The 113810-nt window shown below is 68.4% G+C and carries 106 protein-coding genes (1 of these 106 only partly in view); 74 read left to right on the plus strand and 32 right to left on the minus strand.

Features of this window, described 5'->3' with window-relative positions:
* Both H0X95_RS00175 and H0X95_RS00180 read right to left on the minus strand, forming a co-directional pair.
* Positions 1 to 854 carry the 5' portion of an AraC family transcriptional regulator gene (locus tag H0X95_RS00175; RefSeq protein ID WP_006491931.1) on the minus strand. It extends 163 nt beyond the left edge of the window, so the window shows 854 of its 1017 coding nt (coding positions 1-854); its start codon is at positions 852 to 854; its stop codon lies beyond the left edge, outside the window.
* 131 nt (positions 855 to 985) lie between these two features.
* Positions 986 to 2110 (minus strand): MBL fold metallo-hydrolase, encoded by a 1125-nt coding sequence (locus H0X95_RS00180; protein WP_059721497.1) that lies wholly within the window; start codon positions 2108 to 2110, stop codon positions 986 to 988.
* A gap of 83 nt (positions 2111 to 2193) precedes the next feature.
* On the opposite strand from H0X95_RS00180, the gene H0X95_RS00185 reads away from it, so the two are divergent.
* Positions 2194 to 2847 carry a TetR/AcrR family transcriptional regulator gene (locus tag H0X95_RS00185; protein ID WP_059721496.1) on the plus strand — a complete coding sequence of 218 codons (654 nt, stop codon included), beginning with the start codon at positions 2194 to 2196 and terminating at the stop codon, positions 2845 to 2847.
* Between the two features lie 195 nt (positions 2848 to 3042).
* Entirely contained in the window at positions 3043 to 3534 is a 492-nt protein-coding gene (locus tag H0X95_RS00190; protein WP_006489078.1) for a flavodoxin family protein, read from the plus strand.
* Between the two features lie 105 nt (positions 3535 to 3639).
* Here H0X95_RS00190 and H0X95_RS00195 read toward each other — a convergent pair whose 3' ends face one another.
* A complete protein-coding gene (locus tag H0X95_RS00195; RefSeq protein WP_006497843.1) occupies positions 3640 to 4224 on the minus strand; it encodes a DUF2889 domain-containing protein in 585 nt (194 codons plus the stop codon).
* Between the two features lie 640 nt (positions 4225 to 4864).
* Here H0X95_RS00195 and H0X95_RS00200 point away from each other — a divergent pair.
* Together H0X95_RS00200 and H0X95_RS00205 are read left to right on the plus strand one after the other, a co-directional pair.
* Positions 4865 to 5536 (plus strand): ProQ/FinO family protein, encoded by a 672-nt coding sequence (locus H0X95_RS00200; protein WP_006497845.1) that lies wholly within the window; start codon positions 4865 to 4867, stop codon positions 5534 to 5536.
* A gap of 483 nt (positions 5537 to 6019) precedes the next feature.
* Positions 6020 to 7081: a DMT family transporter gene (locus H0X95_RS00205; protein WP_059721495.1), complete on the plus strand. Its 1062-nt coding sequence runs from the start codon at positions 6020 to 6022 to the stop codon at positions 7079 to 7081.
* A 306-nt stretch (positions 7082 to 7387) separates the two neighbouring features.
* Here H0X95_RS00205 and H0X95_RS00210 read toward each other — a convergent pair whose 3' ends face one another.
* The 7 genes from H0X95_RS00210 to H0X95_RS00240 form a co-directional block, all read right to left on the minus strand.
* Positions 7388 to 7978 (minus strand): nitrogen fixation protein NifQ, encoded by a 591-nt coding sequence (locus H0X95_RS00210; protein WP_059721494.1) that lies wholly within the window; start codon positions 7976 to 7978, stop codon positions 7388 to 7390.
* Between the two features lie 75 nt (positions 7979 to 8053).
* On the minus strand, positions 8054 to 8479 hold the full coding sequence (locus H0X95_RS00215) for a TOBE domain-containing protein (RefSeq protein ID WP_059721493.1): 426 nt from the start codon (positions 8477 to 8479) through the stop codon (positions 8054 to 8056).
* A gap of 168 nt (positions 8480 to 8647) precedes the next feature.
* Positions 8648 to 10135, minus strand: coding sequence for an efflux transporter outer membrane subunit (locus tag H0X95_RS00220; RefSeq protein ID WP_006497848.1), 1488 nt, complete (start codon positions 10133 to 10135; stop codon positions 8648 to 8650).
* Positions 10132 to 11109, minus strand: a complete 978-nt coding sequence (locus H0X95_RS00225; protein ID WP_059721492.1) for an efflux RND transporter periplasmic adaptor subunit — start codon at positions 11107 to 11109, stop codon at positions 10132 to 10134. Before H0X95_RS00225 ends, H0X95_RS00220 begins: the two co-directional genes overlap by 4 nt.
* Before the next feature lies 1 nt (position 11110).
* Entirely contained in the window at positions 11111 to 11323 is a 213-nt protein-coding gene (locus H0X95_RS00230; RefSeq protein ID WP_006481008.1) for a DUF1656 domain-containing protein, read from the minus strand.
* A 34-nt stretch (positions 11324 to 11357) separates the two neighbouring features.
* Positions 11358 to 13481 (minus strand): FUSC family protein, encoded by a 2124-nt coding sequence (locus H0X95_RS00235; protein WP_006497849.1) that lies wholly within the window; start codon positions 13479 to 13481, stop codon positions 11358 to 11360.
* The gene (locus H0X95_RS00240) at positions 13478 to 13957 is read right to left on the minus strand and encodes a MarR family winged helix-turn-helix transcriptional regulator (RefSeq protein WP_006497850.1); all 480 of its coding nucleotides are present in this window, start codon (positions 13955 to 13957) and stop codon (positions 13478 to 13480) included. The genes H0X95_RS00235 and H0X95_RS00240 overlap by 4 nt, the downstream gene beginning before the upstream one ends.
* A gap of 325 nt (positions 13958 to 14282) precedes the next feature.
* Between H0X95_RS00240 and H0X95_RS00245 the strand changes: the two genes are divergently transcribed.
* The 13 genes from H0X95_RS00245 to H0X95_RS00305 all read left to right on the plus strand — a co-directional run bounded on the left by H0X95_RS00245 (position 14283) and on the right by H0X95_RS00305 (position 29177).
* Positions 14283 to 15143 (plus strand): FAS1-like dehydratase domain-containing protein, encoded by an 861-nt coding sequence (locus H0X95_RS00245; RefSeq protein ID WP_059721491.1) that lies wholly within the window; start codon positions 14283 to 14285, stop codon positions 15141 to 15143.
* Between the two features lie 38 nt (positions 15144 to 15181).
* Positions 15182 to 16345 carry an acyl-CoA dehydrogenase family protein gene (locus H0X95_RS00250; protein ID WP_059721490.1) on the plus strand — a complete coding sequence of 388 codons (1164 nt, stop codon included), beginning with the start codon at positions 15182 to 15184 and terminating at the stop codon, positions 16343 to 16345.
* Between the two features lie 12 nt (positions 16346 to 16357).
* Positions 16358 to 17536, plus strand: a complete 1179-nt coding sequence (locus tag H0X95_RS00255; RefSeq protein ID WP_048988457.1) for a CaiB/BaiF CoA transferase family protein — start codon at positions 16358 to 16360, stop codon at positions 17534 to 17536.
* 19 nt (positions 17537 to 17555) lie between these two features.
* Positions 17556 to 18953 (plus strand): MmgE/PrpD family protein, encoded by a 1398-nt coding sequence (locus H0X95_RS00260; RefSeq protein WP_059721489.1) that lies wholly within the window; start codon positions 17556 to 17558, stop codon positions 18951 to 18953.
* A complete protein-coding gene (locus H0X95_RS00265; RefSeq protein WP_006482164.1) occupies positions 18950 to 19753 on the plus strand; it encodes an HpcH/HpaI aldolase/citrate lyase family protein in 804 nt (267 codons plus the stop codon). Before H0X95_RS00260 ends, H0X95_RS00265 begins: the two co-directional genes overlap by 4 nt.
* A 178-nt stretch (positions 19754 to 19931) precedes the next feature.
* On the plus strand, positions 19932 to 21344 hold the full coding sequence (gene ehuR / locus H0X95_RS00270) for a MocR-like ectoine utilization transcription factor EhuR (protein ID WP_006482158.1): 1413 nt from the start codon (positions 19932 to 19934) through the stop codon (positions 21342 to 21344).
* Positions 21345 to 21451: 107 nt separating this feature from the next.
* Complete coding sequence (gene eutB / locus H0X95_RS00275; RefSeq protein WP_006482160.1) at positions 21452 to 22423, plus strand: hydroxyectoine utilization dehydratase EutB; 972 nt, start codon at positions 21452 to 21454, stop codon at positions 22421 to 22423.
* 1 nt (position 22424) lies between these two features.
* Positions 22425 to 23429 carry a cyclodeaminase gene (locus tag H0X95_RS00280; RefSeq protein WP_059721488.1) on the plus strand — a complete coding sequence of 335 codons (1005 nt, stop codon included), beginning with the start codon at positions 22425 to 22427 and terminating at the stop codon, positions 23427 to 23429.
* A gap of 10 nt (positions 23430 to 23439) precedes the next feature.
* Positions 23440 to 24648: an ectoine hydrolase DoeA gene (doeA, locus tag H0X95_RS00285; RefSeq protein WP_059721487.1), complete on the plus strand. Its 1209-nt coding sequence runs from the start codon at positions 23440 to 23442 to the stop codon at positions 24646 to 24648.
* A 4-nt stretch (positions 24649 to 24652) separates the two neighbouring features.
* Entirely contained in the window at positions 24653 to 25678 is a 1026-nt protein-coding gene (gene doeB / locus H0X95_RS00290; RefSeq protein ID WP_006489637.1) for a N(2)-acetyl-L-2,4-diaminobutanoate deacetylase DoeB, read from the plus strand.
* 13 nt (positions 25679 to 25691) lie between these two features.
* The gene (locus H0X95_RS00295) at positions 25692 to 26162 is read left to right on the plus strand and encodes an Lrp/AsnC family transcriptional regulator (protein WP_006497860.1); all 471 of its coding nucleotides are present in this window, start codon (positions 25692 to 25694) and stop codon (positions 26160 to 26162) included.
* 121 nt (positions 26163 to 26283) lie between these two features.
* Positions 26284 to 27762, plus strand: a complete 1479-nt coding sequence (locus tag H0X95_RS00300) for an NAD-dependent succinate-semialdehyde dehydrogenase (RefSeq protein WP_048988460.1) — start codon at positions 26284 to 26286, stop codon at positions 27760 to 27762.
* A 20-nt stretch (positions 27763 to 27782) separates the two neighbouring features.
* On the plus strand, positions 27783 to 29177 hold the full coding sequence (locus tag H0X95_RS00305; protein WP_006489628.1) for an aspartate aminotransferase family protein: 1395 nt from the start codon (positions 27783 to 27785) through the stop codon (positions 29175 to 29177).
* 147 nt (positions 29178 to 29324) lie between these two features.
* Here the strand turns inward: H0X95_RS00305 and H0X95_RS00310 are convergent, their stop codons facing one another.
* From H0X95_RS00310 to H0X95_RS00320, 3 genes are all read right to left on the minus strand, one after another.
* Positions 29325 to 30257 carry an MBL fold metallo-hydrolase gene (locus H0X95_RS00310; protein WP_034203810.1) on the minus strand — a complete coding sequence of 311 codons (933 nt, stop codon included), beginning with the start codon at positions 30255 to 30257 and terminating at the stop codon, positions 29325 to 29327.
* 303 nt (positions 30258 to 30560) lie between these two features.
* Positions 30561 to 31946 (minus strand): MFS transporter, encoded by a 1386-nt coding sequence (locus tag H0X95_RS00315; RefSeq protein WP_006497865.1) that lies wholly within the window; start codon positions 31944 to 31946, stop codon positions 30561 to 30563.
* 149 nt (positions 31947 to 32095) lie between these two features.
* Positions 32096 to 32992: a LysR family transcriptional regulator gene (locus H0X95_RS00320; protein ID WP_058903796.1), complete on the minus strand. Its 897-nt coding sequence runs from the start codon at positions 32990 to 32992 to the stop codon at positions 32096 to 32098.
* Between the two features lie 157 nt (positions 32993 to 33149).
* Between H0X95_RS00320 and H0X95_RS00325 the strand changes: the two genes are divergently transcribed.
* The 14 genes from H0X95_RS00325 to H0X95_RS00390 all read left to right on the plus strand — a co-directional run bounded on the left by H0X95_RS00325 (position 33150) and on the right by H0X95_RS00390 (position 49137).
* Entirely contained in the window at positions 33150 to 34412 is a 1263-nt protein-coding gene (locus H0X95_RS00325) for an MFS transporter (protein WP_370539312.1), read from the plus strand.
* 72 nt (positions 34413 to 34484) lie between these two features.
* Entirely contained in the window at positions 34485 to 35375 is an 891-nt protein-coding gene (locus H0X95_RS00330; RefSeq protein ID WP_034203812.1) for an amidohydrolase family protein, read from the plus strand.
* Positions 35376 to 35383: 8 nt separating this feature from the next.
* Complete coding sequence (locus H0X95_RS00335) at positions 35384 to 36271, plus strand: isocitrate lyase/PEP mutase family protein (protein WP_034203813.1); 888 nt, start codon at positions 35384 to 35386, stop codon at positions 36269 to 36271.
* A 59-nt stretch (positions 36272 to 36330) separates the two neighbouring features.
* Positions 36331 to 37659, plus strand: a complete 1329-nt coding sequence (locus tag H0X95_RS00340) for an MFS transporter (protein ID WP_006497869.1) — start codon at positions 36331 to 36333, stop codon at positions 37657 to 37659.
* 174 nt (positions 37660 to 37833) lie between these two features.
* Entirely contained in the window at positions 37834 to 39234 is a 1401-nt protein-coding gene (locus H0X95_RS00345) for a KamA family radical SAM protein (RefSeq protein ID WP_080403524.1), read from the plus strand.
* Positions 39231 to 40376, plus strand: coding sequence for an NAD(P)/FAD-dependent oxidoreductase (locus H0X95_RS00350; protein ID WP_059721486.1), 1146 nt, complete (start codon positions 39231 to 39233; stop codon positions 40374 to 40376). The genes H0X95_RS00345 and H0X95_RS00350 overlap by 4 nt, the downstream gene beginning before the upstream one ends.
* Positions 40373 to 41728 (plus strand): lysine N(6)-hydroxylase/L-ornithine N(5)-oxygenase family protein, encoded by a 1356-nt coding sequence (locus H0X95_RS00355; RefSeq protein ID WP_006493536.1) that lies wholly within the window; start codon positions 40373 to 40375, stop codon positions 41726 to 41728. Before H0X95_RS00350 ends, H0X95_RS00355 begins: the two co-directional genes overlap by 4 nt.
* A gap of 15 nt (positions 41729 to 41743) precedes the next feature.
* The gene (locus H0X95_RS00360; protein ID WP_006497872.1) at positions 41744 to 43009 is read left to right on the plus strand and encodes an ATP-grasp domain-containing protein; all 1266 of its coding nucleotides are present in this window, start codon (positions 41744 to 41746) and stop codon (positions 43007 to 43009) included.
* A 13-nt stretch (positions 43010 to 43022) separates the two neighbouring features.
* Positions 43023 to 44618: a methionine--tRNA ligase gene (locus H0X95_RS00365; RefSeq protein WP_006497873.1), complete on the plus strand. Its 1596-nt coding sequence runs from the start codon at positions 43023 to 43025 to the stop codon at positions 44616 to 44618.
* Positions 44615 to 45796: a CaiB/BaiF CoA transferase family protein gene (locus H0X95_RS00370; protein ID WP_006497874.1), complete on the plus strand. Its 1182-nt coding sequence runs from the start codon at positions 44615 to 44617 to the stop codon at positions 45794 to 45796. Before H0X95_RS00365 ends, H0X95_RS00370 begins: the two co-directional genes overlap by 4 nt.
* Complete coding sequence (locus H0X95_RS00375; protein ID WP_006489684.1) at positions 45783 to 46133, plus strand: cupin domain-containing protein; 351 nt, start codon at positions 45783 to 45785, stop codon at positions 46131 to 46133. The genes H0X95_RS00370 and H0X95_RS00375 overlap by 14 nt, the downstream gene beginning before the upstream one ends.
* Positions 46123 to 47280: an NAD(P)/FAD-dependent oxidoreductase gene (locus H0X95_RS00380; RefSeq protein WP_059721485.1), complete on the plus strand. Its 1158-nt coding sequence runs from the start codon at positions 46123 to 46125 to the stop codon at positions 47278 to 47280. Before H0X95_RS00375 ends, H0X95_RS00380 begins: the two co-directional genes overlap by 11 nt.
* Positions 47232 to 48155, plus strand: coding sequence for an AEC family transporter (locus tag H0X95_RS00385; protein WP_006491300.1), 924 nt, complete (start codon positions 47232 to 47234; stop codon positions 48153 to 48155). The genes H0X95_RS00380 and H0X95_RS00385 overlap by 49 nt, the downstream gene beginning before the upstream one ends.
* Positions 48156 to 48225: 70 nt before the next feature.
* Positions 48226 to 49137, plus strand: a complete 912-nt coding sequence (locus tag H0X95_RS00390; protein ID WP_043205851.1) for an amidohydrolase family protein — start codon at positions 48226 to 48228, stop codon at positions 49135 to 49137.
* A gap of 191 nt (positions 49138 to 49328) precedes the next feature.
* Here H0X95_RS00390 and dhaL read toward each other — a convergent pair whose 3' ends face one another.
* Both dhaL and H0X95_RS00400 read right to left on the minus strand, forming a co-directional pair.
* Positions 49329 to 51029 (minus strand): dihydroxyacetone kinase subunit DhaL, encoded by a 1701-nt coding sequence (gene dhaL, locus H0X95_RS00395; protein WP_059721484.1) that lies wholly within the window; start codon positions 51027 to 51029, stop codon positions 49329 to 49331.
* Between the two features lie 258 nt (positions 51030 to 51287).
* Positions 51288 to 52415, minus strand: coding sequence for a sigma-54 interaction domain-containing protein (locus H0X95_RS00400; RefSeq protein WP_080403523.1), 1128 nt, complete (start codon positions 52413 to 52415; stop codon positions 51288 to 51290).
* Between H0X95_RS00400 and H0X95_RS00405 the strand changes: the two genes are divergently transcribed.
* From H0X95_RS00405 to sfnG, 3 genes are read left to right on the plus strand one after another with little or no spacing between them, the layout of a single operon-like run.
* Positions 52414 to 52839, plus strand: coding sequence for a hypothetical protein (locus H0X95_RS00405; protein ID WP_230204588.1), 426 nt, complete (start codon positions 52414 to 52416; stop codon positions 52837 to 52839). The two genes, H0X95_RS00400 and H0X95_RS00405, sit on opposite strands and share 2 nt — an antisense overlap.
* Positions 52840 to 52892: 53 nt before the next feature.
* Entirely contained in the window at positions 52893 to 53453 is a 561-nt protein-coding gene (gene msuE, locus H0X95_RS00410) for an FMN reductase (RefSeq protein WP_006490935.1), read from the plus strand.
* A gap of 37 nt (positions 53454 to 53490) precedes the next feature.
* Positions 53491 to 54594, plus strand: coding sequence for a dimethylsulfone monooxygenase SfnG (gene sfnG, locus H0X95_RS00415; RefSeq protein WP_006490941.1), 1104 nt, complete (start codon positions 53491 to 53493; stop codon positions 54592 to 54594).
* A 64-nt stretch (positions 54595 to 54658) separates the two neighbouring features.
* Here the strand turns inward: sfnG and H0X95_RS00420 are convergent, their stop codons facing one another.
* On the minus strand, positions 54659 to 55306 hold the full coding sequence (locus H0X95_RS00420) for a LysE family translocator (RefSeq protein ID WP_059721511.1): 648 nt from the start codon (positions 55304 to 55306) through the stop codon (positions 54659 to 54661).
* 111 nt (positions 55307 to 55417) lie between these two features.
* On the opposite strand from H0X95_RS00420, the gene H0X95_RS00425 reads away from it, so the two are divergent.
* Positions 55418 to 56266, plus strand: coding sequence for a LysR substrate-binding domain-containing protein (locus tag H0X95_RS00425; RefSeq protein WP_006490930.1), 849 nt, complete (start codon positions 55418 to 55420; stop codon positions 56264 to 56266).
* Positions 56267 to 56286: 20 nt separating this feature from the next.
* On the opposite strand, the gene H0X95_RS00430 is transcribed toward H0X95_RS00425, so the two are convergent.
* On the minus strand, positions 56287 to 57177 hold the full coding sequence (locus H0X95_RS00430; RefSeq protein ID WP_006492443.1) for a LysR substrate-binding domain-containing protein: 891 nt from the start codon (positions 57175 to 57177) through the stop codon (positions 56287 to 56289).
* Positions 57178 to 57330: 153 nt separating this feature from the next.
* On the opposite strand from H0X95_RS00430, the gene ydiJ reads away from it, so the two are divergent.
* Complete coding sequence (ydiJ, locus tag H0X95_RS00435) at positions 57331 to 60378, plus strand: D-2-hydroxyglutarate dehydrogenase YdiJ (protein WP_059721483.1); 3048 nt, start codon at positions 57331 to 57333, stop codon at positions 60376 to 60378.
* Between the two features lie 85 nt (positions 60379 to 60463).
* Here ydiJ and H0X95_RS00440 read toward each other — a convergent pair whose 3' ends face one another.
* From H0X95_RS00440 to H0X95_RS00450, 3 genes are all read right to left on the minus strand, one after another.
* Entirely contained in the window at positions 60464 to 60766 is a 303-nt protein-coding gene (locus tag H0X95_RS00440; RefSeq protein ID WP_006490931.1) for a hypothetical protein, read from the minus strand.
* An 87-nt stretch (positions 60767 to 60853) separates the two neighbouring features.
* Positions 60854 to 62008, minus strand: coding sequence for a branched-chain amino acid ABC transporter substrate-binding protein (locus H0X95_RS00445; protein ID WP_059721482.1), 1155 nt, complete (start codon positions 62006 to 62008; stop codon positions 60854 to 60856).
* A 652-nt stretch (positions 62009 to 62660) separates the two neighbouring features.
* Positions 62661 to 63560 (minus strand): DMT family transporter, encoded by a 900-nt coding sequence (locus H0X95_RS00450; RefSeq protein WP_006490937.1) that lies wholly within the window; start codon positions 63558 to 63560, stop codon positions 62661 to 62663.
* Positions 63561 to 63617: 57 nt separating this feature from the next.
* Here H0X95_RS00450 and H0X95_RS00455 point away from each other — a divergent pair, with 57 nt between their 5' ends.
* The 3 genes from H0X95_RS00455 (at position 63618) to H0X95_RS00465 (ending at position 65984) form a co-directional block, all read left to right on the plus strand.
* Positions 63618 to 64595, plus strand: a complete 978-nt coding sequence (locus H0X95_RS00455) for a LysR substrate-binding domain-containing protein (protein WP_034178557.1) — start codon at positions 63618 to 63620, stop codon at positions 64593 to 64595.
* A 198-nt stretch (positions 64596 to 64793) separates the two neighbouring features.
* Positions 64794 to 65459 (plus strand): hypothetical protein, encoded by a 666-nt coding sequence (locus tag H0X95_RS00460; protein ID WP_059721481.1) that lies wholly within the window; start codon positions 64794 to 64796, stop codon positions 65457 to 65459.
* Positions 65460 to 65516: 57 nt separating this feature from the next.
* Complete coding sequence (locus H0X95_RS00465) at positions 65517 to 65984, plus strand: hypothetical protein (protein ID WP_059721480.1); 468 nt, start codon at positions 65517 to 65519, stop codon at positions 65982 to 65984.
* A 117-nt stretch (positions 65985 to 66101) separates the two neighbouring features.
* On the opposite strand, the gene H0X95_RS00470 is transcribed toward H0X95_RS00465, so the two are convergent.
* The 5 genes from H0X95_RS00470 to H0X95_RS00490 form a co-directional block, all read right to left on the minus strand.
* Entirely contained in the window at positions 66102 to 66746 is a 645-nt protein-coding gene (locus tag H0X95_RS00470; RefSeq protein WP_006490953.1) for a glutathione S-transferase family protein, read from the minus strand.
* 102 nt (positions 66747 to 66848) lie between these two features.
* A complete protein-coding gene (locus H0X95_RS00475) occupies positions 66849 to 68021 on the minus strand; it encodes a porin (protein ID WP_059721479.1) in 1173 nt (390 codons plus the stop codon).
* 192 nt (positions 68022 to 68213) lie between these two features.
* Positions 68214 to 68726: a DUF4262 domain-containing protein gene (locus H0X95_RS00480; RefSeq protein ID WP_102898725.1), complete on the minus strand. Its 513-nt coding sequence runs from the start codon at positions 68724 to 68726 to the stop codon at positions 68214 to 68216.
* Between the two features lie 122 nt (positions 68727 to 68848).
* On the minus strand, positions 68849 to 70702 hold the full coding sequence (locus H0X95_RS00485; RefSeq protein WP_059721478.1) for an ABC transporter ATP-binding protein: 1854 nt from the start codon (positions 70700 to 70702) through the stop codon (positions 68849 to 68851).
* A 93-nt stretch (positions 70703 to 70795) separates the two neighbouring features.
* A complete protein-coding gene (locus H0X95_RS00490) occupies positions 70796 to 71815 on the minus strand; it encodes an alpha/beta hydrolase family protein (RefSeq protein WP_059721477.1) in 1020 nt (339 codons plus the stop codon).
* A gap of 148 nt (positions 71816 to 71963) precedes the next feature.
* Here H0X95_RS00490 and H0X95_RS00495 point away from each other — a divergent pair, with 148 nt between their 5' ends.
* The 7 genes from H0X95_RS00495 to H0X95_RS00525 all read left to right on the plus strand — a co-directional run bounded on the left by H0X95_RS00495 (position 71964) and on the right by H0X95_RS00525 (position 76886).
* Positions 71964 to 72560 (plus strand): TetR/AcrR family transcriptional regulator, encoded by a 597-nt coding sequence (locus H0X95_RS00495; RefSeq protein WP_006490952.1) that lies wholly within the window; start codon positions 71964 to 71966, stop codon positions 72558 to 72560.
* 126 nt (positions 72561 to 72686) lie between these two features.
* Entirely contained in the window at positions 72687 to 73253 is a 567-nt protein-coding gene (locus H0X95_RS00500; RefSeq protein ID WP_059721476.1) for a TetR/AcrR family transcriptional regulator, read from the plus strand.
* 222 nt (positions 73254 to 73475) lie between these two features.
* Positions 73476 to 73901 carry an organic hydroperoxide resistance protein gene (locus tag H0X95_RS00505; protein WP_006481042.1) on the plus strand — a complete coding sequence of 142 codons (426 nt, stop codon included), beginning with the start codon at positions 73476 to 73478 and terminating at the stop codon, positions 73899 to 73901.
* 57 nt (positions 73902 to 73958) lie between these two features.
* The gene (locus H0X95_RS00510) at positions 73959 to 74993 is read left to right on the plus strand and encodes an alpha/beta hydrolase (RefSeq protein ID WP_059721475.1); all 1035 of its coding nucleotides are present in this window, start codon (positions 73959 to 73961) and stop codon (positions 74991 to 74993) included.
* Between the two features lie 255 nt (positions 74994 to 75248).
* Entirely contained in the window at positions 75249 to 75620 is a 372-nt protein-coding gene (locus tag H0X95_RS00515) for a CidA/LrgA family protein (RefSeq protein ID WP_006497900.1), read from the plus strand.
* Positions 75617 to 76351: an LrgB family protein gene (locus H0X95_RS00520; RefSeq protein WP_059721474.1), complete on the plus strand. Its 735-nt coding sequence runs from the start codon at positions 75617 to 75619 to the stop codon at positions 76349 to 76351. The genes H0X95_RS00515 and H0X95_RS00520 overlap by 4 nt, the downstream gene beginning before the upstream one ends.
* Before the next feature lie 229 nt (positions 76352 to 76580).
* Positions 76581 to 76886: a hypothetical protein gene (locus H0X95_RS00525; protein ID WP_048988500.1), complete on the plus strand. Its 306-nt coding sequence runs from the start codon at positions 76581 to 76583 to the stop codon at positions 76884 to 76886.
* A 108-nt stretch (positions 76887 to 76994) separates the two neighbouring features.
* Here the strand turns inward: H0X95_RS00525 and wrbA are convergent, their stop codons facing one another.
* Complete coding sequence (gene wrbA, locus H0X95_RS00530) at positions 76995 to 77597, minus strand: NAD(P)H:quinone oxidoreductase (protein WP_006490964.1); 603 nt, start codon at positions 77595 to 77597, stop codon at positions 76995 to 76997.
* 61 nt (positions 77598 to 77658) lie between these two features.
* Complete coding sequence (locus H0X95_RS00535; RefSeq protein WP_006490939.1) at positions 77659 to 78384, minus strand: pirin family protein; 726 nt, start codon at positions 78382 to 78384, stop codon at positions 77659 to 77661.
* Positions 78385 to 78510: 126 nt separating this feature from the next.
* Between H0X95_RS00535 and H0X95_RS00540 the strand changes: the two genes are divergently transcribed.
* From H0X95_RS00540 to H0X95_RS00570, 7 genes are all read left to right on the plus strand, one after another.
* Complete coding sequence (locus H0X95_RS00540) at positions 78511 to 79428, plus strand: LysR family transcriptional regulator (RefSeq protein WP_006497902.1); 918 nt, start codon at positions 78511 to 78513, stop codon at positions 79426 to 79428.
* Positions 79429 to 79518: 90 nt separating this feature from the next.
* Positions 79519 to 80643, plus strand: a complete 1125-nt coding sequence (locus H0X95_RS00545; RefSeq protein ID WP_059721473.1) for a Fic family protein — start codon at positions 79519 to 79521, stop codon at positions 80641 to 80643.
* A gap of 232 nt (positions 80644 to 80875) precedes the next feature.
* Positions 80876 to 81073 carry a DUF3311 domain-containing protein gene (locus H0X95_RS00550; protein WP_006490947.1) on the plus strand — a complete coding sequence of 66 codons (198 nt, stop codon included), beginning with the start codon at positions 80876 to 80878 and terminating at the stop codon, positions 81071 to 81073.
* 82 nt (positions 81074 to 81155) lie between these two features.
* Positions 81156 to 82550: a sodium:solute symporter family protein gene (locus H0X95_RS00555; protein WP_058903814.1), complete on the plus strand. Its 1395-nt coding sequence runs from the start codon at positions 81156 to 81158 to the stop codon at positions 82548 to 82550.
* A 21-nt stretch (positions 82551 to 82571) separates the two neighbouring features.
* Positions 82572 to 84239 (plus strand): amidohydrolase, encoded by a 1668-nt coding sequence (locus H0X95_RS00560; protein ID WP_059721472.1) that lies wholly within the window; start codon positions 82572 to 82574, stop codon positions 84237 to 84239.
* Entirely contained in the window at positions 84236 to 85264 is a 1029-nt protein-coding gene (locus H0X95_RS00565) for a CobW family GTP-binding protein (RefSeq protein WP_059721471.1), read from the plus strand. The genes H0X95_RS00560 and H0X95_RS00565 overlap by 4 nt, the downstream gene beginning before the upstream one ends.
* A gap of 131 nt (positions 85265 to 85395) precedes the next feature.
* Positions 85396 to 86466, plus strand: a complete 1071-nt coding sequence (locus tag H0X95_RS00570) for a lysozyme inhibitor LprI family protein (protein WP_080403522.1) — start codon at positions 85396 to 85398, stop codon at positions 86464 to 86466.
* Positions 86467 to 86481: 15 nt separating this feature from the next.
* Here H0X95_RS00570 and H0X95_RS00575 read toward each other — a convergent pair whose 3' ends face one another.
* The gene (locus H0X95_RS00575) at positions 86482 to 87573 is read right to left on the minus strand and encodes a LacI family DNA-binding transcriptional regulator (protein ID WP_059721470.1); all 1092 of its coding nucleotides are present in this window, start codon (positions 87571 to 87573) and stop codon (positions 86482 to 86484) included.
* Between the two features lie 241 nt (positions 87574 to 87814).
* Between H0X95_RS00575 and rbsK the strand changes: the two genes are divergently transcribed.
* The 3 genes from rbsK to H0X95_RS00590 are packed head-to-tail and all read left to right on the plus strand — an operon-like array spanning position 87815 to position 91112.
* On the plus strand, positions 87815 to 88741 hold the full coding sequence (rbsK, locus tag H0X95_RS00580) for a ribokinase (RefSeq protein ID WP_059721469.1): 927 nt from the start codon (positions 87815 to 87817) through the stop codon (positions 88739 to 88741).
* Between the two features lie 60 nt (positions 88742 to 88801).
* Positions 88802 to 90121, plus strand: a complete 1320-nt coding sequence (locus tag H0X95_RS00585) for an MFS transporter (RefSeq protein WP_059721468.1) — start codon at positions 88802 to 88804, stop codon at positions 90119 to 90121.
* 43 nt (positions 90122 to 90164) lie between these two features.
* Positions 90165 to 91112, plus strand: a complete 948-nt coding sequence (locus tag H0X95_RS00590; protein ID WP_006497910.1) for a dihydrodipicolinate synthase family protein — start codon at positions 90165 to 90167, stop codon at positions 91110 to 91112.
* A 185-nt stretch (positions 91113 to 91297) separates the two neighbouring features.
* Here the strand turns inward: H0X95_RS00590 and H0X95_RS35845 are convergent, their stop codons facing one another.
* Positions 91298 to 91588 carry a hypothetical protein gene (locus H0X95_RS35845; protein ID WP_226245005.1) on the minus strand — a complete coding sequence of 97 codons (291 nt, stop codon included), beginning with the start codon at positions 91586 to 91588 and terminating at the stop codon, positions 91298 to 91300.
* On the opposite strand from H0X95_RS35845, the gene H0X95_RS00600 reads away from it, so the two are divergent.
* Positions 91530 to 92177: a hypothetical protein gene (locus H0X95_RS00600; RefSeq protein WP_059721508.1), complete on the plus strand. Its 648-nt coding sequence runs from the start codon at positions 91530 to 91532 to the stop codon at positions 92175 to 92177. The two genes, H0X95_RS35845 and H0X95_RS00600, sit on opposite strands and share 59 nt — an antisense overlap.
* A gap of 126 nt (positions 92178 to 92303) precedes the next feature.
* Here the strand turns inward: H0X95_RS00600 and fliD are convergent, their stop codons facing one another.
* Positions 92304 to 93818 carry a flagellar filament capping protein FliD gene (gene fliD / locus H0X95_RS00605; RefSeq protein WP_059721467.1) on the minus strand — a complete coding sequence of 505 codons (1515 nt, stop codon included), beginning with the start codon at positions 93816 to 93818 and terminating at the stop codon, positions 92304 to 92306.
* Between the two features lie 575 nt (positions 93819 to 94393).
* On the opposite strand from fliD, the gene H0X95_RS00610 reads away from it, so the two are divergent.
* The 17 genes from H0X95_RS00610 to H0X95_RS00690 all read left to right on the plus strand — a co-directional run bounded on the left by H0X95_RS00610 (position 94394) and on the right by H0X95_RS00690 (position 112000).
* The gene (locus H0X95_RS00610; protein ID WP_077020527.1) at positions 94394 to 94594 is read left to right on the plus strand and encodes a hypothetical protein; all 201 of its coding nucleotides are present in this window, start codon (positions 94394 to 94396) and stop codon (positions 94592 to 94594) included.
* Between the two features lie 214 nt (positions 94595 to 94808).
* Entirely contained in the window at positions 94809 to 95774 is a 966-nt protein-coding gene (locus H0X95_RS00615; protein ID WP_059721466.1) for a dTDP-4-dehydrorhamnose reductase family protein, read from the plus strand.
* 139 nt (positions 95775 to 95913) lie between these two features.
* Positions 95914 to 97311, plus strand: a complete 1398-nt coding sequence (locus tag H0X95_RS00620; RefSeq protein WP_006485862.1) for a DUF389 domain-containing protein — start codon at positions 95914 to 95916, stop codon at positions 97309 to 97311.
* 60 nt (positions 97312 to 97371) lie between these two features.
* On the plus strand, positions 97372 to 98289 hold the full coding sequence (locus H0X95_RS00625) for a LysR family transcriptional regulator (RefSeq protein ID WP_006497915.1): 918 nt from the start codon (positions 97372 to 97374) through the stop codon (positions 98287 to 98289).
* A 183-nt stretch (positions 98290 to 98472) separates the two neighbouring features.
* On the plus strand, positions 98473 to 99801 hold the full coding sequence (locus H0X95_RS00630) for an MFS transporter (protein ID WP_059721465.1): 1329 nt from the start codon (positions 98473 to 98475) through the stop codon (positions 99799 to 99801).
* A 90-nt stretch (positions 99802 to 99891) separates the two neighbouring features.
* On the plus strand, positions 99892 to 100875 hold the full coding sequence (locus H0X95_RS00635) for a succinylglutamate desuccinylase/aspartoacylase domain-containing protein (RefSeq protein WP_006484839.1): 984 nt from the start codon (positions 99892 to 99894) through the stop codon (positions 100873 to 100875).
* A gap of 363 nt (positions 100876 to 101238) precedes the next feature.
* Entirely contained in the window at positions 101239 to 102099 is an 861-nt protein-coding gene (locus H0X95_RS00640; RefSeq protein WP_034203907.1) for a transporter substrate-binding domain-containing protein, read from the plus strand.
* A 92-nt stretch (positions 102100 to 102191) separates the two neighbouring features.
* The gene (locus H0X95_RS00645) at positions 102192 to 102914 is read left to right on the plus strand and encodes an ABC transporter permease (RefSeq protein WP_006481063.1); all 723 of its coding nucleotides are present in this window, start codon (positions 102192 to 102194) and stop codon (positions 102912 to 102914) included.
* A gap of 12 nt (positions 102915 to 102926) precedes the next feature.
* Positions 102927 to 103673 carry an ABC transporter permease gene (locus H0X95_RS00650; RefSeq protein ID WP_006484844.1) on the plus strand — a complete coding sequence of 249 codons (747 nt, stop codon included), beginning with the start codon at positions 102927 to 102929 and terminating at the stop codon, positions 103671 to 103673.
* Positions 103674 to 103700: 27 nt separating this feature from the next.
* Positions 103701 to 104492, plus strand: coding sequence for an ABC transporter ATP-binding protein (locus H0X95_RS00655; protein WP_006484818.1), 792 nt, complete (start codon positions 103701 to 103703; stop codon positions 104490 to 104492).
* A 7-nt stretch (positions 104493 to 104499) separates the two neighbouring features.
* Positions 104500 to 105993 (plus strand): HAL/PAL/TAL family ammonia-lyase, encoded by a 1494-nt coding sequence (locus H0X95_RS00660; protein WP_006484825.1) that lies wholly within the window; start codon positions 104500 to 104502, stop codon positions 105991 to 105993.
* A 50-nt stretch (positions 105994 to 106043) separates the two neighbouring features.
* A complete protein-coding gene (hutC, locus tag H0X95_RS00665) occupies positions 106044 to 106799 on the plus strand; it encodes a histidine utilization repressor (protein ID WP_006497918.1) in 756 nt (251 codons plus the stop codon).
* Between the two features lie 234 nt (positions 106800 to 107033).
* Positions 107034 to 107606, plus strand: a complete 573-nt coding sequence (locus tag H0X95_RS00670; RefSeq protein ID WP_034203909.1) for a plasmid fertility inhibition factor family protein — start codon at positions 107034 to 107036, stop codon at positions 107604 to 107606.
* A gap of 253 nt (positions 107607 to 107859) precedes the next feature.
* Positions 107860 to 109209 (plus strand): reverse transcriptase family protein, encoded by a 1350-nt coding sequence (locus tag H0X95_RS00675; RefSeq protein ID WP_059721464.1) that lies wholly within the window; start codon positions 107860 to 107862, stop codon positions 109207 to 109209.
* 325 nt (positions 109210 to 109534) lie between these two features.
* The gene (locus H0X95_RS00680) at positions 109535 to 109864 is read left to right on the plus strand and encodes an H-NS histone family protein (RefSeq protein WP_011549287.1); all 330 of its coding nucleotides are present in this window, start codon (positions 109535 to 109537) and stop codon (positions 109862 to 109864) included.
* A 286-nt stretch (positions 109865 to 110150) separates the two neighbouring features.
* Positions 110151 to 111398, plus strand: coding sequence for an MFS transporter (locus tag H0X95_RS00685; RefSeq protein WP_059721463.1), 1248 nt, complete (start codon positions 110151 to 110153; stop codon positions 111396 to 111398).
* Complete coding sequence (locus H0X95_RS00690) at positions 111395 to 112000, plus strand: DNA-binding protein (RefSeq protein ID WP_006484848.1); 606 nt, start codon at positions 111395 to 111397, stop codon at positions 111998 to 112000. Before H0X95_RS00685 ends, H0X95_RS00690 begins: the two co-directional genes overlap by 4 nt.
* A gap of 72 nt (positions 112001 to 112072) precedes the next feature.
* Here H0X95_RS00690 and H0X95_RS00695 read toward each other — a convergent pair whose 3' ends face one another.
* Together H0X95_RS00695 and H0X95_RS35850 are read right to left on the minus strand one after the other, a co-directional pair.
* Positions 112073 to 113179, minus strand: coding sequence for a polyamine ABC transporter substrate-binding protein (locus H0X95_RS00695; RefSeq protein WP_059721507.1), 1107 nt, complete (start codon positions 113177 to 113179; stop codon positions 112073 to 112075).
* Between the two features lie 239 nt (positions 113180 to 113418).
* On the minus strand, positions 113419 to 113640 hold the full coding sequence (locus H0X95_RS35850; protein WP_080403521.1) for a hypothetical protein: 222 nt from the start codon (positions 113638 to 113640) through the stop codon (positions 113419 to 113421).
* Positions 113641 to 113810: the final 170 nt, after the last annotated feature.

The raw sequence follows: 113810 nt of genomic DNA on the forward strand, positions 1-113810 counted from the left end.
GCCAGCATCAGCCGACGTGCCTCGTTGAGCCGTATCCATTTCTGGTATTGCAGCGGACTCATGCCGGTGAGCTGACGGAAGTGGTGATGGAACGTCGAACTGCTCATCTGAACCTGCGCCGCAAGGTCATCGACACGCAACGACTCGTCATAGTGAGCGCGCAGCCACCGGATCGCGCGCGACACACGGTTGCACTGGCTGCCGGTGGACGCAATCTGTCGCAGGCGGCCGCCCTGGTCGCTCGTCAGCAGCCGGTAGTAGATTTCCCGCTCGATGTACGGGCCGAGAACCGCAATGGCGTGCGGGTCGTCCAGCAGCGCGAGTAACCGATTCAGCGCGTCGTACAGCGGTTCGGTCATGTCGCCGACGACGAGTCCGCGGCCTGCTGGGGCATCGTCGTGATCCGGCGCGACTTGCATCATCAGTTCGGCCATGACGCGAAAATCGAGCTTGAGACCGAGCCCGAGAAACGGTTTGTCGGGGCTGGCCTCAATGATCTGCGTCGAACCGGGCAGGTCGAGAGACGTGATCAGAAAGCGATCGGCATCGTAGATGTAGGCATCCCCACTCTGCATGACCCGCTTTGCACCTTGAACGACGAGGCCGAAGCTCGGCTCGACCATGCACTCCATCGGCTGCGTCGGCGCTTCCCGTCGGTGAAAGCTCAAGTTGGGAATGGCCGTGTCGAGGTGATCGACACCTTCGGTCCACCTCGCGACGCGCTCCGCAAGGGTCCGTCGCAGTTCGTTCTCGCGGCTGCGGCCGGTCGAACGGTGGCTTGCCTGGTCGAATGCCGCGATGGCGATGTCGTCGTCTTGTTGGCCGGATATGTATCGGGCGGATGCCGGGTGCATGACTTCTCACTCAGGTAATCGGGTCGACAGGCATGCCGTCGACGTGCAGGGGAGGCCGGCAACGCGTGCACCGCCTGGAATCGCGGCACGGCCGTCTTCACGGAAGGCATGTGCGTGCCGCGACTGGCGGACTACTTCGTTGCCTGCGATGCGCAAAACTGCCAGCGTCGCGATTTCGCCGCCGGTGCCGTCGCGCGCTCGTCGACCGTGCGCCACCAGCGTTCGCCGCGATGCGGTGTGTCGAGATCGAGGCGTTCGCCCATCCGCGGCGTCGACAGCTCGATGCCGCGCACGAGCGCCAGCGCCGTGACGCGCTCGAACGGCTCCTGCCAGCGATGCATCGCGAGGTCGAACGTGCCGTTGTGGATCGGGATCAGCCAGCGCCCGCGCAAATCGATGTGCGCCTGCACGGTTTCTTCCGGCTGCATGTGCACGTAAGGCCATTGCGTATCATAGGCGCCTGTTTCGATCAGCGTGACGTCGAACGGTCCGAGGCGCTCGCCGATTTCCCGGAAACCGTCGAAATAGCCGGTGTCGCCGCTGAAGAACAGGCGCAGGTCGTCGTCGACGATCACCCACGACGCCCACAGCGTACTGTTGCCGTCGAACAGGCTGCGCCCGGAGAAGTGCTGGGCAGGCGTCGCCGTCAGCGTCACCCCGGCCACGTCCACGCTTTGCCACCAGTCGAGCTGGCGGACCTGGTTCGCGTCGATCCCCCATTCGATCAGCCGATCGCCGACGCCCAGCGTCGTCACGAACACGCCGGTGGTTGCGGCGAGCGCGAGCACCGTGTCGCGATCGAGGTGATCGTAATGGTCGTGCGACAGGATCACACCGCGCAGCGGCGGAAGCTCTTCCAGCGCAATCGGCGGCGCATGGAAGCGCTTGGGCCCGATACGCCGAAACGGCGACGCGCGCTCGGCAAATACCGGATCGGTCAACCAGAATTCACCGCGCAACTTCAGCAACAGCGTCGAATGGCCGAGCCGGTAGAGGCTGCGACCGGGCGCCGCCTCGAGCTCCGCGCGGGTCAGCGAATCGAGCGGCAACGTGCCGGCAGGCACCGTATGACGCGGCTTGTTGACCAGCATGTTCCACGCGATTCCCAGCGTCTTGCCCAGTCCTTCGGCCGGCCGCGGCGCGACATTGGCAAAGCGCTCGCCATCGTGCTGCGGCGAACTGCCGGACAGCGTCCGGCCACGTCGGGCGGCCGCCAAACCCAGAATGCGGTGAATCAAAACGAGAGGCGATGCCATGTCGGTTCATCCGGAGAATAAAGTACACTAAACAGTGTAGTTTATTTTTGGGATAAGTAAACTGCCCGGTGTAAAATTTCGCGATGGATACCAGCACTCCCCCTCAGCGTCTGACCGACCGAAAGCGCGCGGCCATCGTCGATGCGGCAATCGAGGAATTTCTCGCGGCCGGCTACGATGCGACGAGCATGGATCGCATCGCTGCGCGCGCGGACGTGTCGAAGCGCACCGTCTACAATCACTTCCCGGGCAAGGAGACGCTGTTCGCCGCGATCCTGAACAAGCTGTGGGAGGCGACCCGGACCGGCAGTTCGCCGACCTATCGCGCCGACGTACCGCTGCGCGAGCAACTGCTCGCGTTGCTCGACCGCAAATTGCGCTTGATGAACGATGAGGCCTTCCTCGCGCTGGCGCGTGTCGCGATCGGCGCGGCCATCCATTCGCCGGAACGGGCGCGCGACATGGTCGAGCGTCTCAGCGAGCGGGAGGAAGACCTCACGGTCTGGGTGCGTGCGGCAGCGGCGGCCGGCCGCCTGTCGGTCACCGATCCGGTGTTCGCCGCGCATCAGTTGCATGGCGCCGTGAAGGCCTTCGCGTTCTGGCCGCAGATCACGATGGGCCAGCCGCCGTTGACGGCGCGGGAGCAGCAGAAAGTTGCGGAATCGGCTGCCGACATGTTCCTCGCGTACTACGCGCGACCGGACGACGGCGTCGCACCGCATCGCCAGCAAGACTGAACGCGCCACCGGAAGCATCCAGATCGACGGACAGCTCGAAGCCACTGCGATGTGCGCGCGGCGTCGACGAGCGGGCAAACCGGCCGATCCCTGGAAGCACGAACGCCAACTGGCGCCCACCCGTGTCGATCGGCCATCTGGCCTAGACTGAACGATACCGCCGGCGCATCCGAAGCCGGACGCGAGCAACGACCCATGAAGACGCTGTTGATCGTCTATCACACGATGACCGGAGGCACGCAGCAGATGGCCGCAGCGGCTGCCGCAGCGGCGCGCGAGCAGCCTGGCGTCGACGTCAGGTTGCAGCGCGCGGACGCAACGAGTGCAGCGGACGTGCTGGCCGCCGACGCGTACCTGTTCGCGACGCCGGAGAATCTTGCGGCGATGTCCGGCCTGATGAAGGATTTCTTCGATCGCTGCTACTACGCGGCGCTCGATCGCGTGAACGGCCGGCCGTATGCGGCGATGATTTGCGCGGGAAGCGACGGACAGAACGCGTTGCGCCAGATCGACCGGATCGCGACCGGATGGCGGCTGAAGAACGTGGCGCCCGGGCTGATCGTCTGCACGCATGCGCAGACGCCAGAACGCATTCTCGCGACGAAGACGATCGACAGCGAAGCACTCGCGCGCTGCGCCGAACTGGGTGCGGGCCTTGCCGCGGGACTTGCGCTGGGCGTTTTCTGATGCCGGATGCGGCGGCGTCGATCTGCCGAATGAACATCGACAGGATTGGCGGCTGTTCGCGCAATACTCATTCCGCAAACGCCGAACCCGCCGGGTCCCGGCACTTCAGCTGTCTTTTACCGTGGTCGAAGGCCGGTGATATTCAGGCCAAAGACGCTTCACGAGATCGCGCGACGCGCCGTAGGCGTAGCAACTGTCGATCTTGAGCGGCTTTCCTTCGCTGTCGCGGTAATCGAGCGACGATCGCCGCATGCCGACCATCGTCTGATAGGCCGTCGTCGCGATCGGGCCGAGCAATTCCTTCAGGTGTGTGCACGTATCGCAGGACGGCAGGCGCTTGCGAACCTCGCTGTTCCAGCCGGCGCCGATGTTCAATCCGACGAGCGCCTGCAGCGAGTCGCCGCCGCCCGGACACTGCGCATACGGATGCGAACGAATGAACGTGGATACGGCGCGGACGACCATGTCGACGTCGAATACCAGCGTCACGCCGAGATCGTGGAGCGGCGTCCGCGCCACGACCGTCCGCGCGCCGCCGGGGGGTGTGAAATCGCTGGTCTTGCGGTCCGCGAGGCAGGCCGTCACTTCGAACAGGCCGTCGCTGCGCCGATAGCCGCGCATGTCGATCTGCCGATGGTGAATCTCCTCGCGCGTGATGCCGTCGTGTGGGGTGTCGTCTTGGGAAACCATGCATCCGCTCCATCTCGTGTAACCGGGGCTTTTCGCAGGCAACGGGATCGCGCCCGGCTGACCGGGCACGTGGGGAAAAGCAGGCGAGACATGCTGCCAACGAAGTCGATGCGGCCATACTACGCACTTTCCGATATCTTCGTCCGCGCCGCGATCGATGCGGACGCAACGAGTCGTGTATCGATGCCGGTGCACACGAGCGTCAAGGACGCGTGTCGCGCGACGTCGCAGGTCCGCACAACGCGTCGCGGATGCGATACGCCGCCGTTCGACTGTGGGTCGCGCGGAAGATCGCGTATCGGTCGGCCCGCCCCCGATTTCCGGCCGTGGCCGCGAATGGCGTGACATCCGGAAGCGTATCCATATAATGCGCAACACGACCGCGCGGACGCATTTCCGGTGCCACGAATCGGGCGAATGCAGACCGGTGAGTCAACCGGCCGTCCCGCGTACCGGTATACTTCCACTCCTGCCTTGTCCGGCATCGAGGCCGGGTGCCTGAAAACAGAGTGGCGTGCGCGATGCGGCCCCGTAGTATTCCGCACCGGCGGCAGGCCGGCCGCGCGCATGGCGGCGAAGCTTTTGTGCCGCGCGGCATGGCCGCACGAACCACACCTTATATTCCTGGTGGATTGAATTTATGGGTTTTGAACAACTTGCCGAATTGCGGGCGCAGCTCGCAGCGAAGGCCAAGCAGGAGCGCAACGCGAAGCGGCCGGCAGCGCCGACGGACGCTGGTGTGAAGCCGAAGTCCGGCGACCAGCCGTCCCGCGGCGCCAAGCCGGGTGCCGGCGCGAAGGCGCAGCATCGGGCGAAGCCTGCCTCGGCAAAGCCGTCGGCGCCGGTCGATCCGGTCATCGTCGCAATCGGCAAACTGCAGCGGAAGTTTCCGCGCGCGTTCCCGAAGAATCCGGCCCCCAAAGTGCCGCTCAAGGTCGGCATTTGGGACGATCTCGCCCGCGAAGCGCAGGCCGTCGGCCTCAACGAAGCCGAACTGCGCGAAGCGATGTCGACATGGTGCCGTGGCAATCGCTACTGGTCCTGCCTCGTCGAAGACGCGGTGCGCGTCGACCTGCAGGGCAACGAAGCCGGGCGCGTGACGCACGACGATGCGGCGCGTGCGCGCCGCCTGAAGGCTCGCCGCCCGAACAAGGGCGCGGCGCAGTCGGCCAAGGGGGCGCCGCAGCAGCCGAAGGCCGAGCAGCAGGCCGAGGCAGCTGCCGCGCCGCAACCGGCGGAAGCCGAAGCGGAAACGAAGGTGCAGACCGACGTCGCGCCGCAGGTCGAGCAGCAAGCGGCCGGCAACGAGTAATCCGCACTGCGCTGCCGTCGACCGTACGGCGCGTGCTCGCATGCAGGTTGCATGCGATGAATCACACGACAGACCGACTTGCCTCGACAGAGGCAGGTCGGGACTGCCTTCACCGGCGCCGATCCGGCCGGTACATTCCCCTCTCTCGTCGAACAATCAACGCGACCGGACGGACAACGTTCGATCCTGGCGCGCACGATATTTCGACCGTGCTGATGGAACGTAAATAATACGCATCACCGATTAATCGGGTGCGTCGATCAGATAATTCGTTTTACGAAATGATGGCGTGGAAAACGTCGATCGACGCGCGCGTGGTCCCGTGTGCCCGTCCCGACAAAACGGCGCGCGATAATCACGGCTGGATCGTCGGACTGCGGGCAAGCCAATCGCCGCGATACAAGCAGCCTTTCGAAAAGTAAGGCAAGCCCGCGTCGGCCCCGAGTCACGCTCGGCTTCATCCACGTCGATACAACCCGGATCATGAACCCGAGACATTCCGCGATTTTCGTCGCGCTCGCCGCCGCTGCGCTGTTCGGCGCCGCGACACCGCTTGCCAAGGCGCTGATCGGCGCGATGTCGCCGTTCATGGTTGCGGGCCTGTTCTATCTCGGCAGCGGCATCGGGCTCGGCATCGGGATCCTGCTGCGCGGCTGGCACAGCCGTCGCGCACCGGCCGCGGATGCGGCGCCGCTACGGCGCGCCGATCTGCCGTGGCTGGCCGGTGCGATCGCGGCGGGCGGCGTGGCGGGCCCGGCTTTGCTGATGCTCGGGCTGTCGAGCACGCCGGCGGCGACGAGCGCGTTGCTGCTCAATCTCGAAGGCGTGCTGACGGCGGTGATCGCGTGGGTCGTGTTTCGCGAGAACGTCGATACGCAGATATTCGTCGGCATGGTGGCGATCGTCGCCGGCGGCACGCTGTTGTCGTGGACGCGGGACCGCGCCGGCGTGCCGGTCGGCGCGTGGCTGATCGTCGGTGCGTCCCTGTGCTGGGCGATCGACAACAACCTGACCCGCAAGGTGGCCGCGAACGACGCGATGGTGATTGCGTGCCTGAAAGGGCTGATCGCGGGGCCGGTGAACATCGGCATCGCGCTGGCGACCGGCGCGACGCTGCCCGCGATACCGGTTACGGCCGCGGCGATGCTGACGGGGCTCGGCGGCTACGGGATCAGCCTCGTGCTGTTCGTCGTCGCGCTGCGTCATCTCGGCAGCGCGCGCACCGGCGCGTATTTTTCGATCGCGCCGCTGTTCGGGGTCGTGTTGTCGTTGCTGATCTGGCCCGCGCTGCCGCCCGCGACGTTCTGGATCGCAGCTGCGCTGATGGCGCTCGGCATCTGGCTGCACGTGCGCGAACGGCACGAGCACGCGCATGAGCACGAGCGGCTCGAGCATACGCACCGGCATCGGCACGACGACCATCACCAGCACTCGCACGATTTTCCGTATGACGGCGACGAACCGCACACGCATCCGCACGTGCATTTGCCGATCACGCACAGCCATGCGCATTTTCCGGATATTCATCACCGGCATCGGCATTGATCGTGTCGTGAGCAATGCGTGTCGCGCGTCGCAAGGTGACCGTTTATGGGAAACGCGGACAGCCGGTCGTCGACAGGTCGTCGACGCATGTGCCGGCGACCGCACTTCGAAGGCCGCTCGTCACCGGGTCGCGTTGAGGGTGCGGAATGCGCTCCGTTAACCGGATCGCGCGTTCGACGATCATTCGGTCGATGTTGCGCGCGATGCCGGCTCGTGGAAGCGGAATGTGGCGTCGAAGTCGCGTAACGGCAGGTTCTCGCTAGCGACGCGGCGAAACAGACGACGGTACGTACGTTGCCGCGCCGATTATCGCGCGCGAGGAAAGCAGAAACCGAAATCCTCGCAGCCCGGGCATCCGGGGGCGGGCCCGGGCGCCACACCGAGCGATGCGGCCACTTCCTGCGCAAGGAATTTCTTCCAGCGCAGATGCGCGACGTTGCGTGCGGCAAGCGCGGGGAAAAAGCGCTCGAGCATCGCGGATACCGCGTCGCGCCCATCGAGCCCGAGGTCGCGCCACAGATGATCGGGGCGCAGACACGCATGCGCGATGATCGCGGCGAGGCAGTCGGCATCGTCGCGAGCGACCGCGGGATTCGCGTCGTCCATCAACCGCGCGTGCAGCGTCGCGACGAATGCCGCGTGCGTGGCCGGCAGCGCTGGCGGCGTGACCGTCGGCGCGAGTGCGGCGATATCGGCGGATCGCAGATGCGGAAACTGCCGGGCCAGCAGCCAGGCGAACCGGTCGGGAGACAAGCCCAGCAGCGTCAGTTCGTTACGCCCCGCGCGTGCCGCAACGAGTGTGCCGAACAACCGGGCATCGGGCACGTCGGCGTTGGCTGCCGCAGATTGCAGCGACTGCAACGCCTGTTCGTATGTGCGATCGGCCGAAGCGGTCATCGTCAGCCTCCGGACGGGAACCAGGCCGCACGCATGCGAGGTGCACGACGTATCACCATCGCGATCGTCACACGATCACTCGACGCCGACGATCACGCTCGACGCCTTGAAGATCGCGGACGCAGCGGTGCCGCTCGCGAGGCCGAGACGATCGACGCTGTCGTTGGTGACGATCGCGACGATCTCCGCGCCGCCCGCGGCCTTGATCACGACTTCCGAATTGACCGCGCCCTTCGCGACCGACGCGACGGTGCCCGTCACGCAGTTGCGCGCCGACACCTTTCTGCTGTCCACATCGACCATCACGATGACCGACGATGCCTTGACGAGCGCGAACGCCTTCGTGTCGGCCGCGAGGCCCAGCGACGCCGCGCTGCCGTGGGTGATCACGGCGACGATCTCGAGGCCGTCCTGCGTGCGCAGCGTGATTTCGTCGTTGACGGCACCGGGCTTGACGGCGCCGATCTGGCCGGCGAATTGGTTGCGGGCGCTGGTTCGCATGATGATTCTCCGAGGTGGATGCCGCGGCCGGCCCGGCTGCGGCAGCAGATGAATGGAAATGCATCGGCCAGTGTACCGGCAACGCGGGTGGGCGTCGCCCAGCGGATGCCATGACGCGCATCACGAAAACTCGCTGTCATCGCGCGTTTCGTGCCGGCGGCGATGACGCTACGGCGCTGACGGGCCGCTCGCGGGCGTCGCGGCGGCGGAGCCGGCAGCCGTCGCGCCGTCGCTCTCCCACCCGCCACCGAGCGCGAGGAAGAGCCGCACCTGGTCGGCCGCGACCTGGCCTTCGGCCGCTGCGACCTGCGCCTGCACGCTCGTCAACGTGCGCGTCGCATCGAGATCGGCGATGAACGATTCGCGGCCGGCCGCGTAGAGACGATGGGTTTCGGCGGCGGAATTGCGGGCCGACTCGTACGCGGTGCGCAGCGCGTCCGTACGCTGCACGTCGGCGGCATAGGTCGCGAGGCTCGACTGCGTTTCGCGCAGCGCGTTCAGCACGACGCCGTCGAAGTGCGCGAGTGCGCCACCCGTCGCGGCTTCGGCCTCGCGCACGCGCGCGCGCTGGCCGTTGACGGGGAACGACCAGCTGATCAGCGGACCGAACGACCAGCGATTCGTGGTGGACGAGAACAGATCGGCGGCGACGCCGACCGAGCCGGCCGACGCACCGATGCTGACCGACGGGTACAGCGCGGCGGTCGCCACGCCGATCCGCGCGGTCGCGGCGGCGAGCTGCCGCTCGGCTTCGCGCACGTCGGGGCGGCGGCGCAACAGCGCGGCGCCGTCGCCGATCGGAATCGGCTGACGCAGCTTCGGCAGGCGTTCGCATTCGGCGGCGGCCTTCGGCAGATCGGCCGGCGCGCGCGCGAGCAGCGCGGCAAGCTGATACTGCGCGACCTTGCGGCGGCCCTCGAAGCGCGGAATGTCGGCGGAGAGCGTGCGCACCTGCGTCACGCCGCGCGTCACGTCGGTCTGGTTGCCGCGTCCGGCATCGCGCAGCCGCTGCGACAGTTTCACGCGCTGCTGCTGCAACGCGAGCGACTGCTTCGCGATCGCCAGTTCGTCGCCGGCCGAGCACGCTTCGACGTACGCGCGCACGACGTCGGCCACGACCGTGATGCGCGCGAGGTCGCCGGCCGCCTTGACGGCCTCGCTGTCCGCGCGCGCGGCTTCGACGCCGCGCCGCAGCTTGCCGAACAGGTCGAGCTCGTACGACACGTTGATGCCGACCGTGCCTTCGTTGACGACCGGCAGCTTGTTTTCGAGCAGGTATTGCTCGGCCGATTCCTGCGCGCGCTGCACGGCCGCTTCCGCGCCGCCCGAGAATCCGCCCTGTTCGTTCGCGACCACCAGCGCCGCGCGCGAGCGGGCGAGGTTGGCCGCGGCGACGCGCAGGTCGGTGTTCGACTTCAACGCGTCGCGCACGAGCCCGTCGAGGACCGGGTCGTCGTACAGCTGCCACCAGTTGCCGGGCACCGCGTCGCGCGACACCAGCGCGCCGTTCGCGTCGTCGAGCGCATGATTCGCGAGCGGCGCATTGACGTACGCGTGCTGCGGCAGCGTGTAGTCGGGGCCGACCGACTTGCACGCACCGAGTGCGAGCGCCAGCGGGGCGAGCGTTGCCGCGACGCGCAGACCGTGCCGCTTCATTGCGAGGCTCCGGTGGCGCTCGCGGCCGTACCGGACGCGGCCGGAACCGGCGCGCTCGCCGATGCGGTGCTGGCGCCCGCCGGCTTCGCGTTGTCGTTGCGGCGCGCGTCGGCGCCGCGCATCGACACGGTCGCGGTGCGGCCCGCGATCATCCGGAAGTCGTCGGGCACCTCGTCGAGCACGACGCGCACCGGCACGCGCTGCGCGAGCCGCACCCAGCTGAACGCCGGATTCACGTTCGGCAGCAGGTTCGCGCCCTGCGTGCGGTCGCGATCCTCGATCGCGGCGACGATGCTCTGCACGTGGCCGCGCAGCGCATGCGGCTCGCCCATCACGATGATGTCGACCGGCTGGCCGATATGGATGCCGCGCAGCTTGGTTTCCTCGAAGTAGCCGTCGACGCGGAACGAGTTGCGATCGACGACCGACAGCACCGCGCGGCCGGCCGGCACGTACTCGCCGACGCGCGGGGCGCGGTCGTTCAGGTAGCCGTCCACGGGACTGACGATCGTCGTGCGCTGCAGGTTCAGCTTCGCGGTGTCGAGCGACACCTGCGCATCGGCGACGCTCGCTTCGCCCTGCTCGACGCGCGTGCGGCTTTCCTCGACCTGTTCGCTCGCGACCAGGTTGCCGAGCTGCAGGTTGCGCGCGTATTCGCGCTTCGCCTGCGCCAGCGTCGCGCGGCGCTGCGCGAGCGTCGCTTCGGCGAGCCGCTCCGCGAGCGCGTAGCGCGCCTGGTCGATCACGAACAGCACCTGGCCGCGCTTGACCTCCTGGTTGTCGGCGACCTGCACCGACGTGATGAGGCCCGACACGTCCGGCGCGACCTGGATCACGTCGGCGCGCACGTGCCCGTCGCGCGTCCACGGCGAGAACATGTAGTAGTTGATGATGCGCCACAGCACGAGGCCGGCCACGACGACGACGATCAGGGTGAGCAGGACTTGCCCTGCCGAGAGCCAGGTTTTTTTCACGTTAGGTAGCCACGAGTTGGTGGGACACGATCACGACGGCGGCCAGCACGAATACGTAGATGCCGAGGTCGAAGATCGAACGGTGCCAGACGAGGCGGTAGAAGCCGACGCGTTCGAGCACCGCGCGCACGACGATGTTGATCAGGTAGGCGATCAGCATCAGCACGAGCGGGGCCGGCACGAACACGCCGAAGATATCGATTTCGCCGATCATGGTCGCGGTCGGAAGGACAAGGTGGAAAGCCGGCTCATGCGCGCGCTCCGTCCGGCGGCTGCGGCGCTTGCGCGGACGCGGCCGGATACAGCGACAGGCGCAGGCCGACGAGCGCATGCAGCGTGTCGCGCAGCCGGCGGTGCGTGGCGGGCACCGCGGGTGCGGCCGTGCCGTCGGTCGGCGCGGCGTCCGGCAGGGTGCGGCCGGCCACGCGCCGCAGCGCGTCGTCGATCGTCGCCAGCAGCGCGGGCGGCGCGGGCTGGCGCGCGTTCGCGGCCGCGCAGCGCGTGTAGTGATCGGTGACGCCGGCCAGCACGCGATCGATCGCATCGGGCACGTCGCCCGACAGCCGGCGTCGCGAGCGGCGCAGGTCGAGCGCGTTCAGCGCGATGCGCAGGTCGCGGAAGCTTTCGATCGACGGATGGCGGTGGTCGTCGGACGCGCCGAGGCGCGGCAGCAGTTGCGTGACGCGATCGAGCATCCGCGACGCGTGGTTGCGCTGGTCGTCGAGCGGCTGCGTCGACGCGGAGCGCGCGACGTCCTCCCAGCCCGAGCGCAGCAGGCGCCGCACCGCGAGTTCCGCGCCGAACGGCCGCGTCGCGCGCGTCCATACGTACGCGAACAGCAGCCCGGCGACGCCCGCGAGATTGCTGTTCAGGAACACGAAGAAATCGGCTTCGTACGCGCTCTGGATGCTGATGAAGGTGGCCGTGTTCACCGCGACGAGCATCGTCACCATGTTGAACTGCGGGCGCGGCAGCAGCGTGCCGATCAGGATGAACGGGCCCGCGAACATCAGCACGAGCATCGCGAAATCGTGCACGTGCGGCAGCACGACGAACAGGTACAGGCCCGCGAACACGACGCTCGCGGTGGTCGACAGGAAAAACTTGAACACCAGCGGCGCCGGCTCGTCGAGCGCGGCGAAGAAGCTGCACGACACGGCCACGAGCGTGACGGCCGCCGCGCCGTCGTGCCAGCCGGACGAGATCCACAGCCAGCACGCGAATACGATCGCGAACACGACGGTCAGCGTCGAGAACAGCATCATCCCGCGATCGAAGAAGCGCTCGGTGCCGCCGAGCCGCCAGTGCCGGTAGCGCGGCTGCCATACGCCCGATTCGTTCGCGATCAGCGCGCGCAGCGAGCGGCAGTCCTGCCAGATGTCGATGACCTGGCGCAGCCGCCACAGTGCATTCGACATCAGCGCGCCGTCCCAGCTCGCCAGCGCGCTGTCGGGCGGCTGCAGCGCGGCGATGCGCGCGCGCAGGTCGTCCGCGACCGGATCGTGCGCCATGTCGCCGCCCGCGTCGGTCTGCACGGCCGGCAGCGGTGCGTCGAACCACTTCGCGGCGTCGGCCAGCAGCGCGTCGAGCGCGGGCGGGCGCACGTGCAGGTCGCGCATCAGCGCGATCAGCGGATCGGCGAGCGACGACATCAGCGGCAGGAACAGCTGCATCCGGCCCGCGAGCGCCTGCGCGCGCGCGAGGACGCGCGGATGCGCATGGTCGTAGCCCAACTGGCTCAGCAGGAACTCGAGGCCGGTGATGGTCGCGGCGAGCCGCTGCCGGCACGCGGACAGCGCCTTGCCCGCCAGGTGCCCGGACAGCGTTTCGCGGCCGTAGAACGCGGCGTCCTTGAACCACGCGTCGGTGCGCTCGATCAGCGTCGGCGCGAGCCGGTTCGGGAACACGGCGCTGCCGACCACGCTCGCGCACACGATGCCGAGCACGATTTCCTCGGTGCGCGCGATCGCGACGTCGAACACGGTGGACGGATCGGTGACGGTCGGCAGCGCGACCAGCGGCATCGTATAACCGGCGAGCATGAAGACGTAGCTGCGGGCGGTGCGGTCGGAGATCGCGAGGTACAGCAGCGTGCCGCACCAGGTCGCGACGATGATGCTGAACAGGAGCGGCGTCTCGACGAACGGCGGCACGAAGAAGATCGCGGCGGCCGCGCCGAGCGCGGTGCCGAGCGCGCGGTACAGCGCTTTCGAGCGCGTCGCGCCGACGAACGGGTTCGACACGATGTAGACGCTCGCCATTGCCCAGTACGGGCGCGGCAGCTGGAAATACAGGCCGAGGTACAGCGCCAGCATCGACGCGGCGAACGTCTTGCCCGAGAACAGCCAGTCGCGAAGGCTCGGATAGGTCATGACGCGGAATCGTCGGAGTGGGGCAGGCGCGACGCCGGCGGATGCGGGTCGGCCGCGTTGAACGCGTTCAGCACGCGCAGCGTCGCCTCCAGATCGGCGCGCGACACGCCCTTGAGCACCTGGGCACGCAGCGCGCGCAGGTCTTCCTCCATCTTCGCGGTGACCGCGCGGCCGGCGGCCGTCAGCGAGATCGTTTTCGCGCGGCGGTCGTGCGGATCCTCGTCGCGGCGCGCGAGGCCGGCCGCGCACAGCTGGTCGAGCAGGCGCACGAGCGACGGCCCTTCGATGCCGACGTGTTCGGCGAGCGTGCCTTGCCGCACGCCTTCGCCGAGGCGCCCGGCCATCAGGAGCGGCGTCGCGCAGGCCTCGGACACGTTGTACGCGGTCAGCACGCCGTCACTGGTGCGGCGCCACTTGCGCGCGGTGAGCACGAGCAGGCTGCTGACGGCGAGGCGGAGGTCGTGCAGATTGGTCATGGGCGAGATGATAGGGGCAAAAACATTCGATAGCAAACTATCGTTTTTTGTCACCCGGATGACACGTCGCATGCGGCCCGGCCGGCCCGTCTGAAGCAATGTAGGCGGCGTGCAGGCCGGGGTCAAGCCGTAAGGGGGCGACCCCGAACCGTCCACATCCGGCGCGGCGACTATATTGAATAGTCAGACGAGAACCGTCCGGCAGCCCGGCGCACCGCCGCGCGCGTTAAGCAAATTCGAAGCCCCGGTTCGGCAAAGCCGACTTCGCGGCCGCGCGCGCGGCGTGCATATTAGGGTCATTGCAAGCGCACCGGAGGCTCCACCCGTGTCGACCTCATCCTCGCAGCCCGCCACGCCCGCATCGCTCGATGCGTGGCTCGGCAAGACCGAAACGCTCGACGACGACATCACCGCGTTCCCGCTGAACGCGCTGGCCGCCACGCTCGACCGCCCGTCGCCCGGCGACGTCGTGCCGCCGATGTGGCACTGGCTCTACTTCCTGCCGATCGCGCCGCTGGCCGAGCTCGGCCCGGACGGTCACCCGAAGCGCGGCGGCTTCCTGCCGCCGGTGCCGCTGCCGCGCCGCATGTGGGCCGGCGGCCGCCTGACGTTCCATGCGCCGCTGCGTGCGGGGCGGCGCGCGACGCGCGAATCGACGATCGCGAACATCGAGGACAAGACGGGTCGCAGCGGCCGGCTCGTGTTCGTGACGGTGCAACACCGGATCGAATCCGGCGGCGCGCTGTGCGTCGAGGAGGAGCACGACATCGTCTATCGCGACGCGCCGCAGCCAGGTGCGCCGGCACCGAAGCCGGTCGCGCCGCCCGCGGGCGAGACGTGGTCGCGCACGGTCACGGCCGACGCTGTGATGCTGTTCCGCTATTCGGCGCTGACCTTCAACGGCCATCGCATCCACTACGACCGCCGCTACGTGACGCAGGAAGAAGGCTATCCGGGGCTCGTCGTGCATGGCCCGCTGATCGCGACGCTGCTCGTCGATCTCGTGCACCGCGAACGGCCGGACGCGACGCTCGCGAGCTTCGCGTTCCGCGCGGTGCGCCCGACCTTCGACGGGCAGCCGTTCACGCTGTGCGGCAAGCCGTCGGACGACGGCCGCACGATCGAGCTGTGGGCGAAGGACCGCGACGGCTGGCTGACGATGCAGGCCACCGCGACCCTCGCATGACGCTCTCTCTTTCCTTTCTTCCTTCATCGACGACGGACATGCAGACGACGCAACACGACCCGTACCAGGACATCCGCGAAGCGGTGCGCGACCTGTGCAGCCAGTTTCCCGGCGAGTATTTCCGCCAGATCGACGACGCGCGCGGCTATCCCGACGCGTTCGTCGACGCGCTGACGAAGGCCGGCTGGCTCGCCGCGCTGATTCCGCAGGAATACGGCGGCTCGGGGCTCGGCCTCACCGAGGCGTCGATCATCATGGAGGAGATCAACCGCGCGGGCGGCAACTCCGGCGCGTGCCACGGGCAGATGTACAACATGGGCACGCTGCTGCGCCACGGTTCGGCCGAACAGAAGCGCGCGTATCTGCCGAAGATCGCGAGTGGCGAGTTGCGCCTGCAATCGATGGGCGTGACCGAGCCGACCACCGGCACCGACACGACGAAGATCAGGACGACCGCCGAGCGACGCGGCGATCGTTACGTGATCAACGGGCAGAAGGTGTGGATCTCGCGCGTGCAGCATTCGGACCTGATGATCCTGCTCGCGCGCACGACGCCGCTCGCCGACGTGAAGAAAAAATCCGAAGGGATGTCGATCTTCGTCGTCGATCTGCGCGAGGCCATCGGCCACGGGCTGACGGTGCGGCCGATCCCGAACATGGTCAATCACGAGACCAACGAGCTGTTCTTCGACAACCTCGAGATTCCGGCCGACAACCTGATCGGCGAGGAGGGGCAGGGCTTCAAGTACATCCTCGACGGGCTGAACGCCGAGCGCACGCTGATCGCGGCCGAATGCATCGGCGATGGCTACTGGTTCATCGACAAGGTGTCGCAGTACGTGAAGGAGCGCGTCGTGTTCGGCCGCCCGATCGGGCAGAACCAGGGCGTGCAGTTCCCGATCGCGCGCGCGTTCGTGAACGTCGAGGCCGCGAGCCTGATGCGCTTCGACGCCGCGCGCCGGTTCGATGCGCACGCGCCGTGCGGCGCGCAGGCGAACATGGCGAAGCTGCTCGCGGCCGACGCGTCGTGGGAGGCCGCGAACGCGTGCCTGCAATTCCACGGCGGCTTCGGCTTCGCGTGCGAATACGACGTCGAGCGCAAGTTCCGCGAAACGCGCCTGTACCAGGTCGCGCCGATCTCGACCAACCTGATCCTGGCCTACGTCGCGGAGCACCTCCTCGACCTGCCGCGCTCGTTCTGACGGAGGCCGACGATGCGACCCCTCGACGGCATCAAGGTAATCACCCTCGAACATGCGATCGCGGCGCCGTTCTGCACGCGCCAGCTCGCCGATCTCGGCGCGCGCGTGATCAAGATCGAACGGCCGGGCAGCGGCGATTTCGCGCGCGGCTACGACGAACGCGTGCACGGGCTGTCGTCGCACTTCGTGTGGGTGAACCGCTCGAAGGAGAGCCTGACGCTCGACGTCAAGCAGCCCGCTGCGGCGGCCGTGCTCGACGCGCTGCTCGCGGATGCCGACGTGCTCGTGCAGAATCTCGCGCCCGGTGCGGCCGAGCGTCTCGGGCTCGGCTACGACGCGTTGAAGCACACGCATCCGCGCCTGATCGTCTGCGACATCTCGGGTTACGGCGACGACGGCCCGTATCGCGACCGCAAGGCGTACGACCTGCTGATTCAGAGCGAAGCCGGGTTCCTGTCGATCACGGGCTCGCCCGGGCAACCGGCGAAGGCCGGCTGCTCGATCGCGGACATCGCGGCCGGCATGTACGCGTACACGAACATCCTGAGCGCGCTGCTGATGCGCGGCCGCACCGGCGCAGGGTGCCGGATCGACGTATCGATGCTGGAGAGCATGGTCGAGTGGATGGGCTACCCGCTCTACTACGCGATCGACGGGCAAAGCCCGCCCGCGCCGTCGGGCGCGTCGCACGCGACGATCTGTCCGTACGGCCCGTTCCCGGCCGGCGACGGCAAGACCGTGATGCTCGGGCTGCAGAACGAGCGCGAATGGAAGCTGTTCTGCGAGCAGGTGCTGCGGCAGCCGGCGCTCGCCGACGATCCGCGTTTCAACGCGAATTCGAAACGGCATGCGGCGCGCGACGCGGTCGACGCGCTGATCGTCGATGCGTTCGCGACGCTGACGGCCGCCGAAGTGATGCAGCGGCTCGACGCGGCCGGCATCGCGAACGCGCAGATGAACACGCTCGACGACGTATGGCGGCACCGGCAATTGCAGGCGCGCGAGCGCTGGCGCAGCGTCGACACGGCCGCGGGCCCGGTGCCCGCGCTGTTGCCGCCGGGGCTGCCCGCCGGCGTCGAGCCGCGCATGGATGCGGTGCCGGCGCTCGGCCAGCATACCGATGCGATCCTCGCCGAACTCGGCTACGACCGCGCGCGGATCGCCGCGCTGCGCGCGAACGGCACGATCTGATTCCGCTTTCACGACGACGATGACCCATCCGATTCCCGCCATTGCCACCGCCCCCGGCCGCACGCTCGCGACGTTCGCGTCGCAGCTGCGCTTCGACGCGATTCCCGCCGACGTCGTCGCGCGCACCGTCAACCTCTACGTCGACTGGCTCGGCTCCGCGCTGGCCGGCAAGGGCGCGCGCCCGGTCGAGACGATCGCGGCGTTCGCGCGCCGCGCGGGCGGCTCGCCCGGCGGGCCCGGCACGGCCGACGTGCTGATCGACCGCACGCGCGCGACGCCGTACTTCGCGGCGATGACGAACGGCGCGGCATCGCATTTCGCGGAACAGGACGACGTGCACAACGGCGCGGTGTTTCATCCGGCGACCGTCGTGTTTCCGGTCGCGCTCGCGCTGGCGCAGGCCCGCGGCGCGAGCGGGCGCGACTTCATCGCGGCGGCGGTCGCCGGCTATGAAGTCGGCATCCGCGTCGGCGAGTTTCTCGGGCGTTCGCACTACAAGGTGTTCCATACGACCGGCACCGCCGGCACGGTGGCGGCCGCCGCGGCGGCCGGGCGGCTGCTCGGGTTGCCGCCGGAGCGGATGCTCGATGCGTTCGGCTCGGCCGGCACGCAGGCGAGCGGATTGTGGGAATTCCTGCGCGATGCGGCCGATTCGAAGCAGCTGCATACGGCGATGGCCGCCGCGAACGGGCTGATGGCGGCCGAGCTTGCGCGCGACGGGTTTCGCGGCGCCACGCGGATTCTCGAAGGCGCGCAGGGGATGGCGGCCGGCATGTCCACCGATGCGGACCCGGCCCGCCTGACCGACCGGCTCGGCGCGCGCTGGGCGACCGCGGAAACGTCGTTCAAGTATCACGCGTCGTGCCGCCACACGCATCCGGCCGCCGACGCGCTGCTCGCGGTGATGGCGCGCGAGCGGCTGGCGGCGGCGGACATCGGGACGGTCGTCACGCACGTGCACCAGGGTGCGCTCGATGTGCTCGGCGCGGTCACGGTGCCGCGCACCGTGCATCAGGCGAAGTTCAACATGGGCACCGTGCTCGCGCTGGCCGCGTTGCACGGGCACGCGGGCGTCGACGAATTCGAGCGCGATTACGCGGCTGCCCACGTCGCCGCGTTCCGCGACCGCGTGTCGATGGCGTTCGACGACGAAGTCGATCGCGCGTATCCGGCGCGCTGGATCGGCAAGGTCACGGTCACGACGCGCGACGGCCGCACGTTCACGGGCCGCGTCGACGAGCCGAAGGGCGATCCGGGCAACACGCTGTCGCGCGACGAGATCGCGCGCAAGGTACGCACGCTCGCCGCGTTCTCGGGCGCGGCGTCCGGCGCCGAGGTCGAGCGGCTCCTTGCCGACGCGTGGCAGGTCGCATCGTGCGATGCGATCGGCACGCTGTTTCCGGAGGCCTCGGCATGACGTCCGCGTCCGCCCGTTCGTGGCTGTTCGTTCCCGGCAATCGTCCGGAGCGCTTCGAGAAGGCGCGCGCGGCCGGCGCCGACGCGGTGATCGTCGATCTCGAGGATGCCGTGCCGCCGGATGGCAAGCCGGCGGCGCGCGATGCGGTCGTCGCGCAGCTCGATGCCGCGCGGCCCGTGTGGGTGCGCGTGAACGCGGCCGACACCGCATGGTTCGCCGACGACCTCGCGGCGCTCGCCGCGCATCCGGGCGTGGCCGGCGTGATGCTGCCGAAGTGCGACACGCGTGCGCAGGTGGACGCGGTGCTCGCGCATGCGCATCGCGCACTCGAACTGCTGCCGATCGTCGAGACGGCGACCGGCATCGCGGGGCTCGACCAGGTGTGTGCGGCGCCGCGCGTCGTGCGCGTGGCGTTCGGCACGCTCGATTTCCAGGTCGACCTCGGGATCGACGGCGACGGCGAAGCGCTGAACGCGTTCCGCTCGCGGATCGTGCTCGCGTCGCGGCTGGCGGGGATCGCGCCGCCGGTCGACGGCGTGTCGACGGTCATCGACGATCCGGCCGCGATCGAACGGCATGCGCGCTACGCGCGGGGCTTCGGCTTCGGCGGGAAACTGTGCATTCATCCCAAGCAGATCGATGCGGTGCACCGCGCGTATGCATGGACCGACGCGGAACAGGCGTGGGCGCGGCGCGTGCTCGATGCCGTCGACGCGAGCGGCGGTGCGGCCGTGGCGCTCGACGGCAGGATGGTCGACATGCCGGTGATCCTGAAGGCGCGGCGGATTCTGCGCGGGTAGGCGGCCCGCGACATGGGTCCGAACGATAAAGGTGCCGGATTCGTCTCCGTCCCGGGCACGCCGATTGCATCGCCCGATTCGACCCGTAAGTCCTGCTTTCGCACGCGATTGCACTAGGACAATATTTTCGGGGTGTCTTTCTGAGCGACCATGCGGAAGCCACGACGGAGACATCGAGATGGGACGGACGGAGGTATCGGCAGGCTGGCGCGACGCGATCGGCGCGGTGCACGGCATCGAGTCGAAATACAAGCGGCTCGTGAAGGCGATCGCCAGCGACATCGAGAACGGCGCGCTCGCGCCGGGCGCCCGGCTCGCGCCGCAGCGCGACGTCGCATCGAGCCTCGGCGTCAGCGTGCAGACCGTCACCAATGCGTACAAGGAGCTGGAGCGCCAGGGGCTGATCCGCTGCGAGGTCGGCCGCGGCAGCTTCGTGGCCGCGCGCGTGACCGAATCGATGTCGAACTACATCCTCGATACGACCGAGCGCGAACTGGTCGACTTCTCGATCGCCCGCATCGTGCACACGCCGGAGCACGATGCCGCGTGGCGCGGCGTGTGCGCGGCGCTGGCCGGCACCGACGACCAGCCGTGGATCCGCTCGTTCCGGCCGATCGCCGGCCTCGATGCGCATCGCGACGCCGGCGCCGCGTGGCTCGCATCGCTGAACATGCCGGTGCACCGCGAATCGCTGCTGGTCACGAACGGCGCGGCGCACGGGATCTTTCTCGCGCTCGCGTCGATCGTCGGGCCGGGCGATACCGTGTTGTGCGAGAGCCTGACCGATCACGGCGTGATCGGCTCCGCGAACGTGCTCGGGTTTACGCTGAAGGGGCTCGAGATGGACGAGCACGGCATCCGTCCCGAACATTTCGAGGAGATGTGCGACGGCGAGCGGATCAGCGCGCTCGTCTGCACGCCGACCCTCAATAATCCGACCGTGTCGATGATGACCGAGTCGCGGCGGCGCTCGATCGCGCGCATCGCGACGCGCTACGGCGTGTACGTGATCGAGGACGACGTGTACGGTCCGCTGCCCGAGAAGACGGGCACGCCGATCGCGAGCCTGATTCCGGAGCTCGGCTTCTACTGCACGAGCATGACGAAATCGGTGCTGACCGGATTGCGCACCGGCTATCTCGCGATGCCGCGGCGGCTCGCGTTGCGCGTCGAGAGCGTGCTGCGCGTGAGCAGCTGGATGGCGACGTCGCCGATCGCGGAGATCGCGACGCGCTGGATCGCCGACGGCACCGCGCGGCGGCTCGTTGAACTGCAGCGCCAGCGGCTCGCCGTGCGTCAGGAGATGGTGAAGGCCGCGCTGGGGCCGTATGTGCTCGGTGCGCACCCGAACGCGCTGTCGGCATGGCTGCGCGTGCCCGACTACTGGCAGGCCGAGCGGATCGTGCGCGAATTGCGCACCCGCAAGATCGCGGTGACGTCGCCCGATCCGTTTCTCGTCGGCGGCACGGAGCGGCCGAACGCGGTGCGCGTGTGCATCGGCGCCGAAACCTCCGATGCCGCGTGCAACGCGGCGCTCGAAACGATCGCCGGCGTGTTCGAACAGTATCCGCACCTGAACGATTTCCACTGAACCGGCGGCGCTGCCGCGATGTCGCGCGCAATGTATCAGGACATTCGAAAGCGCGATTTGGAACATTAGACTGGATCGCATCACATTCGTCGCGAGGCGTGCGTTCCATGTCTTTCCTGTCGCTGTCCGACGTCTATCGCGCGCGCCGCCGCCTCGCCGGGCGCGCCGACGGTACGCCGCTCGTCGCGTCCGCCGCGCTGTCCGCGCGGGTCGGCGCCCCCGTTCATCTGAAGCTCGAAACGCTGCAGCCGACCGGCAGCTTCAAGCTGCGCGGCGCGACCAACGCGCTCGCGGAACTTGCCGCGCAGCGCGTGACGCGCGTGGTCACCGCGTCCACCGGCAACCACGGCCGCGCGGTCGCGCATGCGGCACGCGCGCTCGGCATCGACGCGGCCGTCTGCATGTCGTCGCTCGTGCCGGCCAACAAGGTCGACGCGGTCGCGGCGCTCGGCGCGCGCGTGGTGATCGTCGGCGACAGCCAGGACGACGCGCAGGTCGAAGCGCGGCGGCTGGTGCGCGACGAAGGCTACGCGTACGTGCCGCCGTTCGACGATCCGCGCATCATCGCCGGCCAGGCGACGATCGGCGTCGAGATTCTGGAAGCGCTGCCCGATACCGCGACGCTCGTTGTGCCGCTGTCGGGCGGCGGCCTGTTCAGCGGCGTCGCGTTTGCCGCGAAGGCGATCCGGCCGCCGATCGAGGTGATCGGCGTCTCGATGGCGCGCGGCGCCGCGATGCATGCGAGCCTCGCGGCCGGCCGCCCGGTCGACGTCGACGAGCAGCCGACGTTGGCCGATTCGCTCGGCGGCGGCATTGGCCTCGACAACCGCTACACGTTCGACATGACGCGCGCGCTGGCCGACGACGTCGTGCTGCTCGACGAGCCGTCGATCGCGCGCGGCATCGCGCATGCGTATCGGGAAGAACGGCTCGTCGTCGAAGGCGCCGGCGCGGTCGGCCTCGCCGCATTGCTGGACGAGCGGATCGTGCGCCGCGATCGCGGCGGCCCGATCGTGGTCGTCGTGAGCGGCGCGAACATCGACATGGCCGCGCATCGCCGGCTCGTTTCGGAGCACTGACATGGCCCATCCCGTCACGTTGCTCGGCCAGGCGCAATTGCGTGCGCTGGTGCCGCTCGATCTCGCCGCGATCGACCAGGTCGAGGCCGCGTTCGCGTCGCTCGCGACCGACGCCGTCGTGATGCCGCCGATCCTGAATCTCGCGCTGCCGGCGCGCCACGCCGAAGTGGACGTGAAGACCGCGTACCTGCCGCGCTTCGACAGCTTCGCGATCAAGGTCAGCCCCGGCTTCTTCGACAATCCGTCGCTCGGGCTGCCGAGCCTGAACGGGCTGATGCTCGTGCTGTCGGCCCGCACCGGCCTGACCGAGGCCGTGCTGCTCGACAACGGCTACCTGACGGCCGTGCGCACCGCGGCGGCCGGCGCCGTGGCCGCGCGCCGGCTCGCGCGCGCCGATGCGCACCGCGCGGCGATCGTCGGTGCGGGCGAGCAGGCGCGGCTGCAACTCGCTGCGCTGAGGTTGGTGCGCGACATCACCCACGTGACGGTGTGGGCGCGCGACACCGCGCGGGCCGCGCAGTTCGCGGCCGACGTGCGCGCGGCGCACGGCATCGATGCGACGGTCGCGCGCTCGGTGCATGCGGCGCTGGCCGACGCGGACATCGCCGTGACGACCACGCCGAGCCGCGCGCCGCTCGTGCACGCGGAGGACTTGCATCCCGGGCTGCATGTGACGGCGATGGGTTCGGACGCCGATTACAAGACCGAACTCGCGCCGTCGGTGTTCGGCGCGGCACGCTATTTCTGCGACCGGCTGCAGCAGACCCGCGTGGCCGGCGAGCTCGCGCATGCGATCGCGGCTGGCGTGGTCGCGGCCGATGCGGTGTTTCCCGAGCTCGGCGAAGTCATCGCCGGCCGGCGCGAAGGCCGCACGCATCGCGACGACATCACGATCTGCGACCTGACCGGCACCGGCGCGCAGGACACCGCGATCGCCGTGCTCGCGCTGCAGCGCGCCCGCGCGGCCGAAGCGGGCACGATTTTTCACAACGACCTCACGACTTGAGAGGAGACAGATGGCCGCAGTCATCGAAACCAACGAAGCCGCGCCGCGTCTCGCGTTCGCGCGCAGCGAATATGCTGCGCGGATCGCGAAGACGCGTGCGGCGATGGAGCAGGCCGGCATCGACCTGCTGATCGTCACCGACCCGACCAACATGGGCTGGCTGACCGGCTATGACGGCTGGTCGTTCTACGTGCACCAGTGCGTGCTGCTTGCACTGGACGGCGAACCCGTGTGGTTCGGCCGCAGCCAGGACGCGAACGGCGCGAAGCGCACCGCGTTCATGGCGCACGAAAACATCGTCGGCTACCCCGATCATTACGTGCAGTCGAGCGCGCGCCATCCGATGGATTACCTGTCGACCGAGGTGATCGCGGCGCGCGGCTGGAGCACGCTGCGCATCGGCGTCGAGCTCGACAACTACTACTTCAGCGCGGCGGCGTACGCGTCGCTGCAGCGGCATCTGCCGGGCGCGCGCTGGGTCGATGCGACCGCGCTCGTCAACTGGCAGCGCGCGGTGAAGTCGCCGCGCGAGATCGAGTACATGCGCGTGGCCGCCCGCATCGTCGAACGGATGCATGCGCACATCGTCGAGACGATCGAGCCGGGCATGAAGAAAAGCGACCTGGTCGCGCAGATCTATGCGACCGGGATCGGCGGCGCGGACGGCTTCGGCGGCGACTATCCGGCGATCGTGCCGCTGTTGCCCACCGGCGCGGATGCTGCCGCGCCGCACCTGACCTGGGACGACTCGACGTTCGCGCGCGGCGCCGGCACGTTCTTCGAGATCGCCGGCTGCTACCGCCGCTATCACTGCCCGCTGTCGCGCACCGTCTATCTCGGCAAGCCGCCCGCGCACTTCGTCGAAGGCGAGCGCGCGGTGGTCGAGGGCATCGAGGCCGGGCTCGCGGCCGCGAAGCCGGGCAACGTGTGCGAGGACATCGCGAACGCGTTCTTCGCGGTGCTGCGCCGCGCGGGCATCGAGAAGGACAGCCGCTGCGGCTATCCGATCGGTGCAAGCTATCCGCCCGACTGGGGCGAGCGCACGATGAGCCTGCGTCCGGGCGACCGGACGGTGCTCGAACCCGGCATGACGTTCCATTTCATGCCGGGGCTGTGGCTCGACGACTGGGGGCTGGAGATCACGGAAAGCATCCTGATCACCGAGACCGGCGTCGAGACGTTCTGCAACGTGCCGCGCAAGCTGTTCGTGAAGGAGTAGGGCGATGCGTGCTTCCCCGATTACGCCGACCGTCGATTTCGACGCGGACGGCGAACAGCACGGCTTCCTGAAGCTGCCTTACTCGCGCGACGATTCCGCGTGGGGCGCGATCATGATTCCGGTGACCGTCGTGAAGCGCGGCGACGGGCCGACGGTGTTGCTGACCGGCGGCAACCACGGCGACGAATACGAGGGGCCGGTCGCGCTGTCGAAGCTCGCCGGTTCGCTGAAGGCGGCCGACGTGACCGGCCGCGTGATCGTCGTGCCGTTCATGAACTATCCGGCGTTCCGCGCCGGCTGCCGCACGTCGCCGATCGATGCCGGCAACCTGAACCGCAGCTTCCCGGGTCGGCCGGACGGCACCGTGACCGAGAAGATCGCCGATTACTTCCAGCGCCACCTGCTGCCGCTCGCGACGCACGTGCTCGACATTCACGCGGGCGGGCGCACGCTCGACTTCGTGCCGTTCGCGGCGATTCACGTGCTGGAGGATCGCGAGCAGGAAGCGCGCTGCGAGCGTGCGATGCGCGCGTTCGGCGCGCCGTATTCGATGCGCATGCTGGAACTCGACAGCGTCGGTCTCTACGACAGCGCGGCCGAGGAAGCCGGCAAGGTGTTCGTGTCGACCGAGCTGGGCGGCGGCGGCACGTCGACGGCGGCGAGCGTCGCGATCGCCGAGCGCGGCGTGTACGGATTTCTCGCGCATGCGGGCGTGATCGCGAAGGACGTCGTGGACGGCAACGCGCCACGTACGACGACGCTGCTCGACATGCCGGACGGTTCGTGCTTCACGACGAGCGAGCATCACGGGCTGCTCGAGATGTGCCGCGATCTCGGCACCGAGGTCGACGCCGGCGACGTGCTCGCGCGCGTGCACGCCGTCGACCGCACGGGCGTCGCGCCGGTCGAATACGTCGCGCGGCGGCGCGGGCTGCTCGCGGCCCGGCACTTCCCGGGCATCGTGCAGCCCGGCGACACGGTCGCGGTGGTGGCCGACATCGTCGAGCGCAACATTCCGGTGGCCGTATGAGGACGCGCACGACGTGATCAAGCTCGACCGATACGACCTCGCGATCCTGCGCCTGCTCGAGCGCGACGGGCGCATCACGAAGTCGAAGCTCGCCGAGGCCGTGAACCTGTCGATTTCGCCGGCATGGGAGCGCGTGCGCAAGCTGGAGGAAAGCGGCGTGATCCGCGGCTATCGCGCGGACGTCGACTGGATCGGCGCGTTCTCGGGCAGCCGCATCGTCGTCGAGGTGACGCTGTCGCGGCACACCGCGCCCGACATGCGGCGCTTCGAGGATCGCGTGGCCGCGGCGCCCGAGGTCGCGCAGTGCTACGCGACGGGTGGCGGCGTCGACTACGTGCTGCACGTGGTCGCGCGCGACATCGACCATTACCAGCGCTTCATCGATGCGCTGCTGATGGAAGACCTCGGCATCGAGCGCTACTTCACGTACATCGTGACGAAGGTCGTGAAGTGCGAATCCGGCGGCGCGCCGGACTGGCTGTAAAAGTTCGCGCCGACGCGCGGCAATACGGAAAAAACCGGCATTTCCGGCCGTGCAAACCGAAATTTCCGCATGTGCCGGCGCGACACAATGAAGTCCGTGCCCACCAACGAGGAGACGCAGCATGCTGCCCGGACACCCTGTTCTGTTCAAGTCGACCTGCTACGTCGACGGTCGCTGGATCCACAGCGACAGTGCCGCGACGGTCGCCGTCGTGAACCCCGCGGACCAGGCCGTGATCGGCCACGTGCCGATGCTCGAACGCGCACAGATCGTCGCGGCCGTCGACGCCGCGCAGCGCGCGTACGAGACCTGGCGCTGGACGCCGCAAGCGGTGCGCAGCGCGGCGTTGCTGCGCTGGCATGCGCTGATCCTGCGTCACGTCGACGATCTGGCCGCGCTGCTGTCGCTGGAACAGGGCAAGCCGCTGGCCGAAGCGCGCGGCGAGATCCGCTATGCGGCGAGCTTCGTCGAATGGTTCGCGAGCGAGGCGAAACGCGTCGCGGGTCGCACGATCCCGACGCATATCGACGGCGCGCATCTCGGCACCGTGATGGAGCCGGTCGGCGTCGCCGCGCTGATCACGCCGTGGAATTTCCCGGCCGCGATGATCACGCGCAAGGCGGCGGCCGCGATCGCAGTCGGGTGCGCCGTGGTCGTGAAGCCCGCGCACGAGACGCCGTTCTCGGCGCTCGCCCTCGCGCAACTCGCCGACGAGGCCGGCTTGCCGGCCGGCGTGTTCAACGTGGTGCTCGGCGAGCCGCAGATGGCGATGGAAACGCTGGTCGGCGATGCGCGCGTGCGTGCGGTGAGCTTCACCGGCTCGACGCGCGTCGGCCGGCTCGTGACCGAAACCGCCGCGAAGGCCGGCATCCGCAAGATCGCGCTCGAACTGGGCGGCAATGCGCCGTTCATCGTGACCGAGGATGCGGACGTCGACCAGGCGGTACAGGTTGCCGTCGGCGCGAAGTTCCAGACGTCCGGCCAGGACTGCTGCGCGGCGAACCGGATGCTCGTCGCCCGCCCGCTGTACGACACGTTCGTCGAACGGTATGCGCACGCGGTGCGGGCGCTGAAGACGGGCCCCGCGTTCGAGCCGGGCGTGGACGTCGGTCCGTTGATGCACCAGGCCGCATTCGACGCGACCGTGGCGCGGGTCGAGGATGCGCGGGCACGCGGCGCACGCATCGTCGCGGGCGGCCGGCCGCACGCGCTCGGTGGCTGGTTCTACGAGCCGACCGTGATCGCGGATGCCGCGCCCGGCATGCGCGTGGTCGACGAGGAAAACTTCGCGCCGATCTCGGCCGTCAGCGCGTTCGACACGCTCGACGAAGCGGTCGAAACGGCCAACGACACCGAGTACGGCCTCGCCGCGTACGTGTGCGCGACCCGCATCGACACGATCTTCCAGCTGGTGCGGCGGCTCGATTTCGCGATGGTGTCGGTCAACGGCGTGAAATTCACCGGTGCGCCGATCCCGTTCGGCGGGATGAAGGCGTCGGGCCTCGGGCGCGAAGGCGGCGCCGAAGGCTTCGAGCCGTTCACGGAAACCAAGTACTTCTGCCTCGGCAATCTCGGCCTGCCTGTTGCGGCGACGGCCTGACCCATTCAAAGGAGCTCATCATGACGAAATCGATCGACGCACTGCTGCGCGAGGACCGTGCCCACTTCATGCACCCGTCGACGCACGCATACGACCACGAGACCGGCGCGCTGCCGGGCAAGATCGTGCGCGGCGGCGAAGGCATCCGCATCGAGGATCACCAGGGCAAGCGCTACATCGACGCGTTCGCCGGCCTCTACTGCGTGAACATCGGCTATGGCCGCACCGAAGTGGCCGACGCGATGTACGAACAGGCGAAGCAGCTCGCGTACTACCACACGTACGTCGGCCACGCGTCGGACGCGATCATCGAGTTGTCGTCGCGGATCATCGACTGGTCGCCGGCGGGGATGAAGAAGGTCTATTACGGGATGTCGGGTTCCGACGCGAACGAGACGCAGGTCAAGATCGTCTGGTACTACAACAACGTGCTCGGCCGCCCGAACAAGAAGAAGATCATCTCGCGCGAGCGCGGCTATCACGGCTCGGGCATCGTGACGGGCAGCCTCACGGGCCTGCCGAGCTTCCACCAGCATTTCGACCTGCCGATCGACCGCGTGAAGCATACGGTGTGTCCGCACTGGTATCGCAAGGCGCCGGCCGGCATGAGCGAGGCGCAGTTCGTCGCGTACTGCGTCGACGAGCTCGAGAAGCTGATCGCCCGCGAGGGCGCCGATACGGTCGCCGCGTTCATCGCGGAGCCGGTGATGGGCACGGGCGGCATCATCGAACCGCCGGCCGGCTACTGGCCCGCGATCCAGGCCGTGCTGCGCAAGCACGACATCCTGCTGATCTCCGATGAAGTCGTGTGCGGGTTCGGGCGGCTCGGCTCGAAGATGGGCGCGCAGCACTTCGGGATCGAGCCCGACCTGATTACGGTCGCGAAAGGGCTGACGAGCGCGTATGCGCCGCTGTCGGGCGTGATCGTCGGCGAGAAGGTGTGGGACGTGATTGCGCGCGGCTCGCAGGAACACGGGCCGATGGGGCACGGCTGGACGTATTCCGGTCATCCGGTATGCGCGGCCGCCGCGCTCGCGAACCTCGCGATCCTCGAGCGCGAGAACCTGGTCGGCAACGCGGCCGACGTCGGCGGCTACTTCGGCGCGAAGCTGCGCGACGCATTCGGCGCGCATCCGCTCGTCGGCGAGGTGCGCAGCGTCGGCATGCTGGCCGCGCTCGAATTCATGGCCGACAAGGACGCGCGCACGCCGTTCGATCCCGCGCTGAAGATCGGTGCGCAGGTGTCGGCGGCCGCGTTGCAGCGCGGCGTGATCGCGCGGGCGATGCCGCACGGCGACATTCTCGGCTTTGCGCCGCCGCTCGTGATGACGCGTGCGGAGGCTGACGAGATCGTCGCGATCGTCAAGGATGCGGTGGACGAGGTCGCCGAGCGGAACCTGTCGGCCGTCGCGTGACGTTCGAGCGGTGCTGATGCGCGCCTCGGCGCGCGAGATGACGCCGCCGCATGCAAATGCGGCGGCGTTTTTTCTTGCCGGTACGGATACGGTTCGAGCAAACCGTCAGTGCATCGCCTGCGGTGCGCGTCGGCTACCGATCGTCACTCAGTAATCCCACACGACCGGCACGAAACGGAATCCGTCGCCGTTTCGCGCAACATGGCCGATGGACGGGAACGCGACATGGGCGGCGGCCAGCAGTGCGCCGGTGTCGGCCGCTTCGTTGAACAGCGCGAGACGCACGTCGACCGCCGCGTCCGGATCGTGTTCGAAGCCGTTTTGCCAGTCGGGGTGGTCGAAGTTCACTTCGAAAATCGCGTCGCCCGCGAACGTCAGCTTTTCCCCGTTCGATGCGACGTCGACCACGCAGTGCCCCGGCGTATGTCCGCCCGTCACCCGCGCCGACACGCCCGCGGCGACTTCCACGGTGCGATCGAATTGCACGATGTTTTCGCCGTAGAGTGCCATGAACCGCGCTGCCGCCTTGCGCAGCGCGGGCGGCACGGTTTCCGGCATCACCGTCTTGCTGAAGTCCGGATTCTCCCAGAACGCCACTTCCGCGGCCGATACGTGAATGCGGACGTCGGGGTTCAGCTTCGCCTTGACGCCGTCGACGTTCAGCCCGCCGACGTGATCCATGTGCATGTGCGTAATCACGATATCGGTGATCGCGGCCAGGTCGATGCCGGCCGATTCAAGGCGCATCACCGAGCGCCCGGCGCGCGTGAAGTATTCGAAACCGTCGCCCACGCCCGAGTCGATCAGGATCAGGCGATCGGCGCTGCGCACGAGCGCGATGTTGAGCGCCCAGTCGAACATGTCGCGTTGCAGGAAACGGCCGTCGAACCACGCATTGCGGTCTGTTTCGCTCACGTTGGTGGACATGGTGGAAGTCGGCAGCGGTAACACGCCGTCGCTGATCAGTACGACGTCGACTGCGCCGATGCGCACGGCGTAGCGGGACGAAACGAGCTCGCCCGAACCTTCGTGGCCCAGGCGGGCGACAACCGGCTGGACGTTGCGGATGGGTGCGTTCATGTTCAGTGATCCTGTTCGTCGAGTGAGGGAGTCCGCACTGCGCGGTGCAGAGCGGTTCGCGAGCGCGATCGCGAAGGTCGCGCATGTCGGTGCGCCCGGATTCCGATCGAGCGTGTCAGCGATTGTAGTGACGGCCCGCACCCGCCGACAGCGCCGCACGGGGGCACATCGTGTTGTCCGGACGACAACAATCCGGCGGCGGTTTCGGCCGCCCGAAATGCACATCGCCCGCCGTCCGTGGCCGGACGGCGGGCGATGCGATGGATGCCGTTTATGGGAAGCCGGGCGCCGCCGGCGCGCGGGTCAGCCCGGCTGACCGGGAAGCGTGTCGCCGCGCAGCGAACACCCGCGCGTCTCGATCACCGCCAGCAGCGCGACCAGCCCGACCGCGCACGCAGCCATCATGTAGTACGCGGGAATCAGCGCGTTGCCGGTCTTGCCGATCAGCCAGTCGTTGACGATCGGCGCGGTGCCGCCGAACAGCGACGTCGACACGTTGTACGCGATCGCCATGCCCGCATAGCGGACGTGGGTCGGGAACATCGCCGGGAACATCGCGGAAATGGTGGCGAGCTGCGGCACGTACAGCACGCCGAGCACCGCGAAGCCGATGAACGCGCCGAGCGGACCGTGCGTCATCAGCGTGAACATCGGCACGGCCGCGACGAACAGCCCGACGAGCGAGATCCACCACATCGTCTTGCGGCCGACGCGATCGGACAGCCAGCCGGCGAACGGCAGCAGCACCATCATCGCGAGCATGCCGATCAGCGGAATCAGCAGCGACATGTTCTCGCTGACGCCGAGTTCCTTGTGCATGTAGGTCGGCATGTATGCAAGCAGCACGTAGTTGACGACGTTCAGCGCGACGACGAGCCCGCCGAGCAGCACCAGCGGCTTCGCATAGCGCACCAGCAGCAGCCGGATCGGCAGCGCGGCCGTCGCACTTTGCTCGCGGCGGTGCGCCTGTTCCTCGAGTTCGCGGAACACCGGCGTTTCCTCCAGGCGCGAGCGCAGGTAGAAGCCGATCAGGCCGAGCGGCGCGGCGACCAGGAACGGCAGGCGCCAGCCCCACGCATGCATCGCCGAATCGCCGAGCAGCAGTGCGAAGCCGAGCATCAGGAACGCACCGAGCGAGAAGCCGGCGAGCGTCGCGAATTCGAGGAAGCTGCCGCACAGGCCGCGCCGCGAATCGGGCGCGTATTCGGCGATGAAGGTTGCTGCACCGCCGTATTCGCCGCCGGTCGAGAAGCCCTGCACCATGCGCAGTACGATCAGCGCGGCCGGTGCGAGCCAGCCGGCCGTCGCATAGCTCGGCAGCACGCCGACGAGCAACGTCGCGCCCGACATCGTCAGCACCGTCAGCGCGAGCACGCGCTTGCGGCCGAGCCGGTCGCCGAGCGGGCCCCAGAACAGGCCGCCGAGCGGGCGGATCAGGAACGAGATCGCGAACGTGCCGAGCGCGAACAGCGTCGCGCTCGCGGTGTTGCCGGGAAACAGCGCGGCGGAAATGTACGCGAGGCCGTACGCGTAAATACCGTAATCGAACCATTCGGTCGCATTGCCGAGGGCGGCGGCCGCGATCGCGACCCGCGGCAGACTGTGCGGCTCCTCGCCGCGTTGGGTGGTCGCATCGTCGGGAATCGACGACGCGGCGGAAACGGAAGTCCACGATGGCACGTATCGCATGAGGGATCCTCGCTATCAGCATGCGCCCGGGCGGGCGCCGACGAGGATCAAAGTAATCCCGCCAATTCGCGATGCCCGATGTCATAGGACGATGTGGGGATCGGGGTTTTCCCGTGGCGGGGCGGCCCGTGTGGCGGCGGGCCGGATGCTCAGGACCGCGTATCGGCCGACGGCAGCAGCGCGGCGAAACGGTCGGCGAGCGTCGGGCGCGACCGTGCGGGCCAGATCGCGCTGAGTTCGAAATTCGGCAGCGCGGCGCCGTCGCGGATCGGGCTGTATGCGACCCCGTCGAACGCGAACGCGTGGATCGACGTCGGCAGCAGCGATACGCCGCAGCCGGCGGCCACGCATGCGACGACCGTCAGCGTGCGGTTCACGTCGAGCACGATGTCGACCGGATGCCCGGCCTGGCGGAACGCGCTGAGGATACCGGCGCGGATCAGCGGCAGTTGATCGTGCGGAAACCACACGAGGCCGGCCGCGGCCAGATCGGCCAGCGTCACCGTGCCGTCGGGCTGGCGCGGGAATGCCTTCGGCAGCACCGCGACGAGTGGATCGCGCCGGATCAGTTGCTCGCGCATCCGGCCGTTCACCGCGACCGGCGTATGCAGCAGCCCGATGTCGATTTCGCCGCGCTCGAGCGCGATCGCCTGCTCGGCATTGCTCATCTCGCGCATCACCAGCTCGACGTCGGGCGCGCTTTCGCGCAGCGCACGGATCGCGCGCGGCAGCGTGTCGAACAGCGCCGCGGTGACGAAGCCGATGGTCAGGCGCCCGGCGCGCTGCGCGCCGATTTCGCCCGCCCGGTGCGCGGCCGCGTCGAGCCGCGCGACGCTCAGGCGCAGATCGTCGACCATCGCGAGCCCGGCCGGCGTGAGCGTCGCGCCGCGCCGCGACCGGTCGAACAGCCGGACCCCCAGCTCCTTTTCCATCCGGTTCAGCGCCTGGCTGAGCGCCGGCTGCGCAATGCCCAGCTCGCTGGCGGCGCGCGTAAAGCTGCCGGAATCCGCGATCGCGAGGAAGTAGCGGACGTGCCTGATTTCCATAAGCGTGTGTTATGAATAATTATTCGAAACATAGTAGCGAATTATCCAAATGATTCATAGGATGCACATCGGGCGTCGTCGAACCCGGCCGCGCCTCCGATAGCGGCGCGCTCAGGCGACGCACGGCGACGACACGAGGAGACCTCCGTTGACCTGGATGCGCGAACTCTCGACGACCGAACGGCGCACGTTGCGCGGCTGCTTTGCCGGCTGGGCGCTCGACGGGCTCGACACGCAGATGTTCAGCCTCGTGATCCCGGCGCTGCTCGCGACCTGGAGCATCGGCAAGGGGCAGGCCGGCCTGATCGGCGGCGCGACGCTCGTGTCGGGCGCGCTCGGCGGCCTGCTGGCCGGCGCGATCGCGGATCGCTACGGGCGCGTGCGGGCGCTGCAGATCACCGTGTGCTGGTTCTCCGCCTTCACGTTCCTCAGCGCGTTCGCGCAGAACTTCGAGCAGTTGCTGGTGCTGAAGGCGTTGCAAGGGCTCGGCTTCGGCGGCGAATGGACCGCGGGCGCGGTGCTGCTCGCGGAGACGGTCGGCGCGCGCCATCGCGGCAAGGCGATGGGCGTCGTGCAGAGCGCGTGGGGATTCGGCTGGGGCGCGGCGGTGCTGCTGTACATGATCGTGTTCGCGTGGCTGCCGTCCGAGTGGGCGTGGCGCGTGCTGTTCGCGATCGGCGCGCTGCCTGCGCTGCTGGTGCTGTATATCCGCCGCGCGATTTCCGAGCCGCCGCGCGCGACGCCTGCGCCCGCGCACCGGGACGATGCGCCGACGGTGGGCATCTTCGACCGGTCGGTGCTGCGCACGACGGTGGTCGGCGGCCTGATCGGCGTCGGCGCGCACGGCGGCTATCACGCGATCACGATCTGGCTGCCGACCTACCTGAAGACCGAGCGGCACCTGTCGGTGCTCGGCACCGGCACGTATCTCGCGGTCGTGATCGTCGCGTTCATCTGCGGCTGTTTCCTGAGCGCGTATTTGCAGGACCGGATCGGCCGGCGTCGCAACGTGATGCTGTTCGCCGCGTGTTGCGCGGTGATGGTGAACCTGTACGTGTTCCTGCCGCTGAACGACGTCGCGATGCTGCTGCTCGGGTTCCCGCTCGGGTTGTGCTCGGCCGGCATCCCGGCGACGCTCGGCACGCTGTTCAACGAGCTGTATCCGCAAAACGTGCGCGGCCGCGGCGTCGGGTTCTGCTACAACTTCGGCCGCATCGTGTCGGCGGGCTTTCCGGTGCTGGTCGGGCGGATGGGCGAATCGCTGCCGCTCGGCACGGCGCTCGGCATCGACGCGGGCATTGCGTACGGGCTCGTCGTGATCGCGGTGTGGTTCCTGCCGGAAACGCGCGGGCGCCGTCTGCCCGACGCGGCTGCCGGGCCGGGCGCCGACGACGACGCGCGCGCCGGCGCATCGCTGTAGTTTTCGTCCTTCGTTCATTCCGTCGCCCTGTCGCCCGCTGCCGGGCCGGGCACCTCTTGCAGGCAAGTCGTCATGGATCGAGCAGTCAATCCGCCGGTCGAACCGGTTTCAGCGGCGCCGGATACGGCCGCGTGGTACGCGTCATCGACGGCCGTCGCGGCGGTCGACGCCCATGCGCACGTGTTTGCGCGCGGTCTGCCGCTCGCGCCGGTCGTGCGCCATGCGCCCGACTACGATGCGTCGCTCGACGCGTACGTCGCGCATCTCGCCGCACACGGCATCACGCACGCGGTGCTGGTGCAGCCGAGCTTTCTCGGCACCGACAATACGTTCTTCGTCGACGTGCTGCGGCGCTACCCGAGCCGCTTTCGCGGCGTCGCGGTCGTCGATCCGGTGATCGACGACGACGCGCTCGCCGCGCTCGACCGCGCGGGCGTCGTGGGCATGCGGCTCAATCTGGTCGGCCTGCCGATTCCGGATTTCGGCACGCGGGTGTGGCGCGCGCTGTTCGCACGCATCAACGCGCTCGGCTGGCATGTCGAGATTCATCGCGACGCGGCCGACCTGCATGCGATCGCCGCGAGCCTGCTCGCGCAATCGTGCACGCTCGTGATCGACCATTTCGGCCGCCCGTCGCCGACGCTCGGCGAGCGCGATCCGGGCTTCCGTCATCTGCTGTCGCTTGCCGATACCGGGCGCGTGTGGGTCAAGCTGTCGGCCGCGTACCGGAACAGCCTGACCGGCGACGGCACCGACACCGCGCTCGGCGCGGCGCAGGCGCTGCGCGGCGCGTTCACGCCGGAGCGGCTCGTGTGGGGCAGCGACTGGCCGCATACGCAGCATCGCGAACGTGTCGACTTCGGCGCGACCTGCGCGGCGCTCGAACGCTGGCTGCCCGATGCCGGCGAACGCGCGCGCGTGTTGCGCGACTCGCCGCGCACCCTGTTTCGTTTCGACCAATGAGGCCTCGCATGACCGATTCCACCGCCCTTCGTCGCGCCGCTTTCCGGCGCAGCATCGCCGCCCGCCAGGGGCTGCTCGTCGCCGGCACGTTCAATGCGCTCAGCGCGCGGATCGCCGCCGATCTGGGCTTCGGCGCGCTGTACCTGAGCGGCGCCGGCGTCACCAACATGTCGCTCGGCTTGCCGGATCTCGGCTTCGTCGGGCTCGGCGAACTGGCCGAGCACACCGCGCGCGTGCGCGACGCCGTCGATCTGCCGCTGATGGTCGATGCCGATACCGGTTTCGGCAACGCGCTGAACGTGCTGCATACGGTGCGCACGCTCGAGCGCAGCGGCGCCGATGCGATCCAGCTCGAGGATCAGGTGCTGCCGAAGAAATGCGGCCACTTCGCGGGCAAGGAAGTGATTCCGGCCGCGGAAATGATCGGCAAGCTGAAGGCGGCCGTCGACGCGCGCGTCGATCCGAACCTGCTGATCGTCGCGCGCACCGATGCGGCCGCCGTGCACGGCATCGACGACGCGATCGAGCGCGCGCACCGCTATGCGCAAGCGGGCGCCGACGTGCTGTTCATCGAGGCGATGGACACGCCGGAGGACGTCGAACGGCTGCCCGCGCTGTTCGATACGCCGCAACTGATCAACATCGTGATCGGCGGCAAGACGCCGACCCGCTCGCGCGACGAACTGGCGCGCCTCGGTTACGGCGTCGTGCTGTACGCGAATGCGGCGTTGCAGGGTGCGGTGCACGGGATGCAGGCCGCGCTGACCGAATTGCGCGACACGGGCCGGCTCGACGAAAACCCCGCGCTCGTCGCGCCGTTCGCGGAACGGCAGCGGCTCGTCGACAAGGCGCGCTTCGACGCGCTCGACGCACGCTACGCGGCCGGGCAGCCGTAAGGCCGGCATGCGGGCGGCCGCTTGCCGGCCGCCCGAAACAGAACGAACAGGAGACAACCGTGACAACTTCCCCAACCGGGGCGGGCGATGCGCCGCCGCGCATCGGCTCGATCGTCGGCGGGCTCGCCGGCAACCTGATCGAGTGGTACGACTTCCTCGCATACAGCATCTTCTCGATCTATTTCGCGCCGTCGTTCTTTCCCGCCGACCGGCCGACCGTGCAACTGATGAATACCGCGGCGATCGCGGCGGTCGGCTACGTCGCGCGGCCGGCGGGAAGCTGGCTCGTCGGCCTGTACGCGGACCGGCACGGGCGCAAGGCCGCGCTGACGAAATCGGTGCTCGCGATGTGCGCGGGCTCGATGCTGATCGCCGTCACGCCCGGCTACGCGACGATCGGCATGCTCGCGCCGGCGCTGCTCGTGGCCGCGCGGCTCTTGCAGGGCCTCAGCATGGGCGGCGAGTACGGCACCAGCGCGACCTACCTGAGCGAGATCGCACCGCCGAACCGGCGCGGCTTCTACGTCGGCTTCCTGCAGGTGAGCGTGGTCGCGGGCCAGCTCGTCGCGCTCGGGCTGATGCTGGCGATGCAGCGGATCTTCGCCGGCACGCACGACATCGAGCGCTGGGCGTGGCGGATTCCGTTCTTCGTCGGCGGCGTGCTGGCGCTGTTCGCGCTGTACATGCGCCGCAACGTCGTCGAGAGCGATGCATTCGTCGCAAGCCGGGCGCGCGCGGCGAAGACGCGCGTGACGGCCGATCTCGCGGCGCACTGGCGCGAACTGCTGCTCGCGATCGGCATCACGATCGGCGGCACCGTCGCGTTCTATACGTACACCGTCTATATGCAGAAGTACCTGGTCAACTCGGTCGGCCTGCACAAGGAAACGGCGACCTGGATCTGCACGCTCGCGCTGTTGCTGTACATGCCGCTGCAGCCGCTGTTCGGCCTCGTATCGGATCGCGTCGGGCGCCGGCCGGTGCTGCTGTGGTTCGGGCTCGGCGGCACGCTGCTGTCGGTGCCGATCTTCACGACGCTCGGGCATGTGCACGAGCCGCTAGCCGCGTTCGCGCTGGTGTTCGCGGGGCTCGTCGTGCTGAGCGGCTTCACGTCGGTGCACATGCTGGTCAAGGCCGAGCTGTTTCCGCCGCGAATCCGCGCGCTGGCGGTCGGGCTGCCTTATGCGCTGACGACGGCGATCCTCGGCGGCACGACGGAGTTCGTCGCGCTGCGGCTGAAGGCGGGCGGCAACGAGACGATGTTCTTCTGGTACGTGGCGGCGTGCGCGGCGATTTCGCTGATCGTGTACTGGCGGATGCCGGAAACCCGTCCGGCACCGCGCGCGCCGGCGGCGCGGCCGGCGGTGGGCGCCGCCGCACCGCGTTGAATTGGTGCGAAGCCGCATGCGAAACGCTTATGGATAAATAACACCGGCGTAATGCTTCGCCGCGGCGATTGCTTCTAGTATCTGCAGAACGCCGGCGGGCTGCCTGGCCGCCGGCGGCGAGCAGACGAGACACACGACCTACATTAGTACATCTAAAAGAATGGAGTCGAGTCAATGATCCAACTATCCGAGGGCCAACGGATATCCACGCACGACGGCGCGCTGCCACGGCCGCCGATCCCGGTGCATCCCGTGTTCAAAGCGTACAACCGGTCGAAGCTGGACGACCTCCCGCAGCTCGCGAGGTTGCCGCCGCGAATGCGCGAGCAGATCGGGCTGGTCGCGCGCGTGCTGCCGTTCAAGGTCAACCGTTATGTCGTCGAACAACTGATCGACTGGACCAACGTCCCGGACGATCCGCTGTTCCGGCTGACGTTTCCGCAGCCCGACATGCTCGCGCCCGACGATCTCGGCGAGCTGGCCATGCTGTCGCGCGACGCGGCGCGCGGTGCCGACCTGGACGCGCTGATCGGGCGCCTGCGCGCCCGGATGAACCCGCATCCGGCGGACCAGCGGCTCAACGAGCCGGAGCTCGACGGCGAGCCGTGCCCGGGCATCCAGCACAAGTACGCGCAGACGGTGCTGTACTTCCCGAGCCACGGGCAAACCTGCCATGCGTACTGCACGTTCTGCTTTCGCTGGCCGCAGTTCGTCGGCGACGCGTCGCTGAAATTCGCGTCGAGCGAAGCCGCGCGGCTGCACGCGTACCTGCGCGCGCGCGGCGAAGTGACCGACCTGCTGATGACGGGCGGCGATCCGATGGTGATGAGCGCGACGCGCCTGCGCGAGTACCTGATGCCGCTGCTGGCGCCCGGGCTCGAGCACGTCGGCAACATCCGGATCGGCACGAAGGCGCTGACCTACTGGCCGTACCGTTTCGTCAGCGATCCGGATACGCCCGAGCTGCTCGCGCTGCTGCGCACGCTGATCGATGCGGGGCGCAACGTGACGGTCATGGCGCACCTGAACCACTGGCGCGAACTGTCGACGGAGGTCGCCGAGCAGGCCGTGACGAACCTGCGCCGCATCGGCGTCGTGATCCGTTCGCAGGGGCCGGTGCTGCGCCACATCAACGACGACGCGGAAGTCTGGCGGCGCAACTGGGTCGGGCAGGTGCGGCTCGGCATCGTGCCGTACTACATGTTCGTCGAGCGCGATACCGGGCCGCGCGGCTATTTCGAGCTGCCGCTCGCGCGGGCGCTCGATATCTACAACACCGCGATCGCGTCGGTGTCGGGGCTCGCGCGCAGCGCGCGCGGCCCGTCGATGAGCGCAGGCCCCGGCAAGATCGAGGTCGCGGGCACGCTCGAGCTGCAGGGACAGCGCTACTTCCTGTTGAATTTCCTGCAGGCGCGCGATCCGCGCTGGCTGCGCCGGCCGTTTCTCGCGAAGTATTCGGCGACGGCCTGCTGGCTCGACCAGCTCGAACCGCCGGATGGCGAGCCCGCGTTCTTCTTCGACGCGCCGTACCGCGCATTCGTCGACGCGCGTCAACGCCAGCTGGAGCACGCATGAGGACGCCCGGCACACGAACCGCCGACGTCGCGATCGTCGGCGGCGGCTACACGGGGCTGTCCGCCGCGATCCACCTGGCGGAGCAGGGCGCGACGGTCGACGTTTGCGACGCTGATCCGCCGGGCGACGTGCCGAGCGCATTCAACTTCGGCTCGGTCGCGAGCGTCGCGCCGGCACTGCCGCGCGGCCCGGTTTCGGCCGCGCACGCGCAGGCCGCCGAGCGCGCGGCGGCGCAGGCCATCGCCTACCTGAAGCGCTTCGTCGACAGCCGCAACCTCGCCTGCGGCTGGGCGCATCCCGGCCACATCACGCTCGCGTGCGACGACGCGTCGGCGGCGCAACTGGCGCACCGGTTCGCGTGCCATGCGGCGCAGCAGGAGGCGTGCGTCGCGTGGCTCGACGCGCGGGCGGTCACGCAGGAAACCGGCGCGGCGCACGCGATCGCCGGGTTGCTGAACCTGCGCTTCGCGCTGATCCGGCCGCGCGCGCTACGCGATGCGATGCGGGTGCGGGCCGCGACGCTCGGCGTGCGGATCCGGCGCGGCGCGCGCGTGCATGCCGTGCGGCCCGCGCCCGGTGCGGCCGTGCTCGATCTCGGTGACGCGACGGTCGACGCCGGCGCCGTGCTGGTGTGCGCGGAGGACGCATGGTCGCTGCTGCCGGCCGACGTGCGCCCGCCGCTCGAACGCTACGGCACGCACCTGCTGGCGACCCGCATCCTCGACGACGCGACGCAGCGCCGCATTTCGCGGCAGCCGCGCGTGTACGGCACGCTGTCCGCCGACAAGGACTATTTCCGGCTGGACGAGCGCGGGCGGCTGCTGTTCGGCAGCCGGCTCGGCCTGTCGGCCGATGTGCCGCCCGCGGGCGTCGAGGCCGCGTTGCGCGCGCGGCTGGCCGCGTATTTCCCGGCGCTCGAACACGCGCACGTCGAGCACGTATGGTCCGCGCCGCTCGGCTTCACCGCGTCCGGCGTGCCGCACGTCGGCATGGCCGGGCGGCTGGGCTGGTGCGGCGGCTATTGCGGCAGCGGGATCGCCACGGCCGTTCACGGCGGCGCGGCGCTGGCCGCGCGCGTGCTCGGCCACGCCGACGACGTTGCCTTTCACGATTCGATCACCGGTGCCGGGGAGGCGCGATGAACCCTTTCGAAATCCAGACGCTCGACGGCGCGAAGCCGCGGGCATTCGCCGGCGAAGAAGTCGACGTGCTCGGCATCGGCGTCGGTCCGTTCAACCTGAGCCTGGCGGCGCTGCTGGCGCCGCTGAACGGCCTGCGTTCGCTGTTCGTCGAGCGCCGGCCCGAGTTCCGCTGGCATCCCGGGTTGATGCTCGCGGATTCGTCGCTGACGACCAGCTTCCTGAAGGATCTCGTGACGCTGGCCGATCCGTGCAGCCGCTACTCGTTCATTGCGTTCCTGCAACGCACCGAACGACTGTATTCGTTCGCGAACGCGCGCTTTCCGACCGTGCGCCGCCGCGAGTTCGAGCAGTACATGCGGTGGGTGTGCGCGTCGCTCGACAACCTGCGGTTCGACTGCGAAGTCGAAAGCGTCGTGCGTGACGGGCGCGCGCTGCGCGTCACGACCTCGCACGGCGTCGTGCGCACCGCGAACCTCGTGGTCGGCGTCGGCCTGCGCCCGACCGTGCCTGCCTGCGCGCGGCCGCACCTGGGCGCCGACGTGCTGCATTCGTCGCAGTTCTGCACCGTGCGGCCGGCGCTCGCCGGCCGGCGCGTCGCGATCGTCGGCGGCGGCCAGAGCGGCGCCGAGCTCGCGCTGCATCTGCTCGGCCTGACGGGCGACGCCGCGCCCGCGCACATCGCCTGGCTGACGCGGCGCGAGAACTTCCTGCCGATGGACGACTCGCCGTTCGTCAACGAATGGTTCGTGCCGCAATACAACGAACATTTCTCGCGGCTGTCGCCGCAGCGCAAGCGCGACGCGCTGGAGACGCAGCGCCTCGCGAGCGACGGCGTCACGTTGCCGCTGCTGACGGCAATCTACCAGCGGCTCTACGAGATCACGCACATCGAGGGGCGTCCCGGCCATTGCGCGCTGATGCCGGGCCGCAGCATGGCGAACCTGCACCGCGCGGACGGCGGTTTCGTGCTGAGCGTCGACGACGGCACCGGCGTGCATGCGCCGCTGCATGCGGACGTCGTGCTGCTCGCGACGGGCAGCGAATTCCAGATGCCCGGCGCGCTCGAATCGCTGCGCTTCGAGATGCACACGCGCGACGGCGCACCGGAACTCGACGACGACTACGCGGTGCGCTGGAACCGGCCGAGCGCCGCGCGAATTTTCTTCCAGAACGCCGCGCGCACGACGCGCGGCATCGCCGACCCGAACCTGAGCCTTGCCGCGTGGCGCAGCGGCCGGATCGCCAACGCGATCGCGGGCGCGTCCATCTACGAAGTCGGCACGCCGCCGGGATTCGTCGACTGGCCGCACGGCGAAGCGCCGCAGGCCGCCACCCAACAACTCGTGAACTGACAGGAGCACACCGCCATGACCCATGCACCGGCCATGCTGTATCTCGACACACGCGCGCTTCCGGGCGAGCGGATCGCCGAAATCGACGCGGCGCGCAGTCTCGGGCTCGACCTCTACGTGGCGACGCCGACGCCCGACGCATTCCGCTCGTTCGGCTGCGCGGGCATCATTCCGACGCGCCTCGGCGATTACGACGCGGCCGAACGGACGATTCTCGACTACCTGCGCGAACATCGCGTCGAGTTGTCCGGCGTCGTCGCGTGGAAGGATCTCGAAGTCGTGCTCGCGAGCCGGCTGTCGCATCGGCTCGGCTTGCGCGGCACGGCGCCGGATGCCGCGCTCAACGTGCGCGACAAGGCCGCGACCCGCCGCGTGCTCGACGCGGTGCCGAATGCGAACCCGCGCTATGCGGTGGTCAGCAGCGAAGCCGAATTCACCGCCGCGCTGAAGCGGATCGGCGCGCCCGCGCTGCTCAAGCCGGCCGGCAACTCGGGCAGCCGCGGCATCTTTCCGGTCGATGCGCTCGCCGATCCCGTCGAGGTCTATCGTGCGTTTCGTGCGTACAACTCGCCGGAGAAGGGCGAGATGTTCAGCCTGTACGGCGATCACGCGCTGCTCGAGGAACAGCTGACGGGCAGCGAGCATTCGGTGTCCGGCGTCGTCGCGCAAGGCCGCGTCGCGATCAACGCGATCATCGACAAGACCTTCGACCGGTCGATCCCGATCCAGTACGAGAACGTGACGCCGTCGCTGCTGCCGGCCGACACGCAGGCGGCGATCCGCGACATGGTGCGTGCGGGTGTCGCGGCGACCGGCATCGACTGGTGCGGCTTCCACGCCGACGTGATGGTGACGCGCGACGGCCCGAAGATTCTCGAGATCGGCGGGCGGCTCGGCGGCGAGTTCATCAACTCGCACCTGATCCCGTACAGCGTCGCGGGCTTCTCGCCGTACCGCACCGTGCTCGATCTCGCGCGCGGCGCGATCGACGGCCCGCTCGACGACCGGCTCGGCACCGCGTCGACGCGCGCGGGCCAGCGCATCGTGATGCCGCCGGGGCTCGGGCGCATCGCCCGCGTCGAGGGCTTCGAGCGGCTGTGGCGGCGGCCGGAACTGCGCTTTCTGCAGATCGTCGCCGGCAAGGGCGCGCAGATGGCGTTGCCGAAGGACGTGTTCAAGGCGTACGAGATCGCGTACCTGATCGCGCAGTGCGAGCTCGATCGCGACATCGTGGCGCTGCTGCGCGAGCTCGCGGCCGACGTGACCGTCACGCTGGACTGACCCGGAGGCCATCATGCCGATCGACACGATCCGCGACCCGCGCCACTACCTGCTCGTCCCCGCGATGCCGGCGCCGAACGGGCGCCTGCACCTCGGTCATATCGCGGGCCCGTACCTGCGGCTCGACATGCTTGCGCGCCATCTGCGCAGCCGCGGCGAGGTCGCACGCATCGCATGCGCGAGCGACCCGTACGATTCCTACATCCCGCTGCGCGCCGGGCAGGCCGGCATCGACGCGGCGGCGCTCGCGCGGCAGAGCTGCGCGGGCATCGTCGACGATCTCGCCGCGATGAACATCGACGTCGATCTGTTCGTCGATCCGCTCGGCGATGCGCATCACGACGCGTACCTCGCCGCGCACGACGGGCTCGTCGCACGGCTGGCCGCGCAGCGGCGCGTGTCGACGGTGCGCGAACGCATGCCGTATTCGGCCGCGCGCGACGGTTACGTGACCGGCAGTTTTCTGCTGGGCCATTGCCCGCAGTGCGCGCGCGACGTGTCGGGATTCTTCTGCGAGGACTGCGGCGCGCATTTCCAGCCGGAAGACGTGCGCGAACCGTCGGCACGCTGGGGCGAGACGCTCGCGATGCGCGAGCAGGACAACCTGTTCTTCGACATCGCGGACCCGGCCGCGCTGGTCGCGCAACTGGTGGGCACCGAGACCGCGCCGGTGTTCGTCGATATCGCGCGCCGCCATCTGGCGCGCGACGGCGCGCGTTTCCGCCTGACGAGCCATGCCGGCTGGGGGTTGCCGTATGTGCTGGACGGCGAGCCGCGCACGCTGTTCGGGCACGGGCTGCTGTTCGGCGCGATCCGCTTCGTCGGCGATCTCTACGCGCGCAGGCACGGGCTGCGCGCCAACCCGTTCGATCGCGATTCGGACGTGATCACCGTCAACGGCTTCGGGATCGACAACTGCGTGTCGCATCTGGTCGGCATCCAGGCGATGGCGATGGCCGACGGCGTGTCGAAGCCGTTCGATCGTTTCGTGATCAATCATTTCTACACGCTGGAAGGGCGCAAGTTCTCGACGAGCCTGCGTTGGGCGATCTGGGTCGAGGATCTCGCGGCGCGCACGCGCGTGCCGGCCGATGCGGTGCGCGGCTTCGTCGCGTCGACCAATCCGGTTGCCGGACGCACGGACTTCGATCGCGATGCGTTCTGCCGGTTCGTGAACGGGCCGTACGCGACGGTACGCCGGCATGTGGCCGAGGCAATCGGCGGGCCGCTCGCCGCGCGCGTGCCGACCGACGAGACGGTGCGGGCAGCGGAGGCGGCGTGGCGCGACGCGCAGCGCGCGATGGATTTCGCGACGTTCGACCCGACGGCGATGGCCGGCATCGTCGAGCGCTGGAGCGCGCGCTTCGACGGCGCGCGCGCGGCCGGCGACCTGTACGGCTGGACCAAGGGTTTCGCGCTGCTCGCGTGGCCGTTGATGCCGGCGCTCGCGCAGACCGCGTGGCGGGCGCTCGGCTTGCGCGGCGAGCCGAACGCGGGCGACTTCGCACGGTTGTCGTCGCCGGTCGTCACGCCGCTGGCGAACTTCGACCCGGTTACGCCGGGAGATCTGGCGGCGGTCCTGCCGCCCGGCATGCGGGAGGTCGCATGATGGAAGGCGCACTCGAAGGATTGCTGATCGTCGACCTGACGCGCGTGCTGGCCGGCCCGTTCTGCACGATGCTGCTGGCCGATCACGGTGCGCGCGTGATCAAGGTCGAACGGCCGTCGACCGGCGATGATGCACGCGCGTACGGCCCGTGGTACGGCGGCAAGTCCGCGTATTTCGCGTCGCTCAACCGCGGCAAGGAGAGCATCGCGCTCGACCTGAAGGATCCGTCCGATCGTCGCGTGCTCGACGCGCTGCTCGAGAAGGCCGACGTCGTCACCGAGAATTTCCGGCCCGGTACGATGGCGCGCATCGGCTACGACTGGGACACGCTGCACGCGCGTTTTCCGCGCCTGATCTACGGCAGCGCGTCGGGGTTCGGCCATACCGGGCCATTTCGCGATCACCGTGCATACGACATGATCGTCCAGGGGCTCGGCGGGATCATGAGCGTGACGGGCGAGCCCGGGCGCATGCCCGTGCGGGTCGGGCCGTCGATCGGCGATCTGGCGGCCGGCCTGTTCCTGACGACCGGGCTGCTGATGGCGCTCGTGCGGCGCGGGCGCACCGGGCAGGGCTCGAAGGTCGACATCGGCATGTTCGACTGCCAGCTCGCGCTGATGGAATATTTCATCGGCCGTTACTTCGCGACCGGCGAGGTCACGGGGCCGGTCGGCAGCTATCGGCCGGCGATCGCGCCGCCGTTCGGCGTCTACCGCGCGGCGGACGGCCCGCTCATCATCGCGGCCGGCAACGACAAGCTGTTCCGGCTGCTGTGCGACGCGCTCGGCGTGCCGGCGCTCGCGGCCGATCCGCGCTTCGCGGGCGGCGAGGCGCGCAAGGATCACGAGGCCGAACTCGAACGCACGCTCAACGGGCTGCTGGCGGCGCACGGCGTCGCGGCCTGGTGCGAGCGGTTCGCGCGCGCGGGCCTGCCGGCCGGCCCGATCAACCGGGTCGACCAGGCCGTCGTCCATCCGCAGACGGCCGCGCGCAACATGCTGATCGACGTCGACGATCCCGACGTCGGTCCATACCGGCTGGTCGGGACGCCGATCAAGATTTCGGGCTGCCCCGACCCGGCCACGCGCCGGGCCGCGCCGGCGCTCGATCGCGACCGCGACGCGATTCTCGCGGAACTGGGCCTCGTCGGCGAGGAGGTGCACGATGAACGCGCGTAAGTTTCCGCACGTCGGCGCGCTGCCGCCGGAGTCCCATGTGCCGGGCGTCGTGTTGCGCCAGGCCGATTTCGCCGGGCTCGGCGACGGCGAGATTCCGTTTCGCGGCGGCCTGTTTACGGTCGAGCCGAACTGCACGTCGCGGCTGGACGTTCACGCGGTCCGCGAATGCTGGATGATCGCGCAGGGCAGCGGCCGGCTGACCTACGACGGCGAACCCGTGCGCGTGCGGGCCGGCGACGTGCTGTATTTCGAATCGCACCGCTCGCACCAGGTGCAGAACGACGGCGCGACGCCGCTCGTGATCAGCACCGTCTGGTGGCAGGCCGATGCGGTTTGATCTCGCGATCATCGGCGCAGGCGTGACGGGGGCGACGATCGCGCACGTCGCGGCTCGGCATGCGGGCGCGCTGCGCATCGCCGTGTTCGATGCGCGGCCGGCCGTGCAGACGGCCACGGCGCTGTCGGCCGGCGTCGTCACGCCGTTCTGCGGCAGCGGCGCGCGGCGCGCGCGATCGCTGGTCGCGCACGCGTACTACGGTGCGTGGGCACGGGCCGGATGCTGCGTGCGCGCCGCGCCGTTCACCTTCGTTGCGGACGCACCCGATGCGGGTGGTCCGTTGCTCGCGCCGCCGGTGGCCGACGATCCGCCGGACCCCGGCGCCACACCACTCGTTGCGCTGCCGGCCGGCACGCGCCTGTGGCGCGGCGGCCGCGCGTGGCTGGTCGACGTGCCGCGGCTGGTCGCGCACTACCTGACGGGCGCGCGCACCGTCGAGCGCTTCGATGCGCCGGTCACGCACGTGACGCGCGATGCCGGCGGCTGGACCGTCGTCGCCCCCGGCGTGACGCTGCGCGCCGACCGGCTCATCCGTGCCAGCGGCCCGTGGCCGGCCATCGACGGCGAAGCCGGCGTCGACGCGGGAACCGACATCGTCACGAAGAAGATCGTCGCGTTCGATGTCGACGGCCGCGGCTTGCCGCCCCCGGCGGATGCGCCGGTCGTCTACCTGCCCGACGCGCAGGCCTTTCTCGCCCCGGTGCATGCGCGGCGCGGCTGGCTGCTGAGCATCACGTCGCACGCGTGGGGCTGCGCCGCCGGCGCACGCGTCGCGCCGAGCGCCGACGAGCGCGCGCTCGCGCACGCGTTGCTCGATCGTCATTTCCCCGGCTTGCGCGATGCCCATCTCGCCGCGCGTACGGCGGTCGACGGGTACACGGCCGACCGCAATCCGCGGGTCGCGCCGATCGGTCGCGACGGCTGCGCGGTGGCCGGCGCGTCGGGCTCCGGCGTGCGCTTCGCGCCGGCCCTCGCGTACGAGGCGCTCGCCGCCGTCGGGTTGCCGTTCGAACCCGATGCCGCGACGACCGCACCCGAGCCACCGCTTTGCCACCGGGCAGACAAATCCGCTGCTTCCCTCACCGAATCCGTCCAACCATGCATACCGAACTCGCCTGGGTCGCCGTCGCACCCGCCTTCGCCCTGATCTGCATCGGCATCGCCGTGCGCCGCCTCGCGCTGGTCGATGCGGCGTTCTGGCCGTCCGCCGAAAAGCTCACCCACTACGTGCTGTTTCCCGCCTTCCTCGTGCATTCGATCGGTCTGGCCGGCCCGCTCGACGCGTCGTCGAAGTCGACGATCGTGCTGCTGACGGGGCTCACGCTCGCGGTGCTGGCCGCTGTCGTGCTCGGCTGCCGATGGTGCGCGGTGCCGCACGCATCGTTCACGTCGATCGTCCAGGGCTCGATCCGCTTCAACAGCTACATCTTCCTGTCGGTCGCGTCGGGGCTGCTGAGCCGCGCGGATTACGGGATCGCGGCGGTCGTCGTCGCGTACATGGTCGCGATCTCGAATACGCTCGTGCTGTTGTCGTTCGAACATGGCCAGGCCGGCGGCCGCGGGCTCGTGCGGATCGTCGGCAAGGTGGCGGCGAATCCGCTGATCGTCGCGAGCGCGTTCGGGATCGTGCTGAACCTGACCGGCTGGCGTCTGCCCGCCGCCGTGGACCAGACCGTCGACGTGCTCGGCGGCGCCGCGCTGCCGTTGAGCCTGATCTGCGTGGGCGCCGCGCTGCGGCTGCCGCTGCCGCGCAAGGAGGCGGCACTGGTGCGCGCGGGGCTCGTGACCACCGCGATCCGGCTGGTCGGCTTTCCGCTGCTCGCGCTGACCGCGACCAAGGCATTCGCCGTGACGCCGTTGTCCGGGAACCTGATCCTGCTCTATTCGGTGCTGCCGTGCGCGAGCAACTCGTACGTGCTGTCCACGCAGTACGGCGGCAACCATCGGCTGATGGCGTTCGTCGTCGCGCTGTCGACGGTGCTGTCGTTCGTCCCGATATTCCTCGTCGCGCGCACGATGTAGGCTGATGCGCCGCCTCGCGGCCGGCGGGGCCGCGCCGTTCACCCTCAATCGAAAAAAACAGGAGACACCCATGATTTCGAGGCGGTCGTTCAACCGCGCACTCGCCGGCATCGCGATGGCCGAGGTGCTCGGCGGATGCGCCGGCGCGACGCCGGATCGGCGGACGGTTACCGGCGTCGACGCGCACGCGCACGTGTTCCTGAAGACGCTGCCGCTCGTGCCGGGCCATCGCTACACGATCGCGTACGACGCGTCGCTCGACCAGTACCTCGCGATGCTCGACCGGCACGGCATGTCGAATGGCGTGCTGATCCAGCCGAGCTTTCTGGGCACCGACAACCGCTATCTGCTTGCCGCGCTGCGCGCGCAACCCGCGCGTTTGCGCGGCATCGTCGTGATCGATCCCGCGCGCGATGCGGAGCAGGTTGCCGCATGGACGCCGCTCGGCGTGCGCGGCATCCGGCTGAACCTGATCGGCGAACGCGATCCGGATTTCGCGGACGCGGCGTGGCGCACGCTGTTTCCGCTGCTGCGCGCGCATGGCTGGCAAGTCGAGCTGCATGCGGAGGCCGCCCGGTTGCCGGCGCTGATGCCGCCGCTGCTCGACGCGGGCGTCGACGTCTCGCTCGACCATTTCGGCCGGCCCGATCCGCGGCTCGGGATCGACGATCCCGGCTTCCGCTATCTGTTGACGACGGCGACGAGCAAGCGCGTGTGGGTCAAGGTGTCGGGCGCCTACCGGAACGACCGCGCCGATCGCTGGCAGGCGTCCGGGCTGGCGGCGATGCGCGCGCTGCGCGATGCGTTCGGTACGCAGCGGCTCGTGTGGGGTAGCGACTGGCCGCATGTCGGATACGAGAAGGCCGTCGACGATGCGCTCGCGTACCGGTATCTGGCGACGCTGCTGCCGGACGAGGCCGGACGCAGACAGGTACTGGTCGATACGCCGGCGGCGCTGTACCGGTTCGACGGGAACGGGTGAGCGGGTAGGCGGCACGCATGTGCATGGCGAAAGCGCGGCCATCCGCCGTGCGCGACGCGACCATGAACCTGACGACGGCTTCCGCCATGCCGGTCCGGCCGCCGATGGGCCGCGCGGCCCGCGTGCCGTTCTCTCTCGTGTCGGGGCGGAAGAACGCGCGCACGCCAGGCTGACGCGCGCGCCGCCACCGTTCAGCGCACGTGCGGCAGCAACGCCCGCAACCAGTACGACACGGCCACCGCCCCGCCATCCGGCGTGCCGATCGCGCGCTCGCCGAGATAGCTGGCCCGTCCCGCGCGCGGCGTCATGCGCGCCGTATCCTCCGCGCCTCGCTCGGCCGCTTCCACGGCCGCCGTCCAGGCACTCGCGGGATCGCGATCGCCGTCGAGCGCACGGCTGAATGCATCGACGGCCGGCACCAGCGCATCGAGCATCGTCCGGTCGCCTGCCTGCGCGCCGCCGAGTTCGCCGATCGCATCGACCGCCGCGCGGAATGCCGCGGCCCAGTCGCGCGGCGACGGCTCGGCGAGATCGGCCAGCCGGCGCGACGCGCGCAGCAGCGCGGTCGCATAGAACGGCCCGGAGCTGCCGGCGATCGCGCGGCGCAACGCGGCGCCGAGCGCCGCGAGCGCACCGGACGGCGTGCCGTACGCGGTGTCGGGTAGTTCGAGAATCGCGTGCGCGGCGCGCCGCATGCTCGCGCCGAGATCGCCGTCACCGGCTGCCGCATCGAGATCCGTCAGCATCTGCTCGTGATCGATCAGCGTCTGCGCCACGGCGTGCAGCGCCGGTTGCAGGCGCGCGGCCCATGCGCGGCCGGCCGCATCGAGCGGCGGCGGCGGCGCGTCCTGCGACGCGGCCGCGGCCACGCGAATCCGCGTGTTCACGAGGCCGCCGCCCGGCCAGGCGCGCGCCTGCGTCGGCGCGTCGAGCAGCGCTGCGCGTTCGTCGTTCAGCCGCAGCACCGAGATCGAGCAGCCCGGCATGTTCAGCGCGGACAGGAACGTGCCGGCCCACGCGCGCGCGACGACGATGCCGCGCCGGCTCAGGTTGTCGAACGCGGCGCGCAGCACGATCGCGAGTTCCATGTCCGGCGTCGCGCCGAGACCGTTGACGAACAGCGCGACGCGTTCGTCGCGGTCGAGCACGAGATCGGCGACGATGCTCGACAGCAGCGTATCGGCCAGCGCATCGGCCGGCAGCGGCGCGCGGCGCTCGACGCCTTTCTCGCCGTGGATGCCGAGGCCCAGCTCGATCTCGTGATCGGCGAGGCTGAAGCCCGATTTGTCGGCGCCCGGGATCGTGCAGCCGTCGAGCGCGACGCCCATCGTGCCGAGCTCGGCCGCCGCGTCGCGCGCGATGCTCGCGACGCGGGCCAGCGGCAGCCCGCGCGCGGCGGCGGCGCCCGCGAGCTTGTGGATCAGCACGGTGCCGGCGATCCCGCGTCGCTGGCCGCGCTCGACGCGGCCGCGCAGCGACACGTCGTCGGCGACGATGACGGTTTCGACCGGAATGCCTTCCGCACGCGCAAGCTCGGCGGCGAGCCCGAAATTGAGCCGGTCGCCGGTGTAGTTCTTCACGATCAGCAGCGCGCCGTTCGGGCCGGCGCTCGCGCGGATCGCGGCGAGCACGGCGTCGGTCGACGGCGACGTGAACACTTCGCCGCACACGGCCGCGCTCAGCATCCCTTCGCCGACATAGCCGCCGTGCGCGGGTTCGTGGCCGCTGCCGCCGCCGGACAGGACCGCGACCGGCCGCTGCGACGGCTCGGGCAGCGGCTGGCGGACGAGCACGTGCTCGTCGCCGAGGATCGCGAGATGCGGCGATTGTCGCGCGATGCCTTCCAGCATTTCTCGCACGACGTCGGACGGGCGGTTCACAAGCTTTTTCATGGCGAAGGATTCCGGACGGGTGAACGGGGCTCGGCCGGGCGCGCACGGGCGCCGGACGGCTTTCGTGTTGCGGAGCATCGTGCGCGAGCCGTTGCCTGTCGCAGCCGATCGCATGACCGACGACCGGTGCGGGGCGGGCAACGAAGCGTACGCTTCGCGCCACGATACATCAGGTTCGGACGTTGCGGCGCGGATCGCGGCGCGATGGCGTCATGGCGCCGGGGCGGAACGGCGGCGTGCGCCGGGCGCCGGGCGCCGCTACTTCAGCGCGGTGATCGCCTTCGCGCGAATCAGCCGCGCGCGCAGCACGTTGCGGCTGATGCCGAGCAACTGCGCGGCCCGGATCTGGTTGCGATGGCTGAATTCGAACGCGACGCGCATGACCGTGTCCTCGATGTGCTCGAAGAGATTGCCGTGCCCGTCGTCGAACAGGTCGCGCAGCGCGTGTTCGAGCGCCGCCTGTGCGTCGGCGGACGAATGGGCCGCGGGCGCGGCGATGGCCGGCGGACACGGCGGCGCGATGTGCAGGTCGGTGTCCTGCAGCGTGTCGTGGCGGCTCACGAGCAGCGCGTGATGGATCACGTTCTCCAGTTCGCGGATATTGCCGGGCCAGTCGTGTGCGTGGAGCCGGCGCTCGGCGCGCGGATCGAGGCGGTGCGGCCCGCCGCCGAGCCGGTCGCGGTAAACGTCGAAGAAGTGCCGCGCGAGCGGCAGGATGTCGCCCGGCCGCTCGCGCAGCGGCGGAACCGCGAGCTGGACGACGTTGAGCCGGTAGAACAGGTCGCCGCGAAACTGTCCGGCCGCGACCGCCTGCTGCAAGTCGACGTTGGTCGCCGCGACCACACGCACGTCGACCGGAATGCCCGTGCGCGAACCGAGCCGCACGACCTCGCGTTCCTGCAGCACGCGCAGCAGCTTGACCTGCATCGCGAGCGGCAAGTCGCCGATTTCGTCGAGAAACAGCGTGCCGCCGTGCGCGGCTTCGAACCAGCCGGGCTTCGTGCTCAACGCGCCCGTAAACGCGCCTTTCTCGTGGCCGAACAGTTCGCTGTCGACGAGCGTTTCGGAGAATGCGCCGCAGTTCACCGCGACGAACGGTCCGTCGCGACGGGCGCCGAGCGCGTGCACGCGGCGGGCGATCAGTTCCTTGCCGGTGCCCGTCTCGCCGACGATCAGCACGTTCGCGTCGCTCGGCGCGACGCGGCGAACCTGTTCGAGCAGCGCGAGCGAACGCGGGTCGGCGAACACCTGCGCCTGCGCGCGGGACGGTGCGTGACGTTCGGGCAGCGCGAGCACCGGCGCCGCGGCCTGCCGTGCAGCCGGGTCGCGCGATGCGGCGACGATACGAAGATTGAGCGGGCGTGGCGATGCGGAAATCGAAGTCATGGCGATGAACCGTTGGATGGCCGGGCCGAGCGCGCCCGTGCCGGCGGGCGCCGCGGTCCGGCTGCTGCGTGGTCAGCAGAGTGTTGAACGTTTCGCCGCGCGCGAAAAGCATCGATTTCTGATAACCAAAGTGCGATTGCTGCGGAACCCGCAATGGCGCGGCAGAGCGGCGGTGCCGCGACGTCGAAACGTCGAATTCGACGCTATCGCGCGTGATGCGTTGCTGTCTGATCAGCAGCACATCAGCAGATCCGCTGCATCCAGTTCATCGCGTCGCGGAATATCGATGTGGCACGCGCGTCGCAATGCTTGCCAGCATCGCGCATTTGGCGGCGCGCCAGTGCCGGCGGGCGATGACAAGAAATTTCGTTGTCCGGACGAGATTTCTTTCGCGCATCCATGCCGATGGCACGCTCCTTGCTGACCCGAACCGGTATCGCCGCATCGACACGCGGCTTCACCACGGGAACGCATTGCATGAGCCACACCCTCAACGTCGTCGCGATATCGGGCAGCCTGCAGCGGCCGTCGCGCACGCTGGCGCTGACCGACGCGATCGTCACGGCGCTGGGCGCCGCGCTGCCGATCGAGACGCGGCTGATCGAACTCGGTGAGATCGGCAGCCGGCTGGCCGGCGCGCTGACGCGTGCGCAGGTACCGGCCGATCTCGACGCGCTGATCCGCACGATCGAGACGGCCGATGCGCTGGTCGTCGCGAGCCCGGTGTATCGCGCGTCGTACACGGGCCTCTTCAAGCACCTGTTCGATCTCGTGCGCCACGACGCGCTCGTCGACGTGCCGGTGCTGCTCGCGGCTACCGGCGGCAGCGAGCGGCATGCGCTCGTGATCGACCATCAACTGCGCCCGCTGTTCAGCTTCTTCCAGGCGCGCACGCTGCCGATCGGCGTGTACGCGTCCGAAAGCGATTTCGACCAGTACCAGATCGCCAGTGCGGCGTTGCGCGAGCGCATCGCGCTCGCCGTGGACCGCGCGGTGCCGCAACTGCGCGCGCCCGCGCCTTCCGTCGCGGCCGCGTAAGCCGCTTTTTCGTTTCCCCTTCGACCAGGACACCTTCATGAGCCTTCCCGACCCTTCCGCCGATGGCGTCAAATTCGCGTACTGGGTGCCGAACGTCAGCGGCGGCCTCGTCGTCAGCACGATCGAGCAGCGCACCGACTGGAGCCTCGAGTACAACCAGACACTCGCGCGCACGGCCGAGGCGGCCGGCTTCGACTACGCGCTGAGCCAGATCCGCTTCACGGCCGGCTACGGCGCCGAATACCAGCACGAGTCGGTGTCGTTCAGCCAGGCGCTGCTGCATGCGACGACGAAGCTCAAGGTGCTCGCCGCGATCCTGCCGGGGCCGTGGCATCCGGCCGTGGTCGCGAAACAGCTCGCGACGATCGACCACATCTCGAACGGGCGCATCGCGATCAACGTCGTGAGCGGCTGGTTCAAGGGCGAATTCACCGCGATCGGCGAGCCGTGGCTCGAGCACGACGAACGCTATCGGCGCTCGAAGGAATTCATCCAGGCGCTCAAGGGTATCTGGACCCAGGACAACTTCACGTTCAAGGGCGACTTCTATCGCTTCAACGATTACACGCTGAGCCCGAAGCCGGTGCAGAAGCCGCATCCGGAAATCTTCCAGGGCGGCAGCTCGCGCGCGGCGCGCGACAACGCGGCGAGCGTGTCCGACTGGTATTTCACGAACGGCAATACGCCGGAGAACCTGAAGGCGCAGATCGACGACATCCGCGCGAAGGCGGCCGCGAACAACCATCGCGTGCGAATCGGCGTCAACGCGTTCGTGATCGCGCGCGACACCGAGGAAGAAGCGCAGGCCGTGCTCGACGACATCATCCGGCATGCGCACGTCGAGGCCGTGCACGCGTTCGGCGATGCGGTGAAGCAGGCCGGCAAGGCGTCGCCCGAAGGCGAGGGCAACTGGGCGAAGTCGACGTTCGAGGATCTGGTGCAGTACAACGACGGCTTCCGCACGAACCTGATCGGCACGCCGCAGCAGATCGCCGAGCGGATCGTCGCCCTGAAGGCAATCGGCGTCGATCTCGTGCTGGCCGGGTTCCTGCACTTCATCGAGGAAGTCGAATACTTCGGCAAGCGCGTGCTGCCGCTCGTGCGCGAACTGGAGGCGCAGCGGCAGGCCATCGCCGCGTGACGCTTATGCCTGCCCGCCGCGCGCGCGGCCCGCGACCGTGCGGGAGCGTGCGGCGGCGTGACGCTCACGCGACGCCCGCCAGCTTCGATGCTTCGATCACCATCTGCACGCCGAGGCTGCCGAGGATGAGGCCCATCACCCAGCGCTGCGCGAGCAGCAGCGCCGGGCGGCCGTGCAGGAACTTCGCGAGGCGGCTCGAGCAGATCGCCACCAGCCCGTTGGCCGACGCGAACGCGGCGATCAGCAGCGAGCCGAGAAACAGCGACTGGCCGAACACGCTGCCTTGGCCGTAGTCGATGAACTGCGGCAGCAGCGACACGAACAGCATCGCGAGCTTCGGGTTCAGCACGCTGGTCGTCGCGCCCATCGCGAGCAGCCGCAGCGGCTGCTCGTTCGGCAGCGTCTTCACCTCGAACGGCGAGCGGCCGCCGGGCCGCACCGCCTGCCATGCGAGGTACAGCAGATAGGTCGCCCCGACCGCGCCCAGCACGCTGCCCGCATAGGGCACGCTCATGAACAGCGTCGTGATGCCGAACGCCGCGGCGAACATGTAGAACAGGTAGCCGATCATCACGCCGGCGAGCGAAATGAGTCCGGCCGCCCGCCCTTGCGCGATCGAGCGCGACATCACGTAGACCATGTTCGGCCCCGGCGTCACCGCGAGCATGCCGCCGATGACGAGAAACCCGTAGAGCGATCCGGACGTATGCATGTTTTCTGCTTCCTGCATCGAGTGAGTGCCGACGGAATGCATTGTCCGGCGATGGAGGTGAACAGTAAAACGGGATAAACTGAATCGATTGATCAGTTTTTCTGAATCGACATGAAGAAGCTCGACCTCGATGTGCTCGCGATGGTGGTCGCCGTCGCGGATTCCGGATCGTTCGCGCAGGGCGCGCAGGCCGTGCATCGGTCGCCGTCGGCGGTGAGCATGCAGATCAGGACGCTGGAAGACGCGCTCGGCAAGCCGCTGTTCATCCGCGACACGCGCAACGTGACGGCGACCGACGACGGCAGGATGCTCGCCGACTACGGCCGCCGGATGCTTGCGATGCGCGACGAGGCGTGGGCGTCGGTCGTGCGCCCGGAGATCCGCGGCCGCGTGACGATCGGCGTGCCCGACGACTACATCTCGTCGCTGCTGCCGCAGGTGCTCGGCAAGTTCGCCGCGATGCATCCGCGCGTGGAAGTGCGCGTGATCGGCCAGCCGAGCAGCGCGCTCGTGCCGATGCTGAAGGACAACACGGTCGACCTCGCGTGCCTGACCCGCGTCAAGGGCGTGTCCGGCGAGTTGATCCGGCTCGAACCGATCGTCTGGACCGGATCGGCGAAGCGCAACGTGTGGGAAGAGCGGCCGCTGCCGGTTGCGCTGTTCTCGCACGGCAGCATGGCGCGCGATCATGCGATCAAGGCGCTGAACCGGCGGAAGATTCCGTACCGGATGTCATACGAAAGCCCGAGCTTTCTCGGGCTGCTCAGCATGGTCGAGGCCGGCCTCGCCATCGCGCCGCTTGCGCGCTGCTGCGTGCCCGATCACCTGTTGCAGCTGTCGGAGAGCCACGGGCTGCCGTCGCTCGGCGAACTCGAGGTCGTGCTCGCGCGCAGCGCGCAGTCTGCGCGCCCGCCGTGCGACTACCTGGCCGAGCAGATCCTCGGCGAGTGGCGTGCCTGAAGCCCGCTACGGGCGGCACGTCAGCACGACGTCAGCAGCCATTCGCGGAACGCGACGAGCGACGGCAGCGTCTCGTTGCCCGGCGGATAGACGAGGTAATAGCTGCGCTGGCTGGTGATCGCGTCGCCGATCGAGTCGAGTTCGCCGCGGCTCAATTCATCCTCCACCAGCACCTTCGGCACCAGCCCGATCCCCATTCCGGCGCGCACGGCCTGGATCAGGTGCGACGTCAGCTCGAAACTCGGACCGATCCGCATCTGGCGATGATCGAGCCGATAGTGCGAGAACCACTCGGCCCAGGCCTGCTGATTGCTCGTCACGCCCAGCAGCGTCTGCTTCGCCGCCCATGCCGGCGTGCGCGCGTCGGCCTTGCGGCGGCCGCCGGCGTCGGGCGGCGCGATCGCGATCAGGAACTCGTTGTACAGCCGGTGCGCGTGCAGGCCCGGCCAGTCGCCCGCGCCGACGGTGATCGCCGCGTCGAGGTCGTCGTTGAGGAAATCGAGCGCGCCGATCCGCGAATGAAGGTGCACGGTCACGCCCGGATGCGCGGCGTAGAAGCCGTGCAGGTGCGGCAGCAGCCATTTCGACCCGAACGTCGGCAGGGTGGCCAGCCGCAGCGTGCCGGCGCCGGCCTGATGCGACATCGCCTGCAGCGTCGCGCCGCGAATGCGCCCGAGCGCGCCGCTCAGCTCGGCGAAGTAGCGGCGGCCGACTTCGGTCAGCTTGACCGAACGGCCTTCACGCCGGAACAGCGGCACGCCGAGCTGATCCTCGAGCGTCTGGACCTGCCGGCTGATCGCGCTCTGGCTCAGCGACAGCTCGTCGGCCGCGCGCGTATAGCTTTCATGCCGGGCGGCGGCCTCGAACACGAGCAGCAGCGACATCGACGGGGTGAGGCGACGGTAATTCATGAGTTTTATGCAAGCTTCGCCGGGTAAGAATTCGTTTGTTTCTGACGGAATATCCAAAGATACTGGAATTCCCGGTCGAGCGGAAACTTGCCAAAAAATCATGTTTTGGCGTGCGCGAACCGGCCGGCCCCACCCACATTGCGCCTTTGCCCCATGTCGATCGTCCCGTTGCCCCGTCCCGCCAGCCCGCCCACGACCGTTTACCGCGATTTTCTCGTCGCGCTGCAGGCCGCCGGCTTCGCCGGGGAAATCCGCGCGGACCACGCGAACCGGACCGTGCAGGCCACCGACAACTCGATCTACCAGCGCCTGCCGCAAGCGGTGATCTGCCCCGCGCACGCGGATGACGTCCAGCTGCTGGCCCGGCTGCTGGCCGAGCCCGCGCACCGCGACGTCGCGGTGGCCGCGCGCGGCGGCGGCACCGGCACCAACGGGCAGTCGCTGACCGACGGCATCGTCGTCGACCTGTCGCGCAACATGAACCGGATCCTCGAAATCAATGCGCAAGCGCGCTGGGTGCGCGTGGAGGCGGGCGTCGTCAAGGATCAGCTCAATGCGGCGCTGAAGCCGCACGGGCTGTTCTTCGCGCCGGAGCTGTCCACGTCGAACCGCGCGACCGTCGGCGGGATGATCAACACCGACGCGAGCGGGCAGGGCAGCTGCACGTACGGCAAGACGCGCGACCACGTGCTCGAACTCGATTTCGTGCTGATGGGCGGCGAGCGGCTGCACAGCGACGCGCTCGACGAAGCAGAACTGGAGCGCCGCTGCGCGCGGCAGGACCGCGTCGGCAAGGTATATCGCACCGCGCGGCGCATCCGCGACGACAAGGCCGCGTTGATCGACGCGAAGTTTCCGAAACTCAACCGCTGCCTGACCGGCTACGACCTCGCGCACCTGCGCGAAGCGGACGGCCGCTTCAACCTGAACAGCGTACTGTGCGGCGCGGAAGGGTCGCTCGGCTTCGTCGTCGAGGCGAAGCTCAACGTGCTGCCGATCCCGAAGTTTTCGGTGCTGGTCAACGTGCGTTACGCGGGCTTCATGGACGCGCTGCGCGACGCGCGCGCGCTGCTCGAACACCGGCCGCTGTCGATCGAGACGGTCGACTCGAAGGTGCTGATGCTCGCGATGAAGGACTTCGTGTGGAGCAGCGTGGCCGAGTATTTCCCGCAGGACGACGCGCGTCCGACGCTCGGCATCAACCTGATCGAATTCAGCGGCGACGACGAACACGACGTCGATGCGCAGGTGCGCGCGTTCGTCGAGCATCTGCGCACCGATACGAGCGTGGAGCGTCTCGGCCATACGCTGGCGGCCGGCGACGATGCGGTGAAGCGCGTGTACGCGATGCGCAAGCGCGCGGTCGGCCTGCTCGGCAACGTGCAGGGCGAAGCGCGTCCGCAACCGTTCGTCGAGGACACCGCGGTGCCGCCCGAGAACCTCGCCGCGTACATCGCCGAATTTCGCGCGCTGCTCGACGGCCACGGGCTGCAGTACGGGATGTTCGGCCACGTCGACGCGGGCGTGCTGCACGTGCGCCCGGCGCTCGACATGAAGGACCCGAAGCAGGCGGCGCTGGTGCGGCCGGTGTCGGATGCGGTGGCCGAACTCACGCAGCGTCACGGCGGCCTGCTGTGGGGCGAGCACGGCAAGGGCGTGCGCTCCGAATATGCGCCGGCGTTTTTCGGCGAGCTGTATCCGTCGCTGCAGCAGTTGAAGGCCGCGTTCGATCCGCACAACCAGTTCAACCCGGGCAAGATCGCGACGCCGCCGGACCCCACGCTGCGGCTGCTGAAGATCGACGAGGTGCCGACGCGCGGCGACCACGACCGGCAGATCGACGAGCGCGTGTGGCAGAGCTACGGCACCGCGATGCATTGCAACGGCAACGGTGCGTGCTACAACTTCGATCCCGACGACGCGATGTGCCCGTCGTGGAAGGCGACGCGCGAACGCGTGCAGTCGCCGAAGGGGCGCGCGTCGCTGATGCGCGAATGGTTGCGCCTGCAAGGGCAGGCCGGCGTCGACGTCGTCGCGGCGGCGCGCACGCGGCAGCCGTTGCTGCGCGGTCTGGCCGAGCGCTGGCGCAACAGCCGCAACGCGCGTCGTCGCGACGCGGATTTCTCGCACGAGGTGTACGACGCGATGGCCGGATGTCTCGCATGCAAATCGTGCGCGGGGCAGTGCCCGGTCAAGGTGAACGTACCCGAGTTTCGCTCGCGCTTTCTCGAGCTGTATCACCAGCGCTACCTGCGACCGCTGCGCGATTACCTGATCGGCTCGCTCGAATTCACGATGCCGTGGATGGCGCGCGTGCCCGCGCTGTACAACGGGTTGATGGGCGCCAACTGGGTAAGGACGCTGCTCGAGCGCCAGGTCGGCATGGTCGACAGCCCGCTGCTGAGCCGCTTCGATCTCGCGGCCGTGATCCGCGCATGGAACGTGAAGCCGGCCGATCCGCATGCGCTCGCCGCGCTGAGCGAGGCGCAGCGCGCGCGCAGCGTCGTCATCGTGCAGGACACGTTCACGCGCTATTTCGATACCGAGCAACTGGCGACGCTGATCGAGCTGGCGGCGCGCGTCGGTTTCCAGGTGTGGCTCGCGCCGCTCGCGCCGAACGGCAAGGCGCTGCACGTGCAGGGCTTTCTTCACGCATTCGCGAAGGCGGCGATCCGCAACGCGACGCAACTGGCCGCACTGGCGCGCTCGGGCGTCGCGCTGGTCGGTCTCGATCCGGCGATGACGCTGACGTATCGGCAGGAATACCTGAAGGTGACGGGGCTCGCCGATGTGCCGACCGTCGCGCTGCCGCAGGAGTGGCTGCTGGGCGCGTTGCCGGAAGCCGGTGCGGGCAAGGCGACGGTTTCATATCGGTTGCTGCCGCACTGCACGGAGAAGACCAATGCGCCGGACAGCGGCAAGCAATGGGCGCAGGTGTTCGCGCGTCGCGGGTTGCGCTTGCAGGTTCAGGCGACCGGGTGTTGCGGGATGTCGGGCACGTACGGGCACGAGGCGCGCAATCTCGCGACGTCGAAGACGATCTATGCGCAGTCGTGGGCCGCGCACGTCGACGGGCCGGAGCAGGAGGGCGAGGCGCTGGCGACCGGGTATTCGTGTCGCAGCCAGGTGAAACGCCTGTCGTCGAAGCAGGTGCGCCATCCGTTGCAGGCGCTGCTCGATCATGTGCGCGCGGTAGGGTGATGCTGTAGCGGTGCGGCGCGTAAGGGCGCGTCGATCGTTCGTCGAGCGGCCGTCCCCGTGCCGCTTTCGACCTGGCCGGCGCGGGTCAGGCGTCGGCTTTCGCCGCTTTCCGCGGACGCGGTTTTTCCGCGGCGGGAAACACGCCGACGCCGCGTGGCCGTTTCGGCTCGATCCGCATTTGCCGGATCACGCGCCGGAAGTCGATCTCGTGCGCGGCCAGCGTGCCGATCAGTTTCGCGATGACCGCGAGGTGGGAAGGGACGGTGCCCTTGCTCGAATAGTTGGTGATCGAACTTTCGTTCATCCGGATCAGGCGGGCGAACTCGCGCGCCGTCAACTGCGCCTTCTTCAACTCCTGTTGGAATTCCGCATACGCCATTGCACACATGATGCTTCGTCTCCGTGAATCAGAATCCGGCCCGCGCGGCGCCGGCGCCGACGGGTGGCGTTCCCGTCGTGCCGACGCCGCGTCGGGTTACATCTTCACCTGGTCGAGGAAGGTCTTCTTGCCGCTCTTGTAGCCGTAGATCGAGATGATCCCGTGCGTCAGGTCGCCCTTCGCGTCGAACGTCGTCGTGCCGATCACGCCGTCGTACTTGGTCGCCGGCATCGCCGCGAGGATCTTCGCCGGGTCCGTCGAATTCGCGCGCTTCATCGCGTCGACCGCGATATAGACCGCGTCATACGCGAACGGCGCATCGAACTTGATGCCCTGGTTGAAGCGCTTCTGGTACTTCGCGAGGAAGTCCGCGCCGCCCGGCATCTTCTCGAGCGCAGCGCCTGCCTGCGAGCACAGCACGTTGTCGGCCGCCGGGCCGGCCAACTCGGCCAGCGAGTCGGTGCACACGCCGTCGCCGGACAGGATCTTCGCGCGCAGGCCGAGCTGCTTCGCCTGCTTCGCGAGCGGGCCGCCGGTGGCGTCCATGCCGCCGTACATGATCGCGTCGGGGTTCTCGCCCTTGATCTTCGTCAGGATCGCGCGGAAGTCGACCGCCTTGTCGTTGGTCGCGTCGTGCGACAGCACCTTCAGGCCGAGCGCCTTCGCCTTCTTCTCGAATTCGTTCGCGAGGCCCTGGCCGTACGCGGTCGAATCGTCGATCACCGCGACGCTCTTCACGCCCTTCGACTGCGCATAGCTCGCGAGCGCCGGGCCCTGCTGCGCGTCGGTCGCGACGACGCGGTAGGTCGTCTTGAAGCCTTGCTGCGTGTAGGTCGGGTTCGTGGCCGACGGCGAGATCTGCACGATGCCCGCGTCGCTGTAGATCTTCGACGCCGGGATCGACGTGCCCGAGTTCAGGTGGCCGATCACGGCGACGACCTTGTCGTCGACCAGCTTCTGCGCCACCTGCGTGGCCTGGCGCGGGTCGGCCGCGTCATCCTGCGCGTCGAGTTGCAGCGTGACCTTCTTGCCGCCGATCGTCAGGCCCTTCGCATTGATTTCCTCGACCGCGAGGCGCGCGCCGTTCTCGTTGTCCTTGCCGAGGTGCGAGATGCCACCCGTCGTCGGTTCGACGCTGCCGATCTTCACGACCTGGTCGGCCAGCGCGGTCGACGCGGCCGCGAACGCGGCGGCGGCCAGTGCAACGGTGATCAGGGGTTTGCAGCGCATGCCGACAGTGCTTCGTTCCATCTGCCATCTCCGAATTGAATGTCTTTCTATTGACGTCTCGACCGGCCGGCTGCGGGGCCGGGGCGATCGGACGAGTCTCCATACCCTCGCGGGCTTCACTTGCATCGCGCCGGGCCGCATGACGTGCCGCCCGGGGCGAGCGGGCAGGCCGGTACCCGACGCGGTGCAATTCATATGAATATATCTGAAGCCGGTTTTGCGCGCTGCGGCGAATCCCGTAGCGGGCCGGCGCGACACGGGTCGGCGCCCGGAGATCGAAGGTGCCGGATGCCGGAAATCGTGCGCCGCGGCGGCCCGAAGGCTGCGATTCGCTGTCGTCGGCCTTACGGCCGCATCCATTATTCGGCCGGTCGCCGGGGCGAAGCCATGGACACTGACGCGCGGTCAATCGGGAACTGTTCGGTCGATTTGTCTGCACAGTTTGGTCACGCGAGAATCGTGTACCCGGTTTCATCCGTCGTGCCGCATCGAGCGCGATGTCCGTCTTTATGCAACTAACGGTCAGGTTCGGCACGCGCCCACGAGTGGGTGCCGATTCCACGGGCCGAACCGTTCATCCGGATCGGCAGAAGCGGAGGCGTTTTGGGACCGGCTCGCTTCTGCCGTCGGATCGTCGCGTCAGCCGCGCAATTCGCTGCCGGCTCGACTTCAGCTAGGCACGTCCGCGCAACGCGACGACGATCACTCCCGCAATCGCGAGCAGGCCGCCGCACGCCGTCGCGATGCCCGGCCGCTCGCCCGTCAGCACCACCGACAGGAGCGTCGCGACCGCCGGCGTCAGGTAGAGAAAGCTGGCCGCGCGCGCCGCGCCGAAGTAGCCGAGCGCGAAGGTCCAGGTGGCGTAACCGAGCGCGGCGGGAAAGACGCCGAGTACGACGACGGCCAGCGCCGTATCGCGCGATCCGCCGCCGAGCGACACGAGCGCGCCGGGCAGCCAGGGCGCGAGCAGGACCGCGCCGGCCAGCAGCGTGTACGCGGTGCACGGCAGCGCGCCGTACACGGGGATCAGCCGCCGCTGCAGCACGAAATAGCTGGCCGAACACAGCGCCGCGCCGAGGATCAGCGTGCTTCCCGAGCCGAGGACGAGGCCGCCGGGCTGCCCTTGCGCGATCACCGCGATGCCGGCCAGGCTGACCAGCGAACCGAGCCAGCCCCAGCGATTGAAGCGCTCGCGCAGGAACACGGCGGCCAGCAGCGCAGTGAAGATCGGCAGCGTATTCACGATGAAACTCGCGGCGCCGGCCGACACGGTCTGTTCGCCGGTATTGAGCAGCGCGTTGTAGAGTGCGATGCCGAGCAGGCCGCACGCGAGAAAGCGCCACGCATCGGCTTTCGTCGGCCGCGGTGGCCGTCGCCACGCGAGCCATGCGATCACGAGCAACGCGGCGGTCGCGAAGCGCGCCGCCGCGAGCTGCAGCGGTGCGAGGCCGTGCAGGCCGATGCGGATGAACGGGAACGCGGACGCCCACGAGACGATCGTGAACGCAACCGCGGCTGCCGCGACGAGCGGTTGTCGCGCGCTGCGCGACGTCGGTGACGAAACGGTATTCATGCGGCAATGGTGCGGTGTGCCGAGATGCTAAGCTAGCGCACAGATCAACACCCGGATATGAATATGGCTCACAGCTCGGGCGCGCGGCGCGCCGGCGGTCCGGCGCGGGTGCGCCAGATGGCCGGCGGGTTGGCGGCCGCCGCGTCGATGCCGGTCCCGCGGCCGCCGCTCGCGAGCCTGGAGACGGTCTGCACGGTGGCGCGCGAAGGGTCGTTTCTCGCGGCTGCCGACGTCTCCGGCGTCACGCACGGTGCGATCAGCCGACGGGTGGCCGCCGTCGAAAACTGGCTCGGGATGGCGCTGTTCGAGCGGCATGCGCGCGGCGTGCGCCTGACGCCGGACGGGCAGCGTTTCGTCGGCCGGATCGAGCAGGCGTTCGCGATCATCGACAGCGCGGCCGATCAGTGGCGTTCGCCGCGCACGCCGCGACTGGTGCGGATGAGTGTGGTGCCCGCATTCGCGCAGCTGTGGCTGTTCGAGCGGCAACCCGCGCTCGAAAGCGAAGCGCCCGCGCTGCGCATCGAACTCGGCATCGAGCTGCGCAATGTGGATATCGCCGGCGGCGAAGCGGATCTGTCGATCCGTTACGGTCGCGGCAACTGGCGTCAGCTCGAAACCCGCCCGTTCATGCCGGAACGGCTGTATCCGGTCGCGCATCCGCGGCTCGCCGCGCAACTGGCAAGGATGCGCCGAGGAACAGGCGACGCGGCGTTGCTCGACATGCCGTTGCTGCACGATTCCGACGTGACCGGCTGGCGTACGTGGTTCGATGCGCTCGGCATTCCGTTCAAGCCGCGTGCGCAGGATCGCCGGTTCGAGGATTACAACCTCGTGCTGGCGGCGGCCGAAGCCGGGCTCGGCGTGGCGCTCGCGCGCACGCCGCTTGCTGATGCGTATCTGCAGCGCAGCGCACTCGTGCGCGTGAGCCGTCACGAGGTCGATTCGTTGCTCAGCTATCACTTCGTGCATGCGAAGGGCGAGAATCGGCCGGAGGTCCTCGCGTTGATGGAGCGCATGGTGAAGGCGCTGCGCTAGCGCGTCCGTTGCGGTTCGCGCAGGCGGGCGCCGCGGCCCGCGTGTCCCGTTCGTTCTGCCGCTACCGCCAAATCGTTACAATGCAGCCGCGGAAAACGGCGAGATCGCCGGAGTGAGGCAGAATCGCGCCTTTGGCCAGCGGATGGGCCAATCACCAACCATTGCAGTACGGGTTCAAATTTGCACAAAAGGGAACCGATGAATAGACCAGACAAATCGTCGAAGGCGCGTGCGGCGCTGGATCAGCTTTTTTCCGGCCTGGCGCCTGCGGACGCGAAGCGCGAATCGCCGCGTCCGGGCAATCCGTTCGAAGCGGACGACGAGGTGTCGAGCGCATCCGGCGGTCGCGGCGGGGTGGAAGTCACGCTGTCGACCCGCATCCAGCTGCGCGGTTATCCGAGCGCCGACGCGTTCATGAAGCGCATGGCCGAAGCCTGGGGTCTCGAGTGGGGCACCTACGACAGCGTCCGTGCGGTGGCGACGCTACCCGCCGGATGGCGCTCGCGCCGGCTTCCGGAAGTCACGCAGATCGTCGACGAGCGCGACGTGCTGCGCGCGGAGAGCAGCCTGCAGGGCGGCGAGATGTCGTATCTGAAGGTGCATCCGCGCTACTACATCGATGCGCGCAAGCGTTTCGGCTGGAGCAAGTCGTCGAAGGCATCCGACGATCCGGATCTCGACGGCCCGGACTGGAACTGCTTCGTGATGGATCGGGAAAAGTCCATCGAACTGCACGAACTGACGACGTCGTCGTTGAAGGCCGACATCGACAATGCGCGGGCGACGCTGCTGAAATGGCTGGACGAGCACTATCCGAAACATCGCGATCCGTTCGCGTACTGGTCGGACTGTGACGGGGCGTAAGCCATATTGCATGGCGGCCGCCTCGATCCGTCGACTCGTTCGCCACGAGGGCGACCAGTGAAACGAGCGAGTGCGGTCCCGATTCTCTGCGCGGCGGTTGGCGCGGCGATCGCATCGACCGTCATCGAGTTGCTGCTCTGGGCGATGAGCGGCGATGACGCCGTCCGGAACCTGTTGCGCGACGCGCGCCTCACGGCCGCGATCGTGATGGGGCCGCGCGTGCTCGGTGCGCCCGGCGGGTTCGATCCGCTGGTCATGGGCGTGGCGACGCTCGTGCATGCGGTGCTTTCGCTGGTCTATGCGGCCGTGCTGGTACGTGTCATCCGGCACCTGTCGCTCGGGCCCGCGTTACTCGCCGGCGGCGTGTTCGGGCTCCTTCTGTACGGCGTGAACCTGTACGGGTTCACGACGATCTTTCCGTGGTTCACCGCAGTTCGCGACACGATCACGCTGATCGCTCATCTGATGTTCGGGATCACGGCGGCGGCCGTTTATTGCGTTGCCCAGCGCCACGCTACGCGCTGATCCCGGCATCGACCGCCGCGGGCGTCAGCCATCTTCATCGGTGTCCCGACCTGCCGAAGCGAGAGGCGGGAAATCAGGCAGTACGCGACATGCCGATGCGACCGGCCTCGCACCCGCTCAGTCGAGCTTGCCGCGCAGCTCGTCGAACGGGATCATCACGTGCGCGCGATACGCAGGCCGCGCCTTCAATCGTTCATACCACGCCGTGACGTGCGGCACGTCGGGTCGCGCGATATCGAGCTCGAAATACCGGTAGAGGTGCGTGCCGACCGCGATGTCGGCGAGCGTGATCGCGTCGCCCGCGAGAAACGGCTGCCCGGCCAGCACGGTGTCGAGCAGCCGGAAATACTGCGCGCATTGCGCGATGCTCTGTTCGACGCGCACGGTGTCGCGTTGCTCGGGCGGCGTGCGGTAGTAGCCGCGGAACACGCCGTTGAGGAACGCCGGCTGCAGGGTCGTCTGCGCCCAGTCCATCCAGCGGTCGGCGCGCGACTGCTCGGCGGGATCGTCGCGCCAGAAGCCCGGGCGCCCGTGACGCGCGGCGAGGTAGCGCAGGATGCTGTGCGATTCCCAGACGACGGTTCCGTCGTCGTCGATCACCGGGATGCGCCCGTGCGGGTTCATCGCGAGGAAGTCGGGCGTATCGAGCACGCCGAACCCGCCGCCGGCCGGTACGTGCCGATGCGGGAGCGCGAGCTCGTCGACGAGCCACATCACCTTCTGGACATTGAACGCGTTGCGTCGTCCCCATACCGTCAGCATCGCGGGCTCCCTGTGTCGTGACGAACGTGAAGATGGACAGTGTAAACGCAGCAGGCGCGCCTCGTGGTGCGCGCCTGCGGCGATCGTCGTGCGCCGGGACGATCAGAACTTGTGGCGGATGCCGACGATCGCGAGCTCCTGCGTATCGGTGCCGGAGTTCACGCCGTACGCGCCGACCGATGCGGCGGCCTTCACGGTCGCGCCGCTCGCGTCGAGCGTGTTGCCGCTCGCCTTCTGGTAGCCGAACAGCGCATACAGGTCGGTGCGCTTCGACAGCGCGTAGTCCGCGCCGAGGTTGACCTGGTTGTAGTGCGCGGAAGCCGGGCCCGTCAGCGACGTGTAGTTGTAGCCGACGCCCGCGCGCAGCGCCGGCGTGAACTGCCAGTTGAAGAACGCCGAGCCGTTGTTGAACTTCGCGTTCCGGTTGAACGCCGACAGCGTGTCCGCGCCGTATTGCGTGTTCGAGTACGCGAGGCCGAAGGTCGCCGGCCCGGCGACGTACTGGCCGGCCGCGCGCACGATCTGGATCGACTTCGCGCTCGAGAAGCCCTGGTTGATCACGGTGTTGAACAGCGTGTCGGAGCTGCTCGACCACGTCCGCACGCCATTGGCGAGCGTCGTGCCGCCGTTCGCGTAGAAGTAGCCGGCGCCGAGCGACAGCGGGCCGTTCGCGTAGCTCGCGCCGAAGCTGTACGTGCGGCCGCTGCCGGTCGCGCCCGCGACGCCGCCGAAGCCGTACAGCGCGGCGAACTGGAAGCCGGAGATCAGCGGGCTCGTGTATTTCACCGAGTTGCTGACGCGCAGGCTGTTGTCGTAGTTGTCGAGATCGCCCGGCGTCGCGAACACGCCGCCGAAGTAGTTGTCTTCGGTGAGGCCCTGCACGAGATCGACGATCGGATCGTACTGGCGGCCGAGCGTCACGGTGCCGTAGGTGCTGCTCGCGAGGCCGACGACGGCCTTGCGGCCGAATTCGCGCTGGCCCTGGCCGAGCGCGCCGGTGCCGATGTTGAAGCCGTTCTCGAGCTGGAACAGCGCGGACAGGCCGCTGCCGAGATCCTCGATGCCGCGCAGTCCCCAGCGGCTGCCCGACAGGTTGCCGCTGCCGAACTTGACGAGGTTCGACGCGTTGCTGCCGTTCGCGTTCTGCGCGTTGTGGACGTACGCGATGCCCGCGTCGGCGATGCCGTACAACGTGACGCTGCTTTGTGCGTGGGCGCCCGCGGCGAAGAGCGCGGCCGGCAGCGCGAGCAACGCGAATGACCGGATCTGTTTCATTGTTGAATTCCCCCGTTGGTCGATTGGTCTGACGAATCGGTGAACGATACGGACGACGCATCGTCAAGGGAACCAATAAATTGTCGGATCGTTATGAGGCGGCGCGGCGATGGGTGTGCGCGCAACGGATTGACGAGCGGCGCGCGAATGGCTCGTGCATCGCGGCCGTGCGGTGCGATCCGGCGCCGCGGGTCAGTGGCGCTCGTCGCCCGATGCGAACAGGCGCGGCTGCGCCGCGTTCAATGCATCGTCCGCTTCCGGTTGCCACGGAAAAATCCCGTTGCGGTCGGGCCACAGCAACTGGACGCACGGGAACGCGTCGTTGCCGTAGAACCAGCGGTTCCAGCCGAGATGGGCTTCGTAATGCGCTGGCTCGACCGGCATCAGCAGCGCGTTCGCGTTGCCGTAGACGGCGGACGTGACTTCCCCGACCGGCGGCGGCGTGCCGGCCGCGACTTTTCGGTAGACGCCCCACAGCACGTCATGGACGAGGCGCGCCGGCAGAGAGAACACGATGATTTCCGGAAAGCCGTGGTTGACCCACAGCCCGGTCGTGAACGAGAAGCCCGGTTGGTCGTCTTCCGCGAACACTTCCGTGCGGAACCACCCGTGCTGGCGGATTTGATGCACGAAGCGCTGCTCGTCTTCGTCGAGCACCGAATCGGGCGCGTCGAGCGCAGTGGCGATATCCGGCCGTGTGTTCACGGAGTTTCCTTGATTCCGGGTCGGGCGGCGGCAAGCAGCGATGGCGTCCTGCCGGCGGGTAGGCGATCGCGGTGAAGCCCACCCGCGATCGCCGTGCCGCCATGTTGCCACAGCGGTTCCGGCTACTGCTCGACGCTTTCCGCTTCCGCCGTCTCCCCGAGGAACCCGCCGCTCTGGTGCGCCCACAGCGCGGCGTAAATGCCACCCGCCTGCAGCAACTGCTGGTGCGTGCCTTCCTCGACGATGCGCCCTTCGTCGAGCACGATCAGCCGGTCCATCGCGGCGATCGTCGACAGCCGGTGCGCGATCGCGATCACCGTCTTGCCGCTCATCAGGCTGTCGAGGCTGCGCTGGATCGCGACTTCGACCTCGGAATCGAGCGCGCTGGTCGCTTCGTCGAGCACGAGGATCGGCGCGTCCTTGAGCATCACGCGCGCGAGCGCGACGCGTTGCCGCTGGCCGCCCGACAGCTTCACGCCGCGCTCGCCGACCTCGACGTCGTAGCCGCTGCGGCCGTGGCGGTCGCGCAGCCGGTCGATGAACTCGGACGCTTCCGCGCGCACGGCCGCGTCCCGCATCTCGCGCTCGGTCGCGTCGGGGCGGCCGTACAGCAGGTTCTCGCGCATCGTCCGGTGCAGCAGCGACGTATCCTGCGTGACCATCCCGATCGCGCCGCGCAGGCTGTCCTGCGTCACGTGCGCGATGTCCTGCCCGTCGATCCGGATCGCGCCGCCGCCGACGTCGTAGAAACGCAGCAGCAGGTTCACGAGCGTCGACTTGCCGGCGCCCGAGCGGCCGATCAGGCCGATGCGCTCGCCCGGCCGGATCGTCAGGTTCAGCCCGTCGAATACCGCGCGATCGTTGTCCTCGTGCGCGAACTGCACGTTGTCGAACACGATTTCGCCGCGCTGCACCACGAGCGGCTTCGCATCGGGCGCGTCGACCACGCTGCGCACCTTCGTCAGCGTGTTGATGCCGTCCTGGATCGTGCCGACGTTCTCGAACAGTTCGGTCATTTCCCACATGATCCAGTGCGAATAGCTCGACAGGCGCAGTGCCATCGCGATCACGGCCGCGACCACGCCCGCGCTCGCCTCGCCGTGCATCCACAGCACGAGGGCGAGGCCGGCCGAGCCGATCAGCAGCAGCGTCGACAGCAGGTGGTTGACGATCTCGAACGCGCTGACGAGCCGCATCTGCGCGTCGCCGGTCGCCTTGAACGCTTCCATCGCGCGCCGCGCGTGGTCGGCTTCGCGCCGCGTATGCGAGAACAGCTTCACGGTCGTGATGTTCGAATACGCGTCGGTGATGCGGCCCGTCATCAGCGCGCGCGCGTCGGCCTGCCGGCTGCCGACCGCACCGAGACGCGGCACGAAATACGCGCACGCCGCGCCGTAGCCGAGCGCCCACAGCGCGAGCGGAATCATCAGCCGCCAGTCGAAGCTGGCGGCGAGCACGAGGATGCCGATCAGGTAGGCGGTGACGCCGATCACGACGTCGACCGACATGAACAGCGCGTCGCGCACCGCGAGTGCGGTCTGCATGATCTTGGTCGTCACGCGGCCCGCGAACTCGTTCGCATAGAACGACAGGCTCTGGTCGAGCATCAGCCGGTGAAACAGCCAGCGCAACCGCATCGGGAAGTTGATCGCGAGCACCTGGTGCTTGACCATCGTGTGCAGTGCGATCAACAGCGCGCTGCCGGCGAGGATCGCCGCGAAGCCCGCGAGCGCGCCGAAGTGGCGACTGCCGAATTCGGCCGGCGTCGACGACGACAACCAGTCGACCACGTGCCCCATCATCGCGAACAGCGCGGCTTCGTACGCGGCCAGCGCGGCCGACGTCAGCGCGATCAGCAGGAGCCAGCCGCGTGCGCCTTTCGTGCACGCCCAGACGAACGAGAAGAATCCCTTCGGCGGCGTGACGGGATCTTCGAGCGGGAAAGTCGGCAGGCGCCGTTCAAACCACGAATACATTGAAAACCTCTCCTTGATGCGATCGCGCGAGCGGGCGCGACCGATATTGCCTGATGCCTGTTCCATGTGCGGCGGCGCGCGCGGCGCACGCGTTCACTGCGACCGGATCCACGCTTCGATCGGACCGAGCGTGTCCGGCGCGTACGCGTGGCGCCCGAGCGCCATGTACAGCCACGTCTTCCATTTCGGCCAGTCAGACTCGAGCTGATAGTCGAACCAGCGGCCGCGCAGCAACGCATGCGTCGCGCCCGGCACCACGACGACGCGCCGGTCGGGCCGGTTCCCGAATGCGTGCGCATAGGCATTCGCTTCGTCGGCCGGATCGACGTTGCGGTCCAGTGCGCCCCACACGGCCAGCACCGGCCCTTGCATCGTCGCCAGCGCCTGCGATGCGTCTTCCAGGTAGTTGAGCGCGATGAAACCGAAGCGGCGCGGCTCGATGTCCGGGCGCCGGGCCGGATCGGCCGGCGCGTCCGCCCGGCCGAAGATGGCGTCGTTCTCGCGTCGCTCGGCGGCCAGTGTCGCATCGATTCGATCCGGCTGCAGGCCCGTTGCCGCGAGTTGCTGGCGCGTCAGGTAGGTGCCTTGGCGGCGCCAGTTGACGGCGCCGCCGACGATCACCGAGAACGCGGGCCGCACCGCATTCGCCACGCGCGGAATCACCCAGCCGCCCTGCGAGAAGCCGAGCAGGCCGATCTTGTGCGCGGGGCCGGCCGCGGCGCGCACGCGCGCCATCGCGGCGACCGTTTCGTTCGCGCGGTCCTGCATCGATTGCGCGAGCCAGTCGCCGCTGCTGCGGCCGGTGCCCTGCTTGTCCCACGCGAATACGCCGATGCCGGCGTCGAGCAGGCTGTTGACGAGCGGCAGCATCGCGTCGTCCGCGAAGCGCGTGCGCGGCCCGTCGCCGTGCACGAGCAGCGCGATCGGCGCGTCGGGGGCGTGCGCCGGCAACGCAAGCGTGCCGACGAGGTGGGCGTCGCCCGCATGGAACGTCAGCGTCGACACGGTCGCGCCCTTCAGCTCGAAGTCGGACAGGCCGCGCAGCGCAAGCGCGCCCGCCGCGACGCAAGCGAACGCGACGAGCGCGATACCGACGATGACGATGCGTTTCATGGGCCCTCTGATTGTTCGTGTGAGCGGATGTCGTGAGCGACGCATGCGAAGCGCACGCTGCCTTGACGGTTCCGAGATCTCGCAGAGATAATAGATCGACTGATCAGTCTAATAAATATTTGAGCCATCGTCGAGCACGGAGTTCCCGTTGAGAAAGATCGATCCTGAAAGAGTGGAAGCGAAGCGGCGCCAGATCCTGGATGCCGCGATCGACTGTTTTGCGCGCGACGGCTTCCATGCGACGTCCACGGCCGCGATCTGCAAGGCGGCCGGGATGAGCCCGGGCAACCTGTTTCACTATTTCCCGACCAAGGCGGCGATCATCGAGGCGATCGCGCAGGACGACCAGCGCGAGATGGCCGAGCTGTTCGCGAAGCATGCGGACGCCGACGATGCGCTGGCCGCGATCGAGGAGATCGCACTGACGTTGATGGAACTGTCGAGCGATCCCGTCTATGCGCGCATCTGCGTCGAGACCGCGGCGGAGGCGACGCGCAATCCCGACGTCGCCGCGTTGTTCGCGGCGAACGAGGCGCAGGTGAAGGGGCGCATGGTCGCGCTGATCAAGCGGGGTGTCGCGCAAGGGCGGATCGACGGGAGCCTGAAGCCGGATCTCGTCGCGACCTGGCTACTCGCGCTGGCGGAAGGGGCGGTCGGGCGCGTCGTGTTCGAGCCGGGATTCAAGCCGCGCGCGCATCGCGCGATGCTGCGGACGATCATTCGGCGGATGTTGAAGCCGCAGTGAGCGGAAGGGCGCGGCCCGGACCCGATTTGCGCGGGACACGGCCCACCGGCAGCCATCGACACGCATTCCGCCGGGGCCGTACAAAAGTGCTTGACTATCTATCTATGAGTAGATAAAGTTCGACCCATGGAAACGAAACCGACCGTCCGCGAACAGATTCTCGACCACGCGATCACGCTGATGATGCAGCGGGGTTACAACGGCTTCAGCTATCGAGACCTGTCCGACCTGGTGGGCGTGAAGACGTCGAGCATCCACTACTACTTCCCGTCGAAGGACGATCTCGTGCTGGAAGCGGTGGCGGCTTATAGCGACGAAGTCCTCGCGGCCATGCGGGTGATCGATCCGGCGTTGCCGGCCGACGTGAAGCTGAGCCTGTACACGAAGATGTTCGGCCGCACGCTCGGCGACGGCCACCTGATCTGCCTGTGCGGGATGCTCGCGGCCGACATCGAGACGTTGCCGGACAACGTGCGGCAGGCCGTGCAGGCGTTCTTCAGCGCCAACGAGCGCTGGCTCGCGGAATTGCTGGCGCAAGGCGCGAAGGAAGGCACGCTGCAGTTCAGCGGCGAGCCCGACACGGCGGCGCGCACGTTGTACGCGGCGTTCCAGGGCAGCGTGCTGGCCAGCCGGCTGTTTCACACGCGGGCGCGTCTCGAGGATGTCGAGGCCGTCTGGAAAACGCGGTCCTGACGGACGGCGCCAGCAGTCAGGCGGTTCGCCGCCTTTTATTGGATCTCGTTATCTATCATGTAGTAGATAGATGGCTGGCGCAGATGGATCGACCATCTGCATTTTTTGGGGATATTTGTCTATCTATGAGTAGATAAATAACGCGATGTCGGCGAGAACCCGCCGGCACGCGGTCCCCGGTTCGAAGACTGTTTCATTCATTTGCTGAAAAAGGAGTCTGTCATGTCGATCGAAAAAGTGCTGTACCGCGCCCATGCAAAAGCCACCGGCGGCCGTGACGGCCGTGCGACGGTGCCCGAAAGCGGGCTCGACCTGAAGCTGACCACGCCGCGCGAACTCGGCGGCGCGGGCGGGGCGGGCGCGAACCCCGAGCAACTGTTCGCCGCCGGCTATAGCGCGTGCTTCATCGGCGCGATGAAGTTCGTCGCGGCGCGCGACAAGATCGCGATCCCCGCGGACGCGGCCATCGAGGGCAGCGTCGGCATCGGCGCGATCCCGAACGGGTTCGGTATCGAAGTCGAACTGAAGATCTCGCTGCCCGGCCTCGATCGCGATATCGCGCAAACGCTGATCGACCGCGCGCACGTCGTCTGCCCGTACTCGAACGCGACGCGCGGCAACATCGACGTCACGCTCACGCTCGTCTGATCGATCGCAGTACCAAACATTCATCGCCATTCGAAGCATCAACCAAGGAGTTGCACCATGAAGATCGTCAAGCCGCTGCTGATCGCCGCCGCCGTTGCAGCCGCGTTGTCCACCGCACCTGCCGCGTTCGCCGTGGGCGCCGACGCCGTCCGTCCCGATACGAAGACGAGCGCGTTCCTCGCCGCGCTGAACGGCCAGAAGGGCCCGGGTCTCGAAACGCTGAGCCCCGCGAAGGCGCGCCAGGTGCTGGTCGACGCGCAAAACGGCGTGAAGGTCGATCTGTCCGGCATCGACGTGTCGAACCGCACGATCGAGCAGGACGGCCTGTCGGTGCCGGTCACGATCGTGCGCCCGCAAGGCGTGACGGGTACGCCGCCGGTATTCGTGTTCATCCACGGCGGCGGCTGGGTGCTCGGCGATTTCCCGACGCACGAGCGGCTCGTGCGCGATCTCGTCGTGCAGTCGGGCGCCGTCGCGGTGTTCGTGAACTACACGCCGTCGCCGGAAGCGCGTTACCCGGTCGCGATCAACCAGGCGTATGCGGCGACCAAGTGGGTGGCCGCGCACGGCGCGGAGATCGGCGTCGACGGCAGCCGCCTCGCGGTGGTCGGCAACAGCGTCGGCGGGAACATGTCGGCTGTCGTCGCGCTGATGGCGAAGGACAAGGGCGGTCCCGCGATCCGCTTCCAGGGGCTGATGTGGCCGGTCACGGACCACGACTTCAACACCGGTTCGTACAACGCGTATCAGCAGGGCCACTTCCTGACGCGGCCGATGATGAAGTGGTTCTGGGACGCCTATACGAAGAACGAAGCGCAACGCAACGAGATCTATGCGTCGCCGCTGCGCGCGAGCATCGCGCAGTTGAAGAGCCTGCCGCCCGCGCTGATCCAGGTCGCGCAGTTCGACGTGCTGCGTGACGAAGGCGAAGCGTACGGCCGCAAGCTCGACGCGGCTGGCGTGGAGGCGACGACCACGCGCTACGACGGCACGATCCACGATTTCGGCTTGCTGAACGCGCTGGCCGATGATGCGCCGACGAAGGCCGCGACGAAGGCGATGGCCAACGAAATCGCGACGCGGTTGAAGTAACGCGACCGGTGGTCGTTCGAACCTGAACGGCGGGACGGCGGGCATGTGCCCGCCGTTTTTCTGTATGTGGGCGTTTCATCCCTGCCCGCAGCGTGTCGCGCGCAACGGTGGAATGGCGATCGGGAAATCGGGCGACAGCGAAGGCCCGCGCCGCCGTCATTATTGGTACGATCGCGCGTATCGTTCACGCCGGCGTCGCACGCCGCCGGCTCATCGGCCGCACGGTCGCGCGGCCACGTTCGGGAGAAGCGGTTCATGTTGCAGGCGTTCGCGGTCTTGCTGATCTTCCAGTGTCTCGGGGAAGGCGCGTCCTATCTGTTCGGCCTGCCGGTGCCGGGCCCGGTGATCGGCATGCTGTTGCTGTTCGGCTTCGTGATGCTGCGCCCGCAGGTGGCCGATGCGATCGAGCCGACCGCGCTCGAGCTGCTGCGTCACCTGTCGCTGCTGTTCGTGCCGGCCGGCGTCGGCATCATGGTGTCGGCCGACCGCGTGCGCGGCGACGCGGTCGCGGTCGTCGTCGCGCTGGCCGTCAGCACCACGCTCGCGATCGCGGTGACGGCGCTCGTCACGCGCGCGCTGCTGCGGCGCCAGCGCCGCGCGGGCGACACCGCGGAGGGCGCGCAATGACGGCCTTCCCGAAGCTCGGCGCGATCTGGGTCTATCTCGCCGCGAGCCCGTTGCTTGGCCTGACGATCACGCTGGTCGCGTATCTGTTCGCACAGGCCGTCTATGCGCGGGCACGTTTCAATCCGCTGGCGAATCCGGTGCTGATCGCGGTCGCGGTGATCGTCGTGCTGCTGACGCTCACGCATACGCCGTATCCGACGTATTTCGAAGGCGCGCAGTTCGTCCACTTCCTGCTCGGCCCGGCGACCGTCGCGCTCGCGCTGCCGCTGTACCGCCAGTGCTCGAAGCTGCGGCGTACCGCGCTGCCGCTGCTCGTCGGCCTGCTCGCGGGCTCGCTGACCGCGATCGTGTCGGCGGTCGGCATCGCCGCGCTGTTCGGGGCGTCGCACCAGACGATCGCGTCGCTCGCGCCGAAATCGGCGACGACACCGATCGCGATGGCCGTCGCCGCCGAGATCGGCGGCATTCCGTCGCTCACGGCCGTGCTGGTGATCTCGACCGGGATCTTCGGCGCGGTGTGCGCACGCGGGATTCTCAATCTGCTGCGGATCGACGAGCCGGCCGTGCGCGGTTTCGCACTCGGCGTCGCGTCGCACGGGATCGGCACCGCGCGCGCGTTCCAGGTCAGCGAGGAAGCCGGCGCGTTCGCGGGGCTCGGGATGGGGTTGAACGGCGTGCTGACGGCATTCGTCGTGCCGATCCTGCTGCCGGTGCTGTCGCGCTGGATCTGAGGGCGCCGGCCGGCCGCGGGGTATCGGTTTCCCTGATGGCGCGCACGACAGGCCGAAAGGACGGCGCATACGGCGCGCATGTATCGTAGGCGTTATCAGGAGAATTCAGGAATCCGCGGGGACATTTGCGTAGCGATCGGCTAACGTTGCATCGGCGCCGTTTGTCGCAAGCCGTCGCGTGCGCGCCGGTGTCCGATCCACATTCAACAATCGACAAGGAGATCCGGCCATGAAGCAGTCTCGCGTGGTTTCGGTGGCAGTAGCAGTAGCGGCGTCGTTCGGTCTGTCGTTGACCGCCGCGCCGGCGGCCTATGCGCAGGACCCGGCGTCCGCGCCGGCGCAGAAGCAGCTCGACAAGGCGCAGAAGAAAGCGGCGCGCAAGGCGGCCCGCGCGCGGCACGCGTCGGACCTGAAGGCGATCGGCACCGGCAGCGGTTACCGGCTGACCAACGACCAGAGCAACTATCCGCAGAACGCCGTGCAGCAGGCGCCCGCGACGAAGGCGGCGCCGGCCGTGCCGGCTTCGGGCCAGTAACGGCTGAACGCGTTGCACAGGACGAACGGCGCCGGTCGAACCGGCGCCGTTCGTTCATCTGCGAACTGCAGCGCGACGGAAAGGGGGGGGGGCCGCGAGGCCGCCGCGTTACGACGCGAGCTTGTTCGCGAGTTCCGCCACGTGCTTGCCCTGGTAGCGCGCGATGTCGAGCTCGTTCGCGCTCGGCTGGCGGCTGCCGTCCGCACCGGCGAGCGTGGTCGCGCCGTACGGCGTGCCGCCGGTGATTTCGTTCATGTTGACGAGGCCGCTGCACGCATACGGCACGCCCACGATCACCATCCCGTGATGCAGCAGCGTCGTATGGAACGACGTGATCGTCGTTTCCTGGCCGCCGTGCTGCGTGCCGGTCGACGCGAACACGCTGCCGATCTTGCCGACGAGCGCGCCTTTCATCCACAGGCCGCCGGTCTGGTCGAGGAACGTGCGCATCTGGCCGGCCATGTTGCCGAAGCGGGTCGGCGTGCCGAAGATGATCGCATCGTAGTCGGCGAGTTCGTCCACCGTGGCGACCGGCGCGGCCTGGTCGACCTTCACGCCGATCGCGCGGGCCTGGTCGACGGGGATCGTTTCCGGCACGCGCTTGAGCGTGACCTCGACGCCGGGCACCGATTTCGCGCCCTCCACGATGTGCTGCGCCATCGTTTCGACGTGCCCGTAGGACGAGTAGTAAAGAACGAGAACCTTGGCCATGTTGCGAATCTCCGATTAAAAGGGCCCCGCACTCAGCGGGGCCCGGTTTCCCGAACGGGCGTCACGCCCATTCGGCCGTCACTTCGACCGGACGCAGGTCGAACACCAGCACTTCGGCATCCTTGCCGTCGGCGATCGTCAGCGCCTGTTCGCCGCGGATGCGCGCGCCGTCGCCTTCGCCGAGCGTCACGCCGTTGACCGTCACGCTGCCGCGTGCCACGTGCACGTAAGCAAAACGGCTCGGATCCAGTTCCAGCGTAGTGCTTTCGTCGCCATCGAACAGGCCCGCGTAAATCCGGGTGTCCTGCCGGATCTTCAGCGAACCGGCGTCACCGTTCGGCGATACCACGAGCGCGAGCTTGCCGCGCTTGTCGTCGGCCGCGACATTCGTCTGCTGATAACGCGGCTCGGCACCCTTTTCGGCCGGCCCGACCCAGATCTGCAGGAAGTGGACCGGCGCGTCCGGCGAGTGGTTGAACTCGCTGTGGCGCACGCCCGTGCCCGCGCTCATCAGTTGCACGTCGCCCGGCACGATCACCGAACCGGTGCCCATCGAGTCCTTGTGTTCGAGCGCGCCGTCGAGCACGTACGACAGGATTTCCATGTCGCGGTGCGGGTGCGTGCCGAAGCCGCGGCCCGGGGCGACCCGGTCGTCGTTGATCACGAGCAGGTCGGAGAAGCCGACTTGCTTCGGATCGTAGTAATTCGCGAACGAAAACGTATGACGGGAACTGAGCCAGCCATGCTCCGCACGGCCACGTTGGTTTGCTGCACGGATTTCGATCATGATTTTTTCCTTAAGTCGCCGGACCTCGGAAGTGGGCCCGGCCGTTCGTTGAGATGAATCTTAGGTCAATCGATTTGACAAATAAATCGCCGTGAAGATAATGACTGTCGCTATGGAGTGGACAATATGGAACTCAACGACCTGCGGATCTTCGTCGCGACCGTCGATGCGGGCAGCTTCACGGCGGCGGCCGACCAGCTGATGCTGTCCAAGCAGTTCGTCAGCCGGCGCACGATGGCGCTGGAGGCGTCGCTCGGCGTGCGGCTGCTGCACCGGAATACGCGCAATCTCGCGGTGACCGAATCGGGGCAGGAGTTTTACGTGCGCGCGCAGCGCATCCTCGCGGAGATCGCCGACGCCGAGCAGGCGATGTCGGTACGCAGCACCGAGCTGCATGGTTCGCTGAAGATCAGCGCGCCGCTGTCGTTCGGGATCACGCACGTGTCGCCGCTGATCGCCGAATTCCTGTCCGCGCACCCGGCCGTGCGGCTGAACCTCGATCTGACCGACCGGCGCGTCGACCTGATCGGCGAGGGCTTCGACCTCGTGCTGCGGATCGGCTCGCTCGAGGATTCGACGCTGATCGCGCGTCCGCTGGGTGCATGGCGGATGATCGCGTGCGCGAGCCCCGCGTACCTGAAGCGGCACGGCACGCCGCAGACGCCGGCCGATCTCGCTGGCCACACGTGCGTGCTGTACGGGCGCGAGCGGCGGGTCGGCTGGGAATTCCGCGTCGACGGCGCGGTGCGGACGTTCGACGTGCAGGGGCCGCTCGTCGCGAACAACGGCGAAGTGGTGCGCGATGCGGCGATCGCGGGGCTCGGCATCGCGCTGCTGCCGCACTTCATCGTCGGCGCGGCGCTCGACAGCGGTGCGCTCGTGCCGGTGCTCGACGCCTACGTGCCGCCGCCCATCACGCTCAATGCGGTGTTTCCGCAGCATCGGGAAGGGTTCGTCACGCTGCGCACGTTCATCGGCTTTCTCGCGGAGCGGCTCGCGGAGCCGGCGCCGACGGGGGCGAGCGGGGCAGGCCGGGCACGGTAGCGGGCCGCGTTGCGGTGAATAGGGTGGTTAATCGCCGCGAAATATGCGGAGATTGTTGAGTCATGCGGTGAATGCGCGGATAATCTCCGCATGATGAGCGGAGATTACACCTTTATCTGGGAATCGGCCGACTGGCCGGCATGGCGCTTCGACCTCGCGGCCCTCGCCACGCCGCTCGCCGACGTCAGCCGTGCGCAAGGCATGCTGGCCGGGCGACTGGCGGATATCGGCCTGGCGCTGCGCGACGAAGCGAGCCTCGCCGCGCTGACGGATGACGTCGTCAAGACCAGCGCGATTGAGGGCGAGAACCTGAATGTCGCCTCGGTCCGGTCGTCGATCGCGCGCCGGCTCGGCGTCGACATCGGCGCGCTGGCGCCGGTCGATCGGCACGTCGAAGGCGTCGTCGACATGGTGCTGGATGCGACGACCCATTCGGCCGCGCCGGTCACCGAGGCGCGGCTGTTCGGATGGCATGCCGCGCTGTTCCCGACCGGCTATTCGGGGCTGTCGCGGATCACGGTCGGCAGCTGGCGCTCGGACGCGAGCGGGCCGATGCAGGTGGTTTCCGGGCCGATCGGCCGGCAGCGCGTGCATTTCGAGGCGCCGCCGGCCGCGCGGTTGACGCACGAGATCGGGCGCTTTCTCGCGTGGCTCAATGCGCCGCCGGCCGAGCCGTTGCTGATCCGGGCCGGGCTCGCCCATCTGTGGTTCGTCACGCTCCACCCGTTCGACGACGGCAACGGTCGTATCGCGCGTGCGCTCGGCGATCTGGTCCTGGCGCGCGCCGATCGGAGTCCGCAGCGTTTCTATAGCCTGTCCGCGCAGATCCAGCGCGAGCGCAATGCGTATTACGACGTGCTGGAGCGCACCCAGCGCGGCTCGCTCGACGTCACCGAGTGGCTCGCGTGGTTTCTGAATACGCTGGGCCGGGCCATCGATCACGCGCACACGACGCTCGACGCGGTGCTGATCAAGGCGCGTTTCTGGCAGCGATACGCCGGCGTCGCGATGAACGAACGCCAGATCAAGGTCATGAATCGCCTGCTCGACGGCTTCGAAGGGAAGCTGACGACCACCAAGTGGGCCGCCCTCGCGAAATGTTCGCAAGACACGGCGCTGCGCGACATCACGGAGCTCGTCGAGCGCGGCATGCTGCGTCGATCGTCGTCCGGCGGCCGGAGCACGAGCTACGAACGGGTGCCGTTCGACGGCTGACGTCGTCGCGGCGGCTCGCACCGGCCGAGGTGGCCTGCCGTGGCGGTGTGCCGCCGATCGCTCCCGCGCCGCGCCGGCGGCCCGTCGCTGGCCCAAGCGATTGCCCGCGTCTGGCACTATCGCGCGCCTTTTTGTCTTCGAATACTGGGTTCGCCGCCGGATGTCGCGCAGGCGCCGCCTGCCGCGTCCGCGCACCGGCTTTCCGTACGAACCCGCATTCGAGGAGACACGCATGCTCAGGTATCTGATCGGCATCGGTATTCCGTATCTCGGCGTGATGGGCGTGCTGCCGTGGGTGGCCGCGCAGGATCGCTACGTGCTGGGCGTGCCGTTCATCTTCATGTGGATCTTCGCGTGGTTCGTGCTGACGTCCGGCTGCCTGTTCGCATGCTGGATGCTGTTCGACCGCCGCGCGGGCGGCGCAGCGTAGCGCTCGTCGTGTCGCGGTCCGCCGGCCGCTCCCCGCGCTTTCCGGCGAACCCCGTGCTTTCCGTCCTTTCGCAGAGGTGCGCATGTCAACGGTCGTCTTCGCCGCGCTGATCGCGCTGTCGCTCTATCTCGCCGTTCGATCCGGCCGCGGCCGCGGCCAGCAGAGCGTGCATGACTTCTTCGTCGCGTCGCGCCAGTTCGGCACGGCGCTCGTGTTCTTCCTGACCGCCGGCGAGATCTACAGCATCGGCACGATGGTCGGCTTCCCCGGCGGCATCTACGCGAAAGGCCCGACCTACGGCGTGTGGTTCCTCGGCTACATCCTGCTGGCCTACCCGATCGGGTATTTCGTCGGCCCGAAGATCTGGGAGGCCGGCAAGCGCCACAACGCGATCACGCTGCCCGATCTGTTCAAGGGCCACTATCGCAGCCGCGGGCTCGAACTCGTGGTTGCGTGCGCCTCGATCCTGTTCCTGATTCCGTGGGGGCAACTGCAGTTCACGGGGCTCGTCGCGGCGCTCAAGGGGCTCGGCTGGCACGTCGAGCCGCTGTACCTGATCCTCGTGTGCGCGGCGCTCGCGTTCACGTACATCGCGATTTCCGGCGTGCGCGCGTCGGCCTATATCGCGATCCTGAAGGACATCCTGATGCTGCTCGCGATCGTCGTGACGGGCATCGCCGTCGCGTGGCAGGTCGGCGGCGTGCATCCGGTGTTCGACGCCGCAAGCCGGCAGGTCAGCAACACGATGAGCGGCTCGCAGTTGCGCTTCTCGATGAGCACGATGCTGTTCCAGTCGCTCGGTTTCTACCTGATGCCGTTCGCCGCGCAGAATTTCTTCACCGCGCGCGGGCCGAACGCGATCCGGCGCACGCAGGTCGTGATGCCGCTGTACATGCTGATGTATCCGTTCCTCGTGATCGCGTCGTACTACGCGATCACCGCGAACCTGACGCTCGCGTCGCCGAACGACGCGTTCTTCGCGGCCGTCACGCACCTGTTGCCCGGCTGGCTGATCGGCCTCGTCGCGGCCGGCGCCGCGCTGTCGGGATTGCTGGTGCTGGCCGGCATCTGCCTCGCGATCGGGCCGATCGTCACGCGCAACCTGATGCCGAACCTGCCCGAGTCGCGCCAGAAGCGCGCGGCGAAATACGTGATCGTCGGCTACCTGCTGCTGTCGATCGCGACCACGCTGCTCACGCCGAACCTGATGCTCACGCTGATCAACACCACGTACTACGGCGTCACGCAGTTCCTGCCGGGCGTGCTGATCCTGCTCGCGCGGCGTCAGGTGCGGCCGGTCGCGGTGGGCGCCGGGATGATCTGCGGCCAGGTGCTCGCGATGGTGTTCTACGTGTTCCATGTCGATTTCGGCGGCATCAACCTCGGGCTCGTGTGCCTCGCCGTCAACGTGCTCGTCGTCGTGGCCGTGCATGCGATGCTGCATGGCCGCCCCGTCAAGCAATACGCCGTATCCTGACGCAAAGGAGAAACGCGCCCCATGCACGCATCCGCAACTTCGGCCGCGCCCGTGACGATCTTCACGGCGCGCCGCATCCTGACGATGAACCCGGCGCAACCGTCGGCCACGCACGTCGCCGTGCGCGACGGTCGCATTCTCGCGGTCGGCGACGCCGCCGACGCGGCTGCATGGCACACGCGCTTCGGCGCCTGCGCGGCGGACGACACGCTGCGCGACAAGGTGCTGATGCCAGGGCTCGTCGAAGGGCACTGTCATTTGATGGAAGGCGCGATGTGGGACGCCGTGTACGTCGGCTACTACGACCGGCGCGGCCCCGACGGCACGCTGTGGCCGGGCCTGCGCTCGCTCGACGCGGTGCTCGACCGGCTCATGGAAGCCGAACGCGCGATCACCGACGACGGTCCGCTGCTCGCATGGGGTTTCGATCCGATCTTCTTCGGTACCGCGCGGCTGACGGTGCGCGAACTCGATCGCGTGTCGGCGGCACGGCCGATCGCGATCCTGCATGCGAGCGTGCACCTGATGAACGTGAACGGCGCGATGCTCGCGCGTGCGGGCATCGACGAGGATACCGACATCGATGGCGTGTCGCGCGACGCCGACGGTCGCCCGACCGGCGAGCTGCAGGAGTTCGCGGCGATGCTGCCGGTGTATCAGACGATCGGGGGCAAGCTCGCGATTTCCGCGAGCGAGAAGCCGCACGCGGTCTGGAATTTCGGGCGCGTCGCGCAGCTCGCGGGCGTGACGACGGCCACGGATCTCGTCAACGACCTGTCGCCCGACGGCAATCGCACGCTGCACGAGGTGACCGCCGATCCCGACTACCCGGTGCGGATCGTGCCGGCGTTCGCGCCGCAGCGCAATCCGGCGCGCTCCGTCGACAGCGTGCTCGCGGAGATCGAACGCAATACCGACAAGCTGCATGTCGGGCCGGTGAAGTTCATCGTCGACGGCTCGATCCAGGGCTTCACCGCGCGCGTGCGCTGGCCCGGCTACGCGGGCGGGCAACCGAACGGGCTGTGGCTGATCCCGCCCGCGCAGCTCGTCGACGTGTTCGAGCCGTTTCATCGCGCCGGGCTGCAACTGCACGTGCACACCAACGGCGACGAGGCGACCGACGTCGTGCTCGATGCGATGACGACGCTGCTCGCCCGCCATCCGCGCCCCGACCATCGCCATACGCTGCAGCATTGCCAGATGGCGGACGCCGCGCAGCTCAAGCGCGTGCGTGCACTCGGGATGTGCGTGAACTTCTTCGCGAATCACCTGTACTACTGGGGCGACGCGCACTACAGCCAGACCATCGGCCCCGATCGCGCGAACCGGATGGACGCTGCCGGCTCCGCGCGGCGGCTCGGCATTCCGTTCGCGCTGCACTCGGATGCGCCGATCACGCCGCTGAACCCGCTGTTCACCGCGTGGTGCGCGGTGCAGCGCGAGACGGCGTCCGGGCGCGTGCTCGGCGAAGGCGAACGGCTGTCGGTGGACGACGCGCTGCATGCGATCACGCTCGGCGCGGCTTATACGTTGCGGATGGATCATCTCGTCGGCAGCATCGAGGTCGGCAAGTTCGCGGATTTCGCGGTGCTCGACGACGATCCGTCGGTGTGCGCGCCCGCCCGCCTCAAGGAACTCGCGGTGTGGGGCACCGTGCTCGGCGGACGCGTGTTCCGGTCGCCGCGATGAATGCGCACGCCGATGCAGCCGGGGTGACTGCTCGCACGCCGATCGACCTCGCGGTGATCGGCGGTTATCTCGGCGCGGGCAAGACGACGGTCGTCAACGCTATCCTGCAGGCGCCGCACGGCCGGCGCATCGCGGTGCTCGTCAACGATTTCGGTGCGGTGAACATCGACGCGCGTCTCGTGCGAGCCCGCGGCGACGACGTGATCGAACTCGACAACGGCTGCATCTGCTGCACGATCGGCGGCGCGCTCGTCGATGCGCTGACGCGCGTCGCGACGCGCGACGTGCAGCCCGACCTGCTGCTCGTCGAAGCGAGCGGCGTGGCGGATCCCGCGAAGATCGCACAGATCGGACTGCTGAACGGTGCGTTCCGGCTGACGTCGGTGCTCGTCGTCGCCGACGCGCTCGCGTGGCGCGACACGCTGGCCGACCCGCTGGTCGGCGCGATGGCGCAGCGCCAGCTCGACGGCGCGGGCGCGATCGCCGTGACCAAGCTCGATCTCGTGGCGCCCGAGCGGCGCGATGCGGTGCTCGACGACGTGCGCGCCCATGCGTCGACCGACATCGTCGTTGCGGCACGACATGGCGAGATTCCGCTCGCGTTGCTGTTCGATGGGGCCGTGCCGGATCGTCGCGCGACGACCGACCTCGCGCGTTCGCACCGGGCGATCGGGCATCACGCGATGCCGGCGTTCGCGAGTCTCACCGTCACCGTGCGGGCCGTGCTCGACAAGGCGCGGCTGCGCGCATGGCTGAAGGCGTTGCCACGCACGATCCTGCGCGCGAAGGGCATCGTGCGCGTGGCCGATGCAGACGGGGCGATCGCCACGCGCGTGTGTCAGGTCGCCGCGCGGCGCATCCGGTTTGCATCGCTGGAAGACGAAGGCTTGACCGCGCGCGACGGCGACGGCGTGATGGTGTTCATCGGGTTCATCGACCCCGCGACGGAAGCGGCGTTGCGCGACGGCATCGCGCACTGCGGCGTGGCTGACGAAGCGGTTGCGACGGCATCGAACGTCGATTGATCGGCGTCGCGCATTCGGGTTACGCTTCGGCGGGGCGGCCGCATGCGCTGCATGCCGGGCCGGGTGTTTTTACCTCGAATGTCGCGCACCGGTAGCTTCTACGGGCGCGCGACCCAGCGACGATCAAGCCGATGACCATCCACAACCGATCGAATGTGCGCGGGCAAGTCGCGATTCCCGCATGTGAAACGCAGCGTCCGCACTGGCCATCCGTCGCGGCGGCCGCGCTGCTGATGCTGCTGCCGGTCGCCGCGCATGCGGCCGGCTTCGACTGCGCGAAGGCCGCGTCGCCCACCGAGAAGACGATCTGCGCGAACCCCGCGCTGTCGAAGCTCGACGGCGAGCTGTCGACGGCGTGGAAGCGGGCGCTCGCGCAGGGCGGCGATACGGCCGCGCTGAAGCAGGCGCAATTGAAGTGGCTCAAGCAGCGCGACCAGTGCGGCGGCGATGAGTCGTGCCTGCGCGACCGTTATCGCGAACGGCTTGCGAGCCTGAACGGCACGCCGCTCGCGGCCGATCGCTGGCAGCAGACGTGGTATCTCGACAGCGACAACCCATCGTTCGGCGGTGTGCTGACGTTCACCGGCACGGCGCCCCGCCTGCATTTCGCGTTGAGCGCCAACAACGGCGCGCACGATGGCGGGCTCGACGGCGACATCGTGCTGCACGGCGACAGCGGCACCTATCGCCGGGACAAGTGCCGGCTCGATTTCGACCGGAAGGGCGGACGCATCCGCGTCACGCAGCAGGGTGCCGATATCGATTGCGGCGCAGGCATGGGCGTCATGTACGCAGGCGACTACGTGACCGCCGCGCAGTCGCAGTCAAAGCCGCCGGCCGACCTGCTGAGCCTCAAGGTCGTCGCCGACGCACAGCAGAACGCGACCGCGCACAAGCTGCTCGGCGCCGACTATCAGACGCTCGTCGACGTGGTCAATCTCAGCGCGGACGAAAAGGATCTCGACGGCCTCAACGCACAGGTGACGTCGTACTGGGTGCGCGGCATCGCGACGACGAACGCGGCGATCGTGATGCGTCGCGGCACCGATCTGTGGATCGGGCTGCTGGTGTTCGATGCGAAGAACAACGTCCGGATGCGTTATTACTCGAACGTGCCGGCGTGGAAGAAAACCGTGCCGAAGACGATCAACGCGTGGCACGACCGTCTCGACAAGACACTGCCGATCGACGTGATGCAGTAAGCACGCGCTGCTTCGCTATTTCTTGCGTGCCGCACGCGTGCGGGTCTGCGCCGGCGCCGCCGCGGATGCCCGGATGCGCAATTCGGGCTGGACCGCGTGGCCAGGCCCCGTAGCGCCGTTCTCGAGCGCATCGAGCAGCGCATGCGCGGCCTGGCGCCCGATCGCGTCGGTGTCGACCCACATCGTCGTCAGCGGCGGCTGGATCTCGCGCGCGAGCGCGATGTCGTCGAATCCGGTGATCGACAACTGCGCGGGCACGTCGATGCCGAGCGCCTGTGCTTCGAGCAACGCGCCGAGCGCGAGCGCGTCGTTGCCGCAGATCACCGCGGTCGGCCGCGTCGCCGCGTCGCTGCCGACGATCGCGCGCAGGCTCGCCCGCCCGAACGCGATCGTGGCCGCGCCTTCGTGCTGATGCACGGGGCGCACCGCGAGCCCATGCGCGGCAAGCGTGTCGTGAATGCCGCGCAGGCGAGCCTGGACGCGGTCGTTGTCCGTCGACGGCTGCATGATGATCGCGAAATCGCGGTGGCCGAGGTCGAGCAGATGGGCGGTGAGCTGCGCGAATGCCGCGCGGTTGTCGAAGCCGATGCAGCAGTGCGGGCTGTCGTCGCGATACGCATACGTGACGACGTACGGTACGCGATGCATCGCCAGGAGTTCGAACAGTTCCGGCGGATACGCTTCGCCGACCAGCGACACGGCCTCCACGCCGCGCGACAGCATCGCGCGCACCTGCGAGAGCGCCTGCGCGGGGTCGTAGTTCGAGCAACCGAGGAACAGCGTGATGCCGTGCTCGGCCATGACCGTCTGCATGCCGGCGACCTGCGATGCGAACACCTGGTCGTCCAGCGTCGGGATGATCGCGCCGGTGATGTGGGTGCGCGTGGACGCCAGCGCGCGGCCGGCCGCATTCGGAATCCAGTTCAGCGCGAGCGCCGCGTCGCGCACGCGCTGTTGCACGTCGGCCGAGACCTTGCCGGGATCGTTGTACACGCGCGAGACGGTCGCGGTCGACACGCCGGCCAGTTTCGCGACGTCGCCGAGTACCGAGCGGCCGCTGCCGCGGCGTGCCCGCGACGCGCCACCGCGGGACGGGGGCGAGCTCATCGGCGGTCTCCCGGCGGCATGGGCCTGCCGGCGCGGTGCGTTGCCAGTCGCGTCATTGTTTACCCTCGATTCATGGTGGTCCCGCTTGCATCTCCATTCGATCCTGTGAGAATGTAAGCGCTATCTTGTTGCTGCTCCACATTATGTCAGACATGGATTTCACCCGCATCGCGGAATTTTCGGAGGCGATGGCCTGTCCGGCCATTTTGTCGGCTGTAAATGTAAGCGGTTACATTCGAGCATGAGCGACACCACGTCACCGCGTATCGCCGTCGTCGGCAGCGTCAACATCGACCTCGTCACGCGCGCGCCGCGCCTGCCGGTGCCGGGCGAAACGCTGCTCGGCACGACGTTCGAGACCGTCCACGGCGGCAAGGGCGCGAACCAGGCGGTCGCGGCCGCGCGCCTCGGTGCATCGGTCACGATGATCGGGTGCGTCGGCGACGACGCGTTCGGTGCGCGCCTGCACGGCGCGCTGGCGGCAGAGCGCATCGACGTGACGCACCTGCACCGGATCGGCGGCACGGCGACCGGGGTCGCGACGATCACGGTCGACGACGACGGCGCGAACAGCATCGTCGTCGTGCCCGGCGCGAATGCATGCGTCGATGCCGACCGGATCGATGCGGCGCGCGACGCGATCGCCGGGGCCGCGCTGCTCGTGTGTCAGCTCGAGGTGCCGGTCGCCACCGTGGCGCGCGCGATTGCCTGTGCAAGCGCGCACCACACGCAGGTGCTGCTGAATCCCGCCCCCGCACGGCCGCTCTTCGATGCGTTGCTGGCGCGGGTCGACTATCTGGTCGTCAACGAAACCGAGGCCGAGTCGCTGACCGGCATCGCGGTCGGCGACGACGCGTCGGCCGCGCGCGCCGCCGAGGCGCTGTGCGCGAAGGGCGTCGGCAACGTGCTCGTCACGCTCGGCGCGCGCGGCGTCTGCTGGCGCGGCAGCGCAGGCAGCGGCCGCCATCCGGCGATCGTGGTGGCGGCCGTCGATACGACCGCGGCCGGCGACACGTTCGTCGGCGGGTTCGCGGCCGCGCGAGCCGGCGGCGCGTCGATGGACGACGCGATCGGCTTCGGCCAGCGTGCGGCCGCGATCAGCGTCACGCGCCACGGCGCGCAGACGTCGATTCCGACGCGCGACGAAGTCGACCGTATGGAGAGCTGAATTCCGCATGCGACGGAACGGCCGAACCCGGCCGAAACCAGTGACATGGAGACAATCGACATGAACGACAACCCACCTGTTCCGCACGCGCCGCCACGGATTCGGCGCGGTCAACGCATCGCGCTCGCGCTGTTGATGGCGAGCGGGATCGTCAACTATCTCGATCGCGGCACGCTGGCCGTCGCGAGTTCGGCGATCCGCGGCGATCTCGGCCTGTCGCTCGCGCAGATGGGGCTGCTGCTGTCGGCCTTCTCGTGGAGCTATGCGCTGTGCCAGTTTCCGGTCGGCGGGCTGGTCGACCGCATCGGCCCGCGCCGGCTGCTCGGCATCGGGCTGATCGTCTGGTCGTTCGCGCAGGCGGCGGGCGGCATCGTGTCCACCTTCGGCTGGTTCATCGTCGCGCGCATCGTGCTCGGCATCGGCGAGGCGCCGCAATTCCCGTCGGCCGCGCGCGTGGTGAGCAACTGGTTTCCGCTGCGCGCGCGCGGCACGCCGACCGGCATTTTCAATGCCGCGTCGCCGCTCGGTACCGCGCTTGCGCCGCTGCTGCTGTCAGTTCTCGTCGCCTCGTTCGACTGGCGCTGGGCATTCATCGTGACCGGTGCGCTCGGTCTCGTCGTCGCCGTCGTGTGGTTCGCGCTGTATCGCGACCCGGTGCGCGCGGAACTGTCCGTCGCCGAACGCGGTTATCTCGATGCCGATGCGCAAAGCGTCGTCACCGCGCCGAAACTGACCTTCGTCGAATGGCGCAGCCTGTTCTCGCACGGCACGACCTGGGGCATGCTGATCGGCTTCTTCGGCTCCGTGTACCTGAACTGGGTCTACCTGACCTGGCTGCCGGGCTACCTGACGATGGAGCGGCACATGAGCCTGGTTCGCACGGGGTTTGCCGCATCGGTGCCGTTCCTGTGCGGATTCGTCGGTTCGCTGGTCGCGGGCTGGCTGTCGGATTTCGTCACGCGCCGCAGCCGGTCGCCGGTCGCGAGCCGGCGCAATGCGGTCGTGGCTGCGATGCTCGGGATGGTCGCGTTCACGATTCCGGCCGCGCTCGTGCAGAGCAATACGGTTGCGCTCGCATGCATTTCGGTCGTGATCTTTCTCGCCAACGCGGCGTCGGCGTGCTCGTGGGCGCTCGCGACGGCGGCCGCGCCGCCGAGCCGCATCGCGTCGCTCGGCGCGATCCAGAATTTCGGCGGCTTCATCGGCGGCGCGCTGGCACCGATCCTGACCGGCATCATCGCGCAGAGGTGGTCGTTCGTGCCCGCGTTGCTCACCGCGGCCGCGATCGCGTTCACCGGTGCGATGGCGTACCTGCTGCTCGTGCGCAAGCCGATTCCCGAACAGGCCGCGAACGCCGCGCCCGGGCCGTTGCCGGCTTGAGCATGCCGCCTGCATCCGCATTCATTGAAGCAAGGAGAAACAGATGCAACACCCGCAGCAATCGAACGTGACCATCGAAGGGATCGTGCCGGTGATGCTGACGCCGTTCGACGACGCCGGTGCGATCGACTACGCCGGACTCGAGCGGCTCATCGAATGGTATCTGGCGCACGGATCCGACGCATTGTTCGCGGTCGCGCAGTCGAGCGAGATGCAGTTCCTGAGCCTGGCCGAACGCGCGGCACTCGCGCGCTTCGTGGTCGAACGGGTGGGCGGGCGTGTGCCGGTCGTCGCGTCCGGGCACATCAGCGACGATCTCGATGCGCAGGTCGCCGAACTGTGCGCGGCGGCCGAATCGGGCGCGCAGGGCGTCGTGCTCGTGACCAACCGGCTCGATCCGCAACGCAAGGGCAGCGCCGCATTGCTCGACCATCTGCACCGGCTGCTTGCGCGGTTACCGTCGGATCTCCCGCTCGGTCTGTACGAATGTCCGGCGCCGTACCGGCGGCTTCTGTCGGATGACGAACTGCGCGCGTGCATCGACACGGGCCGGTTCGTGATGCTCAAGGACGTGAGCTGCGATCTCGCGACGGTGAAGCGCCGCGTCGCGCTCGCCGCAGGATCGCCGCTGAAGATCCTGAACGCGAACGCCGCGATTGCCTGGGACGCGATGAAGGCCGGGTCGGCCGGTTTCAACGGCGTGTTCACCAACTTCCATCCCGACCTCTACCAGTGGCTGCGCACGCGGGGCGAGTCGAATCCGGCGCTGGCCGACGAACTGTCGACGTTCCTGGTCGTCTCGGCGGTATCGGAGGCGCTGGGCTACCCGGCGCTCGCGAAGCTCTATCACCAGCGGATCGGTACGTTCGGGTCGATCAAATGCCGTGCGATCGACTACGACGTGCGCGAACGCTTCTGGGCGCTCGACGCGGTGCTCGACAAGATCGTGGCCGGCACCGAACATTTCCGCCGGCGGATTGCCGCGTCATAACGGAGGGCGCGTGCCGCGCCAGCCGCGCGGCGCGTGATCGCATCGCGTGCCGTGCATGCGGCGGCACGCTCGGTGCCTGCAAGCACGAGCCGCTTTGCGCGATGCGCCGCAATCGCGGCGCACTCGTTGCGATCCCCTTCCGTCGATGGCGGCAACGCCTGCCGCCGCGCCCCTCCCGCCGTCAGTCACGACATCACGAACTCGAACCGTCCGCGGTCCGCGAGCGCGCTGTCGACGTTCGTCTCGTCCATCCGCCACGCCGCGCATTTGCCGTGTCCGACGAACTGTCGACATGTCTTGCGCGAGGCGACGAAAGCGCACAAATCTGCGCAATTCCGCGGCCGTGCGTTGTAACGGTTCGTCATACCATGCTCCGGAGTGATTTTTGCCGATGAACCGCTGAAGCCGCATTCGCCCATGCAACACGTGACGACGACAAGCCAGCCGCCGATCCTGGCGGCGCCGGTTGATCCCATGCTGCACGCCGTGATCGATGAAGTCGTCCACCGGAGCGTGTCGGAAGCGACGACGCGTAGCGGCTACATGCGCTGCGCCGACTATGCGATCGTCGGCGCGCGGGTGCTGACGCTGTTGACCGGCCAGTCTTATCGGCCGTTCGCCGGCGGTGAAGTGATGGATTTCGGCGGCGGCAATCTGTACGCGCTGTGCACGACGCGCGAGCGGCGCCGCACCGCGCGGCATCTGTCGCAACTCGCGCGGTATCACTGCTGGATCGAGGCGCGCCACGACGGCGTGAGCGGTCGCACGCGCAAGGAGATCGTCGACTTCACGCTGCGCCATGACGAGACCGTCGCGCAACAGCTGGGCATGCCGTTCGCCCGTGCCTACCAGGCCTATTTCTGGGGCTGGGAGGACGAGCACGCGGTACCTGCCGAGTTGCGCGACCATCCGGTATTTGCGAAGCAGGGCCCGATGTGGCGCTGGGCCGAGCGCGAATGCACGTCGCTGCTGCGTGCGTACGAGCACGAACGGCCCGGCTATTTCGGGCGTCAGGTGTCGCGCGCGATCGATTGGTTCGCCGATCGCGTCGAAGGTCTCGGCTGACGCGCGCCTGCGTCGAGGACGACTGCGGGCCGGCTGCCGGCCGCGGTGACGTCGATCCGGCGGGCGCTGGCGCGCCGCCGGGCATGGGCGACGTCTGCGGGGCCGCGCGTACCGCGACCCGGCCGTTCACCTCTTGGACAGCGTACCGTTACTGTTCGCACCACCAAACAAACGCGTCAGGTATTGCGAGTTGGTATTCATCCGGGTCATCAGCGTATTGAGCGCGGTGAACTGGGCCTGATACTGCTTGGTCAATTGCGCGGCATAGTCGGACAGATCCGACTGCTGCTGCGCGACACGTTTCAGATCGGCGTTCAGCGCGGTCGTGCGCACGTCGATCATTCCGTTCTTCTTCGTGAACTGCGTGATCTGGTCGGCCAGGCGCGTGCCGATCCCGTTCTCCGGATTGAACAGGCGCGCGACGCCCGACGGATTGGCGGACAGCGCGCTATCGAGCCTTGCGCTGTCGACGTTCAGCGTGCCGTCCCGCTCGAGCTTGATGCCGATCGACAACAGGTTCACGTGTCCGTTGCCCTTTTCGGTGGCGCCGCCGCCGTCGACGCCGCGCGCGACGATCGACGCCAGCGCGTTGCGGATCGTGTTCAGCGTCGAATCGCCGATCAGCGCGCCTTGCGAGCTGGCGCCGGCCGTGTAGCTCGACAGTGCGCCCATCGTCTTGACGACCGTGTTGTACAGGCTCACGAAATTCGTGATCGTGGCGGCCTGCGATTTCGTGTCGGTGCTGACCGTCAGCGTCTGCGTATCGGTCGCGCTGACCGCGGCCGCCGACAGGTTCAGCGTGATGCCGGTCAGCACGCCCGACACCGTGTTGCTCGCGCTGGTCGATGCGATCCCGTTGAGCGTGAATTTCGCATCCTGCGCGACGGCGCTCTGCCGCCAGGCGGCCGAGCCGTTTGCCGAATCGATCTTCGACGCGCCACCCGACGGATCGGCCGTCGACGTGACGCCGAGGTTCGACAGGCCGCTGTCGTTGGCAACGTTGGCCACGGCGACGCTGATCGCGTTCGCCGAGCCCGTCTTCGACGACGCGAGCACGAGGTGCGCGCCGTCCGTGCCGTTGATGACCGTCGCGCTGATTCCCGGGTTGCCCGACGCGCCGTTGATCGCCGCCGCGATGCCCGCCAGCGTGTTGTTGGTGCTGCCGACCTCGACCTTGAACGACTGGCTGCCGAGCGACAGCGTCAGCGTGCCGGTGCCGAGCGCCTTGCTGCCGTTGAAGCCCGCGGACGACAGCGCCTGCGCGGTCGCGATCTGCGTGACGCCGACCGTGTAGGTGCCGGCCACCGCGCCCGCGCCCGCCGTCGCGGTCAACCCCTTGCCGCTCGCGACGGCATTGAACGTCGACTGCAGTGCGCCGTTCTTCAGCGACGTCAGGCCCGCCTCGAGCGCGCCGAGCGCCGACGACAACGCACCGAACGCGGAAATCCGCGTGTTGCCGCTCGCTTGCGAAGCGGCCAGCGTCGCGACCCGGCCAGCCGTTTTCGCGTTCACCAGCGTCTTGACGAGCGCGCCGACGTCCATCGCCGGATTGCCGGTCGAGCCGTTGATGATCGATTGCGCCGCCTGTTGCATCAGGCTGTTCGCGTTCGCGCTGCTGTTGACGGGCGTGTTCGTTGGCATGGGTGGGCTCCGGGTTGAAAGGCGATCCAGTCGCGAACGGCGGTCCAGCCGGCCGGCGGTGATCCGGGCGGGCGCGTGGCGATCCGCGTGCATGCCGCTTCTCGCGCGCCGCGGATGGCTGGGGTGTCGGGAAAACGTAAGAATGAATCGGTGCGCTATCGTATTCTTAAATCGGTATTGGTTGGTAATTTTTTGTAATGATTCTTGCGGAAAGTGTGGCTGGGGGAAAGGTTGGTGCGGGTTCGGCGAAAACGAGCGGCGTTTCAGTCCAAGTGCATGATTATGTTTGTATTTATCAAGGAATTTCGCCGGATTTTAAAACCTGCCGGAAACATGAATGTTCGATGACATGTTTTTCGTCGATTTTGCTAAACAGCACGCGGATGGGCGGTGTGCTGAAGGGGAGTCATTTCTTGCGAGTATCCGATACGCTCTCGGATTCGAGGTATCCGTCGTCTTTGAATCATATGGATTTTTTATCAAAAATATTTCATCGTGGTTCGACCCACTGGGGTACTTTTTCTTCGCTGGCATCGAGTGACCGAGTGTGACCCTTAGGACAAGGAGCGTAAAGAATGCGATACGAGGTGTTGAGTGGTGGTCCGACCAAAACCGCGGGTGAAACGGTGGTGGCTCTCCAACGCAAGGTCAACGAAGCGGTGAGCATCGGAGCGGTATTAGTGGGTGGGATTAGCGTTGTTTTTGGGCGTGCACCGGGATTCATCGCCAAGGACGCACATGAAGCATTTCAGGCTGTCACATATCCGGACCAATAGGGGAAAAGCCAGTTGGCCCTACCGAAGGGGCAGGCCGGGGCTGTTACAGTGGATACGCCTCAGGCGAAGATGAAACCATTCCGGATCGAGCGTTGACGTTGGCGGTCGCGACGCCGCTGGACACCTCGTTCCGTATCCTGCCGAACCGGCGCACGGCCAATGTACCGACCACGAAGGTGCGTTGATCCGCGTGGCTTTTACACGAATGCACTCAATGACAGCAATCGATTCGTCGACTTCTCTCCCCACCATCCTCCTCGTCGGCGCCTCCGGCCTGCTCGGCCGCGCGGTCGCCGCGTCCTTGTCCCGCGAACCGTCGCTGACGCTGCTCGCGACCATCCGGAACCCGCAAGGCGCCGGTGCGAAACGGCTCGCATTGCCGCCGGACAACATCGCCGAACTCGACGTCCTCGACCAGCCGTCCCTCGAACGCCTTTTTGAAATCCACAAGCCGGCAGCGGTGATTCTCTGCGCCGCCGAACGTCGCCCCGACGTCTGCGAACGCGACCCGGCCGCCGCCCGCGCCATCAACGTCACGGCGCCGGCCCGCATCGGCGCACTCGCCGCGCGATACGGCGCATGGACGCTCGGCATTTCGACCGACTACGTCTTCGACGGCAAGGCCGCCCCCTACAGCGAGGACGCCACCCCGAACCCGCTGAACATCTACGGTCGCACCAAGCTGGAAGGCGAGGCCGCGCTGCTCGCCGCCTCGCCGCTGTCGTGCGTGCTGCGCCTGCCGTTGCTGTTCGGCCCGATCGTCGACTGGAGCGAATCGGCCGTCACGAGCCTCGTTCCGGCCGTCGTCGCGTCGGCGCGCCCGGGCGCCGACGCGGTCGGCATGGACGCATGGGCGATCCGTTACCCGACCTACACGCCCGACGTCGCGCAGGTCATCCGCGATCTGACGCTGCGCCATCTCGCGGGTGACACGGTCACGGGCATTCGCCATTGGTCGAGCGAGGAGCCGATGACGAAGTACGCCATCGCGCAGCGAATCGCGGCCGCGCTCCGCATCGAGGCGTCGCTCACGCCGATCACCCAGCCGACCGACGCGACGCCGCGTCCGTACGACTGCCATCTCGACGCGACACGCGTGCGCGCGCTCGGGATCGATTACGCGACGCCGTTCGATACGGCGCTGCACGCGATCCTGCACGACGGCCGCCCGATGCCGTAAAGCCGCACGCGGGCGGCCGATTGTGCGAACGCCGCCCCTATGCGATGCTTGTCGCGCTGCGCGCGCGGGTTCCCGCGGGTCGCGCGACGCAGGATGACGCGATACCCGCGCCGTTCCCACGGCTCAACGAACAACAACCATGACCACCGTATCCCCCCGTCCGACGACGCGCACGCTGGCGCGTGTGCGTACCACGTTTCGCCAGTACTTCAGCCTGCGCGAAGGCCAGGCCGACCGGGAAACGATCGATCAGGACATCCGCGGCGGCGTCGGATTGCGCGGGACCAACCTGTGGATCCTGATGTCCGCGATTTTCATCGCGTCGATCGGCCTCGACGTGAACTCGACGGCCGTCATCATCGGCGCGATGCTGATCTCACCGCTCATGGGGCCGATCATGGGCCTGGGCTACGGGATCGGCATCTACGACTTCGCGTTGATCCGGCGCTCGCTGAAGACACTGGCCGTCGCCACGCTGATCAGCCTTGCGACTTCGGCGCTGTATTTCTCGCTGAGTCCGCTGACGGGCGAACACTCCGAACTTCTCGCGCGCACGTCGCCGAGCATCTGGGACGTGTTGATCGCGCTGTTCGGCGGGCTCGTCGGGATGGTCGGCGCGACGCGCAGCGAAAAGACCAACGTGATCCCCGGCGTCGCGATCGCGACCGCGCTGATGCCGCCGTTGTGCACGGCCGGCTACGGGCTCGCGCATGGCAGCCTCGCGTATTTCGCGGGCGCGTTCTACCTGTTCTCGATCAACTGCGTGTTCATCGCGTTCGCGACCGTGGTGGTCACGTGGGTGATTCGCGCGAAGCCGGCCGCGCGCGTGGACGAGGCGATGCAGCGGCGCGTGCGGCGCTTCGTGCTCGCGGCGGTCGTCCTGACCGCCGTGCCGAGCGTGATCCTCGCGTACCGGCTCGTCACGCAGGAAGTGTTCAACGCGCGTGCCGACCAGTTCATCAAGGCCGAACTGTCGCTGCCGTTGTCGGTGGTCGCGAGCCGGCATATCGATCCGCGCGGCCGTGTGATCGAGGCGATGCTGGTCGGCCGGCGTGTCGACCAGGCGATGCTCGACCGGCTGGCGGACAAACTGCCGGCCTACGGTTTGCCGAACAGCCGGCTCGTCGTGCGGCAGGCCGGCGACGAACGCATCGACACCGGGGCGCTCGCGTCGTCGCTGAAGGCGAGCATCGCGCAGGACCTGATCGCCGCGAACCATGCCACGCGCACCGAGATGGACGTGAAGGACCAGACCATCGCGCGCCTGCAGCACGAAATCGACGGCCGGGCGGCGCAGCAGGCCGAACTGGCGCGCGTCGCGCGCGAACTGCGCACGCAGTATCCGCAGATCCGCGAGATCCTGTATGGCGCGACCGATGCGTGGGACAGCGGCGCAAGCGCGCCGGACGCCGAGCCGCTCGTGACCTTCGTGGTGTCGACCGCGAAGCCGCTGCCGCGCACCGACCGGCAGCGAATCGAGCGCTGGCTGAGCGTGCGGCTCGATTCGCCGCGCGTGCGGGTCGTGACGGCCGGCTGATGCGACGCGCATGCCGATGATTCAGCGTCGCCCCGTGCCGTTGACTGCAGGAGCCCTGCCATGCAACTGAAATGGCTCGAAGACTTCGTCGAACTCGCGCGCACGCGCAGCTTCACGCGTGCAGCGGAAAACCGCTTCGTCACGCACCCGGCGTTCGGCCGCCGCATCCGTTCGCTCGAGGAATGGGTCGGCACGCGCCTGATCGCGCGCACGAAGCCGCTCGAACTGACGGCGGCCGGCACCGTGTTCCTCGATGCCGCATCGAACGCGCTCGACATCCTGCACGGTGCGCGCACGCAACTGCAGGAAGCGTCGCCGGTGCCGGAAAACACCCTCCGGATCGCGACCGGCCGCACGCTGTCGGCCACCTTCTTCCCCGACTGGTACGACGAGACGGTTGCGCGCGCAGGCTTTTTCACGGCGACCGTGTCGACCGGCAGCGCGGAGGAGGCGATCCTGCAGCTGACGGCCGGCGAGGCCGACATGCTGATCGTCTATTCGAGCCCGCACACGCGGCTGCTGATCGACCGCGACCGCTTCGACTGGCTGTCGGTCGCGCGCGAGGTGCTGGTGCCCGTCAGCGCGCTCGATGCGCGCGGCAGCGCGCGCTACCGGCTGCCGGCCGGGCAGGCGCCGGTGCCGTGGCTCGCGTTCGCCCGTACGCTGACGCTGCGCGCGGTGCTCGCGCGCCATCTCGCCGAAATGCCGAACCGGCCGACGTTGCGCCCGGTGTACCAGGCCGACTCCTACGAAGCGATCCTCGCGATGGCGCGGCGCGGGCTCGGCCTCGCGTGGCTGCCGCAGCGGCTCGTCGCGGACGACGTGCGGCGCGGCGAACTCGCGATCGTCGGCGGCGCGGACTGGCAGATCGGTTTCGACGTCGCGCTGTATCGCCGCCGGAACGAATCGCATCCGGTCCTCGACGCGATCTGGCGCACCGCGCCGTCCCGCGACGACGGCGGAGCGCCGGCCGGCTGAACCCGCGGCCCGGGTCGCCCCGGCGCGCGATGCACCGATCAGCACGATCGCGTGCCGAAACGGCACGAACGCACGCGCCGCGGTGCCTACACTCCGCGCTTGACTGGCCCGGACGCACGCCGGCAACCGCCGCGCGCCGTCTTTCACAATCCTGACGGCCAGCATCAACGGAGGAGCACAGGCATGACCCGCAACCCGCACGCCGCGCAGCCGGCCCCGCACAATCCGTGGCGCGAGATCTGCGCCGCGAGCATCGGCAACGCGCTGGAATTCTACGATCTGCTGATCTACGGCTATTTCGCGATCGTCATCGGTCAACTGTTTTTCCCGACGCACGACGCGGCCACCTCGCTGCTGCTGTCGGTCGGCACGTTCGGCATCTCGTTCGTCACGCGGCCGCTCGGCTCGATCGTGCTCGGCAGCTATGCGGATCGCGCGGGCCGCAAGGCATCGCTGACGATTTCGATCGGGCTGATGATGCTCGGCACCGCGATGATCGCGTTCGCGCCGACGTATGCGCAGATCGGCATCGCGTCGCCGCTGCTGATCATCGTCGCGCGGATGCTGCAAGGCTTCTCGACGGGCGGCGAATTCGGCGCGGCGACCGCGTTCATGGTCGAGCAGGCCGACGCGAAGCGGCGCGGCTTCTTCGCAAGCTGGCAGATGGCGACGCAGGGGCTCGCGACGGTGCTCGCGGCCGGCGTGTCCGCGCTGCTGAGCCTGCTGCTGACCGCCGACCAGCTGCATGCGTGGGGCTGGCGCGTCGCGTTCGCGGTCGGACTGCTGATCGGCCCGGTCGGGCTGTATATCCGCCGCAACATCGACGAACCGGCCGATTTCCGCCGGCTCGGCGAGGCGGGGCGCGCGAAGTCGCCCCTGCGCGACGTGTTCGTGCGCGACCGCGCGAACATGCTGCTCGGCGCGGGCGTGGTCGCGACGGCCACGGCGTTCAACTACGTGCACAAGCTCTACATGCCGACGTACGCGGTGAAGCAGCTGCATATCCCGGCTACGTCGTCGTATCTCGGCGCGGTCGTCACGGGCGCGATGCTGATGATCGCGGCGCCGGTCGTCGGGCACCTGTCGGATCGGTTCGGCCGTATTCGCGTGATGCTGATCGCGCTGATTCTCGTGGGCGTGACGACGTGGCCGCTGTTCGTCCTGCTGAACCGCTATCCGACGGTCGAAACGCTGCTCGCGGTGCAGGCGCTGGTCGGGCTGCTGATCGCGGTGAGCCTGGCGCCGCTGCCGGCGCTGCTCGCGGACATCTTCCCGACCAGTACGCGCGGCACGGGCCTCGCGCTGTCGTACAACTTCTCGGTGACGCTGTTCGGCGGCTTCGCGCCGCTGATCGTGACCTGGCTGATCGACGCGACGCACGACAAGCTGGCGCCGAGTTTCTACGTGATGGCGACGGCCGTGCTCGGCATCACGTCGGTGATCTCGCTCGGCCGCCGGATGCGCGGCGCGGCGGCCGGTTCCGCGGCGGCGACGCGCGCGACCGAGGCGTGATCCGTCACGCCCGAACCCGATTCCGGCGCAGCCGGCCGACGCCGGTCGCGCCTTTCCCGAACCCTGACGAATCCTTCCGACACTTCCGACATGACCACGCTTGAAGCCATCCGCGCCGCGCTGCCGGCCTATCCGATCGAAGTGACGTTCCCGGACATCTCGCGCTGGCGCGCGGGCAACACGGGCATCGACTATCTGCACACGTTCGACAGCGGCAAGCCCGGCAAGCACGTGATGATCCTCGCGCTGACGCACGGCAACGAAGTCAGCGGCGCGATCGCGGTGGACGCGCTGCTGACGGCCGGCCTGCGGCCGGTCGCGGGCCGGCTGTCGCTCGGCTTCGGCAACGTCGGCGCGTACGAGCATTTCAGCGCGGAGAATGCCGACGCGACGCGCTACCTCGACGAAGACATGAACCGCGTATGGACGCCGGCCGCGCTCGACGGCACGCGCGACAGCCGCGAGCTCGCGCGGGCGCGGGCGATGCGGCCGCTGCTGGATACGGTCGACCTGCTGCTCGACATTCATTCGATGCACGAAGCATCCGCGCCGCTGATGATGACGGGGCCGCTCGACAAGGCGATCGCGCTGGCCGCCGCGCTCGGCACACCGGAGCACGTGATCGTCGATCGCGGCCATGCGAACGGCACGCGGCTGCGCGACTACGGCGGCTTCGGCGATCCGGCGAGCGCGAAGAACGCGCTGCTGATCGAGACGGGCCAGCACTTCGCGGCGAGCGCGCGCGCGGTCGCGCTCGACAGCGCCGCGCGCTTCCTGCTGCACGCGGGCGTCGTCGCACGCGACGACGTCGCGGCGTTCCTGACGCAGGCCGCGCCGGTGCGGCAGAAGTTCATCGAGATCACGCAGCCGGTCGTCGCGCGCTCGATGGATTTCCGGTTCTCGCAGCCGTTCACCGGGCTCGAAGTGATCGCGAAGGCGGGCACCGAGATCGCCCGCGACGGCGACGACGTGATCGTCACGCCGTACGACGACTGCGTGATCGTGCAGCCGTCGATGCGCCATCTCGGCGTGAACGTCACGATGATGCGGCTCGGGCGCCTGCTCGAACGCTGAGCCGGGCGGGTCGGCGCCGGTCCGTGTCGACATGCTGCAATGCAGCGCTTGCGATGCTCCCGGCAAGCGCGCATTTGTCGTCGGGTCGAAAAGCGGCCGCAGGGGCATGGCCTGACGATCGAATTCGGAATTTGTCTAGTCATCCTTGCGATTCGGCCACCCGAACTGCACCAAACATGTGCCGGAATTCCCCGCGACGGCGCACGCCGGATGCCTGTAATTAGGGGATTTCCCGCGTTTGCCTCGTTTTTATTGATCGCTGCTTGTCGCGCTGTTTTTCTTCTTGCATGCTTGTATAGACAAATTCCTGAGGCGGCTTGCTGCACCGAAGGGATGGCGAACTTCAACGCAAGGAGAAATCTCGTGAACGGCAAGCGCATCAAGTGGGCAATCAGGACGATCGGCATCATCGCGGCTGCGGCGGCCACGCTCGCGGCGCCGGTGCAGGCAAAGGAATGGAAGACGGTGACGGTCGCGCTCGAAGGCGGCTACGCGCCGTGGAACCTCACGCTGCCGGGCGGCAAGCTGGGCGGTTTCGAACCGGAGCTGCTCGCCAACGTGTGCGAGCGCATCAAGGTGCAGTGCAACATGGTCGCGCAGGACTGGGACGGGATGATCCCCGGCCTGCAAGCCGGCAAGTTCGATGTCCTGATGGATGCGATTTCCATCACGCCGGAGCGCGAAAAGATCCTGCTGTTCTCGCGCCCGTATGCGGCGACGCCGGCGACGTTCGCCGTCACCGATACGAAGATCCTGCCGAAGGCCGCGCCCGGCGCGCCGATCGTCAAGCTGACGGGTGACGCCAACGCGGACAAGCCGACCGTCGACACGCTGCGCAAGCAGCTGAAGGGCAAGACGATCGGCATCCAGTCGGGCACCGTCTACACGAAATTCATCAACGACAGCTTCAAGGACATCGCGTCGATTCGCGTATACAAGACGTCGCCCGAACGCGATCTCGATCTGGTCGCCGGGCGCATCGACGCATCGTTCGACGACGTCACGTACTACGCGGCGAACAACGCGAAGAAGGACAACGCGTCGATCGTGCTCGCGGGGCCGAAGCTCGGCGGCCCGATCTGGGGGCCGGGCGAGGGGCTCGCGTTCCGCAAGCAGGATGCCGACCTGAAGACGAAGTTCGATACGGCGATCGCCGCGGCGCTCGCGGACGGCACCGTGAAGAAGCTCGCCGACAAGTGGTTCAAGACCGACGTCACGCCGTAAGCGCGTGTTCGGCTGCCGCCGCGTGAGCCGGTCGAACGGCACACGGCGGCACGCATCCAGTGGCTTCACCCAACGCATGCCGGGAGGCACGCATGGCGATTCTTGAAATGCTCGGTTTCGGAACCGAAGGCTGGGGCGGTGTGCTGCTGCTCGCCGCACTGATGACGGTCGCGCTGACGCTTGCCGCGCTCGCGGTCGGGGCGGTGATCGGCGCGGCGATCGCGGCCGCGAAGCTGTCGCGCTACCGCACCCTCCGCCTGCTCGGCGATCTGTATACGACGGTATTTCGCGGCGTGCCCGAACTGCTCGTCATCTATCTGTTCTACTTCGGCGGCTCGACGCTCGTGACGGCCGTCGGCCAGTGGTTCGGCGCGGAAGGCTTCATCGGCGTGCCGCCGTTCGTGATCGGTGCGCTCGCGGTCGGGATGATCTCGGGCGCCTATCAGGCAGAGGTCTATCGCGCGGCGGTGCTCGCCGTGTCGAAAGGCGAGCTCGAGGCGGCGCGCTCGATCGGCATGCCGCGCAGCATGGTGCTGCGGCGCATCCTGGTTCCCCAGGTGCTGCGCTTCGCGTTGCCCGGGATCGGCAACGTGTGGCAACTGAGCCTGAAGGATTCCGCACTGATCTCGGTCACCGGTCTTGCCGAGTTGCTCCGCACGAGCCAGATCGCGGCCAATTCGACGCACCAGTACTTCGTGTTCTTCGTCGCGGGCGGTGCGTTGTATCTGCTGATGACGGGCTTGTCGAACCGCGTGTTCAACCGGGCGGAAGCGATCGTCGGCCGGTCGTTCCGCCGCAATTTCGCGCGCAACTGACGGAGAACGGGCATGTCCATCGATTTCGCTTTTCTCGTCGATACGCTGCGCCAGTTGCTCGCGGCCGTGCCGACCACGCTCGGCCTGTTCTTCGCGTCGCTCGTGCTCGGCGGCCTGCTGTCGCTCGTGATCGTCACGATGCGCGTATCGCCGCGCTGGTTGCCGAACCGTTTCGCGCGTGCCTACATCCTCGTGTTTCGCGGCTCGCCGCTGCTGATCCAGATGTTCCTCGTGTATTACGGGCTCGGCCAGTTCGGCGTGATCCGCGAGAGCTTCATGTGGCCGCTGCTGCGCGAGCCGTACGTTTGCGCGGTATTGTCGCTCGCGCTGTGCACGGCCGGCTACACGGCCGAAATCCTGCGCGGCGGGCTGATGGCCGTGCCGATCGGGCAGATCGAGGCCGGTTATTCGATCGGCCTGTCGGGCTTCGCGCTGCTGCGGCGCGTGATCGGCCCGATCGCGCTGCGCCAGTGTCTGCCCGCGTATTCGACCGAAGCCGTGCTGCTGGTCAAGTCGACCGCGCTGGCGAGCCTCGTCACCGTATGGGAAGTGACGGGCGTCGCGCAGCAGATCATCCAGCAAACCTACCGGACGACCGAAGTGTTCGTCTGCGCGGCCGTCATCTATCTGGGCCTGAACTTCATCGTCGTGCGCCTGCTCGGCGCGCTCGAATGGCGGCTCTCGGGGCACCTGCGTGCGCCGAAGCCGTCCGGTGCGCCAGCCGCCGCGACCCGAAATGCCCGGCGCGTCGCGTCCTGAGCGCGCCATTCCTTCCAGGAGAATCCGATGAACACCGCTGCTCCCGTTGCGCTGTCGGTCAGAAACATCCACAAGTCGTTCGGCGATCATCATGTGCTGAAGGGCATTTCGCTCGACGCGCACGAGGGCGACGTCATCTCGATCCTCGGCGCGAGCGGATCGGGCAAGAGTACGTTCCTGCGTTGCCTGAACCTGCTCGAGACCCCCGATGACGGTTCCGTCGCCCTGGCCGGGGAGGAACTGGCGATGAAGCGCGCGCGCGACGGCAAGCTGCATCCGCGCGACCGGCGCCAGGTCGACCGGATCCGCTCGCAGCTCGGGATGGTGTTTCAGAACTTCAATCTGTGGTCCCACATGACGGTGCTCGACAACCTCGTCGAGGGGCCGCTGCGCGTGCAGAAGCGCAGTCGCGCGGAAGCGGTGGAGGAGGCCGAGGCGCTGCTGGCGCGCGTGGGCCTCGCGGACAAGCGTGGCTACTATCCCGCGCACCTGTCGGGCGGCCAGCAGCAGCGGGTCGCGATTGCACGCGCGCTCGCGATGCATCCGAAAGTGATGCTGTTCGACGAACCGACGTCGGCGCTGGACCCGGAACTGGTGGGCGAGGTGCTGCGCGTGATGCGCTCGCTCGCGGAGGAGGGGCGCACGATGCTGGTCGTCACGCATGAAATGGGATTCGCGCGCCACGTGTCGAATCGCGTGATGTTCCTGCATCAGGGCGAGGTCGATACGGACGGCACACCCGACGAAGTCTTCGGCGGCCAGACGTCCGAGCGCTTCCGGCAATTCGTGTCGAGCCACCACGACCGCACCGCGAACTGAGGCTGCCATGACCGTATTCCGTGCGGCTCGGCCGCTTGACTGGCGGCAGGTTGCGGCGGTGGCGGCCGGCGCGCCGCTGGCGTTGGCCGACGATACGCGCGCGCGCGTCGTGGCCGCTCGCGAACTCGTCGACGAGATCGTCGCGCGCGGCATTCGCGCCTACGGCGTCAATACCGGCGTCGGTGCGCTGTGCGACGTGATCGTGTCGCCGGCGCAGCAGAGCACGCTGTCGCACAACATCCTGATGAGTCACGCGGTGGGCGTCGGCATGCCGCTCGGCGCAGCCGAAACCCGCGCGATCATCGCGGCCGCGATCAACAACTATGCGCACGGGCATTCGGGCGTCCGTCCCGATGTCGTCGAACAGCTCGTCGCGCTGCTCGAGCACGATTGCCTGCCGGAAGTGCCGGCGCACGGCTCGGTCGGGTACTTGACCCACATGGCGCATGTCGCGCTCGTGTGCGTCGGGCACGGCCATGCGCGCCATCGCGGCGAACGCATGCGCGGCGACGAGGCGCTGCGGCGTATCGGCCGCGAACCGCTGGTGCTCGGCGCGAAGGAGGGGTTGAGCCTGGTCAACGGAACGCCGTGCGTCACGGGGCTGGCTGCGCTCGCGCTCGCCCGCGCCGAACGGTTGCTCGACTGGGCCGACTGGATCGCGGCGATGAGCTTCGAGAACCTGGGCGGGCAACTCGCCGCATTCGATCCGGCTTCGCTCGCGCTGCGGATTTCCCCCGGTATCGGGCAGGTCGGCGCCCGTGTGCGTGCGCTGCTGGCGGACAGCGGCATGCTTGCCGCGGCGAGCGGCCGGCATACGCAGGATCCGCTCAGCCTGCGCACGATTCCGCACGTGCATGGCGCGGCGCGCGACGTGTTCGACGTCACGGCGGAGGTCGTCGATCGCGAACTCGCATCCGTGACCGACAATCCGGTCGTGGCCGGCACGCGAGACGCGCCGGCCGTGCATTCGCAGGCGCACGCGGTCGGCGCCGGCATCGCGCTCGCGATGGACAGCCTCGCGGCGGCGATGGCGCAAGTCGCCGCGATCGCCGAGCGGCGTCTCGACCGGCTCGTGAATCCGCTCGTCAGCGGGCTGCCGGCGTTTCTTGCCGCGCCGGGCGGCAGCTGTTCGGGTTTCATGATCGCGCAGTACACGGCGGTCGCGCTGGTCGCGCAGAATCAGCGGCTTGCCGCGCCGGCGAGTCTCGACGGCGGCATCACGTCGGGGCTGCAGGAAGATCACTTGTGTCATGCGACGCCGGCCGCGCTGAAGGCGCTCGACATCATCGAGAATACGACCCGCGTGCTCGCGATCGAGCTACTGGCCGCCGCGCAGGCGTACGACCTGCAGCCGGGCGACACCGCGCGGGCCGCATCGACGGACGCGCTGTGGCGGCATGTACGCACGCGCGTGCCGGTCTATCGCGACGACCGGCCGCTCGCGGACGATATCGCGATCGCGGCCGGCATCGTCGCAGGCGTGCCGCCTTCGTTGCAGTGACGACAGGCGAGGACGGGCCGATTACCCAACATTCATTCGGTCGAGGGCGCATGAGCGAAACGGAACGCAAGCTTTTCGCACGGCCGGCGCAGGCGTCGGCCGACACCGTGCCGGCGCGGGCACTGCCGGCCTATCAGCAGATCAAGCGCTACGTCGTCGAGCGGATCGCGAAGGGCGACTGGAAGCCCGGCGCCGCGATCCCGACCGAGGCCGAACTGGTCAAGGAATTCGGCGTGGCCCGGATGACGGTGTCGCGCGCGCTGCGCGAACTGACGGCCGAGCGCGTGCTGACCCGCATCCAGGGGGCCGGCACGTTCGTCGAGCGTCGGCATTACGAGTCGACGGTGCTGGAGATCCGCAACATCGCGGACGAGATCGCCGAGCGCGGCCATCGTCACAGCGCGCGCGTGCTGCTGATCGAGCGCAGCGTCGAGCCGGACGCGATCGATGCGCTCGGACTGCGCGCCGGGCCCGTGTTTCATTCGCGTATCGTGCATTACGAGGAAGACGAGCCGATCCAGTTCGAGGATCGCTACGTCAATCCGGCCTTGTTTCCCGCGTATCTGGAGCAGGACTTCACGCTCGAGACGCCGAATCATTACATGGTGCGACTCGCGCCGATCCAGCGGGCGGAGTTCCGGATCTACGCGGAGAAGCCCAACGCGCAGGTGCGTCGGCATCTCGTGATGGAAATCGGTGAACCGTGTTTGCTGCTACGACGCCGCACGTGGGTCGGCGAGCATGTCGCCACGTCGGTCAGGCTGTGGCATCCGGCGTCGCGGTTCCATCTGGCGGGCAAGATGTAGGGACGTGCGGCGGCCCTGGGCGGGGCGCACATTTGCCGCTTCGGCCGGCGCTGGCGATGTACCCGTATGGGTCGTGATGGCGCGATGTCGCACCTGCATCGAAAGGCGATACACTGCGCGGGTTCCCGATCCGGTCGGGAGCGTCGGGGAACCGGGCGACCGCATCGCGGCACCCGCGCGGAGCACGCCACGGGCCCGGACTCATTCGAAAAAATCGAGAGAAAGAGAGGGCCCATGCTGACACGTCTTCGTAACGGCATCCTTCGTGCACAGGACCTGCGCGAATCCGGAGCCGCTTCACCCACCCAGCGCCCGTCGATGGCGTGCGAACTGGTCGAGCTGAGCGCGAAGCGCGCGACGTGGCGCGTCCCCGTGCCGAATCAGGCGGACTGCTATCTGAAGGCCGAGCCGGGTGGACCCGAGCGGTTTGTCGTCCATATCGACGCGGAGACGTTCTATCGCCGCTGGCTCGAGACGAGCCCCACGTTCCCGAAACAGAATTCGCAGGATTGCGTACCGCGCCGGGCCATGTCGCTCGACAGCAAGTTCGCGGTAGCGGCCACCGCGTTCAGGGGCGGCCGCGACGCACCTGTGACGCTGCCGTCGGTCGGCTACTGGGCGGCGGCAAGCGGCTACGAGGTCGCGATGAGCGACGGCATGACGCGCACCTTCTGGCTGCTCGCCCATCGCGTGCGGTCGTTTCCCGTCAGCGTGGCCGACGCGAGCTGGGCGACGATACTGAACGGCATGGCCGGCATCGGCGTGGCGCCGATCGCGTTCAGCGAACTGTTCGCCCGGCGCGCATAAGCGCGCCGCCGCCGCGCAGCGCGCATCGTCCGGCTCGATTTGACACCTGGCGTCGCCGCCCATTAAAGTCGCGACGCGGGGCGGTGGGTCAAGCACACGCCCGGAACAGGCAGCCGATGTTCCCGGACTACGGGGCTACCCCGTGGATCAGATCGATACGCCGATGCGTCGCAAGTGCGCAAGTTGCGCGTTGCGCAACGACCGCTCTCGCAGCACCAGCCACGTTGACTCATCGTCCCGCCTTCCTTTTCCCATGCACTCATCCCTGCGCGATACCACCCGCACGATTGCCGAGGCGATGCTCGCCGGTCCGCCCGAACGCGACGGCGTCGTCGCGCGGATGGCCGCCGTGCTCGGCGAGGCACAGCCGTGGACGCCCGAATGCGCGGGCACCGCGCTCGCCCGCTTCGGCGCGAACTGGGCCGATACCGACACCGACGCGCTCGCTGCGCTCCTGGCCGAGGCGCCCGCGTTCGTGCGCGCATGGTATGGCGAGCGTCGGCCGCTGGTGATCCGAATCGTGCGGCGGCCGCTGGTCCAGCGACCGTTGCCGGCGCCGCTCGCGGGCTGCGATGTGCCGCAATGGCCGACGCCCGGCGATCTCGCCGGCTGGCTCGGGGTGAGCGCGCCGGAACTCGACTGGCTGTCCGACCACTGGCGCGTCGACGCGCGCAGCGGCGCCACGCCGCTGCATCACTACACATACGTCGCGGTCGACAAGCGCAGCGGCGGGTGCCGCCTCGTCGAAATCCCGAAGGGGCGGCTGCGCGAAGCGCAGCGCCGCATCCTGCGCGGGCTGCTCGATCGCATCGCGCCGCATGGCGCGGTCCACGGTTTTCGCAAGGGGCACGGGATCGTGTCGTTCGCGACGCCGCATGCGGATCGCGATGTCGTCGTGCGTTTCGATCTCGCGGACTTCTTCGTGTCGGTGCGCGCCGCGCGCGTCCATGCGCTGTTCGCGACGCTCGGTTATCCGGCCGAAGTCGCGCGGATCCTCACCGGGCTCTGCACCAATCGCGTGCCGTCGGCGCGGCTGCTCGAGCCGGACCTGCGCGACCGGTTCGACTGGATCGGCCGTCAGCGCTATCGCGAACGGCATCTGCCGCAGGGCGCGCCGACGTCGCCGGCGCTCGCGAACCTGTGCGCGTTCCGGCTCGACCTGCGGCTCGCCGCGCTCGCGCGTTCGGTCGATGCGACCTATACGCGCTATGCGGACGATCTCGCGTTTTCCGGCGGCGGCGCGCTCGCGCGCGACGTCGCGCGGCTGCAAGTCCGGGTCGCCGCGATCGCGCTCGAGGAAGGGTTCGCGCTGCAATTGCGCAAGACCCGCGTGATGCGGCGGGGCACGCGGCAGCAACTGGCCGGCGTGGTCGTCAACCGGCATCCGAACCTGTCGCGCGACGCATTCGATCGACTGAAAGCGATCCTGACCAACTGCATCCGGCGCGGCCCGGCGTCGCAGAATCGCGATGCGCATCCGGATTTCCGTGCGCATCTGGCCGGGCGCGTCGCGCATGCGACGGCGCTGAATGCGGCGCGCGGCGCGAAGCTGCGCGCGCTGTTCGACCGGATCGTGTGGGACGCCGGCGGCGCGGGCCGCTGACCCGTCGGCCCGCGTCGACGCCGGTCGGCAGACTTCTGCAACACGACGCCGCGCACTGCTATCATTCGCGCCATGCCGCGCCCGTGCCAGGGGCGGCGAATCACTTGCCGCCGCCGTTCGCTTCATGCATGCGTACGCGGCGTGCCGCCCGTTGCCGGCTTGGTTCAAGCTGCCAGTGACGCACGACGTCGTTTAGTGCGCATCGCGCAAATCATGCCGGCTCAGGTGGACGATTCACCTATTTGACAGCCCCGATCGGCGGAACTTCGTGGTAGGTTCGGCCATCGGAGCTTTTTGCAAAAACATGCCCAAAGAGGATGAATACATGACCCAGGCCCTGCAGGAACTCGAAGCACAACTTCGGGACCTGAACATCAAGCTGTCAGAGGCGAAGCAGAAGGAGAAGCAAGCCGCGCTCGCGGCCTTCAAGGAACAGGTCGAGCTTTTGGGAATTTCGCAGCAGGAAGTGCTGAGCGCGCTCGGCTACATCGTCCAGCGCAAGCGCAAGGCGCCTGCCAAGTACTACGATCCGTCGACCGGCCGCTCGTGGTCGGGGCGCGGCCCGCGGCCGAAATGGCTCGAAGGCAAGGATCTCGAAACGCTGGCGGTCGATCGCGAGGCCAAGACCTGGTGGCCCGGGGACGATCAGGGCTGAATCCCGGCGCGCCGCAAGGCGACCGGGCGCCGTCCGGTTCGCGCAGGCGGGCCGGCCGGCAATCCGCCGCCCGCCCGCCGTCTTTCATTCGGTGTCCGGCCTGATCGCGACATCGCCGGCCTCGCCGCCGACACCGGATCGACGTTTTCCCTTTTCTTTTCCTTTTCCCGCTCGTTGCCTCCGTTGCCCGCGCGCCGTCCGGCCAGCGCGGGCGCGACGCGCGTCCGCCGCCGTCGTTCGCCGGCACAGGCCTTAGAATGTCGCCGGACATTCGTGGCAGGACACCATGGCAGCAAACATGAAATCTTCGACGCTCGGCGGCCCGTCGGCCCCGCGCGTGGAGCAGGTCGGCGCGTACGCGTGGAAAGCGCTGGCCGGATCGGCGATCGGCTACGCGATGGACGGCTTCGACCTGCTGATCCTCGGCTTCATGCTGCCGGCGATCACGGCGGCGCTGCACCTGACGCCCGGACAGGGCGGCGCGCTGGTCACGTGGACATTGATCGGCGCGGTTGCGGGCGGCATCGTGTTCGGCGCGCTGAGCGATCGCTACGGGCGCGTGCGCGTGCTGACCTGGACGATCCTGCTGTTCGCGATCTTCACGGGCCTGTGCGCATTCGCGCGCGGCTTCGAGGATCTGCTCGTCTATCGCACCATCGCGGGCATCGGCCTCGGCGGCGAATTTGGGATCGGCATGGCCCTCGCGGCCGAAGCGTGGCCTGCAGCCAAGCGCGCCCGCGTGTCGTGCTACGTCGCGCTCGGCTGGCAGGCCGGCGTGCTGTTGGCCGCGCTGCTGACGCCGTTTCTGCTGCTCCATATCGGCTGGCGCGGCATGTTCGTGGTCGGCGTGCTGCCCGCGCTGCTCGCGTGGGTGATGCGCAACAAGCTGCACGAGCCGGAAGCGTTCGTGCAGCGCGCGACGCAGCACACGTCCAACGCGTTCCGCATGCTCGTCGCCGACGGCCGCACCGCGCGCACGAGCCTCGGCATCGTGATCCTGTGTTCGGTCCAGAATTTCGGCTACTACGGGATCATGATCTGGCTGCCGACCTTCCTGTCGAAGCAGATGGGCTTCTCGTTGACGAAATCGGGGCTGTGGACGGCGGCGACCGTCGTCGGGATGATGATCGGCGTCTGGGTGTTCGGCCAACTGGCCGATCGCATCGGCCGCAAGCCGACGTTCCTGCTGTATCAGCTCGGCTCGGTCGTGACGGTCATCGCGTATGCGCGGCTGTCGCACCCGACGACGATGCTGTGGGCCGGCGCGCTGATGGGGATGTTCGTCAACGGGATGGTCGGCGGCTACGGGACGCTGATGTCGGAAGGCTATCCGACGGCCGCACGCGCGACCGCGCAGAACGTGCTGTGGAACATCGGCCGCGCGGTCGGCGGCTTCGGCCCGGTTGCGGTCGGCGCGCTCGCCGCGCACTACGGGTTCCAGACGGCCATCGCGCTGCTCGCCGGCCTGTACGTGCTCGACATGATCGCGACGCTGTTCCTGATCCCCGAGCTCAAGGGCGTCGAGCTCGAATGAGCGCGGCGCGCGTACGCGCCGCCACGATTTCACCGGAAACCACGATGCAACGGAAAACCAGGACGATTGGCGTGATGGGCTCGGGCAAGGAGCCGTGGGCCGCATTTTCGGAACCGCTCGGCGCGTGGCTTGCGCAGGCCGGGTTCAATCTGCTGACGGGCGGCGGGCAGGGCGTGATGCTGGCGGTCGCGCGCGCGTTCGCCGGCGTGCCCGGTCGAACCGGACGATCGATCGGCATCGTGCCGACGCAGGCCGATCCGGTCGCGGGCTTCGTGCCGCTCGACGGCTATCCGCATCCGTTCGTCGACATTCCGGTCCTCACGCCGCTGCCGCGCCGCGAGCCGGGCGCGGCTCCGGACACGATCAACCGCAACTACGTGAACGTGCTGAGCAGCGACCTGATCGTGGCCCTGCCGGGCGGGCACGGGACGGCGGAAGAGATCGCGCTCGCGCAGCGCTGGCGCAAGCCGCTCGTCTGCTTCGGGCCGGACGGTGCGTTTCGGTCGCTTGCCGCGGACGCGGTGTGCACGTCGTCGCTCGACGACGTGATCCGGTTCGTTGGCGATGCGTTTGCGGCGGAGCGGGGGCAGGCGTTGCGGTAGGTCGCTCGACGTTCGATGGCGTGCCTGCGGCTCGCGCCGCCGCAGGCAGGGTTCAAGCGCGTCGCCCCGCGCTCACCGCCCCGTTTTCAACTGCGCCCACAACCGGTTCTGCAGCCGGCGAATCTCGGGCGGCATCGGCTTGAGCAACGTCATCCTGCTCAATACCTCGTCGGACGGATACACCGACGGATCGCGCGCGATCGCGGGCTTCACGTACTGACGCGCGGCCTTGTTCGCGGTCGGGTAGAACACCGCGTTGGTGATGCCCGCATTGACCTTCGGGTCCTGCAGGTAGTTGATCCACTTCAGCGCGGCATCGCGGTTCGGCGCGTCCTTCGGGATCACCATCATGTCGAACCACAGCAGGCCGCCTTCCTTCGGATTCGCGAAGCGGATCTCGTACGGGCGTTTCGCTTCGGCCGCGCGGCGGTGCGCGATGCCGACGTCGCCCGAGTAGCCGAACGACACGCACAGGTCGTTGTTCGCGAGATCGTTGATGTAGCCCGACGAGTTGAACTGCGTGATGTACGGGCGCACCTTCTTCAGCACGTCGTAGGCGGCGCGGTAGTCGGCCGGGTTCGTGCTGTTCGGGTCCTTGCCCATGTACTGCAGCGTCGCGGCGAACACGTCGACGGCCTGGTCGAGGAACGACACGCCGCACCCCTTCAGCTTCGCCATGTTGGCCGGATCGAACACCAGCGCCCAACTGTCGACCGGCGCCTTGTCGCCGAGCGCCTTCTTCACGGCCTGCACGTTGTAGCCGATGCCGTCGGTGCCGTAGGCCCACGGCACGCCGTACTGGTTGCCCGGGTCGGCGTCGGCGACCATCTTCATCAGCAGCGGGTCGAGATGCGACAGGTTCGGCAGCTTCGATTTGTCGAGCGGCTGGTAGACGCTCGCCTGAATCTGCTTGGCCATGTAGTTCGACGTCGGCACGACGATGTCGTAGCCGGAGTTGCCGGACAGCAGCTTCGCCTGCAGCGTGTCGTCGCTGTCGTAGTTGTCGTAGCGAACGTGAAGGCCGGTCTGTTTCTGGAAGTTCGGGATCGTGTCCGGCGCGATGTAGTCGGACCAGTTGTAGATGTTCAGTTCGCCGGCTGCGCGGGCGGCAGTGCCGGCGGCGGCGATCGACAGGATGGCGGCGGCTGAAAGGGTACGGTGGAGCGGGCGGATTCGCATGACGAAGTCTTTCCTGGCGGAGCGCGTCGAGCCCGGCGTACGGGCCATCGCGCGACGGTTCATCGGATGGAACAGGCGTGCGTGATCCGTGCTGTCGACGAGCACGGGCAGTGCAATGCAATCAGGAGTGCGTTCGATGTCGCGCGGGCTTGCGGCCAAACGCGGCGCGAGCCGATCCCGTCGCCGCTCAGGCGACACGATGCGCAGGTCGAACGGACACGAAGAAGGGGAAAGGCGCGCTAAGGCAGCAGCGACGCCACGTCGTCGGTATGGATCGCGACGGACGCACGGGCGGCGACGGCGTTGTGACGGCGAACGGAACGGCGGGACAGGATGGTGTAGATCGACAGAGACAGGCGAGGACTTCGCCAGCCGTCACGGTCGTCGAGGGACGGCAGCGCGGCGCGCAGGTTTCGCGCATCGCCTCGTCTCCATCGCAGCAGCGGGCCACGGATTCTCACGATTACTCTCGACCGGGTTGTTGAAAGTATTGAACACCCGACGCTTCGCCAACGGCTGCCGTTTCAGGCTGCGGTCATCGCGATTGCCGCGGGGCGGCATCGGCTGCATGGCGCGGACTGAAAGCTTGGCATTCAGCGAAATCGCCGAAATATGACGCTCTCGTGAATCA

Origin of the sequence: Burkholderia sp. 9779_493 (assembly GCF_015712215.1) — a bacterium.
Lineage (GTDB): Bacteria > Pseudomonadota > Gammaproteobacteria > Burkholderiales > Burkholderiaceae > Burkholderia > Burkholderia cenocepacia.

Coding starts and splice junctions, on each gene's coding strand:
- H0X95_RS00180 (WP_059721497.1), bottom strand. CDS start 2,110: ATGGCATCGCCTCTCGTTTTGATTCACCGCATTCTGGGTTTGGCGGCC.
- H0X95_RS00185 (WP_059721496.1), top strand. CDS start 2,194: ATGGATACCAGCACTCCCCCTCAGCGTCTGACCGACCGAAAGCGCGCG.
- H0X95_RS00190 (WP_006489078.1), top strand. CDS start 3,043: ATGAAGACGCTGTTGATCGTCTATCACACGATGACCGGAGGCACGCAG.
- H0X95_RS00195 (WP_006497843.1), bottom strand. CDS start 4,224: ATGGTTTCCCAAGACGACACCCCACACGACGGCATCACGCGCGAGGAG.
- H0X95_RS00200 (WP_006497845.1), top strand. CDS start 4,865: ATGGGTTTTGAACAACTTGCCGAATTGCGGGCGCAGCTCGCAGCGAAG.
- H0X95_RS00205 (WP_059721495.1), top strand. CDS start 6,020: ATGAACCCGAGACATTCCGCGATTTTCGTCGCGCTCGCCGCCGCTGCG.
- H0X95_RS00210 (WP_059721494.1), bottom strand. CDS start 7,978: ATGACCGCTTCGGCCGATCGCACATACGAACAGGCGTTGCAGTCGCTG.
- H0X95_RS00215 (WP_059721493.1), bottom strand. CDS start 8,479: ATGCGAACCAGCGCCCGCAACCAATTCGCCGGCCAGATCGGCGCCGTC.
- H0X95_RS00220 (WP_006497848.1), bottom strand. CDS start 10,135: ATGAAGCGGCACGGTCTGCGCGTCGCGGCAACGCTCGCCCCGCTGGCG.
- H0X95_RS00230 (WP_006481008.1), bottom strand. CDS start 11,323: ATGATCGGCGAAATCGATATCTTCGGCGTGTTCGTGCCGGCCCCGCTC.
- H0X95_RS00235 (WP_006497849.1), bottom strand. CDS start 13,481: ATGACCTATCCGAGCCTTCGCGACTGGCTGTTCTCGGGCAAGACGTTC.
- H0X95_RS00240 (WP_006497850.1), bottom strand. CDS start 13,957: ATGACCAATCTGCACGACCTCCGCCTCGCCGTCAGCAGCCTGCTCGTG.
- H0X95_RS00250 (WP_059721490.1), top strand. CDS start 15,182: ATGCAGACGACGCAACACGACCCGTACCAGGACATCCGCGAAGCGGTG.
- H0X95_RS00255 (WP_048988457.1), top strand. CDS start 16,358: ATGCGACCCCTCGACGGCATCAAGGTAATCACCCTCGAACATGCGATC.
- H0X95_RS00260 (WP_059721489.1), top strand. CDS start 17,556: ATGACCCATCCGATTCCCGCCATTGCCACCGCCCCCGGCCGCACGCTC.
- H0X95_RS00265 (WP_006482164.1), top strand. CDS start 18,950: ATGACGTCCGCGTCCGCCCGTTCGTGGCTGTTCGTTCCCGGCAATCGT.
- ehuR (WP_006482158.1), top strand. CDS start 19,932: ATGGGACGGACGGAGGTATCGGCAGGCTGGCGCGACGCGATCGGCGCG.
- eutB (WP_006482160.1), top strand. CDS start 21,452: ATGTCTTTCCTGTCGCTGTCCGACGTCTATCGCGCGCGCCGCCGCCTC.
- H0X95_RS00280 (WP_059721488.1), top strand. CDS start 22,425: ATGGCCCATCCCGTCACGTTGCTCGGCCAGGCGCAATTGCGTGCGCTG.
- doeA (WP_059721487.1), top strand. CDS start 23,440: ATGGCCGCAGTCATCGAAACCAACGAAGCCGCGCCGCGTCTCGCGTTC.
- doeB (WP_006489637.1), top strand. CDS start 24,653: ATGCGTGCTTCCCCGATTACGCCGACCGTCGATTTCGACGCGGACGGC.
- H0X95_RS00300 (WP_048988460.1), top strand. CDS start 26,284: ATGCTGCCCGGACACCCTGTTCTGTTCAAGTCGACCTGCTACGTCGAC.
- H0X95_RS00305 (WP_006489628.1), top strand. CDS start 27,783: ATGACGAAATCGATCGACGCACTGCTGCGCGAGGACCGTGCCCACTTC.
- H0X95_RS00310 (WP_034203810.1), bottom strand. CDS start 30,257: ATGAACGCACCCATCCGCAACGTCCAGCCGGTTGTCGCCCGCCTGGGC.
- H0X95_RS00315 (WP_006497865.1), bottom strand. CDS start 31,946: ATGCGATACGTGCCATCGTGGACTTCCGTTTCCGCCGCGTCGTCGATT.
- H0X95_RS00320 (WP_058903796.1), bottom strand. CDS start 32,992: ATGGAAATCAGGCACGTCCGCTACTTCCTCGCGATCGCGGATTCCGGC.
- H0X95_RS00325 (WP_370539312.1), top strand. CDS start 33,150: ATGCGCGAACTCTCGACGACCGAACGGCGCACGTTGCGCGGCTGCTTT.
- H0X95_RS00330 (WP_034203812.1), top strand. CDS start 34,485: ATGGATCGAGCAGTCAATCCGCCGGTCGAACCGGTTTCAGCGGCGCCG.
- H0X95_RS00335 (WP_034203813.1), top strand. CDS start 35,384: ATGACCGATTCCACCGCCCTTCGTCGCGCCGCTTTCCGGCGCAGCATC.
- H0X95_RS00345 (WP_080403524.1), top strand. CDS start 37,834: ATGATCCAACTATCCGAGGGCCAACGGATATCCACGCACGACGGCGCG.
- H0X95_RS00350 (WP_059721486.1), top strand. CDS start 39,231: ATGAGGACGCCCGGCACACGAACCGCCGACGTCGCGATCGTCGGCGGC.
- H0X95_RS00355 (WP_006493536.1), top strand. CDS start 40,373: ATGAACCCTTTCGAAATCCAGACGCTCGACGGCGCGAAGCCGCGGGCA.
- H0X95_RS00360 (WP_006497872.1), top strand. CDS start 41,744: ATGACCCATGCACCGGCCATGCTGTATCTCGACACACGCGCGCTTCCG.
- H0X95_RS00365 (WP_006497873.1), top strand. CDS start 43,023: ATGCCGATCGACACGATCCGCGACCCGCGCCACTACCTGCTCGTCCCC.
- H0X95_RS00370 (WP_006497874.1), top strand. CDS start 44,615: ATGATGGAAGGCGCACTCGAAGGATTGCTGATCGTCGACCTGACGCGC.
- H0X95_RS00375 (WP_006489684.1), top strand. CDS start 45,783: ATGAACGCGCGTAAGTTTCCGCACGTCGGCGCGCTGCCGCCGGAGTCC.
- H0X95_RS00380 (WP_059721485.1), top strand. CDS start 46,123: ATGCGGTTTGATCTCGCGATCATCGGCGCAGGCGTGACGGGGGCGACG.
- H0X95_RS00385 (WP_006491300.1), top strand. CDS start 47,232: ATGCATACCGAACTCGCCTGGGTCGCCGTCGCACCCGCCTTCGCCCTG.
- H0X95_RS00390 (WP_043205851.1), top strand. CDS start 48,226: ATGATTTCGAGGCGGTCGTTCAACCGCGCACTCGCCGGCATCGCGATG.
- dhaL (WP_059721484.1), bottom strand. CDS start 51,029: ATGAAAAAGCTTGTGAACCGCCCGTCCGACGTCGTGCGAGAAATGCTG.
- H0X95_RS00405 (WP_230204588.1), top strand. CDS start 52,414: ATGGCGATGAACCGTTGGATGGCCGGGCCGAGCGCGCCCGTGCCGGCG.
- H0X95_RS00400 (WP_080403523.1), bottom strand. CDS start 52,415: ATGACTTCGATTTCCGCATCGCCACGCCCGCTCAATCTTCGTATCGTC.
- msuE (WP_006490935.1), top strand. CDS start 52,893: ATGAGCCACACCCTCAACGTCGTCGCGATATCGGGCAGCCTGCAGCGG.
- sfnG (WP_006490941.1), top strand. CDS start 53,491: ATGAGCCTTCCCGACCCTTCCGCCGATGGCGTCAAATTCGCGTACTGG.
- H0X95_RS00420 (WP_059721511.1), bottom strand. CDS start 55,306: ATGCATACGTCCGGATCGCTCTACGGGTTTCTCGTCATCGGCGGCATG.
- H0X95_RS00425 (WP_006490930.1), top strand. CDS start 55,418: ATGAAGAAGCTCGACCTCGATGTGCTCGCGATGGTGGTCGCCGTCGCG.
- H0X95_RS00430 (WP_006492443.1), bottom strand. CDS start 57,177: ATGAATTACCGTCGCCTCACCCCGTCGATGTCGCTGCTGCTCGTGTTC.
- ydiJ (WP_059721483.1), top strand. CDS start 57,331: ATGTCGATCGTCCCGTTGCCCCGTCCCGCCAGCCCGCCCACGACCGTT.
- H0X95_RS00440 (WP_006490931.1), bottom strand. CDS start 60,766: ATGTGTGCAATGGCGTATGCGGAATTCCAACAGGAGTTGAAGAAGGCG.
- H0X95_RS00445 (WP_059721482.1), bottom strand. CDS start 62,008: ATGGAACGAAGCACTGTCGGCATGCGCTGCAAACCCCTGATCACCGTT.
- H0X95_RS00450 (WP_006490937.1), bottom strand. CDS start 63,560: ATGAATACCGTTTCGTCACCGACGTCGCGCAGCGCGCGACAACCGCTC.
- H0X95_RS00455 (WP_034178557.1), top strand. CDS start 63,618: ATGAATATGGCTCACAGCTCGGGCGCGCGGCGCGCCGGCGGTCCGGCG.
- H0X95_RS00460 (WP_059721481.1), top strand. CDS start 64,794: ATGAATAGACCAGACAAATCGTCGAAGGCGCGTGCGGCGCTGGATCAG.
- H0X95_RS00470 (WP_006490953.1), bottom strand. CDS start 66,746: ATGCTGACGGTATGGGGACGACGCAACGCGTTCAATGTCCAGAAGGTG.
- H0X95_RS00475 (WP_059721479.1), bottom strand. CDS start 68,021: ATGAAACAGATCCGGTCATTCGCGTTGCTCGCGCTGCCGGCCGCGCTC.
- H0X95_RS00485 (WP_059721478.1), bottom strand. CDS start 70,702: ATGTATTCGTGGTTTGAACGGCGCCTGCCGACTTTCCCGCTCGAAGAT.
- H0X95_RS00490 (WP_059721477.1), bottom strand. CDS start 71,815: ATGAAACGCATCGTCATCGTCGGTATCGCGCTCGTCGCGTTCGCTTGC.
- H0X95_RS00500 (WP_059721476.1), top strand. CDS start 72,687: ATGGAAACGAAACCGACCGTCCGCGAACAGATTCTCGACCACGCGATC.
- H0X95_RS00505 (WP_006481042.1), top strand. CDS start 73,476: ATGTCGATCGAAAAAGTGCTGTACCGCGCCCATGCAAAAGCCACCGGC.
- H0X95_RS00510 (WP_059721475.1), top strand. CDS start 73,959: ATGAAGATCGTCAAGCCGCTGCTGATCGCCGCCGCCGTTGCAGCCGCG.
- H0X95_RS00515 (WP_006497900.1), top strand. CDS start 75,249: ATGTTGCAGGCGTTCGCGGTCTTGCTGATCTTCCAGTGTCTCGGGGAA.
- H0X95_RS00520 (WP_059721474.1), top strand. CDS start 75,617: ATGACGGCCTTCCCGAAGCTCGGCGCGATCTGGGTCTATCTCGCCGCG.
- H0X95_RS00525 (WP_048988500.1), top strand. CDS start 76,581: ATGAAGCAGTCTCGCGTGGTTTCGGTGGCAGTAGCAGTAGCGGCGTCG.
- wrbA (WP_006490964.1), bottom strand. CDS start 77,597: ATGGCCAAGGTTCTCGTTCTTTACTACTCGTCCTACGGGCACGTCGAA.
- H0X95_RS00535 (WP_006490939.1), bottom strand. CDS start 78,384: ATGATCGAAATCCGTGCAGCAAACCAACGTGGCCGTGCGGAGCATGGC.
- H0X95_RS00540 (WP_006497902.1), top strand. CDS start 78,511: ATGGAACTCAACGACCTGCGGATCTTCGTCGCGACCGTCGATGCGGGC.
- H0X95_RS00545 (WP_059721473.1), top strand. CDS start 79,519: ATGATGAGCGGAGATTACACCTTTATCTGGGAATCGGCCGACTGGCCG.
- H0X95_RS00550 (WP_006490947.1), top strand. CDS start 80,876: ATGCTCAGGTATCTGATCGGCATCGGTATTCCGTATCTCGGCGTGATG.
- H0X95_RS00555 (WP_058903814.1), top strand. CDS start 81,156: ATGTCAACGGTCGTCTTCGCCGCGCTGATCGCGCTGTCGCTCTATCTC.
- H0X95_RS00560 (WP_059721472.1), top strand. CDS start 82,572: ATGCACGCATCCGCAACTTCGGCCGCGCCCGTGACGATCTTCACGGCG.
- H0X95_RS00565 (WP_059721471.1), top strand. CDS start 84,236: ATGAATGCGCACGCCGATGCAGCCGGGGTGACTGCTCGCACGCCGATC.
- H0X95_RS00570 (WP_080403522.1), top strand. CDS start 85,396: ATGACCATCCACAACCGATCGAATGTGCGCGGGCAAGTCGCGATTCCC.
- H0X95_RS00575 (WP_059721470.1), bottom strand. CDS start 87,573: ATGAGCTCGCCCCCGTCCCGCGGTGGCGCGTCGCGGGCACGCCGCGGC.
- rbsK (WP_059721469.1), top strand. CDS start 87,815: ATGAGCGACACCACGTCACCGCGTATCGCCGTCGTCGGCAGCGTCAAC.
- H0X95_RS00585 (WP_059721468.1), top strand. CDS start 88,802: ATGAACGACAACCCACCTGTTCCGCACGCGCCGCCACGGATTCGGCGC.
- H0X95_RS00590 (WP_006497910.1), top strand. CDS start 90,165: ATGCAACACCCGCAGCAATCGAACGTGACCATCGAAGGGATCGTGCCG.
- H0X95_RS00600 (WP_059721508.1), top strand. CDS start 91,530: ATGCAACACGTGACGACGACAAGCCAGCCGCCGATCCTGGCGGCGCCG.
- H0X95_RS35845 (WP_226245005.1), bottom strand. CDS start 91,588: ATGGGATCAACCGGCGCCGCCAGGATCGGCGGCTGGCTTGTCGTCGTC.
- fliD (WP_059721467.1), bottom strand. CDS start 93,818: ATGCCAACGAACACGCCCGTCAACAGCAGCGCGAACGCGAACAGCCTG.
- H0X95_RS00610 (WP_077020527.1), top strand. CDS start 94,394: ATGCGATACGAGGTGTTGAGTGGTGGTCCGACCAAAACCGCGGGTGAA.
- H0X95_RS00615 (WP_059721466.1), top strand. CDS start 94,809: ATGACAGCAATCGATTCGTCGACTTCTCTCCCCACCATCCTCCTCGTC.
- H0X95_RS00620 (WP_006485862.1), top strand. CDS start 95,914: ATGACCACCGTATCCCCCCGTCCGACGACGCGCACGCTGGCGCGTGTG.
- H0X95_RS00625 (WP_006497915.1), top strand. CDS start 97,372: ATGCAACTGAAATGGCTCGAAGACTTCGTCGAACTCGCGCGCACGCGC.
- H0X95_RS00630 (WP_059721465.1), top strand. CDS start 98,473: ATGACCCGCAACCCGCACGCCGCGCAGCCGGCCCCGCACAATCCGTGG.
- H0X95_RS00635 (WP_006484839.1), top strand. CDS start 99,892: ATGACCACGCTTGAAGCCATCCGCGCCGCGCTGCCGGCCTATCCGATC.
- H0X95_RS00645 (WP_006481063.1), top strand. CDS start 102,192: ATGGCGATTCTTGAAATGCTCGGTTTCGGAACCGAAGGCTGGGGCGGT.
- H0X95_RS00650 (WP_006484844.1), top strand. CDS start 102,927: ATGTCCATCGATTTCGCTTTTCTCGTCGATACGCTGCGCCAGTTGCTC.
- H0X95_RS00655 (WP_006484818.1), top strand. CDS start 103,701: ATGAACACCGCTGCTCCCGTTGCGCTGTCGGTCAGAAACATCCACAAG.
- H0X95_RS00660 (WP_006484825.1), top strand. CDS start 104,500: ATGACCGTATTCCGTGCGGCTCGGCCGCTTGACTGGCGGCAGGTTGCG.
- hutC (WP_006497918.1), top strand. CDS start 106,044: ATGAGCGAAACGGAACGCAAGCTTTTCGCACGGCCGGCGCAGGCGTCG.
- H0X95_RS00670 (WP_034203909.1), top strand. CDS start 107,034: ATGCTGACACGTCTTCGTAACGGCATCCTTCGTGCACAGGACCTGCGC.
- H0X95_RS00675 (WP_059721464.1), top strand. CDS start 107,860: ATGCACTCATCCCTGCGCGATACCACCCGCACGATTGCCGAGGCGATG.
- H0X95_RS00680 (WP_011549287.1), top strand. CDS start 109,535: ATGACCCAGGCCCTGCAGGAACTCGAAGCACAACTTCGGGACCTGAAC.
- H0X95_RS00685 (WP_059721463.1), top strand. CDS start 110,151: ATGGCAGCAAACATGAAATCTTCGACGCTCGGCGGCCCGTCGGCCCCG.
- H0X95_RS00690 (WP_006484848.1), top strand. CDS start 111,395: ATGAGCGCGGCGCGCGTACGCGCCGCCACGATTTCACCGGAAACCACG.
- H0X95_RS00695 (WP_059721507.1), bottom strand. CDS start 113,179: ATGCGAATCCGCCCGCTCCACCGTACCCTTTCAGCCGCCGCCATCCTG.